This is a genomic window from Paenibacillus sp. Marseille-Q4541, assembly GCF_018310695.1.
GTDB lineage: Bacteria > Bacillota > Bacilli > Paenibacillales > Paenibacillaceae > Paenibacillus.
The window spans coordinates 87,533-202,875 of the sequence record NZ_JAGXCY010000006.1; the positions used below are offsets into that span (position 1 = coordinate 87,533).

Annotated in this window: 107 protein-coding genes, 1 pseudogene and 1 riboswitch (2 of these 109 running past the window's edge); of the genes and pseudogenes, 55 read left to right on the forward strand and 53 right to left on the reverse strand. The window is 43.1% G+C overall.

Annotated elements, in window-relative coordinates; translation table 11 throughout:
• From KFT32_RS09485 to KFT32_RS09560, 16 genes are all read left to right on the forward strand, one after another.
• Positions 1-628: the 3' portion of a GntR family transcriptional regulator gene (locus KFT32_RS09485; RefSeq protein ID WP_211746946.1), read on the forward strand. The gene continues 47 nt to the left of window position 1, outside the view; the window shows 628 of its 675 coding nt (coding positions 48-675); the start codon falls outside the window, past its left edge; it ends in the stop codon at positions 626-628.
• 43 nt (positions 629-671) lie between these two features.
• Entirely contained in the window at positions 672-2,765 is a 2,094-nt protein-coding gene (locus KFT32_RS09490) for an alpha-glucuronidase family glycosyl hydrolase (RefSeq protein ID WP_211746947.1), read from the forward strand.
• A gap of 191 nt (positions 2,766-2,956) precedes the next feature.
• Entirely contained in the window at positions 2,957-3,586 is a 630-nt protein-coding gene (locus KFT32_RS09495) for a copper amine oxidase N-terminal domain-containing protein (protein ID WP_211746948.1), read from the forward strand.
• A 191-nt stretch (positions 3,587-3,777) separates the two neighbouring features.
• Complete coding sequence (locus tag KFT32_RS09500; RefSeq protein ID WP_211746949.1) at positions 3,778-4,293, forward strand: sigma-70 family RNA polymerase sigma factor; 516 nt, start codon at positions 3,778-3,780, stop codon at positions 4,291-4,293.
• A gap of 47 nt (positions 4,294-4,340) precedes the next feature.
• A complete protein-coding gene (locus KFT32_RS09505) occupies positions 4,341-5,516 on the forward strand; it encodes a hypothetical protein (RefSeq protein ID WP_211746950.1) in 1,176 nt (391 codons plus the stop codon).
• Positions 5,513-6,511 carry an ABC transporter ATP-binding protein gene (locus KFT32_RS09510; RefSeq protein ID WP_211746951.1) on the forward strand — a complete coding sequence of 333 codons (999 nt, stop codon included), beginning with the start codon at positions 5,513-5,515 and terminating at the stop codon, positions 6,509-6,511. The genes KFT32_RS09505 and KFT32_RS09510 overlap by 4 nt, the downstream gene beginning before the upstream one ends.
• A complete protein-coding gene (locus tag KFT32_RS09515; RefSeq protein ID WP_211746952.1) occupies positions 6,508-7,395 on the forward strand; it encodes an ABC transporter permease in 888 nt (295 codons plus the stop codon). The genes KFT32_RS09510 and KFT32_RS09515 overlap by 4 nt, the downstream gene beginning before the upstream one ends.
• A gap of 319 nt (positions 7,396-7,714) precedes the next feature.
• Entirely contained in the window at positions 7,715-8,491 is a 777-nt protein-coding gene (locus tag KFT32_RS09520; RefSeq protein WP_211746953.1) for an ABC transporter permease, read from the forward strand.
• A 23-nt stretch (positions 8,492-8,514) separates the two neighbouring features.
• Positions 8,515-9,336, forward strand: a complete 822-nt coding sequence (locus KFT32_RS09525) for an ABC transporter permease (RefSeq protein ID WP_211747072.1) — start codon at positions 8,515-8,517, stop codon at positions 9,334-9,336.
• A 12-nt stretch (positions 9,337-9,348) separates the two neighbouring features.
• Positions 9,349-10,326, forward strand: coding sequence for an ABC transporter ATP-binding protein (locus tag KFT32_RS09530; RefSeq protein ID WP_211746954.1), 978 nt, complete (start codon positions 9,349-9,351; stop codon positions 10,324-10,326).
• A gap of 271 nt (positions 10,327-10,597) precedes the next feature.
• Positions 10,598-12,991 (forward strand): glycoside hydrolase family 95 protein, encoded by a 2,394-nt coding sequence (locus tag KFT32_RS09535; protein WP_211746955.1) that lies wholly within the window; start codon positions 10,598-10,600, stop codon positions 12,989-12,991.
• A 165-nt stretch (positions 12,992-13,156) separates the two neighbouring features.
• Entirely contained in the window at positions 13,157-13,675 is a 519-nt protein-coding gene (locus KFT32_RS09540; RefSeq protein WP_211746956.1) for an RNA polymerase sigma factor, read from the forward strand.
• The gene (locus KFT32_RS09545) at positions 13,659-15,281 is read left to right on the forward strand and encodes a DUF4179 domain-containing protein (RefSeq protein ID WP_211746957.1); all 1,623 of its coding nucleotides are present in this window, start codon (positions 13,659-13,661) and stop codon (positions 15,279-15,281) included. The genes KFT32_RS09540 and KFT32_RS09545 overlap by 17 nt, the downstream gene beginning before the upstream one ends.
• A gap of 379 nt (positions 15,282-15,660) precedes the next feature.
• The gene (locus KFT32_RS09550; protein WP_211746958.1) at positions 15,661-16,437 is read left to right on the forward strand and encodes an amino acid ABC transporter substrate-binding protein; all 777 of its coding nucleotides are present in this window, start codon (positions 15,661-15,663) and stop codon (positions 16,435-16,437) included.
• A 125-nt stretch (positions 16,438-16,562) separates the two neighbouring features.
• Entirely contained in the window at positions 16,563-17,222 is a 660-nt protein-coding gene (locus tag KFT32_RS09555) for an amino acid ABC transporter permease (RefSeq protein WP_211746959.1), read from the forward strand.
• A gap of 21 nt (positions 17,223-17,243) precedes the next feature.
• Entirely contained in the window at positions 17,244-17,990 is a 747-nt protein-coding gene (locus KFT32_RS09560; protein WP_283246424.1) for an amino acid ABC transporter ATP-binding protein, read from the forward strand.
• A gap of 198 nt (positions 17,991-18,188) precedes the next feature.
• Here the strand turns inward: KFT32_RS09560 and KFT32_RS09565 are convergent, their stop codons facing one another.
• The 3 genes from KFT32_RS09565 to KFT32_RS09575 are packed head-to-tail and all read right to left on the reverse strand — an operon-like array spanning position 18,189 to position 20,641.
• A complete protein-coding gene (locus KFT32_RS09565; RefSeq protein WP_211746960.1) occupies positions 18,189-18,377 on the reverse strand; it encodes a twin-arginine translocase TatA/TatE family subunit in 189 nt (62 codons plus the stop codon).
• Between the two features lie 27 nt (positions 18,378-18,404).
• A complete protein-coding gene (locus tag KFT32_RS09570; protein WP_211746961.1) occupies positions 18,405-18,995 on the reverse strand; it encodes a RidA family protein in 591 nt (196 codons plus the stop codon).
• A 47-nt stretch (positions 18,996-19,042) separates the two neighbouring features.
• The gene (locus KFT32_RS09575; RefSeq protein ID WP_211746962.1) at positions 19,043-20,641 is read right to left on the reverse strand and encodes a flavin monoamine oxidase family protein; all 1,599 of its coding nucleotides are present in this window, start codon (positions 20,639-20,641) and stop codon (positions 19,043-19,045) included.
• A 273-nt stretch (positions 20,642-20,914) separates the two neighbouring features.
• Here KFT32_RS09575 and KFT32_RS27435 point away from each other — a divergent pair, with 273 nt between their 5' ends.
• Both KFT32_RS27435 and KFT32_RS09585 read left to right on the forward strand, forming a co-directional pair.
• Positions 20,915-21,148, forward strand: coding sequence for a MerR family transcriptional regulator (locus tag KFT32_RS27435; RefSeq protein WP_283246425.1), 234 nt, complete (start codon positions 20,915-20,917; stop codon positions 21,146-21,148).
• A gap of 187 nt (positions 21,149-21,335) precedes the next feature.
• Complete coding sequence (locus KFT32_RS09585; RefSeq protein WP_349304887.1) at positions 21,336-22,931, forward strand: ATP-binding protein; 1,596 nt, start codon at positions 21,336-21,338, stop codon at positions 22,929-22,931.
• Positions 22,932-23,011: 80 nt separating this feature from the next.
• Here KFT32_RS09585 and KFT32_RS09590 read toward each other — a convergent pair whose 3' ends face one another.
• Both KFT32_RS09590 and KFT32_RS09595 read right to left on the reverse strand, forming a co-directional pair.
• Complete coding sequence (locus tag KFT32_RS09590; protein ID WP_211746963.1) at positions 23,012-23,845, reverse strand: 1,4-dihydroxy-6-naphtoate synthase; 834 nt, start codon at positions 23,843-23,845, stop codon at positions 23,012-23,014.
• Positions 23,846-24,496: a futalosine hydrolase gene (locus KFT32_RS09595; protein ID WP_211746964.1), complete on the reverse strand. Its 651-nt coding sequence runs from the start codon at positions 24,494-24,496 to the stop codon at positions 23,846-23,848.
• 218 nt (positions 24,497-24,714) lie between these two features.
• Between KFT32_RS09595 and KFT32_RS09600 the strand changes: the two genes are divergently transcribed.
• The 4 genes from KFT32_RS09600 (at position 24,715) to KFT32_RS09615 (ending at position 29,181) form a co-directional block, all read left to right on the forward strand.
• Complete coding sequence (locus tag KFT32_RS09600; protein ID WP_211746965.1) at positions 24,715-25,101, forward strand: GntR family transcriptional regulator; 387 nt, start codon at positions 24,715-24,717, stop codon at positions 25,099-25,101.
• A gap of 4 nt (positions 25,102-25,105) precedes the next feature.
• Positions 25,106-26,008: an ABC transporter ATP-binding protein gene (locus KFT32_RS09605; protein ID WP_211746966.1), complete on the forward strand. Its 903-nt coding sequence runs from the start codon at positions 25,106-25,108 to the stop codon at positions 26,006-26,008.
• Positions 25,983-28,034 (forward strand): ABC-2 transporter permease, encoded by a 2,052-nt coding sequence (locus tag KFT32_RS09610; protein ID WP_211746967.1) that lies wholly within the window; start codon positions 25,983-25,985, stop codon positions 28,032-28,034. The genes KFT32_RS09605 and KFT32_RS09610 overlap by 26 nt, the downstream gene beginning before the upstream one ends.
• Before the next feature lie 235 nt (positions 28,035-28,269).
• Positions 28,270-29,181, forward strand: coding sequence for a hypothetical protein (locus KFT32_RS09615; protein ID WP_211746968.1), 912 nt, complete (start codon positions 28,270-28,272; stop codon positions 29,179-29,181).
• Between the two features lie 120 nt (positions 29,182-29,301).
• Here KFT32_RS09615 and KFT32_RS09620 read toward each other — a convergent pair whose 3' ends face one another.
• Positions 29,302-31,341, reverse strand: a complete 2,040-nt coding sequence (locus tag KFT32_RS09620) for a S9 family peptidase (RefSeq protein WP_211746969.1) — start codon at positions 31,339-31,341, stop codon at positions 29,302-29,304.
• Positions 31,342-31,711: 370 nt separating this feature from the next.
• On the opposite strand from KFT32_RS09620, the gene KFT32_RS09625 reads away from it, so the two are divergent.
• The 3 genes from KFT32_RS09625 to KFT32_RS09635 all read left to right on the forward strand — a co-directional run bounded on the left by KFT32_RS09625 (position 31,712) and on the right by KFT32_RS09635 (position 34,903).
• The gene (locus tag KFT32_RS09625; protein ID WP_211746970.1) at positions 31,712-33,025 is read left to right on the forward strand and encodes a serine hydrolase domain-containing protein; all 1,314 of its coding nucleotides are present in this window, start codon (positions 31,712-31,714) and stop codon (positions 33,023-33,025) included.
• A 540-nt stretch (positions 33,026-33,565) separates the two neighbouring features.
• Entirely contained in the window at positions 33,566-33,934 is a 369-nt protein-coding gene (locus KFT32_RS09630; RefSeq protein WP_211746971.1) for a GntR family transcriptional regulator, read from the forward strand.
• A gap of 183 nt (positions 33,935-34,117) precedes the next feature.
• Positions 34,118-34,903: a hypothetical protein gene (locus KFT32_RS09635; protein ID WP_211746972.1), complete on the forward strand. Its 786-nt coding sequence runs from the start codon at positions 34,118-34,120 to the stop codon at positions 34,901-34,903.
• 95 nt (positions 34,904-34,998) lie between these two features.
• On the opposite strand, the gene KFT32_RS09640 is transcribed toward KFT32_RS09635, so the two are convergent.
• Positions 34,999-36,135 (reverse strand): LLM class flavin-dependent oxidoreductase, encoded by a 1,137-nt coding sequence (locus KFT32_RS09640; protein ID WP_211747076.1) that lies wholly within the window; start codon positions 36,133-36,135, stop codon positions 34,999-35,001.
• A gap of 185 nt (positions 36,136-36,320) precedes the next feature.
• On the opposite strand from KFT32_RS09640, the gene KFT32_RS09645 reads away from it, so the two are divergent.
• A complete protein-coding gene (locus KFT32_RS09645) occupies positions 36,321-37,205 on the forward strand; it encodes an AraC family transcriptional regulator (protein ID WP_211746973.1) in 885 nt (294 codons plus the stop codon).
• A 103-nt stretch (positions 37,206-37,308) separates the two neighbouring features.
• On the opposite strand, the gene KFT32_RS09650 is transcribed toward KFT32_RS09645, so the two are convergent.
• From KFT32_RS09650 to KFT32_RS09660, 3 genes are read right to left on the reverse strand one after another with little or no spacing between them, the layout of a single operon-like run.
• Complete coding sequence (locus tag KFT32_RS09650; protein ID WP_211746974.1) at positions 37,309-38,124, reverse strand: carbohydrate ABC transporter permease; 816 nt, start codon at positions 38,122-38,124, stop codon at positions 37,309-37,311.
• A 17-nt stretch (positions 38,125-38,141) separates the two neighbouring features.
• The gene (locus KFT32_RS09655) at positions 38,142-39,014 is read right to left on the reverse strand and encodes a carbohydrate ABC transporter permease (protein WP_211746975.1); all 873 of its coding nucleotides are present in this window, start codon (positions 39,012-39,014) and stop codon (positions 38,142-38,144) included.
• 2 nt (positions 39,015-39,016) lie between these two features.
• Positions 39,017-40,267: an ABC transporter substrate-binding protein gene (locus tag KFT32_RS09660; protein ID WP_211746976.1), complete on the reverse strand. Its 1,251-nt coding sequence runs from the start codon at positions 40,265-40,267 to the stop codon at positions 39,017-39,019.
• A gap of 406 nt (positions 40,268-40,673) precedes the next feature.
• On the opposite strand from KFT32_RS09660, the gene KFT32_RS09665 reads away from it, so the two are divergent.
• Together KFT32_RS09665 and KFT32_RS09670 are read left to right on the forward strand one after the other, a co-directional pair.
• Positions 40,674-42,104 carry a substrate-binding domain-containing protein gene (locus KFT32_RS09665; RefSeq protein WP_211746977.1) on the forward strand — a complete coding sequence of 477 codons (1,431 nt, stop codon included), beginning with the start codon at positions 40,674-40,676 and terminating at the stop codon, positions 42,102-42,104.
• 124 nt (positions 42,105-42,228) lie between these two features.
• The gene (locus KFT32_RS09670) at positions 42,229-42,555 is read left to right on the forward strand and encodes an antibiotic biosynthesis monooxygenase family protein (protein ID WP_211746978.1); all 327 of its coding nucleotides are present in this window, start codon (positions 42,229-42,231) and stop codon (positions 42,553-42,555) included.
• A 93-nt stretch (positions 42,556-42,648) separates the two neighbouring features.
• Here KFT32_RS09670 and KFT32_RS09675 read toward each other — a convergent pair whose 3' ends face one another.
• The gene (locus KFT32_RS09675; RefSeq protein ID WP_211746979.1) at positions 42,649-43,569 is read right to left on the reverse strand and encodes an AEC family transporter; all 921 of its coding nucleotides are present in this window, start codon (positions 43,567-43,569) and stop codon (positions 42,649-42,651) included.
• Positions 43,570-43,821: 252 nt separating this feature from the next.
• Here KFT32_RS09675 and KFT32_RS09680 point away from each other — a divergent pair, with 252 nt between their 5' ends.
• On the forward strand, positions 43,822-44,331 hold the full coding sequence (locus KFT32_RS09680; RefSeq protein ID WP_211746980.1) for a mismatch-specific DNA-glycosylase: 510 nt from the start codon (positions 43,822-43,824) through the stop codon (positions 44,329-44,331).
• Between the two features lie 171 nt (positions 44,332-44,502).
• On the opposite strand, the gene KFT32_RS09685 is transcribed toward KFT32_RS09680, so the two are convergent.
• From KFT32_RS09685 to KFT32_RS09735, 11 genes are all read right to left on the reverse strand, one after another.
• The gene (locus KFT32_RS09685) at positions 44,503-45,426 is read right to left on the reverse strand and encodes an EAL domain-containing protein (RefSeq protein ID WP_249435779.1); all 924 of its coding nucleotides are present in this window, start codon (positions 45,424-45,426) and stop codon (positions 44,503-44,505) included.
• Positions 45,427-45,690: 264 nt separating this feature from the next.
• Positions 45,691-46,362: an ABC transporter ATP-binding protein gene (locus KFT32_RS09690; protein ID WP_211746982.1), complete on the reverse strand. Its 672-nt coding sequence runs from the start codon at positions 46,360-46,362 to the stop codon at positions 45,691-45,693.
• A 48-nt stretch (positions 46,363-46,410) separates the two neighbouring features.
• Positions 46,411-47,973, reverse strand: a complete 1,563-nt coding sequence (locus KFT32_RS09695) for a hypothetical protein (RefSeq protein WP_211746983.1) — start codon at positions 47,971-47,973, stop codon at positions 46,411-46,413.
• A 12-nt stretch (positions 47,974-47,985) separates the two neighbouring features.
• Positions 47,986-48,783, reverse strand: coding sequence for an ABC transporter permease (locus KFT32_RS09700; protein WP_211746984.1), 798 nt, complete (start codon positions 48,781-48,783; stop codon positions 47,986-47,988).
• A gap of 130 nt (positions 48,784-48,913) precedes the next feature.
• Entirely contained in the window at positions 48,914-50,239 is a 1,326-nt protein-coding gene (locus KFT32_RS09705; RefSeq protein ID WP_211746985.1) for a sensor histidine kinase, read from the reverse strand.
• Positions 50,236-50,973: a LytR/AlgR family response regulator transcription factor gene (locus KFT32_RS09710; protein ID WP_211746986.1), complete on the reverse strand. Its 738-nt coding sequence runs from the start codon at positions 50,971-50,973 to the stop codon at positions 50,236-50,238. Before KFT32_RS09710 ends, KFT32_RS09705 begins: the two co-directional genes overlap by 4 nt.
• Positions 50,974-51,095: 122 nt before the next feature.
• Positions 51,096-51,581, reverse strand: coding sequence for a hypothetical protein (locus KFT32_RS09715; protein ID WP_211746987.1), 486 nt, complete (start codon positions 51,579-51,581; stop codon positions 51,096-51,098).
• Between the two features lie 17 nt (positions 51,582-51,598).
• Positions 51,599-52,051 (reverse strand): hypothetical protein, encoded by a 453-nt coding sequence (locus tag KFT32_RS09720; RefSeq protein ID WP_211746988.1) that lies wholly within the window; start codon positions 52,049-52,051, stop codon positions 51,599-51,601.
• Between the two features lie 501 nt (positions 52,052-52,552).
• A complete protein-coding gene (locus tag KFT32_RS09725; protein WP_211746989.1) occupies positions 52,553-53,434 on the reverse strand; it encodes a sugar phosphate isomerase/epimerase family protein in 882 nt (293 codons plus the stop codon).
• A 38-nt stretch (positions 53,435-53,472) separates the two neighbouring features.
• Positions 53,473-54,330 carry a sugar phosphate isomerase/epimerase family protein gene (locus KFT32_RS09730; protein ID WP_211746990.1) on the reverse strand — a complete coding sequence of 286 codons (858 nt, stop codon included), beginning with the start codon at positions 54,328-54,330 and terminating at the stop codon, positions 53,473-53,475.
• Positions 54,327-55,391: a Gfo/Idh/MocA family protein gene (locus KFT32_RS09735; RefSeq protein ID WP_211747077.1), complete on the reverse strand. Its 1,065-nt coding sequence runs from the start codon at positions 55,389-55,391 to the stop codon at positions 54,327-54,329. Before KFT32_RS09735 ends, KFT32_RS09730 begins: the two co-directional genes overlap by 4 nt.
• 181 nt (positions 55,392-55,572) lie before the next feature.
• Between KFT32_RS09735 and KFT32_RS09740 the strand changes: the two genes are divergently transcribed.
• The 3 genes from KFT32_RS09740 to KFT32_RS09750 all read left to right on the forward strand — a co-directional run bounded on the left by KFT32_RS09740 (position 55,573) and on the right by KFT32_RS09750 (position 59,954).
• Positions 55,573-56,451: a helix-turn-helix domain-containing protein gene (locus KFT32_RS09740; protein ID WP_349304888.1), complete on the forward strand. Its 879-nt coding sequence runs from the start codon at positions 55,573-55,575 to the stop codon at positions 56,449-56,451.
• A gap of 270 nt (positions 56,452-56,721) precedes the next feature.
• Positions 56,722-58,020 (forward strand): NCS2 family permease, encoded by a 1,299-nt coding sequence (locus tag KFT32_RS09745; protein ID WP_211746991.1) that lies wholly within the window; start codon positions 56,722-56,724, stop codon positions 58,018-58,020.
• A gap of 251 nt (positions 58,021-58,271) precedes the next feature.
• Entirely contained in the window at positions 58,272-59,954 is a 1,683-nt protein-coding gene (locus KFT32_RS09750) for a cellulase family glycosylhydrolase (RefSeq protein ID WP_211747079.1), read from the forward strand.
• A 31-nt stretch (positions 59,955-59,985) separates the two neighbouring features.
• On the opposite strand, the gene KFT32_RS09755 is transcribed toward KFT32_RS09750, so the two are convergent.
• Complete coding sequence (locus KFT32_RS09755; RefSeq protein ID WP_211746992.1) at positions 59,986-60,810, reverse strand: helix-turn-helix domain-containing protein; 825 nt, start codon at positions 60,808-60,810, stop codon at positions 59,986-59,988.
• Positions 60,811-60,954: 144 nt separating this feature from the next.
• Here KFT32_RS09755 and KFT32_RS09760 point away from each other — a divergent pair, with 144 nt between their 5' ends.
• The gene (locus tag KFT32_RS09760) at positions 60,955-61,407 is read left to right on the forward strand and encodes an SRPBCC family protein (RefSeq protein WP_211746993.1); all 453 of its coding nucleotides are present in this window, start codon (positions 60,955-60,957) and stop codon (positions 61,405-61,407) included.
• 93 nt (positions 61,408-61,500) lie between these two features.
• Here the strand turns inward: KFT32_RS09760 and KFT32_RS09765 are convergent, their stop codons facing one another.
• Positions 61,501-62,217 (reverse strand): serine/threonine protein kinase, encoded by a 717-nt coding sequence (locus tag KFT32_RS09765; protein ID WP_249435780.1) that lies wholly within the window; start codon positions 62,215-62,217, stop codon positions 61,501-61,503.
• 147 nt (positions 62,218-62,364) lie between these two features.
• Here KFT32_RS09765 and KFT32_RS09770 point away from each other — a divergent pair, with 147 nt between their 5' ends.
• The gene (locus KFT32_RS09770) at positions 62,365-63,288 is read left to right on the forward strand and encodes a PD-(D/E)XK nuclease family protein (protein ID WP_249435781.1); all 924 of its coding nucleotides are present in this window, start codon (positions 62,365-62,367) and stop codon (positions 63,286-63,288) included.
• 39 nt (positions 63,289-63,327) lie between these two features.
• On the opposite strand, the gene KFT32_RS09775 is transcribed toward KFT32_RS09770, so the two are convergent.
• Positions 63,328-64,194, reverse strand: a complete 867-nt coding sequence (locus KFT32_RS09775) for a helix-turn-helix domain-containing protein (RefSeq protein ID WP_211746994.1) — start codon at positions 64,192-64,194, stop codon at positions 63,328-63,330.
• Positions 64,195-64,421: 227 nt separating this feature from the next.
• On the opposite strand from KFT32_RS09775, the gene KFT32_RS09780 reads away from it, so the two are divergent.
• Entirely contained in the window at positions 64,422-65,651 is a 1,230-nt protein-coding gene (locus KFT32_RS09780) for an MFS transporter (protein ID WP_211746995.1), read from the forward strand.
• A 96-nt stretch (positions 65,652-65,747) separates the two neighbouring features.
• Here KFT32_RS09780 and ald read toward each other — a convergent pair whose 3' ends face one another.
• Positions 65,748-66,878: an alanine dehydrogenase gene (gene ald, locus KFT32_RS09785; RefSeq protein ID WP_211746996.1), complete on the reverse strand. Its 1,131-nt coding sequence runs from the start codon at positions 66,876-66,878 to the stop codon at positions 65,748-65,750.
• A gap of 247 nt (positions 66,879-67,125) precedes the next feature.
• On the opposite strand from ald, the gene KFT32_RS09790 reads away from it, so the two are divergent.
• Positions 67,126-68,784 carry a PucR family transcriptional regulator gene (locus tag KFT32_RS09790; protein WP_249435782.1) on the forward strand — a complete coding sequence of 553 codons (1,659 nt, stop codon included), beginning with the start codon at positions 67,126-67,128 and terminating at the stop codon, positions 68,782-68,784.
• A gap of 102 nt (positions 68,785-68,886) precedes the next feature.
• Complete coding sequence (locus tag KFT32_RS09795) at positions 68,887-70,317, forward strand: sigma-70 family RNA polymerase sigma factor (RefSeq protein ID WP_211746997.1); 1,431 nt, start codon at positions 68,887-68,889, stop codon at positions 70,315-70,317.
• A gap of 110 nt (positions 70,318-70,427) precedes the next feature.
• On the opposite strand, the gene KFT32_RS09800 is transcribed toward KFT32_RS09795, so the two are convergent.
• A complete protein-coding gene (locus KFT32_RS09800) occupies positions 70,428-71,657 on the reverse strand; it encodes an aminopeptidase (RefSeq protein ID WP_211746998.1) in 1,230 nt (409 codons plus the stop codon).
• A 250-nt stretch (positions 71,658-71,907) separates the two neighbouring features.
• Between KFT32_RS09800 and KFT32_RS09805 the strand changes: the two genes are divergently transcribed.
• The 4 genes from KFT32_RS09805 (at position 71,908) to KFT32_RS09820 (ending at position 75,311) form a co-directional block, all read left to right on the forward strand.
• Positions 71,908-72,696 (forward strand): LamB/YcsF family protein, encoded by a 789-nt coding sequence (locus KFT32_RS09805; protein WP_211746999.1) that lies wholly within the window; start codon positions 71,908-71,910, stop codon positions 72,694-72,696.
• Positions 72,693-73,391, forward strand: a complete 699-nt coding sequence (pxpB, locus tag KFT32_RS09810) for a 5-oxoprolinase subunit PxpB (protein ID WP_349304889.1) — start codon at positions 72,693-72,695, stop codon at positions 73,389-73,391. Before KFT32_RS09805 ends, pxpB begins: the two co-directional genes overlap by 4 nt.
• A 109-nt stretch (positions 73,392-73,500) precedes the next feature.
• Positions 73,501-74,190: a hypothetical protein gene (locus tag KFT32_RS09815; protein WP_211747000.1), complete on the forward strand. Its 690-nt coding sequence runs from the start codon at positions 73,501-73,503 to the stop codon at positions 74,188-74,190.
• Between the two features lie 77 nt (positions 74,191-74,267).
• Positions 74,268-75,311: a 5-oxoprolinase subunit C family protein gene (locus tag KFT32_RS09820; RefSeq protein ID WP_249435783.1), complete on the forward strand. Its 1,044-nt coding sequence runs from the start codon at positions 74,268-74,270 to the stop codon at positions 75,309-75,311.
• 87 nt (positions 75,312-75,398) lie between these two features.
• Here the strand turns inward: KFT32_RS09820 and KFT32_RS09825 are convergent, their stop codons facing one another.
• From KFT32_RS09825 to KFT32_RS09835, 3 genes are all read right to left on the reverse strand, one after another.
• Positions 75,399-75,842: a NucA/NucB deoxyribonuclease domain-containing protein gene (locus KFT32_RS09825; RefSeq protein WP_211747001.1), complete on the reverse strand. Its 444-nt coding sequence runs from the start codon at positions 75,840-75,842 to the stop codon at positions 75,399-75,401.
• A 98-nt stretch (positions 75,843-75,940) separates the two neighbouring features.
• Positions 75,941-77,065 carry an AbrB family transcriptional regulator gene (locus KFT32_RS09830; protein ID WP_249435784.1) on the reverse strand — a complete coding sequence of 375 codons (1,125 nt, stop codon included), beginning with the start codon at positions 77,063-77,065 and terminating at the stop codon, positions 75,941-75,943.
• A 120-nt stretch (positions 77,066-77,185) separates the two neighbouring features.
• A complete protein-coding gene (locus KFT32_RS09835) occupies positions 77,186-78,109 on the reverse strand; it encodes a proline dehydrogenase family protein (RefSeq protein ID WP_211747002.1) in 924 nt (307 codons plus the stop codon).
• A gap of 159 nt (positions 78,110-78,268) precedes the next feature.
• Between KFT32_RS09835 and pruA the strand changes: the two genes are divergently transcribed.
• Entirely contained in the window at positions 78,269-79,816 is a 1,548-nt protein-coding gene (gene pruA / locus KFT32_RS09840) for an L-glutamate gamma-semialdehyde dehydrogenase (protein WP_211747003.1), read from the forward strand.
• A gap of 94 nt (positions 79,817-79,910) precedes the next feature.
• On the opposite strand, the gene KFT32_RS09845 is transcribed toward pruA, so the two are convergent.
• On the reverse strand, positions 79,911-81,332 hold the full coding sequence (locus KFT32_RS09845; RefSeq protein ID WP_211747004.1) for an aspartate ammonia-lyase: 1,422 nt from the start codon (positions 81,330-81,332) through the stop codon (positions 79,911-79,913).
• Between the two features lie 275 nt (positions 81,333-81,607).
• On the opposite strand from KFT32_RS09845, the gene KFT32_RS09850 reads away from it, so the two are divergent.
• Both KFT32_RS09850 and KFT32_RS09855 read left to right on the forward strand, forming a co-directional pair.
• The gene (locus tag KFT32_RS09850; protein ID WP_249435785.1) at positions 81,608-82,378 is read left to right on the forward strand and encodes a YwaF family protein; all 771 of its coding nucleotides are present in this window, start codon (positions 81,608-81,610) and stop codon (positions 82,376-82,378) included.
• A gap of 80 nt (positions 82,379-82,458) precedes the next feature.
• On the forward strand, positions 82,459-83,118 hold the full coding sequence (locus tag KFT32_RS09855) for a hypothetical protein (protein WP_349304890.1): 660 nt from the start codon (positions 82,459-82,461) through the stop codon (positions 83,116-83,118).
• Positions 83,119-83,185: 67 nt separating this feature from the next.
• On the opposite strand, the gene KFT32_RS09860 is transcribed toward KFT32_RS09855, so the two are convergent.
• The 5 genes from KFT32_RS09860 to KFT32_RS09880 form a co-directional block, all read right to left on the reverse strand.
• Positions 83,186-83,974: an SDR family oxidoreductase gene (locus tag KFT32_RS09860; RefSeq protein WP_211747005.1), complete on the reverse strand. Its 789-nt coding sequence runs from the start codon at positions 83,972-83,974 to the stop codon at positions 83,186-83,188.
• 233 nt (positions 83,975-84,207) lie between these two features.
• Positions 84,208-84,483: a YqkE family protein gene (locus KFT32_RS09865; protein WP_211747006.1), complete on the reverse strand. Its 276-nt coding sequence runs from the start codon at positions 84,481-84,483 to the stop codon at positions 84,208-84,210.
• A gap of 449 nt (positions 84,484-84,932) precedes the next feature.
• The gene (locus tag KFT32_RS09870) at positions 84,933-85,592 is read right to left on the reverse strand and encodes a peptidylprolyl isomerase (RefSeq protein WP_211747007.1); all 660 of its coding nucleotides are present in this window, start codon (positions 85,590-85,592) and stop codon (positions 84,933-84,935) included.
• A 210-nt stretch (positions 85,593-85,802) separates the two neighbouring features.
• Positions 85,803-86,216 carry a hypothetical protein gene (locus KFT32_RS09875; RefSeq protein ID WP_211747008.1) on the reverse strand — a complete coding sequence of 138 codons (414 nt, stop codon included), beginning with the start codon at positions 86,214-86,216 and terminating at the stop codon, positions 85,803-85,805.
• A gap of 41 nt (positions 86,217-86,257) precedes the next feature.
• Positions 86,258-86,419 carry a hypothetical protein gene (locus tag KFT32_RS09880; protein ID WP_211747009.1) on the reverse strand — a complete coding sequence of 54 codons (162 nt, stop codon included), beginning with the start codon at positions 86,417-86,419 and terminating at the stop codon, positions 86,258-86,260.
• 147 nt (positions 86,420-86,566) lie between these two features.
• Here KFT32_RS09880 and KFT32_RS09885 point away from each other — a divergent pair, with 147 nt between their 5' ends.
• The 4 genes from KFT32_RS09885 (at position 86,567) to KFT32_RS09900 (ending at position 90,761) form a co-directional block, all read left to right on the forward strand.
• Positions 86,567-86,902: a hypothetical protein gene (locus KFT32_RS09885; RefSeq protein ID WP_211747010.1), complete on the forward strand. Its 336-nt coding sequence runs from the start codon at positions 86,567-86,569 to the stop codon at positions 86,900-86,902.
• A gap of 54 nt (positions 86,903-86,956) precedes the next feature.
• Entirely contained in the window at positions 86,957-88,852 is a 1,896-nt protein-coding gene (locus KFT32_RS09890) for a sensor histidine kinase (protein ID WP_211747011.1), read from the forward strand.
• 107 nt (positions 88,853-88,959) lie between these two features.
• Positions 88,960-89,649, forward strand: coding sequence for a hypothetical protein (locus KFT32_RS09895; protein ID WP_211747012.1), 690 nt, complete (start codon positions 88,960-88,962; stop codon positions 89,647-89,649).
• 170 nt (positions 89,650-89,819) lie between these two features.
• The gene (locus KFT32_RS09900; RefSeq protein WP_211747013.1) at positions 89,820-90,761 is read left to right on the forward strand and encodes an aldo/keto reductase family protein; all 942 of its coding nucleotides are present in this window, start codon (positions 89,820-89,822) and stop codon (positions 90,759-90,761) included.
• A gap of 86 nt (positions 90,762-90,847) precedes the next feature.
• On the opposite strand, the gene KFT32_RS09905 is transcribed toward KFT32_RS09900, so the two are convergent.
• Entirely contained in the window at positions 90,848-92,122 is a 1,275-nt protein-coding gene (locus KFT32_RS09905; protein WP_211747014.1) for an acyltransferase, read from the reverse strand.
• A gap of 541 nt (positions 92,123-92,663) precedes the next feature.
• Here KFT32_RS09905 and KFT32_RS09910 point away from each other — a divergent pair.
• Positions 92,664-93,440: an SH3 domain-containing C40 family peptidase gene (locus KFT32_RS09910; protein ID WP_211747015.1), complete on the forward strand. Its 777-nt coding sequence runs from the start codon at positions 92,664-92,666 to the stop codon at positions 93,438-93,440.
• Between the two features lie 63 nt (positions 93,441-93,503).
• Here KFT32_RS09910 and KFT32_RS09915 read toward each other — a convergent pair whose 3' ends face one another.
• Positions 93,504-94,409, reverse strand: a complete 906-nt coding sequence (locus tag KFT32_RS09915) for an ArsR/SmtB family transcription factor (RefSeq protein WP_211747016.1) — start codon at positions 94,407-94,409, stop codon at positions 93,504-93,506.
• Positions 94,410-94,603: 194 nt separating this feature from the next.
• Between KFT32_RS09915 and arfA the strand changes: the two genes are divergently transcribed.
• Positions 94,604-96,115, forward strand: a complete 1,512-nt coding sequence (arfA, locus tag KFT32_RS09920) for an arabinosylfuranosidase ArfA (protein WP_211747017.1) — start codon at positions 94,604-94,606, stop codon at positions 96,113-96,115.
• Positions 96,116-96,226: 111 nt separating this feature from the next.
• Here the strand turns inward: arfA and KFT32_RS09925 are convergent, their stop codons facing one another.
• The 7 genes from KFT32_RS09925 to KFT32_RS09955 all read right to left on the reverse strand — a co-directional run bounded on the left by KFT32_RS09925 (position 96,227) and on the right by KFT32_RS09955 (position 103,793).
• Positions 96,227-96,988, reverse strand: a complete 762-nt coding sequence (locus tag KFT32_RS09925; RefSeq protein WP_211747018.1) for a MerR family transcriptional regulator — start codon at positions 96,986-96,988, stop codon at positions 96,227-96,229.
• Between the two features lie 175 nt (positions 96,989-97,163).
• On the reverse strand, positions 97,164-97,328 hold the full coding sequence (locus KFT32_RS09930; protein WP_211747019.1) for a hypothetical protein: 165 nt from the start codon (positions 97,326-97,328) through the stop codon (positions 97,164-97,166).
• Between the two features lie 102 nt (positions 97,329-97,430).
• Entirely contained in the window at positions 97,431-98,270 is an 840-nt protein-coding gene (locus KFT32_RS09935; RefSeq protein ID WP_211747020.1) for a hypothetical protein, read from the reverse strand.
• A gap of 66 nt (positions 98,271-98,336) precedes the next feature.
• On the reverse strand, positions 98,337-98,804 hold the full coding sequence (locus tag KFT32_RS09940; protein ID WP_211747021.1) for a DUF5381 family protein: 468 nt from the start codon (positions 98,802-98,804) through the stop codon (positions 98,337-98,339).
• Between the two features lie 40 nt (positions 98,805-98,844).
• Entirely contained in the window at positions 98,845-99,918 is a 1,074-nt protein-coding gene (locus KFT32_RS09945; RefSeq protein WP_211747022.1) for a WXG100 family type VII secretion target, read from the reverse strand.
• 289 nt (positions 99,919-100,207) lie between these two features.
• A complete protein-coding gene (locus KFT32_RS09950) occupies positions 100,208-102,058 on the reverse strand; it encodes an ABC transporter ATP-binding protein (protein ID WP_211747023.1) in 1,851 nt (616 codons plus the stop codon).
• Positions 102,051-103,793 carry an ABC transporter ATP-binding protein gene (locus KFT32_RS09955; protein ID WP_211747024.1) on the reverse strand — a complete coding sequence of 581 codons (1,743 nt, stop codon included), beginning with the start codon at positions 103,791-103,793 and terminating at the stop codon, positions 102,051-102,053. Before KFT32_RS09955 ends, KFT32_RS09950 begins: the two co-directional genes overlap by 8 nt.
• Before the next feature lie 359 nt (positions 103,794-104,152).
• Here KFT32_RS09955 and KFT32_RS09960 point away from each other — a divergent pair, with 359 nt between their 5' ends.
• Both KFT32_RS09960 and KFT32_RS09965 read left to right on the forward strand, forming a co-directional pair.
• Complete coding sequence (locus tag KFT32_RS09960; protein WP_211747025.1) at positions 104,153-105,067, forward strand: S-layer homology domain-containing protein; 915 nt, start codon at positions 104,153-104,155, stop codon at positions 105,065-105,067.
• A 211-nt stretch (positions 105,068-105,278) separates the two neighbouring features.
• Positions 105,279-105,782, forward strand: a complete 504-nt coding sequence (locus KFT32_RS09965) for a Crp/Fnr family transcriptional regulator (protein ID WP_211747026.1) — start codon at positions 105,279-105,281, stop codon at positions 105,780-105,782.
• Between the two features lie 12 nt (positions 105,783-105,794).
• Here the strand turns inward: KFT32_RS09965 and hmpA are convergent.
• Positions 105,795-107,003 (reverse strand): annotated as a pseudogene (hmpA, locus tag KFT32_RS09970) (NO-inducible flavohemoprotein); the annotation flags it as partial.
• A gap of 168 nt (positions 107,004-107,171) precedes the next feature.
• Between hmpA and KFT32_RS09975 the strand changes: the two are divergent.
• Positions 107,172-108,158: an EcsC family protein gene (locus tag KFT32_RS09975; protein ID WP_211747028.1), complete on the forward strand. Its 987-nt coding sequence runs from the start codon at positions 107,172-107,174 to the stop codon at positions 108,156-108,158.
• Positions 108,159-108,194: 36 nt separating this feature from the next.
• On the opposite strand, the gene KFT32_RS09980 is transcribed toward KFT32_RS09975, so the two are convergent.
• The gene (locus KFT32_RS09980; RefSeq protein WP_249435786.1) at positions 108,195-108,785 is read right to left on the reverse strand and encodes an NAD(P)H-dependent oxidoreductase; all 591 of its coding nucleotides are present in this window, start codon (positions 108,783-108,785) and stop codon (positions 108,195-108,197) included.
• 153 nt (positions 108,786-108,938) lie between these two features.
• On the opposite strand from KFT32_RS09980, the gene KFT32_RS09985 reads away from it, so the two are divergent.
• Complete coding sequence (locus tag KFT32_RS09985; protein WP_211747029.1) at positions 108,939-109,946, forward strand: AraC family transcriptional regulator; 1,008 nt, start codon at positions 108,939-108,941, stop codon at positions 109,944-109,946.
• 118 nt (positions 109,947-110,064) lie between these two features.
• Positions 110,065-110,274 carry a hypothetical protein gene (locus tag KFT32_RS09990; protein WP_211747030.1) on the forward strand — a complete coding sequence of 70 codons (210 nt, stop codon included), beginning with the start codon at positions 110,065-110,067 and terminating at the stop codon, positions 110,272-110,274.
• A 44-nt stretch (positions 110,275-110,318) separates the two neighbouring features.
• Here the strand turns inward: KFT32_RS09990 and KFT32_RS09995 are convergent, their stop codons facing one another.
• The 6 genes from KFT32_RS09995 to KFT32_RS10020 form a co-directional block, all read right to left on the reverse strand.
• Positions 110,319-111,584, reverse strand: a complete 1,266-nt coding sequence (locus tag KFT32_RS09995) for an MFS transporter (protein ID WP_211747031.1) — start codon at positions 111,582-111,584, stop codon at positions 110,319-110,321.
• Positions 111,585-111,775: 191 nt separating this feature from the next.
• On the reverse strand, positions 111,776-112,273 hold the full coding sequence (queF, locus tag KFT32_RS10000; protein WP_211747032.1) for a preQ(1) synthase: 498 nt from the start codon (positions 112,271-112,273) through the stop codon (positions 111,776-111,778).
• 36 nt (positions 112,274-112,309) lie between these two features.
• Positions 112,310-113,047: a 7-carboxy-7-deazaguanine synthase QueE gene (gene queE, locus KFT32_RS10005; RefSeq protein ID WP_211747033.1), complete on the reverse strand. Its 738-nt coding sequence runs from the start codon at positions 113,045-113,047 to the stop codon at positions 112,310-112,312.
• Positions 113,040-113,534 carry a 6-carboxytetrahydropterin synthase QueD gene (gene queD / locus KFT32_RS10010; RefSeq protein ID WP_211747034.1) on the reverse strand — a complete coding sequence of 165 codons (495 nt, stop codon included), beginning with the start codon at positions 113,532-113,534 and terminating at the stop codon, positions 113,040-113,042. Before queD ends, queE begins: the two co-directional genes overlap by 8 nt.
• A complete protein-coding gene (gene queC / locus KFT32_RS10015; protein ID WP_211747035.1) occupies positions 113,531-114,223 on the reverse strand; it encodes a 7-cyano-7-deazaguanine synthase QueC in 693 nt (230 codons plus the stop codon). The genes queD and queC overlap by 4 nt, the downstream gene beginning before the upstream one ends.
• 239 nt (positions 114,224-114,462) lie before the next feature.
• Positions 114,463-114,506, reverse strand: a riboswitch (PreQ1 riboswitch).
• Positions 114,507-114,667: 161 nt separating this feature from the next.
• Positions 114,668-115,343, reverse strand: partial view of an AIM24 family protein gene (locus KFT32_RS10020; protein ID WP_211747036.1) — the 3' portion only. 29 nt of this gene lie beyond the right edge of the window; 676 of the gene's 705 nt are visible here — the last part of the coding sequence; its start codon lies beyond the right edge, outside the window; the stop codon is at positions 114,668-114,670.

The following is a 115,343-nucleotide window of genomic DNA, read 5'->3' on the forward strand; positions in this document are numbered from 1 at the left end:
TCATTTTTTGAAAGATAAAATTATGCATCTCGAATTAGAGCCAGGGACGAAAATTTCTGAGAAAGAGATTGCAGATGAATTGAATGTAAGTAGAACTCCTGTACGTGAGGCATTCATGAAACTAGCGGAAGAAGAGCTCCTTGATATTGTTCCACAAAGTGGAAGTGCGGTATCTCTTATTAACCTTGCGCATGTAGAAGAAGGTAGATTTATAAGGGAGAAAATAGAAAAAGAAATTGTAGCTTTGGCATGTGAATCTTTTGGAGAAGAATTTCGGTTTCGAATGGAAACGAATATTGCTTTGCAGGACGTCTGTGCAGGCAAAAATAATTTTCACAAATTGTTTGAACTGGATGAAGAGTTTCATCAGATTTTGTTCGACGGCACGGGCAAAGCTCGCACCTGGAAGATGTTGCAGCAGCTTAATATTCATTTTAATCGGCTTCGCTTACTTCGTTTGTCCAAGGATTCGAACTGGGAGAACATTATTTCTCAGCATAAGGAGATTTATAGACTTATAGTGAACCAAGAAACAACGCAGGCCACACAAATGATGGAGAATCACTTACGTCTAGTTGTGGTGGAGCAAGACATTTTATTTGAGAAATATCCGCATTATTTTGTGTAAGAGGAAAGCAACATTCGGAATATAGAAGGGATTGAGGTACATCATGACTGAGATTGGACAGCTTCCTTATTCTTCAGCCGACCGAGGTTGGTTACGATATGAGAAAAAATGTAGTGCTCCCTATTTGTCAGGCATTGTATATCATGATTCCAATTTAGGAGAAGTAACGCAAGCCGCGATCCGTGAGCTGAGGTATGCGATCTCCCAGATGACCGGAACCGAACCTACACTAACAACAACTTCAGTAAACTCATCTGAAAAAAGTAGTCTCCATAATCCTCATATTCGTCTTGCTCTGATCGATGAAGAGGGCTTGCCGGAAGTGCTGCAGACAAAATTACTGGCAGAACAGCTAGAGGAGGAAGGGTTTGCCCTGAAGTCATTCCCTCAAGGGGAAGGTGAAACGGTATATATTTTAGGGAAAACAGAGAAAGGTTTACTCTATGGAACGTTCCATCTGCTGCGAATCTTGCAGACAGAGGAAGATGCATTAACGGAGCTTGATGTATTTGAGAATCCTAAAAACAGGCTTCGGATGATGAATCATTGGGATAACATGGATGGATCGATTGAAAGAGGATATGCAGGACAATCAATTTTTTTCAAAGATAACCGATTTGTGGAGAATGACGAACGGATTCGGGATTATGCAAGAATGATGGCTTCCCTTGGGATCAACGGAATATCCATAAATAATGTAAATGTTCATGAAGTGGAGACACGGCTCATTACATCTGAGTTTTTGCCGGATGTAGAGAAAGTAGCGGCTATCTTCAGATCGTATGGGATTACGATGTACCTAAGCGTCAATTATGCAAGTCCGATACAACTTGGGGGACTGGAGACAGCTGATCCTCTGGATACGAGAGTGGGTGCCTGGTGGAAAGCGAAAGCCGAAGAAGTTTATAGCGTTATACCGGACTTTGGTGGATTTGTGGTCAAAGCAGACTCCGAACATAGACCGGGGCCGTTTACCTACGGACGTACACATGCAGAGGGTTCAAATATGCTGGCGGAGGCGCTAGAACCTTATGGCGGGATCGTGATCTGGCGTTGTTTTGTATATAATTGTTTGCAGGACTGGCGAGATCGCACAACGGACCGAGCACGAGCAGCATATGATCATTTCAAACCGCTGGATGGACAATTCAAAGAAAATGTAATTCTGCAGATCAAAAATGGACCGATGGACTTTCAGGTGCGTGAAGGCGTATCTCCACTAATTGGGGCTATGCCGCATACCAATCAGATGTTGGAATTTCAGATTACACAAGAATATACTGGACAGCAGAAACATCTGTGCTATCTGATTCCGCAGTGGAAGGAAATTCTTGATTTTGATACGTATGCACATGGAACACACTCTGAGATTAAGAGAGTTGTATCTGGTGAACTTTTCCCTTATGCCTATAGTGGAATCACTGCGGTTATTAATGTGGGAGACGATGAAAACTGGACGGGTCATACTCTCGCACAGGCTAACTTATACGGGTATGGCCGACTTACTTGGAATCCGGACTTGTCTGAAGAACAAATCACAGCAGAGTGGATTCACCAGACCTTTGGGACGGAACCGGATGTCGTGGATCATATTAGTTCCATGCTTGCTGATTCATGGGAGATATATGAAAATTATACCTCTCCGCTTGGGGTAGGCTGGATGGTCAATCCTGGGCATCACTATGGACCAAACGTGGATGGATATGAATATTCCGTATGGGGAACGTATCATTTTGCTGATTGCGAAGGGATTGGTGTAAACCGTACGGTAAAAGACGGGACAGGATATGTAGGTCAATATTTCCCGGAAAATGCCGAACGGTACGAGTCACTTGTCACCTGCCCGGATAAGCTGCTACTCTTCTTTCACCACGTGCCATATACGCACAAACTGCATTCTGGCAGTACGGTGATTCAGCACATTTATGATACTCATTTTGCAGGAGTAGAAGGCGTAAACTCCCTAATTCAGAATTGGAGCAGTCTGGAAGGCAAGATAGATGATAAGCGGTATTCTGGTGTAATGGCAAGACTTAAACACCAGTATGAGCATGCCAAGGAATGGCGAGATATTATTAATACGTACTTTTACCGAAAATCAGGTATTGCAGATGAGCTGAGTCGCACAATTTATTAGAATAAAGAAGTTACTTCACGGAAGTGGAGTAACTATAGTTAAAGAAGCTGTTCAGGTGAATTCCTGGGCAGCTTTTTTGTAGTGAGAAGTCCATAATTGCTATCACTTTCTTTTTTATTATAAAAGCTACCAATAAATGCATAATTATGTTAGTGTGAGTAGGTATATTATACTAAGGGGATGTATTTTACATGAAAAAGAGATTGATTTATGGTTCTTTAGCATTATCTTTAATTTTAGGTAGTACAACGGTTTCTGCACATCCGGGCAGAACAGATTCAAATGGAGGTCATACTTGCAGAACAAACTGTTCCAAGTGGGGGCTAAGTAACGGAGAATATCATTATCATAATGGTGGGGGCTCATCAAGTAGTGGATCTTCAAGTAGCAGTTCTAGCAGCCAATCTTCTAGCAATAAGAATGAAAGTAAACCAAAGCCAAAACCAAAACCTGCTGCGCCTACTTATAAAGAGTCAGGTCTTAAGGTATACATAAACGGAAAACAACTTTCATTTGGTAGTGAACCTTTAATTTATCAGAATACGAACCTGATTCCTTTACGTGAAATTGCTGAAGGAATGGGTGCTACGGTAACATGGAATAAAAGCAGCGGCTCCATTGGCATTAAAAAAGGGAATAGAAAGATGACATTAACGATTGGAAGCAAAACTGTATTCTACAATGGAACTTCAGAAACGGCCAGTGCTGCACCTAAAGTAATAAAGGGAGTAACTTATGTTCCTGCACAAGTTTTTGCTAGAGGATTAGGAGCATCTATCAAATACAGTGAAAGCAACAACACACTGAAAATTACATTCTAAATTTTATTCTGGGGACCTTTAGGGGTCCTCTTTTTTATTCAGACTGGAGTGAACAACGATTATCCGCTAATCTTTAGGTTGAAGTTCTCCGAATGATGAAAAAATAGAAAAACCATTTTTTACAATGTGCTACAAAATGAAAACTAGGTCCGTCTTATAGATAGCTGCAGCTGAAAGGAGACGAATAACACATGGAAGGACCGGAAATGGATGCATTCCGCACCGTGTTCGAGGAGCATTATCCGAGCGTCAGACGCAAACTCGTTGCGCTGATTCAGGATGAAGCCGCGGCGGAAGATCTTGCGCAAGAAGTATTTATAAGATTATACCGGAATCCACCCGATGATCCGGCTGCCATCGGCGCATGGTTACATCGTGTGCTGACTCGCATCGGATATGACTATATAAGCAAACAAATTAGAGAACGCAAACTCAAAGATAAACAGGAACAATTTTATGATAGCGGTCAGCAGCAGCTGGCCTCCGGAGAAGAAGTGGTGCTGAGACGCATGGATCAGGAAGAGGTTCGGGAATGGATGGAAGAGTTGCCAGAACGAGATCGTAAGGTCCTCATGCTGAAATACTCGGGTTACAGTTACGCGGAAATTGCCGAGGAACTGAATGTTAGACCTCCTTTAGTTGGCTCCATGCTGAGCCGGGCAACCAGTAAACTGAAACGAAAAGTAATACGGAAATCGGTGACTTAGGATACACGCCCACGTGAATATGGAATGAAAAGGAGTTGAATGGATCCATGACATCTATAGATGATAAAAACGAAAAAGACCGGATAGATGAAGCCTGGCAGAAGCTCACATCCAAGCTGGGGCAGGAAGAAATGAGTCCCAAATGGGCCGCTTGGGCGCCTGGTCATACGGATATGAAGACATCACAGGAGTTAGAGACAGAACAAATACAAAACAATCGAGTAGCAACGAACAATGCCGGAGGAGAGATGAGCGTAATGCAGATGAATGAGGAAAAGCAGGTTCAAACGAATCTGAAACATACGGCAGGTGCGAAGAAAAAACGTTCTAAGAAACAACCCGCTAAAAAGTGGATTAGCATTGCAGCTGCCGCAGCGATTGCTGGCGTGATGGTAGCTACACCTCTGGGAGATAAGGCACTTGCTGCGATTCTGAATCAATTCCGTATGGATGAAGTTACAGCAGTAGATGAAAGGGACTTGATGGAATTTATTAGCACGATCTCAGGTGGGGACGGGGTACACGAATTTATTAGTAAGTACGGTACCTTTACCAATGAATCAGGAGATAACATGCAGCTAAAAAACAAGACAGCAAAGCAGATTGGTGAACAAATTGGTCTAAAAGCCATAACAGGTGAGTTGATCGATACAAAAGACTTTGGAGTAGGTTATTCACAGAAAATTACGATGAAACTAGATATTTCTAAAGTGAATGCAACGATGAAACGGCTTGGTGCAGATGATCTTATGCCAGAATCACTGAATGGTCAGGTCATTACCCTTCAAATTCCTGAGACTTTGTCTCAAGGCTACAGCAATGATAGCCAGAATAAACATGCATATATTTCTCAGCAAAAAATCCCGACAGTTCACGTAGACTCTTCTGTGGCCATTGAAGATGCAGTGAAAGCAGTCCTGAATTTTCCGCTCATGTCAGACCATTTAAAGACGGCAATTCAAACGGATCAGATACTAGAAGGTAAACTCCCAATGCCTGTATTCACAGACGGTTCGGCTGAAAAAATAAGTGTGGATGGTATCCCTGTTATTCTAGAACAGGATAGTTACAACTATTACGGACCCTCAGGTAGCCTAGAGCAAATTACAAAATACGTGGCTACTTGGACTAAAAATGATGTGCTCTATCGCTTAGACGGGGATACATTGTTCGATACGAAAGAGAAAATGGAAGAACAAATCAAGGAGCTGATGAGCCGGTGACAGCTGCTATTCACACCGAAGGATTAACGAAAGAATTTGATAATGGTCGCGGCTGTCGCGATGTATCCATCACTGTTCAGGAAGGGGAAGCCTTTGGCTTCCTCGGCCCGAATGGAGCAGGAAAAAGCACTTTTGTAAAAATGCTGGTCGGTCTGATTTATCCTACAGAGGGTTCAGCTACAATCTTCGGTCATCCCATACATAGTCTGGAAGCCAAAAAACGAATTGGGTATTTGCCTGAATTGTTCAGATATCAAGAATGGCTGACCGGCGAAGAAGTGATGAGACTCCATGCGAAGATATGCGGTGTGGATGCTAAGACGTCCAAAGAGCGAATTCCACAGTTACTCGATGAGGTTGGACTTGGAAGCCGAGGAAGAGGGAAAATCAAAAACTATTCCAAAGGGATGCAGCAGCGTCTCGGACTTGCGGCAGCGCTTGTTGGCGATCCGAAAATTATTTTTCTAGACGAACCTTCCTCGGCCCTAGATCCTGTTGGGCGCAAGGAGGTTCGCTCTATTTTGATGAAGTTAAAGGCAGAGGGAAAAACGATCTTCTTGAACTCTCACATGCTGGAGGATGTGGAAGCGGTATGTGATCAGATTGCCCTTCTTAATAATGGGGAGATTTTACGTGCGGGTGAAGTAGGCGACGTCCTTCAGCAAAAAGTGACCTATCGTTTTAAAGTGAGCGGGTATACGCCCGTTGTGAGAAATTGGCTTCAGGAAGAGACCGGTTTTGAAATTCAGGTGGAGCCAGTGAGTAAACTTAGCGCTTCTAGTGAACTCGCACAAGCGGATCTTTTTGCTTCGGGTCATGATACGGTCTGGCTCAAAGCCGAATTGCAGAATGAAGAACAGGCAGGCTGGATCAATTCATTACTTATTGAGCAAGGACTGACCCTTTATGAGGTTGGTAAAGTAAGCGGCAATTTAGAAGACTGGTTCCTGACCGCGGTGAAGGGACTCAGCCATCGGGGGGAACAAGACAAATGATACTCATTATGAATATGACCTGGAAAGAGATGATTCGTAAGCGAGTGATGATTCTCGCCATGATATTAACAGTCTTGTTTCTTACCGCGTATTGGTTTATTGCCGATGCCATAGCAGGAAGTGAACGGTATGGCGGATTTTCGGGTGGAAGTTCTCTCGTTGCAAACTATACTACGGGTGTCCTAATGATGATGATCGGTTTCTTTTTTGCGGGATTTGTCATTGCGTTACTGTCCATCTTTAGCGCGTTCTCTTCCATTGCAGGGGAAGCGGAACAGGGAGTCATGCAGGCACTCATTACACGTCCGATATCAAGGTCGCAATTTTACATTGGTCGCTGGCTTGGATTTGTTACGTTGCTCTGCTGTTATACGTTGTTCTTATATACCGCTATTATGATCATTACGGACATTCATGCAGCTATACCTAAAGAACCTATGGTACATGTCAGAGCTCTACTGTTGCTTGCGCTTATTATTGTGTTGTTAGTATCTCTTACCATGCTGGGCTCTACCAAATTCTCTTCGCTCGGTAACGGTGTATTTATGACAATGTTATTTGGTGCGGGATGGCTTGGCGGGATGCTGGAGAAGGTACGTGAGATCGGTATTCTTGATGTACTGGATGCAGAAGACATCGGTAATACGCTGTCTAATATTTCTGGGCTTATGTCCATTATTATGCCGGTAGATGCGTTGCAACGAAAAATGATGCATGAACTCATCGGACTGGATGAACTCGGCGGTGTAATTGATGTTAGCAGTATGATTTCCGGATTTTTCATCGGAGAAGTTCCATCCGCTACCTTCGTCGTTTATGCCTTTTTGTATGCTGTGATTGCTTTTGTATGGGGAGTCTTGCGATTCCGCAAAAAAGATTTGTAATTTTGAATTGAACAATCGAAAATGATACATTTCAAAGCCATCTGGACAATGAAGAAAGCTGCTGCTTTAAACCTCTTCTGAGGAGATGACAGAGGATCATCTTATGTAATCAGAAGATGTTAATCTTAAGCATAAGCAGCAGTTCTCTTGGACGATGGTTTTTTGTGTTCTTATGAAACATGGATCATTTACCGCAATATGTAAAAATTGATTGTATTTAATTCCATGATTTGGTATGATAGTGCCCTTCTCGCATTTCACCTTGTCTGAAGTAGACGCACGGCTGGCGTCTCAACCAAGCTTATCGGAGGTGTATTCATTGCTCTATTTCACCCTGGCCCGTAAGGCCTATGCAAGAAATTTGCAGTACCGCGGTGCACATATGGTGCACAATGTCGCAAGCGCTTTATTCGGTTATCTGTATGCCTGTATTTGGATTGGAATTGGGGAAGGTCGCTCGCTCGGAGAGTACGGAACACAGGGCATGGTCAGTTACATTGCATTTACGCAAGCATCCTTGTGGGTAACGTCTTTCCTCACAAATGGTCTTGGGATCCCGGAAACCGTAAGAACCGGGCATATTTCCATGGATCTGATGAGACCCGTCCATCTATTTACGCATCTCATGTCTAGAGAGTGGGGGCAGGTCTTCTATCAATTTCTGTACAAATCGATTCCCATCTATCTCGTCTATCTCATTGCTTTCAAGCTTCAATTGCCACAGAACGGGATGACTTATGTCTTAACGGGAGCAAGTTTACTCGGAGCGGCTTACATGGGAATATGTATCAATTATCTCATTGGGGTCACCGCGATGTGGACCACCGAATCAAGCTGGCTTCAATGGGCAAATCACGCCCTCATTAATTTACTTGCCGGATTCTTTATTCCTATTGAATGGCTGCCTGGAGTTCTTCAAACCATTGCCTGGTGGTCGCCATATCCGTATCTTCTGTATGTACCCACACGTATTTACCTCGGTTATGAGGACGGTTCTCTACTAACAGGAACAGTGATGTGGATGCTGTTACTTACTTTGTTTTGCTTTCTTGCTACCTACTATCTTAGGCGAAAAGTGGAGGTGCAAGGAGGATGAATGTGAAGTACAAAACGCATCAAATGAGGAATCATTCCACTATATATAATCTTCGAACCTATTTTGAACTCTACTTATTATTAATCCGTACCAGTATCAAAAGCTCTATGCAATACAAGCTCAACTTTTTCTTGGGCTCTTTTCTAGCTGCCTTCATACAAATTGCAGAATTTCTGATGATTGCGATCGTGCTTCATCGTTTTGGAGCGATTCAAGGCTGGGACATTTATGAAGTCGGCTATTTATTTGCCATGATGACATTATCGAAAACGGTGTACCGCTCCATTGCCAATGAAGTGCACCATCTTGAAAAATATCTCGTAAGCGGGGATATGGATCAGTTGCTCACAAGACCGCTGCCTGTTCTTTTTACACTGCTTCCTCAGCGTTTTCGTATCATGCTGGGTGAATGGTTACAAGGAGGATTTGTTTTTGGATGGTCCATTCACGGAATGATGAGTAACGGCCAGATTGGGTGGATAGCCATACCGCAATCACTTTTCGTGATATTAACAGGAGCTGTTCTTCTATTCTCCATCGGGCTTGCAACGGCAACGATTGGCTTTTGGACAACGAGAATCAGTGAGCTTCAGACGTTTACCGAAGATGCAGCAGGTACGGCAGCAAGGTATCCACTTTCTCTCTATCCAAATTGGCTTGCAGGATTGCTTCTGGTTGTCCTTCCAGTAGGTCTTGTCAATTATGTCCCCGCTCTTTATATCGTCAAAGGGGAATGGGGTCCATGGATTTTCTTCGTCATTCTTGGCGCAGCGATCGTTTTTCTGGCAATCAGTCTTCGTTTCTGGAAATTTGGCATGACAAAATATCAGAGCACAGGTAGCTAAGGGGGAGCCTATATGATTGAGGTACAAGGGTTACATAAAGAGTTCAAAACACCCGTTGTTAAAGAGGGGAAGTTTGCTGGACTCCGCGCATTATTTTCTAGAGACTACACGGTAAAACAAGCCGTACAAAATATAAACTTCAAGATTGAACCCGGGGAGTTTGTTGGTTATATCGGTCCGAATGGGGCTGGCAAGTCAACCACTATTAAAATGCTAACCGGTATCCTCCATCCTAGTTCGGGTATGGTGAGGGTAAACGGCATGAATCCCCATGAACAGCGCAGGCAGGTCGTAAGGCGGCTCGGGGTTGTTTTTGGTCAGCGAAGTCAGCTATGGTGGGATCTTCCGGTGAAAGACAGCTACGATATTCTTGCTAAAATGTACAGAGTGGACGATAAGGATAAGCATGTGAGAATAGAGGAGTTTGCCGAACTTCTGGATTTGAAAGAATTCTGGGAAACTCCTGTACGTAAACTTTCTCTTGGCCAGCGGATGCGTGCGGATCTAGGTGCAGCGATGCTTCATAATCCGGATATTCTATTCCTCGATGAACCTACCATCGGTCTTGATGTGAATGCGAAGCGGAATATACGCTCTTTCCTGAAGCTGCTGAACCGTGATTTCGGCAAAACTATTCTGCTGACGACGCATGACATGGATGATATCGAACAATTGTGCACCCGGGTGATGGTTATTAACCACGGTCAACTTACCTACGACGGAACCGTGCAATCTCTGCGTGAAAATATTGGTCTTCCTACGATCATTAAAGTATCTTACCTTGAGGCGATAGAGCGTACTCGTCTGGAGCAGTTTCAACATGAGGCGGTGAAGATTATAGATCACACAGAGCGAACCATCACCGTTGAAGCGAACCGAAACCGAATTGGTACCATGCAAATCCTGGCGCAGCTGGGGGAATGGGGTGAACTTGCGGACGTAGAGATGCAGGAACCTGATTTTGAGGATGTCATTCACAAAGTGTACTAAGTGAAAAGATAAGGCCATTCCCAGATTTATTCATGGGGATGGCTTTTTATTGTGATGTATAGGTATGGATTAAGAATACTTTTTAAAAATTATTTATGGGAAAGACTTGATTTTTCGGGGGATTTTTAGGACGATACTGGTAAGAGTAGAATCCGCTTACATTAGAGAACAGACACTCAGTAGTAAGGATAGACAATGCTAAATGGAAGATATATAAAACGTTTTAGTTGTTTTAGTGAAAACAAACTATTATCGCATTGGAGGAGACAAAATGTTCTTAACGTATAACCGCCCAGCTAGCGAATGGACAGAAGCACTGCCCATTGGAAATGGCAGATTGGGTGCCATGGTGTTTGGGCGTGTGGAGCAGGAACGTTTGCAACTGAATGAAGATACATTGTGGTCTGGACCACCGACCGATTGGAACAACCCTTGTGCAAAAGAAGTGCTTCCCAAGGTAAGACAGCTTATACAGGAAGAGAAATATACCGAAGCAGACCAGTTAACGAAGGAAATGCTCGGTTCTTATACGCAGTCCTATCTGCCATTTGGGGATTTACAGATTACGTTTGATCATGGAGATATCACATCTGAATACAACCGGAGATTGGATCTTACGGAAGGTATAACGAAAACGACATACCGTATCGGAGATACAACGTACACACGGGAAATATTTGTGTCTCACCCTGATCAGGCCATTGTCATCCATCTGGAAGCAAGCGTACCGGGAAGATTGTCCTTTCATGCGAGTCTTAGCAGTCTTCTTCGTCATGAAACAAGGTCTGAAGAGAACCAAGCGATTATTAAGGGATACGCGCCAGAGGTTGTGAATCCAAGTTATTATCCTACGGATGATCCAATTCGTTATGGTAAACCGGGTGAAACGGATGCGATGCGTTTTGAAGGAAGATTAGCAATTCGGTATAAAGGAGGAAACGCAAGATCAAGCGCCACCGGTATCCGGATGGAAGGTGCAGATCAGGCGACTCTCTATTTTAGCGCAGCGACAAGCTTTAACGGATATGACCGCTCTCCGGGAAAGGAGGGTAAAGATGAGTCCGCTCATGCACGGAATGATCTGGAGAAAGCACTCCAGTATGATTATGAAGTTTTGCGGCAACGGCATGTAGAAGATTATCAAGAGTTATATGATCGAGTCGCACTTAATCTCGGTCCAGCTCTGGAGTCAGTAGATCTGCCTACCGATGAGCGTATCGTAAAATATGGCGGGCATGACCCGTATCTAGTTCAGCTCTTATTTCAATATGGGCGTTATTTGCTAATTTCAAGCTCCCGTCCGGGAACGCAACCTGCGAATCTGCAAGGGATCTGGAATCATGAGACAAGGGCTCCTTGGAGCAGCAATTACACGCTGAATATCAACGCAGAGATGAATTACTGGCCGGCTGAGACGGCCAATTTGTCCGAATGCCATGAGCCTTTGATAGATCTGATTACTAGACTGTCGATTAACGGGAAAAAGACGGCTGAAGTCAACTACGGTGCACGCGGATGGACAGCCCACCATAATTCCGATCTTTGGGGACAGACAGCACCGGTTGGTGCTTTTGGACATGGAGATCCGATATGGGCCTTATGGCAGATGGGCGGAGTATGGCTGTGCCAGCACTTATATGAGCATTATGTATTTACTCAGGATATGGATTTTCTGAAAAACAAAGCGTATCCGATCATGAAGGAAGCAGCTTTGTTCTGTCTGGATTGGCTGATTCAAGGTGAAGATGGTTCTTGGTATACTTCGCCTTCCACCTCACCGGAGCATCGCTTCCGCGTAAATGGGGAACTTCATCAGGTGACTACGACGGCAACAATGGATCTGGCTTTAATCCATGATCTGTTTACAAATCTGATTGAAGTGACATCTATTCTCGGTGAAGATGAGGATTTTGCAAAAGAACTTCAGCAGCGTAGAGATGCGCTCCCTCCGCTTCAAATCGGTAAATATGGGCAGCTGCAGGAATGGCTCTACGATTATGAAGACGAGGATGTTCACCATAGACATGTCTCTCATTTATTCGGTGTGTACCCAGGTCGCCAGTTGACGGTGAAAGATACGCCGGAGCTGATGGATGCAGCAAGAGTATCGTTAGAACGGCGTGGAGACGGCGGGACCGGCTGGAGTCTTGGCTGGAAAGTCGGACTGTGGGCGCGTTTCAAGGACGGAAACCGGGCACATCGCCTGATTTCCAATCTGCTGCAACTCGTTCGAGATGGTTCAGAACGATATGAAAGTGGCGGTGTGTACCCGAACCTGTTCGATGCGCATCCTCCATTTCAAATCGATGGCAATTTTGCTGCGACGTCAGGAATTATTGAGCTATTACTCCAATCTCATCAAGGGTATATCGAGTTGCTTCCGGCTCTGCCAGATGCTTGGCCGACTGGAAGTGTTCGAGGGCTGCGTGCTCGCGGAGGATATGAAGTCTCCATTTCGTGGTCAAATGGTCAGTTGAAAGAGGCTGAAATACAGCCGGATTATTCCGGAACTTGCACCCTTTCTGCCGAAGGAATGGAAGCAGAAGCACTCGTCGTTAGAACGGATAATGGGGATGAGGTTACTACAGAAGAGCTTGGCAATGGACTTGTTTCCTTCCTTGTTGAGGCCAAACAAAGCTATTTTGTGACTGTGAGAAACGCTTAGTAGCAACGGACAAATAATAAAAAATGGATAGAGAGTTCAGAGTGATTCTGAATCTCTATCCATTTTTTATTCCTTCGCTTTTTTAGAAATAGTAAAGGAAGTGAACGATTATATGCCATTATAAGTCTTATAGAATGAGAGCAGAACAAGGAGGGGTACTCACCATTGACTGATCGTGAGCTTTTCGAACGATATCATGAGCACGTATATCGTTTTTGTTATTATTTGATGCAAAATCAAGCGGATGCAGAGGATATTTGCCAAGAAGTATTTGTCAAAGCGATTTTGGCTGACAGATCCATTGTACGTGATCTTAAATCTTGGATTCTCCGAATTGCGTCAAACGAGTGTAATAGCCTGCTTAGAAGACGGAAGAATGGACTAATGAAAGAAATAACCGATTTTTTATTGTCACGGCCGCACGTAGGTAACCCAGTGGAAGAGAGCTTTGACCATCGTGAAGCCAGAACAGAGCTGAATAGGCTATACAGCAAGCTTCCGGACAAAATCCGAATGGTCGTTGTGCTTCGTTATATTAATGAATTGACGGTTCCAGAGATCTCTAGCGTAATTAATATTCCGGAAGGTACAGTAAAATCCAGATTAAATCGAGGGCTCAAGCTACTGAAAAACATGGTGGTATCCCAAGTTAAGGAGATGAGCAGCAATGAGTCAGTATTTTGAAAAAGAAGAGCACATTCCTCAGCCGGAATATGAAAAAATGTGGACAGCTATAGAACAGGAAGTATTCAAGCGTAAAGCAATTATAGGGCATGCAAAAGCAAAAGCTGGTTTCCGTCGTAGGATGAAGATGGTTCCTGTGAGTATCGTATTTTCATGTTTTCTACTTGTTGCAATTCCTGCTTTTGCTAGTGTGGCTCTCAATTGGGATATGGTAGGAGGACGAAGCATAACCAATGCATTAAACAACGGTATTGGTCAGCGGTATGATCTAAAAACAACCAATGCAGGCATTACGGTGAATTTGAACGGAGTTGTGACCGATGGAGAACATATGAAAATGCTGATTTCGTTAGACTCCGTGATAGACCCTGAACGTTACAATGATGTGGATTTTGAGCAAGTGGTCATGACTAATAAATCTGGTATGAAGGAAGAAGCAAATGGGACTTTAAACTACGACCCAATAAGCGACCAACTACTAGGTGTCTTTCAAACTGATGATACATTAAAGGATCGAAAGAAAGCATACTCACTAGAGATACAAAATCTCGTTTTTTATCGTAACAAGGATATTCCTTTGAAGTCCGATCTTTTAGCAGGGAGTTCTATCGATACTGAAATTAATCAGTATCCCAGTATCCATATTGAATCTGTAAGGCAAGATAATAACCAAACGGTTGTCCGTTATAAGGTTGCTGCATCTCCATCGAATTCGGGAGACGGAAATCCGCATTTAGTGATGAAGACTGGCAACAACGAATTTGAGGCGGTCCCGACAATTTTACCTAGCGACAGCTCCGAACTGCTTATTGAACAAGTCTTCAACATGACGGAACAGGATTGGAAAGCGGCTGATCCTCATTTCAGTTACATGGAGGAAGCAGAACGAATTAACGGTGCATGGAAGTTCGATTTTAGAGCGGACGGAAAAAAGGCAAGCGAAGCAATCTATTCCAAAGAACTGCAACTTGGCCCTGAAATTCAAAATACAACCGGTATTACTTTGGATAAGCTTATTGTTACTCCCTTGAATATTGAAATTCTAATAACAGATAAGGGTTCGCTTACATCAGGAGATGTCCATTATAAATCAGCTGAGCTCGTTATAGGTAATCATACAGTTAGTGGTGTCCAGACGATTAAAGGAAACGACCCGGAAAATTATCAACATTTGTATCAGTTCGAATCACCGGAATGGTACAACAACTGGTCTGATGTTTCAATGAAACTAATCTTAAAAGATGCTGTTATTGAGAAGCGTGATACGTCCAAAAATTGGATTACTCTTCATAGGCCTAGCGAGGAAAAGCAGTTCACCGAGCTTAATGTAGACGGCTACCCAATTCAGTTTACTTACTATACAGATGGAAATGAGCTTATTGTCGAATCAAAGTCTGATTCCCCAGGGTTTAAAGGGATCAGTCAAACGACGATGCGTGTTAACGGTACAGAAGTGGTACCAGAAGTCATGCCTAAAGGAATGGTATCCACAGGAGTTAATATAGATCATTACAAAAATATCGATTTGGATGGAGAACTCCAACTAAATCCGGGTATTTATAAATACAGCGATCCGAGCCGAGATATAGAAATTAATTTAAAATAATGTTGTTTCACCGGCCCTCTTATAATAAGAGGGTTTTTTGTCTTAAAGCGAAGCATAGATATACAATGCCTCATCTCCTGCTCTATAAAAATAAGAGAAGAGGCCGATAGCGGAGGAGGCAAAATGGGGGTGAAGAAGCGAAGCGTTCGTATTTGGAGCTGTATGTTTACATCTATGAGAGCCCGCTGTGTGAATCCAGATTCAAGGACGATCGGAACCCTCATCTGCCGCAGTAGCGAAACAGTAGCCAATTTTTGCTGTTACTACCCTACGATAAGCGGTGGCATATTCAATTATTTTGTGATATGATAGTTTTACTTTGTTAACTTGGTAGCGAACTAAAGCGTTTTGAGATATAGATACAATGGAGGGTAACAACATGAAAAAGTCAGTATGGATAACGTTAAGCTTGAGTTTGATGGTTATTATTCTTGCCGCTTGCGGAAGTGATGCTAGTGGAAGTAAGGGTGACAAGCTCGTCATCGGGATCGATGACAAATTTGCACCGATGGGTTTCCGGGATGAGAAGAACGAGATTGTCGGATTTGATATTGATTATGCGAGAGCAACAGCTGAAAAAATGGGTAAAGAAGTAGAGTTTCAGCCGATTGACTGGTCTTCCAAAGAATCAGAGCTGAACAGCGGCCGTATTGATCTCATTTGGAATGGCTACACCATTACAGATGATCGTAAAGAGAAAGTGTTGTTTTCCAAGCCTTATCTTGTTAATAGTCAGGTTGCTGTGGTACTTGCCGACTCTGAACTCACTTCTCTTGAGAATCTTGCAGGTAAAGAAATTGGACTACAGAAACTTTCTTCTGCTTCCGATGCACTGAATGCTCATCCCATTAAAGATCAGGTAGCAAGCATATCCGAATTTCCAGATAATGTCCTTGCACTTAGCGATCTGAAGAGTGGACGTTTGGACGCAGTCGTCATTGATGAAGTGGTAGCAAGATATTATATGTCCCTTGAAGAAGGTACGTACAAAATTTTGGATGAATCGCTATCACCTGAGGAATATGGCGTTGGCGTGAAGAAAGGGAATGAAGAGTTGTTAACCAACCTTCAAACTGCCCTAGACCAATTGAATGAAGATGGAACAGCTGCGAAAATTTCAGAAAAATGGTTCGGTGAAGATAAGGTCCTTAAATAGACTGAACTGAACTAATACGTAAATTATAGATGACACACTTGTACCTGATTTATAAAATTCATTAATAGGATTGAAAACCGGGTGGTATATAATCCGGTTTTCTTTTTACTTAGGAGCCTGAGAACATGACTTTAGATTATCTTTGGAGTATAACACTCCCCATGCTGGAAGGTGCACGGACAACCCTTCTTTTATTTTTTACAGCAATTATATTGTCTATCCCAATCGGATTTTTATTTACGCTAATGGCGAACAGTAAGTTCAAGCCGCTGTCAGCCTTTGCACATACGTACATTTATGTAATGCGAGGAACGCCGCTTCTGCTACAACTATTGTTCTTCTGTTACGGTTTGCCTATGCTGCCTGTTGTAGGAGAGCACCTTGTAATGGATCGTGCTGTAGCTGCGGGTCTTGCATTCGTTCTAAATTATGCAGCTTACTTTGCAGAGATATTCAGAGGCGGCCTGCTGTCGATCGACAAAGGGCAGTATGAAGCTTCGCAGGTACTAGGTCTGAATAAATTTCAGACGATGACAAGAGTGATTTTACCGCAAATGATTCGGGTGGTTCTTCCTTCTACAGCGAATGAATCGATTACTCTCGTCAAAGATACGGCGCTTCTATATGCAGTGGCTGTGCCGGAAGTGCTGCATTTTGCGCAAACTGCGGTGAACCGCGATGCGACGATTATGCCTTTTGCAATTGCTGCCATTATATATCTATTAATGACCCTAGTACTGACCTTGATCTTCAAGGCGCTGGAGAGAAAGTTCAGATTTGAATAAACAACAAAGGAATGTCGTGTAATGACAAATATGATTGAAGTGACGAATCTACAGAAGTCGTTCGGTGATTTGCAAGTCTTGAAGAAGATTGATTTTAGTGTAAAGCCAGGAGAAGTGGTCGCTGTTATAGGTCCTTCTGGATCAGGCAAAAGTACAATGCTTCGCAGTTTGGTGAATCTCGAACAAGTAAATGGAGGGACTATTCGCATCGGTGGTGATCCGATTGTAGCGGACGGAAAGTATGTGAGTGCAGCAGAGATGAAACGAATTACGTCTCGCATGGGCATGGTATTTCAACACTTCAATCTGTTTCCGCATCTGACCGTGAAAGGAAATTTGGAGCTAGCCCCGAAAATGGTGAAAAAAGAAAGTAAAACAGCCGTGAAACCACGGATGGCTGACTTGCTAGCCAAGGTGGGTCTGTCTGACAAAGGAGATGCGTATCCTGCGAACCTGTCGGGTGGACAAAAACAACGCGTAGCCATTGCAAGGGCGCTCATGATGAACCCGGAAATTTTGCTTTTTGATGAACCTACTTCGGCTCTCGATCCTGAACTGACAGGAGAAGTGCTTCGCGTCATCCGTAAGCTTGCGGATGAGAACATGACGATGGTTATCGTAACGCATGAAATGAATTTTGCTCGTGATGTAGCGGACCGCGTTATTTTTATGGATCAAGGTGAAATCGCCGAAGCAGGAACTCCTGAACAAATCTTTGGAAACCCGCAGCTGGAGCGGACAAAGGCGTTCCTTACGAGAAGCGAGTAAAGCAAAATGAATGAGATAACATAGGGAATCCCCGCTACAGAAACAGTGTCACTCACTGATTTCTGTAGCGGGGATTTTTTTGTATCGTGTTCAGGTTTTGTATGGCACAAGTATATCAGATGAAGGAAAATCCCCCCTAGCGTGAAATCGCTAGAGGGGATTTATGTGAAGGGGAATTATTTAAAAAAACCAGGAGGATTAATCTCTTTTCTTCGCGGAATCTTCTTCGTCTTTGCTTTCTCCTACGAGTTCACGAGCCGAGGATTTGAATTCGAATAATGTCCGTCCTACTGCACGTCCAAGTTCGGGAAGGCGGGAAGGACCGAATAAAATCAGAACAAGGACAAGAATCATGATAATACCGGTAACTCCTATGTTTTGAAGCATCTTTCATCTCTCCTTCGAAATTCGATTTTATTTCTTCGGATACACGGCTACAGCCTCTACTTCAATCAACCAGTCGGAGCTTACAAGTCCAGCAACACCAACCGTGGAGCGGGCAGGCTTCACAGCGTTTTTCTCATTATTGAAAAATTCACCATAGGCTTCGTTCCAACCAGCAAAATCGAATTTGTTCTCCTTCGCAGCGTCCGCCACCAGATAAGCGCGAAGGTATACGACGTCCTTCATTGTAAGTCCTTGATCGGCCAGTTGTTTTTCAATGGATTTCAATACGCCGACAGCCTGTGTTTTGGTATCTCCATATCGTTCATAGAGGGTGCTTCCATCTTTATTTAGCACGGGAGGAACGGTACCGCTCGTATACAGGTATGATGCTCCTGAAGGAACAATGGTTCCACTGGAAATGGTGGACGTAGGGTTTCCATAAAATGTAGTGCCGGAAGTGGTAGTTACTACTGGGGCTGGTGTACTTGGAGCAGGAGTAGTAGACACGCTATTCACGGTACCTTTGATCTCAATTGGCGCATTTTCTGCATAAGCTGTCATACCGAAACTTCCCATAAGTACACTCGCTAACAAAATACTTCGGATCGTCTTCTTCATCTTTCATTTCCTCCTTATATTTGAAAAATAGGTCGTATTCGTTTCTGCTAAGCTTTCATTACACGTTGATGGATATGATTCACAACGGAACGGGCAGAATCGATAGCACCTGCTTGCCACGCTACGATATGACTAATGTGATCTCCTGCAAGATAGATTCGGTTATCGGGTTCACAGAGCGTTTTATACATTCCTGCACGTTCTTCAGCGGTATAAGTGGCCCAGGCTCCTTCTTGGTACGGAATTCGTTTCCAGTCAATGGAATAGGAAGATTCGAATTCTTTCATGTACTGCGGATGAATTTTGGCACCTTGAGTCAGGGCGTGTTTCTCACGTTCAAGATAGCTCATGCTACCCAGTTTGTCCGCATTGCTTCCGGTCACGTAGTAACCAAGAAGGACCCCCTTTTTTCTCATATAGCCTGTGGGAGGATAGTAGATTTGGGTAATGTCCATATTGGTCAAGCTGCTACCACCGTAGAGATGTTCGTCTTCTTCCCAGAATCTTCGTTTGAATTGCAATCCAATTTTGCCGGCAGAGGCATATTTGGTTGTCGCAATGGCATTTGCCATCCCTGGGGAAAAGTCCGCTGGGATTTTACGTAGGACGGAGAGAGGGATGGTGCAAATACAATAGTCGCCGGTAAGTTCTTGCTCTTTACTTTTTTGTTTATAGCGTATGCGAACTCCATCACCGGACTGACGAATTTCTGTTACCTCTGCCCCTAGCTTAATGCGATTCCCGAGTCGCTTCTCAAAACCTTGTACAATCATGTCCATGCCCCCAATCGGATGGAACATCATCATTTGTTGATCATAACCGTATTCATTACTAAAATAGTTACCGAAACCGGAGTTAATAATTGCCTTCAGATCAAAAGGATCACGAACAACGCCTGCATCTAAATGGCCACCTGGTTCTTCCTTATAACCCCCGCGAGATGAACCACGGTAGAAGAGATCTGCATTCAGATCACCTTCTCGTTTCAGATAATCTACGAGTTTCTGCTTTTCTTCAGAAGTTAAAGGTAAATCCAGTGCAGATTGGTTAACGGCTTTTGCCAACATCTCCGAAACATATCCTCGTACATCAGCTTTCGCTGCCCGTTTTGAAATCTTTTGTCCGGACAAGCTACCTACATTTTCGTTATAGTAATAACCACTTTCATTGACGTTATTGAAAGGTTCAATCGGGATGTTAAATTCCCGGCAATATTCAAGCGTGGAGTGAAACTGAGGGATACGCATCGGTCCTGCATTCAGATAAGAATCTGGATCGAACTGGGCGAATTGAGTTTTTGAGCCGATTTCGGCTAAGGAGGTACCACGGCGAACAGTAAAATTTCTTCCACCTGAAAAAGGCTTTGCTTCTAGGATCGTGCAGTCATATCCTGCCTTTTCAAGTTCATAAGCCGCCGTGAGTCCCGATATTCCGGCTCCAAGAATAATGATTTTTTTCCCTTTTCGGCCTGTCAACGAAAGATCATTTGTACCTGGTGGCGTATAGCTTTGTGCTTTCATTGTTTCGGGGGAAAGTAAGCCCATTGTGCCCATCAGGCTGAATACAGCAAGAGATCCACCAACCTTACCGACCGTCGTCAAAAATTGTCTTCTTGACATGTCCTGCGGGCGTTCTGAATGACTCATTATGGCTCAGCTCCTTTTGCGTCTTCGTGATATAGGTGATCTTAGCAAAGGTTTGAGCGTTTGTGATATTTTTTGGGAGGAAATCTAACATACTTTTTTATCTTAAATAAAAAATATTGAATTTTGCCTTGAAATTACATACAATTATTGCCATAAACGAATTTAGTTCGTCGAAATACCGAATGATTCTTATCGTTATTCCTATCCATGTTCACCTTTTTTTAGGATGCTTACCACTTAATGATATAAAATATGACACGAGGAGTGGTTCTATTGAATAATCAAATCATGAGCATTGGTATGGTGAAAGAGTTAACAGGATTATCGGAGAGGCAGATCAGGTATTACGAAGAAAGGCAGCTCGTATTCCCAGCTCGGACGAAAGGAGGAAGTCGAAGATATTCTTTTGAAGACGTTCGTAAAATTAAGGAAATACATCAGAAATTAAAGGAGGGATTTAATACTTTTGAACTTAAAGAGAAAAGAGGACAAAGGAATGTAATGTAGTTTGACATTTTATTTAAAGCCGCACTCCATTATGTACAAAAGGATATAAAAAACTAGGAGTTTTTACGTTTATTTGTCAGTATTCTGCAGTAATATCTAGCAGATTAGTATATAATACATACATTATGATTGACCAATAAATGGAAAGATGAAATTCCAAAGTACATGCATGAGGGAGTGCGGCTGCTTGTTAATACATAAAATCAAGTTTACTTTTTACCCTTTGGGCTGTTTCTTTATTATCGTCTCTTCCTATATGCTGGATGTGTCTCGAAACGTACCGCTTATGCTTATGCTTGCGACCATTTTTTTGTGTAGTGTTTTACTTGATTCCAAGTTTCCAATACTCACGAATTTTCAATGGCTTACGCTAGGGGCATTTCATTATTTTACTCAGTTGAATTGGTGCATTATTTTGTACTATATTTTGATTTTGAGCGTTTTTCAGGAGAAGAAGAGTTATAGGAAAACATTACCCATCTCCATTTTGATTATAGTGGAATATACTATTATTCGTTTGACCTATGTAAGTATCGAGCCCTACACCCTTTTTGTTACTTTGTTTGATCTAATGACTGGTTTTGTTGTTGTCTTTTTGTTGCATCATATTTTACGCGGGGAAGCAGAGAAACAAATGCTTCTTGAGAAAAACAACTACCTTGCCACCCACGACCCATTAACAGGCCTGCTTAATTATTTTGGTTATATGAATGAGATTCAAGAACTTATTAAAGATAAAAGTTCCTTTTATCTGACGTTACTTGATCTTCAGAACTTCAAATCTTTTAATCATGATGGACTCGAAAGTGGAAATGAAGCCTTATCTACCGTTGGACAAGCGCTTACCTATATGTTCCCTAACGCATTCGGAATTTCGAGATATGCTGGAGATCGTTATGCTATTCTCGTTCCCTCTGAATGTTATACACCTTCGCATATCGGCCAACTATTGGAATCGGATACACTCGGTTATCAGGTATCCTTTAGTATTACGCATTATCCGGAAGAAACGGATGATTTTAATCAGCTGATTCAAAGGGCAGAGGACAAACTTTTTCGCATTCGCAGAGAACAATGGCTGCAGCGTGAAGAGGATTTGTTTCGTTCAGAAAAGATGAAAGTAGTGGGTGAGCTTGCTGCTGGTATGGCTCATGAAGTGCGTAATCCCTTAACAGCAATTAGGGGTTTTGTACAGCTTTCCAAAGTGCAGTCTTATAACATTCAGCCCTGGTATGATGTCATCATGAGTGAGATTACGAGGGTAACTGAACTGACTGCGGAATTTCTACAATTTTCAAAACCACATGCAAGCAATATGCGGGCGGAATCGCTCAAAGTATGTGTGGAGCGTGTCATTTCCTTATCAGAATCAGATGCTACTTCACGCGGACATGAACTGATACTGGATATAAAGGATGATTCAATATACATATACATGGACAGGGACAAAATTGTGCAAGTGCTGCTGAATCTCGTACGGAATGCACTGGAGGCGATGGATAACCCTGGACATGTAATCGTTGAAGTTAGTAGACTCGAACTTAACGCTGTTATTCGGATCAAAGATACGGGAGGCGGTATTTCACCAGATCAACTCCAGCATATTTTCAATCCCTTCTATACGACAAAAGATGAGGGTACGGGACTTGGACTTTCTCTATGTCAAAAAATTGCACAAGATCACGAGGGGTCCATTACGGTATATAGTGTGCTCGGTGTAGGTTCGACCTTCACATTAATGCTGCCTGTATTTGAGCCTGCCGATGTGACCTTTTCCATCTAACATGGATTTATGATGGTAATACTCTTGCGAAAAGAAAAAAAAGCTCCGCCTTAGGCGGAGCTTTTTTCTTTTTTATTCGATTAACTACGTAAGGCAGAAAAATCAATTTCGGGAACAAGTCCTTCTTTGGCAGCACGTCCAAGCAGTGCCTCGATCGCATGAAATCCTTCTTCACCAAGTTCTCTAGTAAAGTCGTTTACATACAAGTTAATATGCTGCTGAGCGACGTGCTCGTCCATTTCTTGAGCATGTTCTAGAATGTAGCTCCGAGAGGCTTCGGGATGATTCCATCCGTAGTCAATAGAGCTTTGAATCCAGGATTTAATGATGGCTGGGTCCAGTGAACGACGGGCGACGATTGCCCCAAGCGGAATAGGAAGTCCAGTATCTGCTTCCCACCAAGATCCCATGTCAGCCATGAGATGAAGATTATATGCCGGATAAGTAAAACGGGCTTCATGGATCACGAGACCGGCATCAATTTGTCCGTCACGAACGGCGGGCATGATCTGATCAAATGGCATGACAACAATTTCACCGATGCCGCCGGGGACATTCTGAGTAGCCCATAACCGAAATAGCAAGTAGGCGGTGGACCGCTCGCTGGGAACGGCTACTCTTTTCCCTTGTAGAGAACTTGGATGGGTATCGGAATTCGCTGTGAGTACAAGGGGGCCGTTTCCTCTGCCGAGTGCTCCTCCGCATGAGATCAATCTATATTCATCTGATAGCCAAGGAAGGGCAGCGTATGAGATTTTTAGGATGTCGTACTCATTTGGCTCCGTTACTAGACCATTCGTAATATCGATATCCGCGTACGTAACTTCAAAATCCGGTGTACCAGGAACTAGTCCATGCACAAGTGCATGAAATACAAAGGTGTCATTTGGACAAGGGGAATATACGATTTTCATTTATAAAACCTCCGATAGCTTTGAACTAGCAAGTGTAAGTGCTTTGAGTGCATCGGGAATTCGCCATGCATCACGATCACGTGGTCCCACTACATTCGAAATAGCTCTGATCTCAACAACAGGGACTCCGAAATGTGCTGCAGCAGTACCTACGCCAAAACCTTCCATCGATTCTGCGGTGGCCCCAGGCACTCTTTTTTGCAGTTCATCTGCCATCGATTTCGAACCTGTTGTTGTAGATACGGTAAGGATGGGACCTGTATGAACTTTGGTTTCCTGTCCTTGAAGTACATGAGCCCATCTTTCGACAAGGCCATGGTCTACAGAAACTCTAGATTTGCCAAATCCAAGTTCATCTACACTGCGAAACCCTTCCGCTGTTTCTGAACCAAGATCAGCGGCAATAATCTCGGTCGCCAGAACAAGCGATCCAACCTCGGCTTGGTCTGGAAAACCACCGCCGATGCCTGCATTAATGACAAGTCTGTAGGACTGTTTAGCAAGTGTGGCTGCTGTAACAGCTGCTGCACTTGCCGGTCCGGCTCCTGCTGCAATCACATGCACATCGCTTGTAATGCTCGTAGATAAACCTTCTTCCATTGCTTTCCGTTCGGCTTCAACTGCCGTCACAATAAGAATAGGTGAAGTCATAGGTACAACTCAACTCCTTGATTTAGGTGGTGTGCCTTGTAAAGGCGAATTCAAAACAGGGGTAAAACCTTATCTGTTTATTATAACACTTTCTGTTAATAGCGTTAGAAGTGGTTGACAAGGAAGTGGATTACTGTATTATGAGTAGTAGTACAGTTAATTCAGTTGGACGTCAGATAAAAGGGTGAAGAACAACCTGTTAAGAAAGGGGGCATCTCATGTTTGAGTTAGACGTGCGCAGCCGTAAACCGATATATGAGCAGCTAATAGAAAGAATGAAGGAGATGATCATGATGGGTGTATTACAACCAGATGAACAGTTACCTTCCGTAAGGCACTTATCTGGGCAACTTACCGTAAACCCCAACACGATCCAGAAAGCCTATCGGGAGCTGGAAAGAGAAGGATACATATATTCCTTACAAGGGAAGGGCAGTTTCGTCGCTAAATCCGAGCATAGACCCGATGATAAGCGCAGAGAGGAACTGAAAACAGAGCTGCGTAAGCTTTTTGCTGAAGCGGTGTACCTGGGTTTCAAGGATTCAGATATTGCAGTTCTTTACACGAGTGTAAAGAATGAGATCCATATAGAGGGACAGGAGTGAAACCATGATTGAGGTATCTGGGGTTACCAAACTGTTTGAAGCCGAAGCAGCGGTAAATCAAGTATCGCTGACGATTCGAAAAGGAAGTATCTTTGGAATGTTAGGCTCCAATGGTGCAGGTAAAACGACATTGTTGAAAACGATGGCTGGCATTTATAAGGCGGATCAAGGGATCGTCAAGGTAGAAGGAGCACCCGTTTATGAAAATAATGCGCTTAAACAGCGAATCATTTTCATGTCAGATATTCCTTATTTTTTCCCACAAACTTCTTTGCAACAGATGGCTGCTTTTTATAAGCGGATCTATCCAAGCTGGAGCGATGATCGATACGAGCAGCTGGAGTCCGTGTTCAAATTGGATATGAAACGTAAGCTGCACAGAATGTCTAAAGGGATGCAGCGGCAAGCGGCTTTTTGGCTCGCACTCAGTTGTATGCCGGATATTCTACTATTAGATGAACCGATTGATGGACTTGATCCGGTAATGCGTAGACAGGTTAAGAATTTGCTGTTTCAGGAATCCGCCGAACGTGAGCTTACGGTCGTCATTTCTTCTCACAACCTGCGAGAAATTGAAGATTTATGTGACCATGTCGGCATTATGCATCACGGCCAGCTGATCGTTGAGAAAGACCTGGATGATTTGAAGGCAGATACGCACAAAATTCAGGTTGCTTTCCGTGACAACTCACATGAAGAAACACTCGCTAATCAGGTGCGTATTCTCCATGGGGAGAAGCGAGGCAGTGTGGAAACCTTCATTGTAAAAGGGAACGATAAGGAAGTAAGAAATATTTTTGGTGCATACAATCCATATTTGTTGGATGTACTGCCGTTAACACTGGAAGAAATATTTATTTATGAAATGGAGGACGTGGGCTATGACATCCATAAGGTCGTACTTTAACCGAGCCATTATTCGTCAGGACCTTAAACAGTATGGATGGATCGGAATTTTATATCTGCTTGCTCTTATACTTTTCATCCCATTTATTATGCTGTTTGATGGACGTCAAGGTGTGCCAATCGTGAAACTGAGCTCATTATATCAAGTAGCAGGGGGGGCTTCTCTTCCGCTGCTGATCATTTTCCCAGTACTCGCAGGAACGTTTATATTTCGTTATCTCCATGCGAAGGCACCGTCGGATCTCTTTCATGGATTACCCATTACTAGAAGCCAACTGTTAACGTCGCATTTGTTTAGTGCACTTGTGCTTGTTACGGTTCCGGTATGGATTACGGCAGTTATCACAGCGCTGATCCGGCCGTACACGGATTATTACTACGTGTATGACCTTTCTGCAGTTTGGGAATTTGGTGTAATATTTACCGTTCTTGGTATGTTTGTGTGTGCTTTTACGATCCTCATGGCAATCTGTTTTGGGCAAACGCTTGTACAGTTGGTCGTTACTTACGGATTACTTATTACTCCTACATGGCTAATCCTGCTAGGTATTGCACATATCAAACATTTTTTGTTCGGTTTTCATAATTATTATTTTGAAAATGGGTACAGCACCATTATTTCAATTGAGAAATTGACTCCGCTACTAAGAATTTCCGGGGCATCCACTGAACCTTTTGGATGGTTTGAGCTTACTCTGTACTTTGGGCTTGCTGTGATCTTTTTGATCCTTGGATACCTTCTCTATCGTAAAAGAGACGGAGCAGCGGCAAGTCATACGGTTGTCTATCGTTTTCTCACACCTATATTCATGATTCTCGTCATGTTGTTCTGTTCCCTGGTTGCCGGCTTGTACATGTCTTCCATGAAAGAGAATGGTAGTGGGATGCTGATCACAGGTTATATATTGGGAGGAATATTCGGATTTCTTCTTGTACAGATGGTCCTCCATCGCACCTGGTTAGTGTTTCATCGGAAGACACTCGTGCACGGCATTTTATATGGGATGCTGCTTGCTGTTATTATGTATATTCCTGTATCTAATGTAGGTGGATATGAATCGCGTGTTCCTGAACCCGCGGATGTAAAAGGAGTTCTTCTAGGTGATGTTAGTCTAAGCTTTGTATACGAATATGACAGATTTAATTCACAAACACAGCAGAGAAGAACAAATTTGAATCCATATTTCACAGACGATCAAGAGTATGCAGCCGCAATAATGAACTTGCATAAAGCCCTTGTCGATAATCAGAAGGATGGAGAGGTTTCTATTGCGGATTACACCAATGATACGCAAGCCATTACCATTGGATATGAACTGAAGAATGGGCACAGAATGATGCGTAAGTATGTGTTTGATGGTTCGAAGTTTGAAGCTTATCTCAAACCTATAATGGAGAATGATTACTATAAAAAACAGCAGTATACAACCAAAGAACTGAATGAAGAAAACACTTCCCGCATTGTACTGACAAGTTCTTATTCGGATAAAAATACGCAAATTATCGATCCGAAGGATATTAAACAATTTAAAGAGCTGCTTCTTCAGGAAGTGATGAATATGAGCTACGAGGATCAGATCAATGCGAGAGAGCAAAACGCTTGGGCATATGTTGAGTTGCAGAATTTCTCCAACAAATATGGTAATTATCGTAACCTAAGCTGGAACAAATCGTTTAAGAAACTTACGGCATGGATGGAACAAAAAGGGTATGCAGATAAAGTTCGCTTGGTTCCTTCTGACATTAGCGCGATGACCATTACTCGAAATATTAATAATACCGGTTTTACCATAGATCCTAATGTAGAAGATGCTAACCTTGAATATTACTCACATATGGCTAAACTTGCAGGTGAGACACGGGTTACGAAGGATGACGATAAAGCGAAAGTTCTTCAGAGTCAGAAAGATTTTAGTGTCTATGCAGACTACAGTGAGGACGAAGCACCGTATCTTGTCTTGGTCAAGTTTAATAATGGACAGAATGTAATTTGGACATTAAAAAATTTTCCGGATGAATTGAAGTAAGGAATGAAGGTAGGAATGAAGTGAAGGTAGATCTTCGCTCCGTAGAGATATATGAAAAAGGGTTAGAAAGAGCCAAATGGCTTGACGGTTAGAGAGAGAATAAAGTATATATAAAAAGACAGGAATTTAATAGGAACGGCATATATGGGAAGAACCCGTAAGAGTAGGCGAATCAGCCTCATCTTACGGGTTTTTTTGCGTTGATGTTGGTCCAGAAGAGAGGGGAAGAGAAGGTATGATGAAGAAGAAACTTAGAACGAAGAATGAGCTAGTAGGCAGTGCGATCGAGAGGATGAGAGGTAAAGCGAGCAACAAAAGAAGTGTCTTGTTATCGATGTGTGGAAAAGGGATGTTCACTTTGCTTGTTGTAAGCTTACTCATGACGATGACGGCTTCGCCAGTTGCAGAAGCAGCAGGATTTGAATTGTCCATTACTGGCAAAAAGATGCTGGAGCAGACGAAAAATTCTTCTACGGCTTCGATAACAGAAGCGTTACGTAAACAGGAAGCGAGTCTCATTAGCCTGCAGCAGAAAGATGGGGCGATTACACAGCAAACCTCTACCCTATATTATGAGAACAAAGAAGCGGAGGCTAGGCTAAAGATCCGTCTTAAACAGCATGATGCAGACCATATCGCTACGCTCAATCAGGATGTCATCAATACCAAGAAACGTTATGAACCGCTGTTCACTCTATATTCTTCTCTGAATAAAGAGCTAGCACTAGCCAGAAAAATAAAAAACAAGGAACTCACGGCTACGGTAAAAGCGCAAGTGGATACGACCAAAGTAGCTGTTACTCTGGCAAAAGAAGATCTTCGAAGAAAGCAGGATAAGCTTACCGCAGCCAAGAAAACCCGAGATGAAGCGGTCAAAAAGGTGAAGACATCCTTGTCCCAAAAGGATCCGTTCCTAGTGCAGATTAAATCAGCCAAAAGCAACATCAGTGCAGCGAAAAAGCGTTTTTCTGAAGAGATGAAGCGATTTAATCTCATTGTGAAGAAAAAAGAAGGAGCTGAAGTTCTGGCCTCACTAACGAAACTTGCAACCATTGCTGGGGAGATTGTTGCCCAAAGAGAGAGTATCGTAGCTCTTGAAACAAAGGTGAACCAAATCATTGCTGGGGCGGACAAGCTGCTAAAGTAATGATCTCAATGAAAAAAAGCAGTCGGGACGTGATCTGTGATCTGTCCTGGCTGCTTTTACAATATTATGATTTAGAAGTAAGGGATCATTTCATGTGTTTCTGATTGTGAATAGACTTCTTTATAGATCCTTATGTTCATCGAACCAACGTACAATATGATTCAGACGTTTTACTCGAAGCCCCGGATGTCCGCCACGCGACAATTCGTGGCTTGCTTTTGGAAAACGAATAAACTGTGTTTTTTTGCCTAAACGTTTCAGTGCGATAAACAGCTGCTCTGCTTGTTCGATTGGACAACGAAGATCTTCTTCCCCGTGCAAAATAAGTAAAGGTGTTTCTACTTGGTGGACATAGGCCAGTGGGGAGTGTTTCCAAAGTAGTTCTGTATGCTCCCACACATTCCCGCCAATCTGGTCTTCTGTGAAGAAGAAGCCGATATCACTTACCCCATAGAAAGAAATCCAATTGGAAATAGAGCGCTGTGTGACTGCTGCCTTAAAGCGGTTGGTATGGCCCACGATCCAGTTTGTCATAAACCCGCCGTAACTTCCTCCAGTAACAAGCAGTCTTGCTTCATCTACAAAATCAAAATGGGCAACTGCATAATCAGTTAATTCCATTAGATCTTGATAGTCTCTGCCCCCGTAATCCCCACGCACCGTATTCACGAATTGCTGGCTGTATCCATGTCCCCCGCGAGGGTTGGTGAATATAACGGCATATCCTCTTGCCACGAGCAGCTGAAATTCATGCATAAAGGTAAAACCGTACATCGCATGCGGTCCGCCATGAATTTCAAGTACGGTCGGAATTTTGTCGCCCTTTTTCGTATGGCTTGGCTTCATCATCCATCCCTGAAGGGTTGCCCCATCTGAAGCTTCAAAGTTGAACTCTTCTGGTGTGACGATGATAAGTTCATTTAACAGTTCTTCATTGTGATAGGTAAGTCGATTCTCTAGACCTGTATCGGGATCGAGTTCATATAAATTACCCGGATGAGAGGGGTCTGCAGCAGCGAGAATAAAACGTCCGTCTTTTCTCATTTCGAATTGATAGATATCCCGCTTGCCGTGGGAAACCCATTCATAATTTTCACCGTCCACCGCAATCTTCGCGAGATGAACGCCGCCTTCACGAGTGACAAGAGAGTAAATAAAAGCACCGTCTTCACTAAAGACAGGACCATTTGATCGAACCCCGGAACGCATGTCCGACACCATGGAGTTTGATAATTGAATATCAAATTTTTTGGTTATATGCTTCCACTCAGCCCCGTCATCAATGGATCTGGTGAACAGTCCGACTTGGGTTGCATTGTGGTGGGAGTGATCACTTCCAAAGACCGCTAAACTGCGTCCATCAGGTGAGTAGCTCACGGAATAGATGGACCAATCAGATGAAGTATATTTGCGGCGATTTTCCCCAGTGGCTGACATGACAAAGACGTCATTCATTAGGCTTAGATCGAGATCATCCGATTTTTGTTCATCTGCTATTTTTGAAGTGAATGCAATTTGACTGCCATCTGGTGACCAGCAAAAATCACCAATGTCGTAGTCACCTGTAGTTAGTTGAGTTGCCTCTGTATGACCAAGTGTTTGTGCAAACAAGTGAGACCTATGGCCATTCCACCGGCCGCTTCCGTCGGCTTTATATCGTAAGCGATCGATAATTTCTTCCTCCAGCGGTTTAGAAGGAGGAGTCTTTGGAGTCTTTGTTTTGTCACCAGCGCCCGAATCAGCAGGTACAGGGGACTCATCAAGTGCAGAACTAACCTGGCTGCGGTATAACAGTTGTGAACTGTCCGGTGACCATAAAAAACTGCTGACCCCATGCTCTGCAGAGGTAACCACCTGAGCTTCCCCTCCGCTTACTGCAATCGTCCAAATTTGGCGTTGCCCCTCTTTATTACGTAAAAAGGCAAGACTGTTGCCATCGGGAGACCAAAGCGGATAACTGTCCTGTTCACCGCTAGTAAATGAGGTATCTTCATGACTGCTCAGTTCAAGCATACGAATATGAGAGTGATAACCATCATGATCCGGGTTTACCTTTTTGGATACATAGGCAACACGATCATGGCTTGGGGATACTGAGGGGTCACTTGTCCAGACGATTTGGTACAAATCTTCGGCCGTAATAACACGTTTTTCAATCATGTAATAAACCTCCATTTACTTGAATAAGTTCAGACTTACTGCAAGTTAGCCAGTATAAATCTGTCATTTGTTTAAACTTTCCATTATCTTATCTTACAACGAGAGGTGATCACAACCTTACATATAATGGAATGGATAGATAGGTAAGGGTCAGCGTGTAAAGATTGGTTATATCTATTTATTCTAGTGCCATAAACTGTAAACTGCCATATAGTTAATTAAAGATAAGAAACTAAATTAACGAAACGGGGTGTGCCCAATGATCCATCAAAACCAAATTGCAAGAAGTAAAGAGTCTGTTCACAAAGCACAGAAAAACGGAAAAAATTCAGATACATTGCCATAGGTATGGCCAGAAATCGGAGGAAGTATGAACGCAGAAATAATGATGACTAAGAAACAAAGAGTAGATCACATGATCCAGCAATTTATACAAAATACAGGAGTGCCTGGGCTTTCCATTGGCATTGTCCATGAACATGAAATTATCGTAGCAGAAGGCTATGGTGTGAAGAATATAGAAACAAAAGAACCCGTACACGGAAATACTCTTTTTCATATGGCTTCTGTCTCCAAAACCTTTGTGGCAAGCGCAGTCATGCAGCTTGTAGAGAAGGGCGCGATCTCCTTAGATAGTAAAATCGCGGATCTCATCCCTTATTTTCGTATGGATGACGAAAGGGCCTGTGAGATTACGGTTTTCCAATTATTGAATCACACTTCAGGCATGCCAGATGAAGAGGATTACGAATGGCATTCCCCTGTATATGAAGAATATGCGCTCGAACATTATGTACGTGGTATTAGCGATAAGAAACTAGATGCGGCTCCTGGCGAACAGTTCAGTTATAGTAATATCGGATATGAAATATTGGGGCATCTCGTCAGCAGAATTTCGGGGCTTCCTTTTGAAACTTATATGAAAGAACACCTCTTGAATCCGATGGGGATGGTGAACAGCGATTTTTATAAGCCGAATGTGAAAGCGGAACTCATTGCAAGTCCTCATGTCTTTGATGCTCAGGATAGCTACGGAACATGCGTGAGTAAGATCTTTCCTTATCATCGTGCCCATGGCCCAAGTTCGACTCTTTTGTCCAGTGCGAAGGAAATGTGCGAGGCGGCACTTCATCATTTGGCTACATCTACAACGGGTAGAGGCTTTCCATTCACAAAGTCCGCATCAATTTTAGACTCCAAAAGTTATAAGGAGATGTGGAGTCCGCAAGCTAAAACAAGCTGGGGCGGACATATGAGTGATGTGGGGTGCTCTTGGTTTATAGGCGACTATAAAGGAGCACGAGTGCTCTCTCATAGCGGAATGGATACCGGCTTCCGTTCGAATTTCCTTTTGCTTCCGGATACGGGCTCTGCGGTTATCATTATGTGTAATGCAGACCATGTAGGGATACAGGTGTTAAGCAGGACTTTGATGGATATTGTGCTTGGGGAAGAACCGGAGTATATCCCTTATGCGGTTGCAAGGCCGCTTGCAGAGATCATGGTTCATCAAGGGATGGACCAGGCAGTGGCTACGTATGAACAGATGATATCTACCCTCAAGGCTGAATCTCTCCTTATAATAGAAGGTGAATTTGAAGCCATTGCAGAGGAATTTGTAGAGGTGCATAGGGAGAAGGAAGCGTTGAATTGGAAAATGATATGTAGGAAGGTTCTGTCGTAGATTCGTTGAGAATGTAATCGAAAGATAAAAGTAGGCGTCTCCCAGATCCACTGGGAGACGTTTTTTAGTGAAATTCAACTTTTTTTGGCCTTCATAATTAAGAAGACGATTGAAACCAAGCCGAGCAGGATCGCTGCAAAGATACTATATAAGAGTTCTTGCTTGTGGAATCGATAGTACAGAAATCCATTGGCGATTAGAGTAGCAACACATAAAATACAGATTCATTTAGCTAATTGATACATAGTAAGCATCTTCATCATCTTAACTCCCTTAGATAAAATGTGAGACTAGCAGATCAATTCATTAATGTTCATGGCCTAACTCATTCTTTAATAAATGTAAAACTTATCCATAAATTGTATTACTGACATAGTACACTATATGACCGTGATTGATCAAGGATTAAAATCCAAATGTTTAATTAAAAGGAATCAAAATGAAAATGATTTATGTGTAGGATAGCTTTTATCAGCATTGCCTCCTATGAAAATATAGAATAATATAGGAGAAAGTGGAGATTAGAAGCGAGGAATACGAATGAAATTCTCCAATGAACATCCAATATACTTGCAAATCAAAAACGATGTTTACTATAGAATATGCAAAGGAAAGCTCCGTCCTGGTGATAGGCTGTCTTCTGTGAGGGATTATGCAATTGAAGTGGGTGTGAATCCGAATACCGTCCAGAGAACCTATAGTGATATGGAACGAGAGGGCATCGTTGAAAAAAGAAGAGGACAAGGGTCCTATGTAACAGAGGACTCAGGGGCAATTCAGAGGCTCAGAACGCAAATGGCCGTTGAACAAGTTCAACTTTTCTACAGCTCAATGACACAGATGGGATTTACCGACGAGGAAATCGTAGACCAAGTGCAGTGTGTAATGAAGGAAGGGGGAACCTCTTAAGTGGCTCCGAGGGGAAAAACAGCAAACGATTGTGATCTCTTCTCATGAAGTATCTGAAATTGAACCTTATTTAGACTATGCTATTTTTCTAAAAGAAGGGAAATTGATGTTGTTTGCCTCTGTGGAGGAGATTAGAGAAGAGAGAGAGCAGAGTATGCTGAGTGTGATGAGGGAGTACTGTTTATGACATCATGGAAAGCGTTGTTTTTCAAAGAATTCAAAGCATCTAAGATGTGGAGCTTTTTAAATGCAACTCTGATTTTACTAGGAGGAGTATGTTTTAACCTCTTCGATAATGCTTCCGTGGTGCTTCATAGTCTTATGTTCATCATTGTATTTCATGTCGTATACTTGCCTATATGGGTTGTGTACTCGTTATTCGTTGAATGGAAGGAGCGGGCTATTACTCATTGGTATAGTCTTCCACATCAAGGGATCATTCTGCTCACTTCTAAATTTGCTGCAGGGGTAGCTATGATGTTATTGTCATTGCTTACACCGAGCATAGTACTTACCTTATTATATACATTTTTCCTCGGTGATACTGATCCGATGATCGAACGAGGTAGCTTATGGTTTATACATAATTTTTGGGGAGTACTTCTAGGCATCGGCGTCATGGCGATCTATGCCGGTTCTCAAGTTCTTTGTGCTATCTTTATTGGAGCCAGCGCAACCAGATGTAAGCCGTTATGGATCATTGGTTTTTTACTGCTTCCGGGATTGGTACAAATGTGGCTTCGAGACAGTGCACTATATGAGGCTGTTACACGTTGGGGAATGTTTACTTCTCCATCTCAGAATTGGCTTGATCCCTTATTTCCATATGAGAATGAAGTATTCAAATCTGCTACTATTCTATCAGAGGTCACAACTTTCTCAATAGGTATAGTCGGCCCACAGCTCGTAATTTCCTTATTTCTTATTTGGATCAGTAGCAAACTACTTGATCGGTACGTTCAAATCTAAAAAGATAAGCCCCAATATCCTCAGTGGATATTGGGGCTTACTATTTTCCACCAAGCTCAAAGTTAGAAAGATAACGTTGAAATACTAAAGGAAGTTTAAACCGTTATGCTAATAGAACGCTCTGCTAGCTTTCTTTTCACCACAGGCATCAGCAATTCTCCTGTAATCTCTGCCTCCTCCAGATGTGGATATCCTGACAGAATAAAGGAACTCACACCTGCATCGACAAACTCGATCAGACGGTCAGAGACTTGATCTGGTGTGCCAACGAAGGCAACAGCTCCACCGCCCCGTACCGCGGACAAACCTGACCATAGGTTAGGACCAATAATATAATCTTGATCCTTCGATTGTTCATATAGATCCATTTGGCGCTTTTGGTTCGTAGCGTCTGTTTTGGCATGCAGTTTTTCTTGGCTTTTCAGCTGATCCGGTTCTACTTTACTTAGAATATTCCATGCGGCTTTCCATGCCTCTTCTTCTGTTTCACGGACAACGACTTGGGCTCGAATTCCATAACGAAGGGTACGGGAAATGCCTTTGGTTTCTTTTAGATCCTTGAGATGCTGTTCCATCTCAGCGATTTGCTCCTTAATCCATTCTAATGGTTCTCCCCACATCAGGTACACATCTGCACTTTCGGCGGCCACCTTTTTGCCGGCAACCGAACTTCCGCCAAAGTAGAGCGGAGGGTGCGGATCTTGGACAGGAGCTGGCTTGCTTACGCCCCCTTCGACTTGATAATGTTTACCTTCATAATCAAATCCCTTACCTGATCCGTCTTCACCCCATACCCCTTTGACTACATCTAAAAATTCTTTCGTGCGCTCATATCGTTCATCATGGCTTCCGTGTAATGGATCTCCCGTAGCCTTAAGGTCAGCTGGATAATGCCCAGTGACCACATTAATGAGTGCTCTGCCCCCAGACATCTGATCTAGCGTAGATGCCATACGAGCTGCAAGTACTGGAGAGATAAGCCCAGGTCTCATTGCAATCAGCGGCTTCAGTCTTGTTGTATGAGCGGCTACCCAGGAACCTACAATCCATCCATCCCAGCAATCGCCACCAGCCGGAATAAGGGTGAATTCATAACCTGCTTTCTCTGCTGCTTGGGCAACTTGTACAAAATATTCCTGAGATGGCTCTCTTTCAAGGGCTGTTCCAATATATCTGCCATCTCCATTTGTAGGAATAAACCAGCCAAACTCTACGGATTGTGTTTCACTCATCATTAAAAACTCCTCTACTTGGAACTACTTTTGTTTTAGGATTCGATACGGTATCATGAAATAAAATAATTACAACTAAGTAGGTAGGAATAGTATAATAACAATAATAGCAATCATTTACAGTAGGAGCCATAGCAATTGAGGGGATGAATATTTATCATTTTGTGGGTTTTGGGAGGGGTATAATGTTTCAAAACATGAAAGAGGATTATCATGAATTTTTGGAAATACATTTCTTCAATCCCTCGGCTTATGAGAAGGCAAGTGCAGCATGGCCCATTCGTCTAGGAGCCAATCAGGCAAAGCCGATATATCATATTGGTCCGCGCGTCACGCCTTATTATTATTTGATTATGGTACTGGACGGAGAAGGCACATTTATTCAGAATGGAAAAACGTATTCACTTCATCCCGGAGATCTTTTTTGCCTATTTCCACAAGTAACGCATGAATATTTCACATCCGAGGCAAATAAACTGCGTAAAATCTTTTTTGCTTTTGACGGCAAGCAGGCCCTATCACTTCTGGAGAGAGCAGGGTTGAGTCCGGCAAGACCTCATCGAAGCGAAAGTGTGGGGGAGGCAGCGATACATGTGATGGAGGAATGGTTCCAGTCCTGTTATAACGAACAGCAGGATCACTCGGATATTGAAAGGCTGACGTTCTTACTGCGCATTTTTGCTACGCTCTCGGTGCCCAAATCAGTAGCGAAAGATATTCTTCAAGAACCCTCTTGGGTACAAAAAGGCAAAGAGTATCTAGAAATTCACTACGCTGGAGGGATTACCATCAAAAGTGTAGCTGATTATGTCGGTGTTGAACGCACTCATTTTACGAAAACATTTCACCGAACCTATGGCATTTCGCCAATGAAATATATGCAACAGCTGCGGATGAATGAAGCTGAATCGCTGCTAACCCAAACCTCCTATAAGCTGGGCGAGATTGCTCAGTCAGTGGGTTATCCTGATCTGTTTTCCTTCTCCAAAGCGTTCAAGAACTATGCTGGCATTTCACCCGCACGGTACCGTCAACAATCGGAGCAGGGCGGTAACGACGAGCAGGAGTAGCACTGATGAATTGACAAAGTGTTATATGGAGAATAGACACACAAAAGGACAAGAAGAGATTTTACTCGGCTTGTCCTTTTGTGTGTTTGTACTTTGAATGATCTTATCCTTTTAATGAGCCTGCGGTTACCCCGGAAATGAAGAAACGTTGCAGGAACAAGAACATAACTAGCATAGGAAGTGAAATGATAACTACGCCTGTAAGTAGTCCTGGATAATTAGTTGAATACTCTCCTTGGAACTGGAGCAGTGCAAGCGGGAGCGTCATTTTTGATTTGTCAGTAATGAGAAGTAGCGGGAATAGAAGATCATTCCATACGGATACGAATAAGAACGTAGCCGTTGCCGCGAGGTACGGGACAGACAGGGGAATGGCAATTTGTAAATACATTCTGCCTTCGCCCGCCCCATCGATACTCGCTGATTCAAATACTTCTCTAGGCAGAGACTTCATAAACCCACTGATCATAAACACGGAGAGTGGCATAAGCAGCGAAATGGTCACAAGAATGAGCCCTGTTCTACTATTCGTAAGCCCCAAATCCCTTAGAAAAGAGTAAATCGGAATCATGTTCACTTGGGAAGGAACCATAAGGCCCACAACAAACAGAATGAGAATCATTTTTGCCCATTTGTTTGACAGACGATACAGTCCAAAGGCAATCATACTCGCCACGATGAGCAGTACCAATACGGTTGTAAACGAAACGAGGATACTGTTGCTAAAATACATGATCATCGGCTGATCAACAAATAAATTACGGTAGTTATCCAGCGAGAAGGAGGACGGTAGGCCAAGCGGATTCATATAGAACTGCTGCTGGTTTTTCATCGTTGCCGTTACGACCATAAGCAGCGGGAGCAAAATAATGATCGCATACAAGAGAAGAAGCAGCTTTCCAAGTAAGCGTGAAACCATAAAGGCTCCTCCTTTCGTCAGTTTGTCAGTTTGTCAGACCTGAGTGCCTTGAATTGCAAGAAAGTGACTAGCGCAATAATAGCCAAGAAATAAATGGAAGCTGCCGAAGCATGGCCGAAATTGTAGTTCTGAAATGCTGCTGAATAGATATAAGTTGATAAAATTTCAGTTGAATACACGGGGCCACCGCGAGTCATAACATAGATCAGATCAAAGGCTTTAAATGATTGAACCGTCGTATAAGCGATAACAAGCGTAGCAGCAGGTGCCAACAATGGCCAGGTAACAAATCTAAAGATTTGCCAGCGGTTACCACCATCAAGCCTTGCAGCTTCATTAATTTCTTCCGGTATCGCATGCAGTCCGGCAACAAACAGAATAATCATCTGTCCGATATGTGCCCAAGCCTGAATTCCTGCGACCGAATAAATTGCAATGGCTGGATCTCCCAGCCAGTTGTTAGATAGTGATGATAAACCAATCAGATTAAGTACAGCATTCATCAGTCCTGAATTGGGATCGTATAGATAAGTTCCAATAAAACCGACGGCAGCCGAAGATAGAATGGTCGGGAAAAAATAGAGAGCCCGCAGTCCAACATTCACCTTCGTATTACGTACAAGCAGTAGAGCCAGCACAAGGGATACCAAGGTTTGAACAATAACGACACTTAACATGAATTTCAGATTGTTTCCAAGCGCTTTATGAAAAATCGTATTCTCTGCCACATTTACATAGTTATGAAGACCGACAAAGTTCAATGTTTCGGACATGCCATCCCAATCGGTGAAGGAATAATAAAGACCCTGCAGTGTTGGATAGATGAAAAAGACGAGATACAGTAGCAGTCCAGGAACGAAAAACCAGTAGATGGATTTACGTACACCCATAATTATCGTTTTAGCTGCTGGTCTATGATCACTTGTGCATTTTCAGCAGCTTTCTCCGGAGACGTACCTGCAATCACTTCCTGAATAGAGCTAGTTACGGCTTTTTGAATCTCGATGTTCTTAATAAGATAACGCGGCTGGAAGCGGGTATTCTTGGTGCTCCAGTCACTAATTGCTTGCAGAGCAGGTGCAGTATAATCAATATCTTTGACAGGAACATCTTGCTCTGTTTCATTTGCTACCTTGCTGGCAACTTCTGTGCTGCTAAGGTATGCTAGGAACTTCTTGGCTTCTTCTGGGTGTTTTGACTTGCTGTTGACCCCAAGCATAAAGGTGGTTGTGTGAATGCCTTCATATTTGGCTTCGTTCGCAGGTACGGTGATTGGAGCAAGCAGGTTTAGACTCAGGTTTGGATTTCCTGCAAGAACGGCTGACATGGAGTAGGAACCTGTAGCAAGCATAGCTGCTTTTTCCTGAGCAAAGAGTGCAATGGCCCCATCGGTGTTCGTACCAAGCGCCCCGTCCTGGAAGTAGCCTTTGTCATTCAGTTCTTTGAACTGAGATAGCGTCTTCACCCACCATTCATCCGTGAGTTTCGTTTCTCCAGCTTCTAGCTTAGCGAAAATTTCTTCGTCTGGCGCATTGTTCATCATCATTGGATTCATGAACTGTCCTGGCCCAATATCAGCACCTGGGAAAGCAAGGGGGATAATCCCTTCACTTTTCAGTTTTTCACATAGAGCAAGGAAACCTTCCCAGTCGTTAGGAGGTGTAAGTCCGTATTTCTCAAACAAACCTACGTTATATACCGGAATGTTATATATGAGATTGTAGGGTAAGGCATATTGCTTACCGTCTTTGGCACCTGATTCGATGAGATCCGGTTTATAGTTATCTACAAAAGATTCACCTGTCAGATCCGTATAAATTCCGGCTTTCGCCAAGGATTCGAACTGAGCACCAGGGAAAGAAGCAAATACATCACCAACTGATCCATCCATTAGTTTCGCTTGAGCGGTGGTCTGGTATTGTTCAGAAGGAAAAGTCTGCATAGATACTTTGATTCCCGGATTATCTGTTTCAAAATGACTAATAATTTCATTCCATACCTTCGCGTCACTGTTCCAGTGAATGAAGCTGATGTTCACCTGATCTCCTGAGGAAGAATTACTGTTTCCGCCTCCGCATGCACTGAGGGTTAGGGAGAAGGCTAGTGTGAGTAATGCCAGGGCAGGACGTTTTTTTCTTTTCATATTTATAAAACCCTCCTTATAATGTAGAGCTTCTATTTCTAATCATTGAAAAGTACAGCAGGCATTTCCGTAGGTTCGATCTGAAGTGCCTTATGATAAACAAAAAACGACAGCAGGATTATAAAGGGATCCATCGTCGTAATAAGTGTTCATCTTGACAGGGAAAGAATTAATAAACCAACTAATAAAGTTGGAATAGTGTGCATTTGCATCATACCACCCCATTTAAGGATCATCAATGTAAATTCGTGTTGTTTACGATATGTCATTTTGTGGTTTACAAGGATTTTTATCACATCATTAGGGAGGGATGCGCGCTTTTTAAGCACTCAGATACAAAATATAACTTTCGGAAGAGGTAAACGTTATGTTAATTAAGAAGCTGAATGGGAGGTGGGGGATAGGGTTGAATAGAGAAGAGAATGAAAGTAAAAGAAGCGGCAGCAAGAAAAGATTATTGTTATTCTGGTTTGGCCGCAGCCTTTCGCTACTTTTGGTTTATGTAGTTATATCTTTTGCTTCGGGTTTATTTGCGGAGTTCCTCTTATTTACGCTGTTTGAACAAGTGAATATTTCAAATATAGCGGTCTGTCTTGTACTCGTTATTTATCTATTTCTTATGCTGAGTTTATTTATCAGTTTTGGTTCTTTTGTAGCGAGAGATTCGGGGTGGCCTGCTGCAAGGCTTACTCTTGCCGTCATTCCACTGGTGATTATTTCTCTATACCTATGGGGGCTCGGGATGTATTGGTATGAAGGAGATGCGATAGAGCCATTAGGGAATTCCTGGTTTTTATATACCGTGTTCCATTTTTGGTCCTATCCTTTACTGAAGGCATTATCCATATATGAGATTCTTAGCGAAGTTGTGATGCTGTTGATTGCTGTGTTGCCGAGTACTGCCATTGCAATAGGGATTGTAATGCAGGGGCGAGGGAAGAAACAGTATACGAAAGCACAATTATGGAGAAGGTGGGGAGCTATCCCAGTAGTAATGATACTCGGTATCTTACTTACGGTTGTCATTCCGGATAGAGCACTCTATTCTTCTTCTGATTATCCGAGAGTGGATGGTGCGACAGCTGCAATCCCTTTTGCCAAGAAGCTCAATAGCGAGATGACCGGAGCGAATCGGATCAAAGTGACGAAAGATACTCGGTTTAGCACGACGCATTATGCCTATAAAGGTTTAATTGAAGGAAAAACAGATCTTATTTTTGTAGCGGGACCGTCAGATGAAGAACTGACTTTATCTAAAAAGCGAGGGGTGGAACTTGAGTTTTACCCGATCGGCAGGGACGGCTTTGTTTTTCTCGTGAATGAGAAGAATCCGATAAATGAGCTGACAACAGAGCAAATTCAGGATATCTATGGCGGCTTCGCAACGAATTGGGCTGAAGTTGGCGGAGATGACCAGCCTATTGTTGCGCTGCAGCGCGAGATGAATTCCGGCAGTCAGACTTATATGGAAAAAGGCGTGATGGTAGATGCAGTACTTACTGTTCCATCAAAGGATCATAAGATCGGTGTTATGGGGGGACTAATCGATCGAATCAATGATTATCGTAACGAAGAATCTTCCATAGGGTACTCTTTCTATTATTATGCGTCAGAGATGCACAAGCGGGAGAATATTAAATTTCTTATGATTGATGGAATTACTCCAAGTAAAGATACCATTCGTTCTGGGCTATATCCCTACACTACAGATCTTTATGCCGTTATTCGTTCGGATTTATCTGAGGATCATTCTGCTCGGGAAATCATCGATTGGCTTGATACTGAGCCTGGGAAACGGCTTGTTGAGGAAAGTGGATTTATTGCGGTAGAGGAATGAAAGCACCAGAGGAATGGTTAGTGTCCCTTAAGACGGAAGGTAGACTCTCTTATTTTTTTATTATCCATAATGAGAAAATTTCAGTTAAAATGAACTCTTACATAAGGAATAAGGGGGATTAAAAATGAGTGGGATCGCAAAAACGCCGGAACCTCCATACTATGCAGTGATTTTTGCTTCACAGCGAACAGAGGGCGACAAAGGTTATGGAAGAATGTCAGACAAAATGGTGGAATTAGCTTCTCAGCAAAAGGGGTTCTTGGGTCTGGAGAGTGCAAAGGATGAGGAACTTGGTATTACGGTTTCCTACTGGGAATCATTAGAGTCGATCAAAGAATGGAAAGAACATTCCGCCCATCAAGTCGCGCAGGATAAAGGGAAGTCAGAGTGGTATCAGAACTTTGCACTACGGATATGCAAGGTGGAAAGAGATCGTTTTTTTGAGATGTAAATCGAACAAAAAAGTCCAACACCCCTGGGTCGGTGCTGGACTATCTTTGTTATTCATTCACTTCATTTCGGGAGCGGCATAACCGCGATGCAATTAATATGCGCGAGCAATCGCAATCAAACCAATTAGCGTTACTACATTAAACAGCGTCGAAATGAGCACCGTTTGGGCAGCAAAATCGGGTTCATTCCGATATTCCTCCGCAAGAATAGAAGCATTAACACCTGTTGGCATACCGGAAGCAATGATAAGTGCCTGTGCAGTAATCCCTTCCAGTCCGAGAACGTACACAAGTGTTATCCCAATGGCAGGTCCGATGAGCAGACGGATCATCATACTTAGATATACGGTCATTCTTCCGAGTCTCAGCGGGTATTTCATAATCTGAGCGCCCAGTGTTAGCAGGGCGATAGCAACCATGGACTGCTGTGCATAGGTTAGCGGCATAGATAGAAAAGTTGGCAGCGGTGCATCAAGCGCATTCCAGAGAATACCGAGCACTAGTGCATAAGGGACAGGCATTTTCAGAAAGCCGATGATCAAACTGCGGTAGTTTCCTTTCAGTTGTGCCCCCTGAATAGATAGCACTCCGTATGTAAAGGTCAGCAAGCTTTGCATGGACATAATAAAAGCCTGTATCGATGCGGCAAGAGGATCGCCTTTGAACACAAGCGCACTAATCGGCATTCCGTAGTTGCCCGCATTATCCAGCATAATACTGTTATTAAAGGCGGCTTTCATCCCTTTGCTAAACTTGAATGATTTTGCAACAATGCAGCCAATTAGATATAGGATAAGTGCGTACAGTGCATAAAACAGGGCTATCGTTCCGAGAAGTTCACCAGACATTTCTGATAAATACATACTCATAAAAACGGCAGCAGGGGTAATAAAGTAAAAGTTGATTTTGGAAAGTGTATACAGATCGAGTTGGAACACACGTTGCATTAGGGAGCCCACACCGATCAGCACAAATACCGGAAGGACAACTTCAAGCAAGATGTCTAATATCATGGAGTATTCAGCTTCTTTCTATGAATAGGGTCACTTTTTTCTGAATGTTTTCAAACGCTTGTTACATTATAGCATCTTGGAGAGACACTGGAGTGAGAAATTGAATTTTCTTGAGGTGTTATTCTATGCAGCCATGATAAGAAGGGAAACCATATTTTTGGATTTTGAACGATGGATAGTATAGTCACAGTTATCACCGTGCTATCTTGGGTAATCTACTTACAAAGAAGAGTTAAAGGAGCCTGATATCAGATGGAACCCATTTCCGATCATCTGGAGCATGGGCTTCAGATAATATTTATCGGATTTAATCCGAGCATTAAGTCTGGTGAGACCGGTCACCATTATGCTAATCCAAGAAATAATTTTTACCGGATTTTATACCAGTCTGGTCTTACACCTCGTCTTTATGAGGCGAGTGAGGATGGGGATTTGCTTAAGCTGGGATATGGCTTTACTAACATTGTGGCAAGACCTACTGTTGGCATTGATGATATTAAGAAGGAAGAGTATGCAGAAGGTAGAGAAATTTTGAAGCAGAAGCTTGAAAAGTATCGTCCGGAAGTTGCTTGTTTTGTAGGAAAAGGAGTATACGCAAAGTATGCAAAAAGAACAAAAGCGGATTGGGGATTTCAACCGGAACCGTTTTTGCCTGAGATGCATGAGTTCGTCGCCCCTTCTTCGAGCGGACTTGTGCGAATGCCCATGAATGAAATCATTGGTATCTACAGTCAGTTAAGTGCTTATGTACATGGAAACTAAAATAATGCGATTGGACATGAACGGAAACAAGTATCTTACCTTCGTACGTGAACCCGCAAGAATGGTCTGTCAGGATGTAGACAGCAGCCTTGTTGCGGGTCTTTCCTATGTTTTTCATTATGTTTATGTATCACCATTATGTATACTCTAAAATCTATAATAGGTACGGAGTTAGGACGCAAAGGAATGGACAGGAGCGGGACGCCCGAATAAGTAACCCTGGAACATTCGAAAGCCACAGTCACGCAGCCACACAAAATCTTCGATTTCTTCAACGCCTTCCGCTAGTGGGATAGAGCCACTTTGTAGAGCTGCCTCAAGCATGGTCTGCGCTACCTTTTGTTTTTCTTCGCTTTTTGCAACACTTTGCACATATTTTTTATCCAGTTTCATATAATGGGGCCTAATTTCTCTTAGAAGCTCGATGGTACTGTACCCCTCTCCCACATCATCCAGAGCATATTGAAATCCGCGTTCTTTATAATAGCCTAGGATGTTTTTCAGGTGTTCCAGATCATCAACTTTCTCCGTTTCCACCACTTCAAAAACAAATTTGGAGGGAGAAGCGCCAATTTCCTCCGCAAGCTTGATGGTCGAGCTTAAACAATGCTGAGGGGAATAGATAGACGTCGGTATAAAATTGATAAATACGAGTCCAGACAACCCAGCTGATGCTCGTACAGCCTCCATACGACAGAGGCGGTCAAGGGCATAAAGCCTGCCTCGAAGCTTCGCTGCTTCAAACACCTCAAATGGAGACAAAAGACTTCCGTCATTTTGAACAAAACGTGCGAGCATTTCGTGAGCAATAACGGAACCATGTTTTTCAACAATAGGCTGGGCGTAGCAGACGATTTTCTTTTGCAAGATAATATCATCCACCCATTGCAGAGCATGTGGTATATGCCAATCACGAAATGGTCGCCAAGGCTCTTTAAAAATTCGAAATTGCATTTGATCCATATCCATATGATCCTGACAAAAATCATTTAGGCTGGTTACTGCCGATTCGTAGATAAATAGAGTGTCTGAAGTGTGATGCACGATAGAGGAGTCGGCTAGCAAGTAAGGAATGATATCAGGAATAACGGTCAAATTGTGTTCCCCGGTTATTTTGATTTCGTAGATTAATTTAGTGGGGGAACAATGTGAGCATGAAGTCATGGGAGTATAGTCACATCCTCTTCAAGTATTGTATTAAAAAATAAACGTTTTATCTTATTGTATCTTTCTTCTGTTCGACATAATGTGATTTTATTCCTGTTCACTTCAATTAACAGTGCCAAAAAGCCCAACATCAATGGAAAGTGAAGTGGGCTTTTAGTCATTTTATTTAGAAAGTATATTATGCAGTCAACATTATCTTCTTCTAAAATAGGTTTCTTTTCGTTCTTCCGTCAGCAGTTCCATATGTCCACCCTGAATAATATAGAGGGTATCGCATAGGGATTCCAAATCCTCATAGTTGTGACTCGTTAACAGCATCGTTTTATTCTCTTCTTTTAATTGGATGATAATTTTTTTCATATCGTTATAAGTCTGGTAATCCAGTGCATTAAAAGGTTCATCTAGTACAAGAATATCTTGTCCTTCCATGATGGCTTGTGCAATGCCAAGTTTTTGCTTCATCCCGAGGGAGTAGTTAGCTACTTTTGTTTTAAGTTCCGGGTTCAGTCCTACGAGTTTCATTGCTGCTTTGATCTCTGCATTGCCAATTTTGCGATTGATATCAGCAAGAAACTTTAGATTCTTAAACCCGCTGTAAAGCCCAATATAGCCGGGGGAGTTAATAAATACACCTACGTTCTCGGGAAAATCAATGTCTTTCCCCAGTTGTTTGTTTCTTACAAACACGCTGCCCTCGTCAGGTGTGGTGAAGCCGCAGATGATCTTGAATAGAACGGATTTTCCACTACCGTTGGCACCAACAATACCTATGGTCGAACCTTTTTTAATCTCCAGATGAATATTAGATAGTACATTTATATCGTGAAAAGCTTTGGATACGCCTTCTACGCGAATCTCTGCCACTTTACATCACCTCTATGTTGTTATTTTATATTCGTTGAATCGGTTAACTTACTGGAATCGTTTCTTGTAGCCGGATAAGAGTACATATAGACTCGAAATGATAATGAGCGATCCAAGCAGGATCATGATCATTCCACCCGTAATCCCAGGAGCGGATGAATCTGTAAATACGGTAAAACTCCTATTTTGTGCAAGGCTTGATAAGCCTACAGGGATGTAGGTTGTCCACGAAAAAGGAAACAAATATAACCCATACATCACCAAAATTCCGATGAAGCCAGCGGTTACTTGCCGGGTCCATAGAAAGAGAATGAAAATAAACAGGAATTGAAATAACAGATCAAGGAATTTTACTCCGGTCAGGTACAATAAAAGTTCCGTGAGGCTCATAGATAGATCAGGAATAAGCGTTATTTCACCCGGAGGTAATCCGCTCGCAATTGCCAACAGCAAAAGCCCGCCAATGAGTAACAGTGTATATACGAACAAGAAGAGAGAGCTGACACCGAATAGGGCAGCACCCCAATGTCGCTTAGAATGCAGGCGTATAGTCAACAGAAGACGGTGATCTTTTTTCTCCTTCTCTAGAAAAAGGGCAAGTAGATAGATCGGAAGCCCGTTCATCAGTATCATAGTAATCCAATCGAGTGGTTGCATATATCCATGTCCATGCCCCCAAAAGCTATAAAGTAGGAAATCAGCCAGCGTGCTTTCTGGCATAGACCTTACTTGTAGCAGCTTCCAAAGTCCAAATCCTATGATGAAGACGAGAAGTATCATGCTGTTTTTAGCGGAAAAGAGTTGAGCTCCATAGTAGGAGGTGATGCCACGCGGCATTCGTAGTCTTGCGTTCCACTCTAGATGTGTATTCCAGTGTTTATGAATGAAGAAGATCACTCCACCCGCGATCATCGCGAGTGAAATCAAGCTTACCGATAGGGCATATGGATAGGTTAAGTTATACATATAAATAATATAGTTATTGATAAAGACGAATGGGATTCGGGTAAGCCCAGGAATCTTGGATTTCATGGCAAATACCATCAGAAAAAATTGAGCAATCGTGATAAACGCAACCATTCGTTTCTCCAAAAAATGATCGAGTGTCATGAATAGAATACTAAGTACACTTAGTCCCATCACCATGTAGAGTGCGGATACGATAACTGCTTGCCATGGATAATGAAAATATTGACTAAACAGAGTTAGTACTTCAAGAGAAAGGTTCTGCGGATCAGGCAAAGGAAAAGCAGACTTTGGCTCAAGCCCGATGCCAACAACCAGAAACACGGCAAGCTGAAGCAGGACGAAGATGGACATGTTCACGGTCATCGCGGCTGCTCTCGCCCTAAAATAATGCGGGTACTTCTTGGCACGGATTAGAATATATTCCATATCATTTTCCAGATGGGTATACAGGATATAAAGAAACACAGGGACCATAAAAAATGTAATATAGTAATGTTCAGACAGCATGGATAGCACAAAGCTATCGTAAGAGTGCGAGAAACCCCGGCGCTCAGCCAAGCTGAATAGCGTACATCCGAGCAGTAGAAACAAAAGTCTTACAGATAGAAAACGACGAATATCTCTCAGAAAAATAGCTTTCATACGGAATCCCTCCTATGACGGGTAGACCGTAATTTTTTTAATTTTTCCACAATAAAACGCGATGAATGCAGTAAAGAGCAGGGCAAGAAGTGGACCCATCAGGAGTGGCCAATAACCGTGTTTGTCTGCGTCATAAAATTCAGGATTAAAGCTGACATAAATGCGATATACCTCAAGGTGTAATAAAGAAAGAGCGAAATTTTCCATCGTTACATAGAGGAAGGGCCCTGTTAGGATGATAAATATATTACTAATAAAAAGAGATAGAATAAAACCAAGCGTCGCAATAATCGCTGATAAGAAGCCTTGCCATAAGCTTAACAATACCCCGTAGGTTAAGGGTTGATGAACGAACATGGAGCCTAGAAAATGCTCACTTTCCAGTCTGGGTATGACCTCACCTGTATCTGGATTTACTAGTGAATATACGGGCACGATATCCGGTTTAATATAGAGAGCCGTAATGACACCGATGAGCATGGCAACGAACATAATTAGAAAAGAACTACCCGCAACGACGATCCATTTGGATAATAGGTAGCGGCTTTTCTTCACTCGGGGCAGAGTGTACATTAAAAACTGGTCTTTTCTTTCAAAATACATCAGCCAGCCAACGGGGAGAACGGAGATCAAAGGGAATAGAAATACGATGAAGGAAATACCTACTTCCCATGCTTCCAAATCATGTTCGAGCGCGTAGCTTTTATATAATGTTCCTGTCAGAACGGAAACGGTTAAGCTTAACCCTATCAATGTAATGAGGACAGGCAACTTTAGCTTTCGCCATTCCAAAAGTAATAAATTTCTCATACGCTTACCTCCTTATGTGTCTACAATATAGCCTGCCCACACATGAGGTTCAATAGATTCGGAACAAACAAGGGTTTTACGGGAATGAACGTTTTTTCGTTCCCGTAAAACCCTTGTTTATGCTTTGATATTATGGAAGTTGAACACCGATGGAGAGATAAGGAACACCCTCTATTTCCGTATTCCGTGTAATGATTTTCCCTTTTTGCTGTAATACAATTTGCTTCACATTATATAAACCGTAACCGCGAGCACCGTGTGCCTGACTTTTGGTAGTGAATCCTTTCGTGAACATTTGCATGAGTTCTAGGCTGGATTTAGGAGGATGAGGGTTCATTACTATGATCTCCGTAAATGGTTGCTTCTGATCCTGTGTAACCGAAATCATGATCTCATCTCCAGGATAGGAAGCTTCGAGTGCATTATCGATTAAGACACCCAAGACTTCAACCAGCTGGTGTTCCTCCGTCTTCATGGGCCCGAAGAGTGCATGAATGTGAGGAGTAATCGTTATTTTTTTAAGCTCCGCTATTTTCATTTTTGTATATAGAAACCCGCCAATGACTTTGCTGTCGAGCTGCAAGATTTCACGGACCTCGGTTTGCATCATGACATCTTTCGTATAGGTCGCGATTTGAGAGCGTGCCTCTGGAAGAGTGGGAGCCGTCTCCACTATGCTGTGAATGGCTAGCAGCTTATTATGAAATTCATGTTGTCTTGCTCTTACCTCAGATACTAGTTCATCGATGACGGGAAGGTATTGTTCAATGGCGGAGACTCTTTTTTCCTGCCGGGATCGTTTGTTCTGTTCGTATATAATCCAGAGATTCATGCTGATGACGAGAGAGAAGACGATCAGAATGAACAGCAAATTTTGGGTCACGAATGCAGTTTCGAAATTGGCATATATGACAATGGCAAGCACGACCAGAGTGGACTGAACCAACATAATCTTGGTGAATACACCGCTGTAATTTCCGAGAAAAGAGTTCCCTCGTTTCATGATAAGTACATAATAGAGCGCGAGTGCTAAGCACAGTGTGACAACCCGGTGCGCATAAGGGAATAATGCTGCTCCTTGATCCAATACGAGCCCTGTGGCGGCGATACTAAACGTACGAAACAGAATCCAGATGAGGAAGCTGAGGAACGTCACCACTACTGCTTTCATTTCGGATATAGGCCGAATCAGTGAGCTGTTGAGAATTAAGACACCTAGGAATAGCATAAACAGCAGGATTGGATTGTTCACAGGTAACAAATCATAGTTGTTGATCTCAAATCCTGGAATCAGAGAATGAGTGGTTGAGTTCTGATATCGAAATAACAGGCACAGTCCATGAAAGCAGAGGAACCAGATCAGGACTTTTTTACTTGGGTGAAGCGGCTGTCCGGCTAGTGCATAACAGAGAACAACCATAATCATCGTGTCGAGCAGAATTTGAAAATAAATCATACGCTGCCTCTGCTTATCAGCGCGTCCCTAAATTTATTGCCAATGGGAATCGCTTCCCTTACACCAGTCAATTCCACCAATCCTTCGGATTTATCAATCTTTGAAATATAAGAAGAGTTGATAATATAACTCTTATGACATTGAACGAAAGTATCATCACTGAGCATCTCGGTCATTTTTTTGAGGGATAATCCAGAGATCCGGTCAGACCTGATGTCGCCTTCTTTTGCCGACTTCACATGTAGCTCCAGATGTTTACCGAATGATTCAATATATACGATATGATCCTGTTCGTACTCGAAGATATAACTCTTCTGCTCGATGCGGAGCATCTTCGGTGTTTGCCGCTCCTCAAGGGCAAGGTGCTGACTGTACCGGACAGTATCACGCATTACGTTAATCACTTCTTCCTTCGTGAAAGGTTTGATGAGGAAGCTGTAACACTTGATTTGCCGATAAGCAGTCAGTTCTTCATTGGCAAGAGCAGTTGCAAACACGATAGGAGTATAGGAATAACGTTCCATAGAACGAAGTTCATGAGCGAGCTGAGTGCCTTTGTAATCTTCCAGCTGAATATCTAGAATAAATAGATCAATAGCTTGGTTGTGAGCGATGTTGAGCGCCTCACTCGACCTTCCTGTTGTATAGACAGCAGCGGCAGGAGCGACTTCCTGAACACAGGAGACAAGCAGTTTTTCAATATGGGGTTCATCTTCGGCAATGAGGATGTTCAAGAGAGTTCCTCCTTTACTTACATACATGATACTAACGTATCCATTGTAAACAAGAGAGGCGCAGAAGCAAAGAGATACACCTAATCGGGATGTAAATGGAAACAGGTTTCGACCGTTTGAACTCACGAAAGAGGTATGAGGTTTAGCGTAATAAACGCGATGATTAACACTACAGATAAAGCATGGAATGGGACTTTGCTCTGCTTTTTATGCTCTACCCATACGCCATAGGAGCAGACGATTCCGATGCTCGAAAAGAACAATAGGAACAAGAGGCCCTCTGGAGAAATAAGAGAAGAAATGCGAGAGTTCAGCATCGCTGCACTTATTGTAAAAATAGCCGCTGGCAGTACACCGACTAGCACAAACAGGAATGTTTGCGTAAAGAGATTGTAGATACGCAAGGAACGAAGAAGGATGATGGAAAGAAGATACAACAAGATACCCACTGTGAAAAAGGTAGGGATGGACCAGGTAAGAAGGGTAGACAAGCCTTGTGGATGCAGTGGTTCCTTATATATAAATCGTAGCATCGAAGTGTAAACAATAGGCCCGGCGAGGTATCCGATCACGGCAACCCAGAGATAGAAATATAGCGAACGTGTCATACAACCCATCCTTTCCATTACTTTGATATCATTTCATCAAGTATTTTGATGAGCGCTTCCATGTTATAAACATCGTTATTTACTTTCCAAGCGTCGTTTTCTTTTAATAGCGTGATGATTCCGTCTAAGGCAATTTGCTCTTTTGCAAAAGACATCGTTCCTTTATAGCTGAGTTCAATCTCATCGTCAGATTGATTCTTCTTTGTAAATTCCAAATCACTGACTACAATTTCGCTTTGTTTGTATTGTGAGATGGCGAAAGCACGCTGGTACGTTCGGCTTGCCGCATTTTGCTCAAAGAAGACGCTAGTCATTAGCGGTTTAACCGATTCTTCTTTATTTCTAATTTGCTCCATCGACACTTCTGTATTTTGTGCTGGTTTACTCGCTTCAAGTTCAAGGGTCTTGTATTCTTTGGCAACTTGGATGGCTTTATTGATATCAGATTCCTTCGTAGAGCACCCGGACATAACGAAGGTGGTGAACAATACGATAAGGATAACGAAAAGTTTGCGCAGAGTTGATTCCTCCTCTAATAACTAATTATGGATATTTTACCATATTAGTTGTTTGAAAGGGATATAAGTTAATTAATATTAACTTACACATGTCAATCTTATATATATTGAGTTCGTTCTTTTTATTTGAGCTAATGCATTTTTTCGTATTTACCATATATATTCTTCTGTCCATCTCTAAAAGTAAAAAGGTCCGAAACCCACAATAGCGGTCTCGGACCTTCCATACGTCCCCCAATTTCAGTTTACTGAAGAGGGGAGCGGGATGGTGCATACATAAAGCTGGCTACAGCGCGAATGGTGCGTAAGGGGCTAGGGAGAAGCGGAGCGTTCGTATTTGTCTCTCTGAAAAGAACTGAAGGTTTCTTTTCAGAAGGCAACGACGATCGACCAGACCTCTTCGCCCACGTAGCGCCCAAAAGCCAGCCCTCAATACCCTGTCACCCACGCATCCTAGTACCCGCGATACTTTTTAATAAACTGAACGGCCTTCCGGATATCATCTTCCGGTGTAGCACCAACTTCACGTTCAATCGTCAGGTAGCCTTTGTAGCCAATCTCTTGCAGCGCAGCAAAGTACGCATCAAAATCAACTTGGCCTTCGCCCAGTGGAACTTCCAAGAATGCAGCACCGGAAGAAGCCATTTCGGCTATTTTTTCATGTGTCATACCTTCATAACCAAGGTATCCATATACTTCTTTCGGATCAATCGGTCTTGTTTGTCTACCGTCTTTCACATGTGTGTGAACGATATAATCTTTCAGAAGTTTTACACCTTCAACTGGGTCGTCACCTGTTACCATGACCATGTTTGCCGGGTCAAAGTTAACGGATACCCCGTTTGTGCTGAGCGTATCGAGGAAGCTTTTGAGATGAGCAGAGCGCTCAGGTCCGGTCTCAATCGCGAAGTAGGCATTCATGCTCTTAGCATATACACCAAGTTCCTCACATGCGGATTGCATAGCGGCATAGATGGGACTGTTCACATCATCTGGAACAATACCGATATGCGTTGTCACTACATCTGTTCCTAGTTCTACAGCTAGATCGAGAATTCGTTTGGACTGCTCAACTTTCTGAGCGTTCGCTGCTGCATCCTGGAATCCATGACCGCCAAGATCACCACAAAGGGCAGAAATTTCAAGACCTAGATCTGCAATATAACTTTTCAGCTCTTTACGAGCAGCGGAAGAGAGGTTCTCAGGCGCCATTTCGCCTGAAACTGCATAGATTTGTACACCTTCTGCTCCGACTTCTTTGGACTTTTTGAGACCTTCTCTTAGGCCAACTTGAAAACTGTCGGAAATGACTCCGATTTTATTAGTAAAAGACATGGTAATGCCTCCTTATTCATTGTGCTTACTATTTAATCTTAAGCTTCGTCCCAGAATCTCTTCACGTTAGCAAGACCAACACGAGCCCCAAACTCACAGTCCTCGACACCTTCAAACTCAAGGCTCAGGTACCCGTCATAACCCGAAGATTTAATTAATTTGATCACATCGCGCATAGGGATGTCACCTTGACCGGCTACGGCACCGCGCAGATAGTTACCCGCAGTCGTTCCGAAAAACCCATCACCTGGATGTTGTCCGGCAGGACGAACATAGAAGTCTTTAATATGCACAATGGATGCATAAGGAAGGTTGTTCTTCACAGCAGCGAGCGGTTGCTCATCTGCACATAGGAAGTTACCTACATCCAGTGTTGTTTTGAAATTCGGCATGTTTACCGCGTGAACTAAGGCTTGCACCCGGTCACTTTGTTGAATGAAATATCCATGATTCTCTACGCTCGTTGTAATCCCGTACTGGGCAGCATACTCAGCAATTTCGCGGCAAGCGGCTGCAAGACGTTCCAGATTGGCATTGAAATTAGCAATAGATACATCAGGAGTAGAAGCTACATCATGACGCATTAGCTTAACGCCGAGCTTGTTTGCGATATCCACTTCTTTTTTCACACGTGCAATTTCCTGCTCGTACAACTCGTCGCTGTCTACAAGGAAGTTGGCCCCGATCGCGTAGTTAGAAATTTCAAGTCCGCGCTCCGCTGCTTTGGATACGATGAGATCAATTAGTTCCGGTTGTTCTGTCAAGTTAAAACCAAGCGGAACAATCTCTACATGCTCACCGCCATGATCGGCTGTAAAATCGATGACATCGGCAACGGTCATTTTTCCTTTGCTAAGCGCTTGATACAAGCTGTAGGTGCTAAGTCCAAGTTTCATAGGTATACTTCCTTTCCAGTGCTAGCAGATTCATAGATACCACGAAGGATTTTCATTACTTCTACGCCGTCTTCAACCGGGCTGATCGGTTGTTTACCTGTCTGAATACATTCCACAAAATGATCGATTTCCGCTTGGAATGCTTTTTCAAATTGGAATCCTTTGCTGTCCGTTTGTGGGCTGATGTTGATGATCGTGTCATTTTTCTCGGTAACGATGACAACTTCCGGATCAATTTCGAATCCGCCTTTTTCTCCGTACAGTTTAACGGTTCCTTCGTTTTCTTTAGCGTGAAGGGTGAAGCTGACGTCAACCATCATTGTAGCGCCGTTCTCAAAACGAATGAGGGCATTCGCCAAATCTTCTACATCATTATCTTGTGTTTCCGGATTGTAATCCGCTGCTTTATAGGAAGAAAGATTTTTGATGTTGGAACGATCTCCGAGTTTGCGGTACGTGTTACCCGTAACGGATTTTACTTTTGGTCTACCCATCATGTACCAGCAAAGGTCGATAACGTGAACGCCAATATCGATCAGCGGGCCGCCGCCGGAACGTCTGGAATCAGAGAACCAGCCACCTGGGTTACCGAGTCTGCGAATGTAGGAAGCTTTGGCATAGTAGAGTTCACCAAATTCACCATCGTCAATAAAGGAACGAAGCATTTGTGCATTCGGATCATAGCGGCGAACAAAACCGACTTGCAAAATCTTGCCGGATTCTTCTACAGCTTTTTGGATTTTGTAAGCTTCTTCTACTGTACGGCAAAGGGGTTTCTCAACGAGAACATGTTTGCCAGCTTTCAGGGCTGCAATGGCGATCTCAGCATGCGTATCATTCCAAGTACAGATACTGACAGCATCGATTTCTTCATTCGCAAGTAGTTCATTGTAATCGCTGTATGCATGTGGTGCTTCATATTTTTCAGCCGTTTGCTGTGCGCGTTCGAGATTCATGTCGCATACGGCATGAAGCGTAGCATTCGGGTTATTTTTGTAAGGAGTTAAATGATATTGTGAAATACTTCCGGCGCCAATCACACCAATTTTAAGCGTTGTCATATGTAAATTCGTGCTCCCTTCATTTCCTGGAATAGGATATACTAGATGAGAAGAACGAGAAAAATAACCTTTCGTTTCTTTCAATCTAGAACTACCTTTATTGTAGTTAGACCTTTCGGGGAAAGCCATGTAGAGCGATGCTGATTATTTGAACAAATGTGCGGTAAATGGAGGGATGGTTGTGCTTAGAAACGCCGCTTTGCGGGAACCGATGGATATGCCTGATCCTCAATTTCCTCTGAAGCTTCATTATTGTGAGTCGACCGAAAAGGGACAGATTTTATTTCATCCACATTTTCATGAACATATGGAAATTTTATATTTTGTACAGGGAGAAGCGATCATTGATTGCAATTCCGAGAAAACGCTTGTCAAAGAAGGGGACCTCGTCGTCCTGAACAGTAACGATCTGCACCACGGAATTAATGTATCAGGACATGTACTATATAATGCGCTGATTACAGACCTGTCGTTATTGCAAAGTCCATCCCCTGATGCAGTGGAGACCAAATTTATAACACCGATGACCCAGAATAATGTCATGTTCAAAAATCATATCCCTGATGACAGTGAACTCCGGATCGCATTTGAACTCATTCGCCAAGAGTTTCGTAATAAAGAACTTGGTTATGAGCTTGCCATTAAATCAAGTATGTACCGGATGCTAACTTTGCTGTTCCGCAGACATATTGCTGAGTATATGCCGAGCTCGGTATACAACAGCCGCACCAAAAATTTGACGCGTTTTGCGCCGATTTTTAAATATATTGAGGAACATTATCTGGAAGAATTATCGGTGGAGCAGCTGGCCCAGATGGCCGGATTATCGCGTTTTCATTTTAGCCGTTTATTCAGTGAACTTACGAACAAGACGGTGACCGAATATATCAATCAATTTCGAATTAACAAGTCCGAGTATTTGCTCCGCAATACGGAAATGACCATATCTGAAGTAGCTCTTGCCTCTGGCTATAATGATATTTCGTATTTTAGCCGGACGTTTAAAAAGTACAAACAAGTACCGCCTTCTGTTATCCGAGGAACCATCAAAAGCGAATAATGGAAGCGATGTTCTTGTTAAAGTTCGGAAATCACCGTGAATTTTTTGAGAAATGGTTGACATCCTTTGTTATATTTAATATCCTTGGTACTGTCCTTCCTACAAGAACTGTTATTTGGACAGGATTGATTTACTGCTTTACACTTCAGTCATTCGTATTCCATCCTACTTACGAATATAGGAGCGTATATTTTCCCATCCTATATAAGATGTAGGATTTTTTTTGGTTTGACGCGAAGACTAATACAATTCATGGAGGCATAGCTTCAGATGGAAAACTGGTTCAAATTAAAAGAGCGAGGCACGACCGTTTCGACGGAGATTATAGCAGGTCTCACTACTTTCTTTACGATGGTTTACATCGTAATCGTAAATCCCGGAATGCTCAGCAGTACGGGAATGGATTTTAACGGCGTATTCATTGCGACGGTGCTCGCAAGTATTATTGGTACACTTATTATGGGACTTGGCGCCAATTATCCGATTGTCATTGCACCGGGTATGGGGCTTAATGCTTTCTTCGCATATAGTGTTGTTGCAGGTTACGGGGTATCTTGGCAAGTTGCACTCGGTGCCGTATTTATTGCCGGTATCTTGTTCGTAATTCTGTCGCTTACTTCGTTCAGGTACATGCTGCTTGATGCGATCCCATCCAGCTTGAAACACGCTATTACGGCAGGGATCGGGCTGTTCATTACTACGGTTGGACTTCAAAATGCAGGAATTATCGTTGCATCCGAATCCAATCTTATCACCATTGGTGATTTGGCAGAGCCGATGACACTGCTTACGATCATTGGACTGCTCATCACGGTCGTTCTAATGTCTTACAACGTAAGAGGGTACTTGTTTATTGGGATGGTCGTTACCGCCATCATTGCGTGGTTTATGGGTCTGCTTCACATGCCAGAATCCATTATTTCCATGCCGCAAGGGATGGCAACTACGGCATTTCAGTTAGACATCGCAGGTGTTTTCTCAAGCGGGCTCTACACCGTTATTTTTACGTTCCTGCTCATTACCTTGTTTGATACAACAGGCACCATGCTTGGCGTTGCAGAAAAGGCAGGTCTGATTAAAGACGGCAAGTTCCCTCGTTCGAGAGGTGCACTTCTTGCAGATGCAGTAGGTACCACTTCAGGAGCTCTGCTCGGTACAAGCCCAACTTCAGCTTATATTGAATCAAGTACAGGGGTAGCAGCTGGAGGACGAACAGGTCTTACAGCCGTTGTCGTAAGTGTACTGCTTGCACTGACCTTGTTCTTCTCACCGATTATTGGAGTGTTATCCGGCATACCGGCGATTACAGCCCCAGCATTGATCATTGTTGGATACTTCATGATTAATGTGATTAGCAAAATCAACTGGACGGATATGGAGGAGGCTTTCCCTGCGTTCCTCATCATTATCCTTACACCGCTGTCCCACAGCATCGCTACCGGGATTGGCGTAGGATTTATTTTCTATCCTTTACTTAAGCTGTTCCGTGGTAAAGGGAAAGACGTGCATCCGATTTTCTATATCTTTGCTGTATTGTTCTTTATCCAGCTGGTGTTCCTCGATCACTAGATCATCGTTTTTGTTTCATAAAAATGTTCAAGCCCTCATACTACAGCTAGTACTTTGCTGTGGTATGAGGCTTTTTTGTATTGAATTATAGCGATTCCAATATGTATCACTAATTTACATATGAATTTACCATAAATTAGCATGGTAGTAGATAAATCATGATTATGATATCTTCTTTAGGAAGCGCTTCCAAAATTTGTTTTATATAAAGGAGATGTATAAGGTTGAATCGAAAATGGAAATCTACGCTCATGTTTTCTCTCGTTTTTGCACTCGTTTTGTCCCTGTTTTCATCTGCCTTCAAAGCTACCCCGGCTGAAGCAGCAGCGGCTACGGCAACGAATATTCAGTCCTATGTAAGTGATATGCAGCCAGGATGGAATCTAGGGAATTCTCTTGATGCAGTAGGTGCGGACGAGACCGCTTGGGGCAATCCGCGTATTACAAAAGAACTCATTCAGAAAATTGCAGCACAAGGATATAAAAGTATTCGAATTCCGGTTACCTGGGATGCTCATATCGGGCCAGCGCCAACCTATACGATTGAGGCAGCTTACTTGAACCGTGTTCAGGAAGTGACGCAGTGGGCTCTTGATGCAGGACTGTACGTGATGATTAATATACACCATGATTCCTGGGTCTGGATCAGTCAAATGGAGAAAAATCATGATCAGGTACTGGTCAAATACAACGCGGTATGGAAGCAAGTGGCAGACCGTTTCAAAAATCATTCGAACAAATTGATGTTTGAAAGTGTGAACGAGCCTCGCTTTACCGACGGAGGAACAACGGATGAAGAGAAGCAGTTACAGATGCTCGAAGAATTAAATCTTTCTTTCCATAAGATTATTCGCGAATCTGGAGGGGGAAATGAGGCGCGTCCGCTCGTACTGTCTACACTGGAAGCATCTCCATCTCAAGATCGTATGGATGCACTTTATAGCACCATTACGAAACTCGACGACAAGAACATCATCGCAACGGTTCATTACTATGGTTTTTGGCCGTTTAGTGTAAACATAGCTGGATACACACAATTTGAGAACGATACTAAGAACGATATCGACCAAACTTTTAATAACGTATACAATACATTCATTGCCAAAGGCATACCAGTTATTTTAGGTGAATATGGGTTGCTTGGTTTTGACCAAAGTACAAACGTAATCGAACAAGGTGAAAAATTAAAGTTTTTTGAATATCTTATGAATGTGTTGAAACAAAAAAACATCACACATATGCTGTGGGATAACGGGCAGCATTTCAGCAGAACGGAGTACAAATGGTCTGATCAGGATCTTTTTAACACAATAAAAGCAGGTTGGAAAACACGTTCTGCCACAGCTGCTTCAGATCTGATTTTCGTGGAAAAGGGTGCTGCTGAAAAGGACAGACATATCCAGCTGAACTTAAACGGTAACCGGTTAACAAAACTGAGTGTTAATGGGAAGAAACTGGTGAAAGGAAAAGATTATACACTTGCTGGTGAGCGTCTTACTATTAAAGCTGGCCGTTTGACGGAGCTGACTTCTTCAGGGGAGTATGGAGTTAATGCGATAATTACAGCGGAGTTCAACAAGGGAGCAGACTGGAAATTCCGTGTGATCTCGAATAGTAAACCTCAGCTACAAGATGCAGTAGGAACTACGAGCGATTTCGCTATTCCTACTACCTTCAACGGAGATCTACTTGCTACCATGGAAGCTGTTTATGTGAATGGTGGAAACGCAGGTCCGCAGAACTGGACTTCCTTTAAAGAATTCGAATACACATTTAGTCCTTCTTATGACAATGGGAAAATTACGCTCAAACCTAATTTCTTTAATGAAGTGAGCGATGGCGAAGTGATTCTTACATTCCATTTCTGGAGCGGAGAAGTTTTGTCTTACAAAATCCAAAAAAGAGGAACAAGTATTACGGGTACTGTAATGTAAGTTTTCGATAGACAAAGAGGGTCACACCGGATTAAGACGGGGTGGTCCTCTTTTGTTCACTGCGTGCATATGCTTCCGGCGTCGTACCGATGACGGATTTAAAGTCTTTAATAAAATGGGACTGGTCGTGATATCCAAGATCCATACTTAACTGTAGCAAATGAATGGAGTTTCCTTGATCCAGTAATTCAGCTGCATTTTGAAGTCGGTAGAGCCGAATGACGGTCTTGGGACTGAGACCCACATATTGCTGGAACAGGCGCTGGAGTTTTCGTTTGTTTATTTGAAAATAGGCACAGACTTCATCCACTTTGGTAATTTCATGATGAACCTGTATATAGGTAGTGATCCGCTCCACTTCAAGTGCGCTCTCATCGACTCGTGGCAGTAAGGGGAGTAGAATGCGATCCATTCGCTGCACCAGTTCATTATGAGAAACCTGTCTGTCTAGAAAAAGTATCTCAAGTTCCTCATTCGTCTGCGGCAGAAGAGACTCAGCTCGGAGAGGGGTGTCTGCTAATTCGCTAATGGGCTTGTTATACCAGGAATAAAAGCCAGCAGGCTTGAATTTGATCCCGAATACGCATCCTTGCTCCGTTAGCTGATGACTATATTTTCTCGCGGAAGGACCGAAAAAGAACGTACGTCCCTGATCGATGATCAGATTCACACATGGATTAGGAATGACGTTCTGGGAGAACGTCTCTCCAGAAGGCAAATTCCATTCCACAATCCAATAATGTTTGACGAACGGACGTAATTCCTCACAGGGCTGATAACGTTCCAATGTGAAAAATTGTTCACCTTGCTCACGATGAAGCAAGCCGAGACTTGGTTTATTTATTGATTGTGACATGAGGTCGCCTCCAGCGGACGTCGCGTTTTTACGATACTTTTTACAGACCGAGAGCCTATGATGGAATTACAACTTCAAGAAGTTGAGTAGAGAACATCGGATGCTGTTCTCCACTACAAATCATAAATAAGGGAGCGATATATAGTGGAAGCATTACAATACGAATTTTATATCGGAGCAAGTCCGGAACAAGTATGGGATACGCTATTTAAACCTGAGAATACACAAAAGATATTCTATGGCTGTACGCTCGAATCCTCTTTCACTGTCGGAGAACCGTTTGAGTATGTAGGACCGGGAGAAGCAGGGGAGAACACTGTTCATGTATACGGAGAAGTACTGTCGTATGAACCCGGCGTGAGGTTCAGCTGCATTGAGCATCCAGGCCCTTCATATAAAGAGAATCATACCGAGTTAACTTCACGGATGACGTATCTTTTTGAACCGGTGGGGGAATGTACGAAATTAACGCTAATTAATGATCAGTGGGCGGACAATCATCCATCTTACGAGAGTACAAAAACACACTGGTGGATGATACTAAGTAATATCAAAACACTTGCTGAGACAGGCAAAACGTTAAACTTTGGTTTCTAAAATAGGACGTGCTCTATTTAGAGCTTAGGCTAAACGAATAAGTAGGAATGTAAAAAACTCCCTCGCTGTCAGCAAGGGAGTTTTGAACATAGATTACTTTTTGTTACGAGATAGCTTATCGTATAAACGAATCACGCGAGATGAGAAATCTTCAAGATTCATAGAAGCTTTATTACGGCGCTGATACCACTTTTTAACGGTCTCAATGACCCACTGTGGTACCTTAACATCACGGAAGCGAGGGTACACGTGGTAGTAAGCCCAGACGAGATGATCCCACCGCTGATCATCGCCTTCCTTAACATACTCTGACACATCGAGGACCTTGCCTCGTCCATTCTGGTTCAGTACATTTTTAAGGTGAATGTCACGCGGATTAAGGCCAACACTTTCTGCATAATCGCGCGCTTCCTTCACATCAAGGATGACCTGCTCAGGAACGGGGATTCCCTCCATAAGACAATCTTCGAGCGTAGGTCCTTTCTCCATACTGAGCACGATGTAGCGATTTCCTTCTCCATAACAGGTTGCAAAAAAAGGAGAACCTGCGAGCCGATCATAGACTGCTTTTTCTGTTTTTTTCTTATCCACTGCTTCGGGAGAATATATTTTAAATGCAAATTCAGGCAATTGATCTATCGTAAATACAGCAGCATCCGTTCCCATGCCGATACAGTTGACGCCCGGAACCTCTCCTGTGATTTTGACCAGTTCGTTATCGCTGCTGCCATGGATTTCGATCTGATCCAAGAGAGTATCAATTTGCTGTAAATCGGGTAATTCCATCCTGTGATTATTATAAATATTCATGTGTGACAACCCCTTTATTTTTAGAGCCCTGTCTTGTCTGGTACATATAAACAGGAATAGGCCGCCAATAGAGTTATATTCGTAATCTATGATAGAATACAATACAACAAAGCGATGACTGATTGCAAAGAAAGGCAGCAGATACATATGATGACAACGTACCCTCCATGGTCATACTCAGGTTCCAGAGCAGGCATATTTGATGAATGTCTTCGTAAATATTATTACCATTACTATGGCTCTCATAACGGTTGGAAGCTGGAAACAGCAGATCCGGATCAAGTGCAAACCTATCGTTTGAAGCAACTTAGCAATCTCTATCTCGTATTTGGTAACCTAGCACACCAAATGTGTGAGTCGGTGATTCGCAGCTGGGAAAGAGATCGAAAAGCACCGGATTCTACTTTTTTGCACCAGAAGATGAGAGAACTGCTGAATCAGGCGTATAGGGAGTCGCAGGATGTGAAAGGCTGGCACCTCAGTCCTAAATATCAAACGATGTTATCTGAGATCTATTATGAGGAAGATGACAAGCTCTCAGAACGGATCTCCTCCATTAAATCCCGTATGGAAACGGTGGTCGACAAGCTCTACCAAACGAGAACGTGGAAGGAAGTAGAGAGTGGCGCCGCCCATATTATGGAGATCGAGAAGTGGGATCATATGATCTTGCACGATACAAGAGTTTACGTGAAAATGGACGTGCTATATCGGAATGAAAAAGGACATATTGTCATTGTGGACTGGAAGACGGGCAAGGAAAATGATTTTACAGACCAGCTTTATCTCTATGCGCTCTATGTACACGAGCATTACAATGTTCCTTATGAACACATCGAGATGAGAGTCGAATATTTGCTCACCGGGAATAGCGAAACCTATCAGGCCACGCAGCAAGAAATTGACGAGGTGTCTGCATCCACTTTGAGATATATCGAAGAGATGAAGACTTGTCTCGCAGATGATTATTATAACCGTCCGAAAGACATCTCCTTTTTTACACCTATGCCGTCACGAAGAGTGTGTGGTGAGTGTAATTTTCGTGAGATTTGCAGCTCCCGGGCGGTCTAATGATGGACACTGGATGACTCCGGTGTCTTTTTTTCGTATCTATGGACTCCGCAGAAATTCGCTTCCCTCGGGGTAGGACAGATTTTTTTTGTGATTTTCCCGATACTGTCTGGGAGACATGCCTACCATTTTGGTGAACAAAATCGAAAAGTAATTCGGATTTTCATATCCGGTTAACTTTGCAATTTCCCACACTTTCATCTCCGTTTGTACGAGGAGCCGGGTTGCCTCACCCATTCGCCGCTGAATCATGTAATGGATTGGGGAGGTCGAGTAACTATTTTTGAATATATGAGCTAAATAATATGGACTGATATTAAAATGTTCTGCCATTTTTTTGAGATTCAGCGACTGAGTATAATTCATATCAATAAATTCCTTAATGTGGATTGCGATCTGATGCCTACTAATATCGGAAGCAAGACTCTGCTTGCCGAGCATACGTGAGACGAGTAGAAGTATGGACTGAAGCAGGTGTCCGCAAATTTGCTCATGTCCTTCGTCCTGGATGGAAGACTCCTCAAATAAGAGCTCCATAAGCGTAATTAATTCAGTAGAGTATGTATTGGCACGAATGACGGGTTCTCTGCCTGCTGGAATAATGGATTCTCTGGTGGAGGAGAAGCCGCAATAACATATATATATTGGTTTGTCTTTGGAAGATTTTTCGGCATGAAGTACTCCCTTATTATAAATAAGAACATCCCCCTGGGCTGCAAAATATGCCGTATCGCCAATCATAAACTGGCCTTCCCCTTCTTTAATAACCAAAATTTCATATAAATCATCATGTTTATGGCTAGGAAACTGCCAGTCTGGGTTGTTGTTTACATGTCCTGTGTAGAGCAGTTGATCGACTAATTTGACTGAAGCAGAATCAGCTACCCAGGCATTGATTTCAGGCATATCATTCCTTCCTTCCGTACATAAATCCTTTACGTCTAGTTAAAAGTTCACCATGGAGATGAACAACTGTCAAGTGTTCCATTTTCTACATAGGGTGATGATCCTCAGGAAAGAAATAGCAAGATATATAACAACGTCACAAAAGCCAGCAACATGTTTGATTGTATAACCCGAGTCACAGCCGTAAGCTGTATAAATAACAGATTAGATAAATAAAGGAGAACATCATGCCGTATCCAAAGGAAAAAGGATTAATCTTTTCGTTTACATTTATGGCGTTTATTCTGGGGACGACGGAATATGTCATCGTGGGTCTTTTAAGTGAAATTGCAGGAGATTTTGGAGTAACTCTTGCGGCAGCCGGAATTTTGATCTCCGGTTTTGCACTGGCTTATGCCATCGGAACTCCACTGGTGCTGAGTGTTTTGGGTCATTTGCCAAAACGGTTTCTCATATTAATGGGAATTACGCTAATCATCCTGTTAAATATGTTAAGTGCGCTCTCTACGTCTTTTGCGTTCCTTATGGGAACAAGGGTAGTTACTGCCATATTGTGCGGACTTTCTTTATCGCTGGCTATATCCGTGGCAAGTGATTATGTGGAAAAAGCGAGACGTGGACGCGCCATCTCCTATATTCTCGGCGGGTTTACGATTGCCAATGTGTTTGGAGTTCCTATCGGTACCTTTGTAGGCCAACATTTTGACTGGCCAGCCACGTTTATTCTTGTTTCTATTCTAGGAGCGGGAGCACTAATCATGAACTGGATCTATATTCCTAGAGGAATACCTGTGGTGAATGTATCGGCGAAAGAACAATTTATTCTGCTTGCGAACTACCGCATTTTACTTGCCTTTTTTATTCCTGCGATGGGAACTGCAGCAGTCTTTACGGTATTTACCTACATTACGCCCATCATGGGAAAGGTCATGCAGCTGCCGAGTAGCTTGTTCAGTACGGTCTTGTTTGCATACGGCCTTGTGACTATTGTAAGTAATTTGATAGGGGGCAGAATTGCTTCCGGTGACTACGTCGGCAAACTTAGAATTGTTTTTATCCTTCAAGCGGTAATCATGGTCTTGTTTGGGATAACGGCCACCGTGCCGGTAATCGGCTTAATTAGTCTTATCTTGATTGCTTTAATGTCCTATATACTAAATGCTTCAACTCAGCTGTATTTGATTGATCTTGCTTTTAGATACGTTCCAAGGGCCAAGGATTTTGCTACTTCATTGATGCCTGTTGCGAATAATCTAGGAATTGCGATCGGATCTTTTGTAGGGGGGGCGATGATCGATATTGGGGGGCTAACAACGTTACCATGGGTTGCTGTGGGATTCACAGTGATCGCCCTTGTGATCACGGCAGTATCACATCGTTTGGATCGCAAACAAAATAGAATGAATTCCGGTACGATTAAGGATGGAGATTTCACCTCTGCTGAAGCACATATGTAATTTGAAATTGTGTACTGAATTGGATGCAAGAAACTAAAAAAGAGATTGCTATCGTAGATTTCTACGTTAGTAATCTCTTTTTAATACAACTCGAGGTTATTGAACTTGGGAAGCTTCAGCTATAGCTCGCTCAGCAGGGATATAACTATAACCTAGATCTCTTGCAACCGCCTCGTAAGTGACTTGCCCTTGGAATACATTCAGGCCTGCACGTACGGCGGGATCAAGCTTCAAAATTTCCAGCGCTCCGCGGTCAGCAAGCTTCAGGGCATACGGTAAAGTGGCATTCGTAAGACCCAGTGTAGAGGTACGTGGTACCGCACCTGGCATATTCGCTACTGCATAATGGACTACGCCGTGTTTTACATAAGTCGGGTTATCATGTGTCGTGATATGATCAATCGTCTCCACAATACCACCCTGATCTATAGCGACATCCACAATAACGGAACCGGGACTCATTCGTTTGACCATGTCTTCCGTAACGAGACGAGGAGCTTTGGCACCTGGAATCAGCACTGCACAGATCAGAAGATCAGAAGAAGCGACGGCTTCGGCAATGTTTGCTGGTGTAGATACAAGGGTGTGAATACTGTTACCAAACAGATCGTCTAGCTCGCGTAACCGATTTACACTCAAATCAATGATTGTAACGTCTGCTCCAAGTCCAATCGCGATCTTGGCTGCATTCGTTCCAACAATTCCTCCGCCAATAATCGTTACTTTGCCCCGGCTTACTCCAGGAATGCCCGAGAGGAGAATACCTTTTCCACCCTTATTTTTCTCCAGCAGCTGTGCACCAATCTGTGCAGACATTCGGCCTGCAACTTCACTCATTGGTGTGAGTAGTGGAAGAGTTCCACCTGTGGTTATCGTTTCATAGGCAATCGCAATAACGCCACTGTCTACCAGTGCTTTGGTCAAAGAAGGCTCGGCCGCAAGATGAAGATAGGTAAACAGAACAAGGCCAGGTCTGAAATAACCATATTCACTAGATAAAGGTTCTTTTACTTTCATAATCATGTCCGCTTTATTCCATACAGAGGTTACATCCGCCAGCTCGGCTCCTGCAGCTGCATATTCAGCATCGGTAAAACCGCTGCCTATACCTGCACCAGATTCCACGTAAACCTGATGTCCTTTGCGAACGAATTCAGCTGCTCCTTGCGGCGTAAGAGCCACTCGGTTTTCATTATTTTTAATTTCTTTCGGTACACCAACGATCATGCGAATCACCTCGTGATTTAGAGTGGGAGTTTACTAAAGTTTTATTATTTTGAAGTGGAAGGTAAATCATGTTATTGCTTTTTTTATAATGCGTGTTAGCTATACTACAATTTTATGTGGGAGGGTGTGAAAATGCATCTTACTTAATGTCTATTATTTGCGAAAATAGCAGGACTTTATGTCATAATGGTTGAATATCATGTATGGTATTTTGATGAGTATGTAAATAAATTTGACATGGTGGTGTATGTTTCTGAAAAAAACACAATCTCTTACAATTAAAGATGTGATGAGCAGACCCATTTTTAAAAGAGCTCATATTGCAGCTGGTTTACAAGGTGGGCATCGACAGGTCAGATGGGTACATGTCCTTGAAATTACGAATATAACTCCCTATTTGAGTCGTGGGGATTTAATCTTGTCAACGGGTCTCTGGCTCAAAATCGAGCAGGAGCGTAAACAGTATTTGATGCAGCTTATTCAGAGTGAAGCCGCCGGACTCTGTGTAGAGTTCGGGACAAGTATAGAGAGTATCCCTCAAGATGTACTTGAGCTTGCAGATGAACATCAATTTCCCATCATTGTGTTTGACCGTCCTGTAAGGTTTGTGGAGATTACCCAGGACATTCATTCGTACATTATTAATCGCCAGCATCAGTTATTGAAGGATCTAGAAACGTACTCACGTAAAGTTCAGCAATTGACCCTCCAAAGCACGGATATATCCAGTATTTTGCGGCTGCTAAGTGAATATGCGTCTCAGCCTGTCGTATATGTATCTTCTCTTGAACACAATCGGTTTTATCCAAGTGTATCCCCGGAAAGGGCTGCTGCCATTGCCGATGTTTACGCTCGCGAGGTAGAGCACAGACCGCTCGGAGGTCAGGAGTCTAACATTCTAGCAGAACTTTCAGAGGATCATTATGTACTGTTTCAGCCGGTCGTTATTTTCGGTCAGGTGTTCTCAGCGGTTGGAATTGTTACCTCGGAGCAGCCGGCAGAGGCTTTATCTCTGCTGCTCGATTACACCGCCAAAGCAGTAGCCACGTTATTACTTCGCACCGAATTTCTTGAGGAAAAAATGCTTCGGAATCAAAATAGTATTTTGCAGGATCTATTGAATAATCGTATTCATAGTGAAGAACAGGCACAAACCAGTATGGGCCTTCGCTTGCTAGTGAAGGGGCAATATTTGTTTCTCGGTGGGGTCCTTGAAATCGAACACCGGGCAAAAAATATTGAGCAAGAGCGGAAGGAAGCGAACCATCAAGACATGATGGTGCTGCTCCGTTCTTTACTGAAAAAGAATAATGTTCCTCATCTTGTCATGATGAAAATGAACCAAATTCACGTGCTGTGTGCGAAGGAATCGCTGACCAAGGATACTGCGGTGAATTTGATGATGACGCTGCGGTCTATCACAGAGGATATATCGGAATTTGCCGTGCAGCTAGAGGGGGTTATCATTCATGCAGGTTTTGGAAAAGTGAGGCAGAAGATGACGGAGTCCCAGGTAAGCTTTGCAGAGGCGTACCAGGTCATTGAAGTGAGCCGGAGTGTAGACTCGATGAAGGATGTTTTATTTTATGACAAGCTGGGGGTCTATCAATTGCTAAAGGCAACACCGTATACTTTTCTACAGTCTTTTGTAGATGACCATCTAGGTGTGTTAGTTCGTTACGATGAGAAGCATGACCTTCATCTGCTGGATACACTAAAGGCGTATATGGACTATTTTGGTTCTAAACTCGAGACAGCTAAAGCACTCTATATTCACCGCCAGACGCTTTATAATCGGCTAGATAAACTGGAGGAACTATTAGGGGAAGACTGGCTTGCCCCGCACCGTCGAACCTCTATCGAAATGGCTTTACTTGCCCATGATATGCTGCAGCATAGTCAGTAGATCTGGAACGAATAGATCTATGAAAAATAAATAATTTTAAAAAGTAACCAAATGCGTTAGTAGAGACACTTATATATAGAAAATCAGGAGAGGAGATTGATCTTGCGAGCATGGATAATTAAAGCGCAAGAGGGTGATCCGGAAGCATTTCAGGAGCTTGTACGGCATTTTAGCGGAATGGCCCATGCGGTGAGTTATCAAAAGCTTGGAGATTTCTATTTGGCACAAGATGCGGTGCAAGAGGCATTTACGGAAGCTTTTCTTAAGCTAAACACTTTAGAGCATGTAGAAGCATTTCCGGGATGGTTTCGCGTAATCGTCGAACGTAAAAGCTACCGGATTTGGCAACAGCACAACAAAGTTCAGGAAATGGGTCTGGAAGGAATACAGGAACAACAAATATTGCAGCAGGAGACGGTAGAAGATCAGGTCAGCAGAATTCAACTGAATCAAATGATTCATGAAGCGGTTTCGGCCCTGCCGACACGGAGTAGGGTGCCCGTGCAACTCTATTATTTTTATGGTTATTCCATCCGTGAAATTAGTGAATATCTGGAGACATCCATCGCTGTACTAAAGAAGAGGTTATTCGATGCACGTAAGAAGCTGAAAGATAAGCTGCCTGTGGCAGACTTCATTGCTGTATTTCATGATTTGTATGAGGGAGGAAGTAAAATGTTACATATTGTGAATGGAGATTCGGTTGCTGAGAAGTTGAAGCAGGGTGTGGTACAAGGGGATATTCTGGTGTGGAGAGAGATTTATACGGTAGGTCCTTTGTTCGAAGATATGAGCACGGAAGCTCACAAGACGAGTCGTGCGAAATATCTTGAGCAGAACTTAGGGATTCCCGCTAGCGAATATGTAAATGACTGTAAGCAGCAGGAAGAGCAGCTTGCTGCGTTTCGGAAATACGATGAGGTGGTACTCTGGTTTGAACATGACTTATTCGACCAGACCATGCTTTGTTATCTTTTGTCTTTTTTTGCTCATCAGGATTTGGGTAACACGAGACTGAATCTGCTTACGATTGGGGAGTTTCCAGGGATTGAGCTGTTTCGTGGATTAGGACAGTTAACAGCAGAACAGCTTAAGACCTTATCCGGAACGTGGCAAATTGTGAGTAACAAAGAGCTTCTACTAGGGGATGCGCTGTGGAAAGCCTATTCTGCAAGTGACACATTACAGTTAAAGCGTTTACTTGATAGCGATACATCTGCCTTACCATTTGCTAAAGAAGCGTACCTTGCGTATCTATCCCGTCTACCCTCTGAACAGGATGGAATCGGAAGTGTGGAGCGAGAAGTGATGAAAGAGATCGCTGCTGGAGAGCATTCCCCTTATGGATTGTTTAGAAAAGTAGGAGATACACTTCATCATCTGGGCATGGGGGATTTAGAATTCTGGTATGTGCTTCGGAAAATGGCAGAAGGGCCGCGCCCACTCATTGAGCTTGAAGGAGCAGAGGACTTTCCAAACTACTCCGCGCCAGGAGGAGATAACTTCAAAAGTGCTTCGATTTATCTCAGCTGAGCCCCTTTTGATTCACGGATTCTAGGATGCAATTCTACAAATGGAAAAGAGGTTGTCCGAAGTCACCTTACGGTGAATAGGGACAACCTCTTTTTTGTCTTCAGCGCAAATTAAAACGCCCAGTTTCCTTGTTTAAATACAGGCTCTTCTGTACCGTCAGCCGTAATACCATAGATATCAAGTTCAGCGGAACCGATCATGAAATCCGTGTGCACTGTGCTGGTGTTCAGACCATGCTCGTTTAACTGTTCAGGGGACATTTCTGTTCCTCCCTCGATACAAGCAGAATAAGCACTGCCGATAGCAAGGTGACAGCTCGCGTTTTCATCGAAGAGTGTTTTGTAGAATAGAACACCGCTATCGGAGATAGGAGAATGGTGAGGTACAAGGGCAACTTCGCCCAGGTAATGAGCGCCTTCATCCATGTTAACGAGACCCTTCAGCGTCTCTTCGCCTTTCTCCGCAGTGACATCTACTACGCGTCCGTTCTCAAATGTAAATGTAAAGTTGTCGATAATATTGCCGCTATAGCTGAGTGGTTTCGTGCTGGATACTTTACCATTCACACCTGTACGTAATGGAGCAGAATAGACTTCTTCTGTAGGAAGGTTTGGTACGAACCATACGCCTTTTTCATTTTCCTTGTTACCGCCAAGCCAAATATGGTTCTCTGGGAGTTCCATCGTAAGGTCTGTACCTGGTGCAACATAGTGAAGTTTTTTATACTGTTTTTCGTTTAAGTAATTGCTTTTTTCTTTGAGCGTTGCGATATGTTTCTCCCAAGCGCCAACCGGATCAGGCTGATCGGCACGCACCATTTGGAAAATAACGTCCCACAGCTTTTCTATCTGCTCATCTGCTGGCAAGTCAGGGAATACTTTGGCAGCCCATCCTTTGGAAGGAGCGGCACCGAGCGACCAGCTTACTTTAAATGATTGTGTCAGTTGACGGAAACGAGTAAGTGCAGTGCTGAGTGTTTTGTTAGCATTGATAATTTTTTGGGAAGGTACACCTGCTAATAGGTCTGGATCATCGGACTTAATAGTAATGAAAGCTGCGCCATTCTCCGCTTGTTCTACGCGTTCTGCCGCTGTATGTTTTGGTACATCAAGGAAAGATTCTTCGGAAGCCATATCGTACTGGATGCGTGATACCGCATCGTCCGACCAGTTTACTTTGACTTGGTAAGCACCTGCTTCGTATGCTTTCTTGACGATGGCACGAGCCAGTTCAGGTACTTCAATCGATATGTTCAGGACGACGGTTTGTCCCTTCTGTACATTTACCCCGACTTTCACGAGTAGTTCTGCATAATTGTCCAGCTTGGTTTGAAAATCCATATCGGGTCATCTCCTTTTTTGTGATCCGTTAAAATAAACATCGCTTCTAGTGTACCGCTATTTTCCAAGGAATCAAAGTGTATGTAATACTTGTGTTATATATTCTGTGTTTACCTTTTTAGAATGTCCTATTCCTAAGATGAAAAATGGATGGGAGGGGCGTTCATCTTTTGATATGATAATGAAAAAAACGACGAACATCCGTAATTGCTAATCACGGTTCATCGGTTCATTTAACAGGAGGAAAATCATGAGCGCATCACACAAAGTATCATATACGATTGATCTTAATTGCGATCTTGGAGAAGGTTTTGGAGCGTACCCTTCTGCTTCGGATGCGCAAATGATGAAATATATTACATCTGCTAACATTGCCTGCGGTTTTCATGCCGGTGATCCCAGTAAAATGAGAGAAGCCGTTCAGCTTGCTCTTGCTCATGGCGTATCGATCGGAGCGCATCCAGGCCTGCCGGATCTCATCGGATTTGGACGCAGGGAACTCGCAGTGACAGCGCAGGAAGTATACGATATGGTGGTTTATCAGATCGGAGCTCTGTCCGCTATTGTAAAGGCAGAAGGCGGGAAGCTAAGCCATGTGAAACCGCATGGTGCGCTTTATAATATGGCAGCCGAACGAGAACCACTGGCGAAAGCAGTAGCGGAAGCAATCTACCGGGTAGATCCAGAACTTATTTTATACGGACTTGCGAGCAGTCATCTTACCCTTGCTGGAGAATTGACGGGTCTTAGGTGCGCCCATGAGGTATTCGCTGATCGTACCTATGAGGGAGGCGGGACACTTACGCCTAGACATCTACCGGGGGCAGTCATTCGGGATTCAGCAGCATGTGCGAGACAAGCCCTCCGCATGATTCAGTATGGGGAAGCAACCTCACGTGAGGGTACACCGATTAAGCTCAAAGCTGATACGCTGTGTATCCATGGAGATACACCGGAAGCACTTGAGCATGCGTTATTTTTAAGAGAAAGTTTCAAAAAGCATGGAATAAAGGTGCAAAGTGTAGGTGAGACAAAGTGAAGTTGTCTTTCCAACTGACTCCGTTTGGAGATTCGGCCGTGCTTCTTCATTTTGGAGATATCATCGATGAGCGCATTCATGAGCAGGTCCGGCTCTGTACGGACATTCTGGGTCAGAAGCCTTTTCCTGGTATGATCGAATGTGTCCCTGCTTACGCCAGTGTTACCGTTCATTATGAACTACTGGAGGTAAAGAAGTTCTGTGGCGGTCAGCCTGCTTATCTATACATAGAGGCGTATCTCAGGGGACTATTTACACAGCTAACAGACATGTCTTCCGCAAAGCCTCGGACGATCATTCTTCCTGTATGTTACGGAGGAGAGTACGGCCCCGATTTATCTGAGGTTGCGCGATACACGAACATGACAGAACAAGAAGTCATCTCGCTGCACAGCGGGGGGACGTATAAAGTATATATGATTGGATTTGCTCCCGGGTTTCCGTATCTTGGAGGAATGCCAGGCGCTCTTTTTACGCCGAGAAAGCAGGTGCCGCGTGTCCTTATTCCTGCAGGGAGTGTAGGTATTGCAGGGGAACAGACAGGAGTATATTCCCTTCCCACCCCGGGAGGTTGGCAGATCATCGGGAGGACTCCTAGGCGCTTGTTTGAACCGGATGCGAAGGAGCCCGTACTTTTGCGTGCAGGAGATATCGTGCGCTTTCAGCCGATCAGTCTTGAAGAGTTCCAATCCTGATTAACAGGATTCTTGCATATATGGAAGTGGTTCTCTTTTCTTTTCTCTATCGATCGCTTAGTCTAAAGTTTTTACAAGATAGACTTATCGCAGAGAGGGAAATCATACGATGTCAAAGGTTTCGAAATTCACTATGATCGGATTCATTATACTTTTGGGCGTGAGTGCAGTAATTTTCATGACGTTATATAAAGACTCCCAAGAAAAGTACAATGATCTGAAGTCGCGGTATCAAATGAAAAACGACTCCGGCTTCATATACATACTGAAGAATACAGTATCTCTGATTCCACTTGCAGAAACATTAGAAGCCATTAGCAACACAGAAAAAGATGAAAGCCCTGCTAAAGTTCAACAGCTCATTGAAGCCGCTAAAATAGAGGCGGATCAGATCGATGAGCAGATGTGGACACTTATTGAATTTAGCGACGATTATTCGGAGAATAGAGATCCAGAGATTGTAGTTAATAGTGCTGTGATGACTTCAGATGAGCAATATGACATGTATACAGCTTTTAGCGGAACATGGGGCTCAGTACGAACGATAAGCTATCGTTATTGGAAATCCAGTCCCAAATTAATAGATGAAGGTACACGTGAATATTTACGGTCGCTGGCCGGTGAGCTGCGTTCTATGGACGAAATACTTTCTATAATAAAGGAAGAATATACGACTTCAATAAACTCTTTATATGATGCGAAAATTGCCAAAGCGAATCTATTAGGATTAATAAAACCTCATCTTATAAAGATAGATAAATTGCAGGAAGTGTTCTATTCCAATTCCGAGAACTTCTGATATAGAACAAAGGCAGCCAGACCACTGATGGTCTTTGTTCTTTTATTTTAGTAATTCCTATCGAAGGAGCTGTATACATGAGTCAGAACATGGGCCTGTACATATTGAAACCCGGTGTATTTGCTACCGTTCAAGATCTCGGAAGATATGGTTACCAAAGTTACGGTGTTCCTGTCTCAGGTGCGATGGATCTTCCTGCGGCAAGAATAGCCAATCTTCTCGTGGGGAATGCAGAGGATAAGGCCGTTCTTGAGATTACGATGACAGGAACGGAGTTTATCGCCCTAACACCACTTCTTCTCGCCATTTGCGGCGGATCTCTTCAGGCATGGATGGATGGACAAACGTTGCCTCAATGGAGACCTGTAGTAATCCCAGAAGGAAGTACAGTCCGGTTTAAGGCTCCTCTGCCGTCACCGCTCAGCGGATGCAGAGCTTATGTTGCTTTTGGCGGGGGACTGGATGTTCTTTCTGTCATGGGAAGTCGCAGCACTTATACGAGAGCAGAGCTGGGAGGCATTCACGGACGATCACTTCGAGCAGGAGATGAGCTTTTAACAGAGGTGATGGAGGACAATTCATTGCTGTCCGCGATGCTAGAAGAGTCACAGCATTCTTTGGTTACCGTACCTTGGTCTGTGAATGCGGATTTCTTGTATCCGTTCAGAAGGACGGAGGGAAGCGAAAAGGCTGCCTTCATACGTGTGATGAAGGGCACTCATTATGATCTTATGGATGAGGATAGTAAGAAGCTCTTTACAGAGCAAAGATATCAAGTGGATACGACATCCGACCGGATGGGATATCGTCTAAAAGGGCTTCATAGGCGGCTTATTTTCGGGGACTCAAAAGAACTCCTTTCGGAAGGGGTTGTACATGGGACGATACAGCTTCCGCCTAGTGGTGAACCCGTCCTGCTGTTATCGGACAGACAGACAACAGGAGGGTATCCGAGAATTGCTCAGGTGGCGAGCGCAGATCTTCCGCAGGTTGCACAGCTGAAACCAGGGGAGTATATAAACTTTCAATATATATCGGTGGAAGAAGCAGAAGATTTGCTGCTGCAGCAGGAGAAGCAGATGCGACAGATCCGATCTGCCCTCAGGTTGAAATGGAAATGATCGCATGTCTGCATAGATTGCCATATTAAAATAGTAAATACGAAGAAGACCCTGGATCATGTAAGATCAGGGTCTTTGTTTTATGTTTTATCTAAATATGAATTCTACTTTTGTCCCGTCCCTGAATCCTTCTAGCTGGTTTCCTACCCAACTACCCGCACCCCGATTATCTGATGGATCTATGTATTCAATATTTGCTCCCGTTCCTCCTTCTGCACACATGGCCATCGGCCACTCATCCCGATCATAACCTTTTTTTGTCGGGATTCCTTTTAATGATTCGTCCCTGTTTTCCTCTGCTCCACTCCGGTCTATGGTACATATGTCAGGCTTTCCTTGCTTAATGGCGTTCTGAATATGTTCTGCAGTTTCAGGATAACGATCTGCGGGAAATTCCAACTGTACGATATCTTGAGGCGTGTCTTCTGGTGTGTTTTCTTGTGGTGGAGATAAATCAATAAGATCGAAATACCCTGCAATTAAAATCAAAGCTATGATGACTGATGCTGCTGATGAGATAAACTTCTTCAAAATCTGTTCCCCCTGTGGATGCTTTAATTCTAACGGTCCTTATATAATACGTGTGAAAATGTAGGTGATTGCGACCAGATAAAAAGTACTTTTGAATATTAATCACCGACTCTTTTATCGGCTATTTTCCTTTTTTGAATGAATTGTATGATCAATCGAAGTAGCGGCGGTACAGCAAAGTAAATAAACAGCAGCCGAAACAACTGATAAACAGCGACAACGGACAGATCGGCATGAATCTCATGTGCCATAATACTCATTTGATCCATTCCGCCGGGAGCTAGACTAAGAAGCGCGGTTGGGAGAGACACATTTCCATAGCGGGACAATAGAAAGCTGAGCCCAAATGAACCTGCTACCAGCATGACACTGCCAAATAGGGATAAGGATAGTACACGGAATCGCTGTGTGAATTGCCCCGGTTTAAGCAGCAAGCCAAGGTAAGCACCGATGAGGAGCTGAGCTCCATTCATCACAATGGCTGGCAGATCAGGCCCCGGAAGACTTGTCATCTGTAGCAAAGCAGCTCCTATAATAGGACCAAGCAAATAAGCAGTCGGGAAGCGAAGCTTATTTGCCACAAGAGCACTAAGGGTACAGACGAATGCATAAGCCAAAAAGACGAGGAGATTTGCTCGCCCTCCTTGCGTAACACTTTCCAGCAACTGGCCTACGGGAGAAGCAGCAGAGTGAACTTGTCCCACAATAGGGCTGAACAGAAGGGTAGGTACAGAAATAATGATCGTCATCAGACGGATCACCTGCATGACCGTTACGACGGTTACGTTTACCCCTTTTGTTTCTTCTGCTAGGGCAACGACTTGGCTTAGGCCTCCAGGAATACTGCCCATCAGCATGGTGAGATAATCGTTCTCTGTTAGTCTAGACAGCACGAAAGCCATCGCTCCGCATAAAAGCAGCAAAAGAACGGTCATAAGCAGCATCGTAGGGAACTGACGTGTAATTTCATGTAAAGCAGATAGGGTCAAAGATAACCCCAGGGTGTATCCTACAATAATCATCCCTGTATTACGAAACGCAGGTGGCCAAAAAAATAGTTGCCCCCATTTAGAAGAGAACATGAGCACGAAAACCATAGCTCCAAGGAGCCATGGGATCGGGATGTGCAGATAATGGAATAGTGTTCCTCCGGCGAGTGCGGTTAGGAAGGTGATGATGACGCGTACCCATTTTCTGTACATAGGTGGTGAAGTTAAATTCATGACTAACGCTTCCTGTTCTAATGAATTTATGAAGTGGATTGCTAGGTAACGGATCTACAAAAGTCCATAATACAAGCATACTCCCATAGATCCGTAAGTGGAATAGTTGCATACGAAAATTCATCTTCCCATGTTCTTCAGTACCATCATCAAGTTTGCAGGCTTTTCTGCGAGTCTCCTCGTATAATACGGATACCACATCGTTCCATACGGAACATAACAACGTACCCGGTATCCTTCCTCAGCTAGCTTTGCTTGCTCCTGCATTCGAAGTCCATACAGCATTTGAAATTCAAAACGGTCCTTAGGAACCTCATGCTCCAGAGCATATTGTTTCGTCCATTTGATGATCTTGTCATCATGGGAAGCAATCGCAGTGTACACATTGTGATCTAGATGCATTTGGATGATACGTTTGTATTGCCATAGTACATCCTTGGCATTCTGGTAGGCGATGGATGCTGGCTCTTTGTAAGCCCCTTTGACAAGTCGGAGTGAAATCCCTTGCTGGATACAATCTTGAACATCTTGCTCTGTACGGAAGAGATAGGACTGGATGACCGTACCTACATTGGTCAGTTGCTCTTTATGAAGTTTTTTAACGATCTCCAGAGTAGCATCCGTATAGGGTGAATCTTCCATGTCAATGCGTACAAAATTCCGGTGATATTTAGCTTCACGCACGACCGCACGAATATGCTCATAACATACTTCCTTGTTTAGGGAAAGACCCATCTGTGTTGGTTTTAGAGATACATTGGAGTTTACACCGGATTTAGATATGCCTTCGATGAGCCGGATATATTCGTTACGATAGGAGGCTGCCTGTTCGAGTCCTGTAATCCCTTCTCCTAAATGATCAAGAGTCGCCATTATTCCTTTGGCATTAAGTTGCTTCACCTCCTGAAGCGCTCCCTCAAGATCACTGCTGGCAATGAATTTTCTTGCCAGGGACTTTCCGTATCGTAAGGTCAACTTCTCCACCAGCGGATTGCCGGAGACGGTGAGTAGTGTTTTTCGGTATAGTTCGTTTCCAATTTTCATGGGCATGATCTCCCTTCTACGTTTCATATGTATGGGGGAAAGTCTCGTTGAATACATATGAAATACAGAACTCTTCTCACCCTATTACAGCAAAGATCGGGTAAACCTGCTGTAATAGGGTGAGAACAAGCCTGAGAGTAATTAGAAGGAGGCACGAATATGCCCGTCCCATTCAAGAATGAACCCTTTACGCCTTTCGGAACAGAAGCGAACCAGACATTATTTAAGGAAGCTCTGAAACTCGTTGAATCCGAGCTGGGCAAGCATTATCCACTGATTATCGGCGGCAAGGAAATTGAAACCAAAACTAAGGCCACCTCCATAAATCCATCGCTTAAAGATCAGATTGTCGGGACATTATCTCAGGCAAATCAGGAGTTGGCGGAGCAGGCGATTGTAACGGCTCAAGCTGTATTCGAACATTGGCGTTACACGACTTTTCCAGAGAGGGCAAGATATTTGTTCAAAGCAGCAACTTTGCTCCGCCAGCGCAAACACGAGTTTTCGGCTTGGATGGTGTATGAAGCTGGCAAAACTTGGGGAGAAGCCGATGCCGATACAGCGGAAGCTATTGATTTTATGGAATTCTACGCCCGGGAAGCTCAGCGCCTCGCTGAGCCGCAGCCACTAACTCACATCGACGGAGAAGACAATGAACTATACTATGTCCCCCTTGGTGTAGGCGTCGTCATTCCGCCCTGGAATTTTCCTCTCGCCATTATGGCAGGGATGACGACGGCGGCTCTCGTATCGGGTAATACGGTTGTGCTTAAACCGGCCAGTACCACTTCAGTTATCGCTGCAAAATTCGTGCAGTTGCTTATCGAAGCAGGGGTACCAAGCGGTGTTGTTAACTTTATTCCGGGAGCAGGCAGTGAAATAGGAGATTATCTTGTAGATCATCCGCTGACCAGATTCATTAGTTTTACGGGATCAAGGGAGGTCGGACTGCGGATTAACGAACGGGCAGCCAAAACAGCTCCAGGTCAGAAGTGGATTAAAAGAGTAATTGCCGAAATGGGTGGAAAGGATGCCATTATCGTTGATGAAGGCAGTGATCTTGATGCAGCGGCAGAAGCGATTACCGCGTCGGCTTTTGGGTTTGCTGGTCAGAAGTGTTCTGCTTGTTCACGTGCCATCATTCATGAGAAGGTATATGACGAAGTACTTAAAAAAGTCGTAGTCCTCACTCAAAAACTGAAAGTAGGAAGTCCGTTACTATCTGAGACGAACGTCGGTCCAGTGATAGACCCGAATGCTTTTCGCAAAATCCAAGATTACATCAAGATAGGAAGACTAGAAGGTGAAATTGTGCTAGGAGGGAAAACAGGGATTAACGATGGCTATTTTATTGAGCCGACGATTATCGCCGGTGTCAGTGCCACCTCGCGCGTATCACAAGAGGAAATTTTTGGACCTGTTGTTGCTTTTACCAAAGCAGCTTCTTTTCAAGAAGCATTGCAGTTTGCCAATAATACGGAATTCGGGCTGACTGGAGCTGTATTTTCTAGGAACCGGACTCACCTAGAGCAGGCAAGGGCTGTCTTTTTTGCAGGTAACTTGTACTTTAACCGAAAGTGTACAGGGGCCTTGGTTGGGGTTCATCCGTTTGGCGGATTTAACATGTCAGGAACCGATTCCAAAGCAGGCGGGCGAGATTATCTCCTCTTATTCACGCAAGCAAAATTAGTCTCAGAGAAATATTAATTAAATATTGATCTCTAACGTTTATCCTCGTACCAAAAGAAGCCGTGCCCTCTTAAAAAGAGGAGCACGGCTTCTTGCTATAAAGTCTAGTAGGTTAGTCCATATGAAGGAAACGTTCTCCGGCAATCCCCGGGGTCGTCATTTGCTCCGGATGCAGAATTTCTTCGAGTTCTTCAATTGTAAGAAGTCCTCGTTCTAGAATAATGCCTGTAATCGACATTTTCGTACGTAGTGCTTCCTTCACAATTCCTGCTGCCACATCATAACCAAGATGCGGGTTCAGTGCGGTAATCATGCTGAAGCTTTGATCCAGCACTTTTTTGATATGGTCACGATTCGCATCCAGCTCTTTAATAGCAAATCGATGGAACACATCCATGCCGTTATTCATAATTTTGAGTGACTGCAACAGATTGAATGCAATAACCGGACCCATTACGTTCAGCTCGAATTGACCAGCACCGCAAGCGAGAGCGATGGTATGGTCGTTGCCGATTACTTGGAATGAAATCTGGTTCATCACTTCAACCATTACAGGGTTTACTTTACCTGGCATGATGGAGGAGCCTGGTTGTCTAGCCGGAAGCAGCAGTTCAGAGAATCCTGCTCTTGGACCGGATGCCATAAGACGAATGTCGTTGCAGATCTTGGACATATTGACGGCACATACTTTCAGTGCGGCAGACATCTCTAGATACGCATCGGTATTCTGAGTTGCATCAACCAGATCTTCCGCTGTATATAAAGGTAATCCCGTAATCTCAGCGAGATGTTCGGTTACTTTTTCGATATATTCTATTTTGGCATTCAGTCCTGTACCAACGGCAGTTGCTCCCATATTAATGGATAGGAGACGTTTTGAGGCTTCCTGCAATCGTTCCATATCTCTTGATAGTACTCTGGCGTAGGCACCGAATTCTTGTCCAAGCTTAATCGGAACAGCATCCTGCAGATGCGTTCTTCCTACTTTGACCACATTGTCGAATTCTTTTTCCTTCTGTTCGAATCCGCCGCGAAGCTGCTCCATAGATTGCAACAATGTCATTGCATGACGATAGGCTGCGATACGTAGAGCAGTAGGAATTGCATCATTGGTTGATTGGGACATGTTCACATGGTTGTTAGGGTTGCAGTGAAAATAGTCGCCTTTCACTTTGGAAAGCAATTCAAGTCCCCGATTGGCGAGTACTTCATTCATATTCATATTAATGGAGGTACCGGCACCACCCTGAATGGAGTCAACGATAAAATGATCAAGATAATGACCGTTCATGACTTCTTCTGCTGCTGTGACGATGACGTTCCCGATTGTTGGCGGCAGCATTTTCATATCCATGTTTGCAATCGCTGCGGCCTTTTTCACGGCGGCGAGTGCAAAGATGAGCTCTCTTTCGATAGGAACCCCCGTAATAGGAAAGTTCTCAACCGCTCGCATCGTTTGAATACCATAGTAAGCTGTTGCAGGAATACTTTTTTCACCAATAAAATCTTTTTCAATTCTTGTTGTTTCAGACACGTCGTTCCCTCCAGTAGGAAGCTGTTATGATGTAGAATATAGCTTGCAGATACGTTTTTCGCAAAATATCATTTTTCCACCAAGCAATAATAGTATACATCAACCTGAGTAAAAAGTTGGAAAGAAAAATAAAGCGCTGTCTTCTTTTATATTATATGCTCGTATTAGCTAAAGTTACGAGAACCGAACGCCCTATTAATAGATTGGATTTTGCTGAGAATTTATGTAATCTTGGCTCAAGTCTTTATCCACTTTGCAAAAGTAGGAGGAGTAGGATGTACTCAATTTTAAGTTATTCTTCCATTTTCAATCCATTTCATGCTCCGCCATTCGAATTTATGTCTACATTCCATATCGCGGCACTCCTGATTATTGTTGTTGTTATCCTAGCCTTGTTCTTATATAGGACTCAGCTACGTTACTCAAGTGTGTGGAAACAGGCATTGCGGTGGGGGCTTATTATCATTTTATTTTTATCGCAAGTAACGCTGGAGATATGGTACCGAGCTTACGCTATATGGGATATGAAGTACACACTGCCACTAGAACTATGCAGTATCACGCTTATTTTATCTATTGTGATGCTGATCACGAGGAACCGGATCTTATATATTCTTGTCTTTTATGCTGGGATTTGCGGGGCATTGGCGGCATTAGTAACACCCAATCTAGCTTATACTTTTCCTCATTTTCGCTTTATTCAATTTTTCATCGCACATGGAGCAATCATTTTGTCCGCTTTGTATATGACGTGGATCGAGAATTACAGATTGACCTTTCGCTCTGTTCCTATAGCGTTTATTTTGCTAAATATTGTAGCAGGCGTCGTTTGGATCATAAATCAGATGACAGGAGCAAATTACATGTTCCTCTCCCGCAAACCAGACACTCCTTCCGTTCTTGATGTACTTGGTCCGTATCCGCGCTATATCCTAATGGAAGAAATGTTGGCGCTTACGCTCTTCCTAATGCTATATGTTCTTTTCTTCTATCTTCCTTCTAGGCGTGTGGAACAGGTAGGAGATTGTAGGGAGAGGAATATGTAACGGTTATCCATAGAAGCAGCTGATTAATAATGGAATGAGACAATAGAGCGGAGTCACAACATGAAGGAGGACGAATCACTGTGAAGGAAGTCGTTTGTGAAGAAACAAATGATAACCAAAAGGTATTTCAGGGCTATCTCTCCATGTATCCAGTGAGCGGGATCAGGATGAATGCCGGAATTTTGGTACTGTTTTTCCTTAATCTATTTTTGATTATCCCTGTACTAAGTGTGCCGTATCAACGGATATATGCTTATATTTTATTACCGCCGCTTGCTGTCATGAATATATGGGCTATGGCTTTAATTCTGGCTCCTCGAAAACTTCAGCTGAATTACGTCTTGTTTAGAGGTGTGTTTGGTATCGTTTGTTCACTCGGTTTCATGATCGTAACACAGAAATTTGCATACATAGGGCTGGGCTTAGAGACTCCATGGTACACTGCTTTTTCATTTGCCGCTTATGGGTTTGCCCTGTATCAATATATCTGTTCGCATATACGGAAGCTTGATTCGCCTCGTCAAAAGAGGGAGGAGGATTCTGGTCTATCCAAGGTATCAATAACTCTATTTACCGGACTTGGTTATTTGCTCGCCAATCTTTCCTTATTATATGTCAGCGAAGACAGGGTAGCCATTGTACTCCTGTGCGTTTACTCCATGCTGTCTTTTGTCATGTTTCATTTTATTCTGGAGCTGCATCGGTATTATTGGCTTGTAAGGACAGGTGTCCGTAAATAGAAACCCCCGAACTCTGCAGATGTGCAAGAGCCGGGGGCCTCAGTATGAAAATCATATGATCTGAAAATTAGCCTCTAAGCAGGGACTCTGCTCCATCGACATATACTTCAGTACCTGATACATGTGAAGCTTCTTCAGAAGCAAGGAACAATACAAGATTGGCTACTTGCTCTGGCTTACCTGCTTCTCCAGCGAGTGGATGCCCACCTTCCGGATAATCGACCTGAATTTGTACTTCTTCCAAGTCTTCAGAGCGGTCTGTTTTGGCATCAATTTCGGTTGTAATTGCACCTGGGTGAATCGAGTTTACGCGGATTTTATAACGTGCAAGCTCGAGAGCTGCCATTTTCATAAAAGCAGCTTGCCCAGCCTTCGTAGAAGCGTAAGCTGAGAACCCTATATTGGAGAAGACACGGTTCCCGTTAATGGAACTGTTAATGATGATGCTGCCTCCATTATCTTTCATATAAGGGATGGCATATTTTACGGTTGTGAATGTTCCCCTCATATTAATACTCATCGTTTGATCCCAATCTTCAAGTTCCATCGTTTCGATCGGGGATAGCTTTCCGTTTACCCCAGCGTTTGCAAAAATAATATCGATGCGGCCTGCACGTTCAGCTACCGTTTTCATTGCAGATTCCACCATCGCTGGCTCGGAGATATCACACTCCACTACTTCCGCACGGCCACCATTTTTTTCAATGGTTTGTTTTGTTTTCTCCGCCTTTTCTACAGTGCGGTCCAGCATAAACACATGGGCGCCTTCTTTAGCAAATCGAATGGCAGATGCCTGACCTATACCGGAACCCCCGCCAGTTACAATAGCAATCTTATTCTCTAAACGTAGTGTCATTTTTAATTCCTCCCTAATCCTCAATTATATGTTTTCATTCATCTAGTTCGTTTTCTTATGTACGGTAAATACCCTTGAGAGCGGTAATTTGAATCATCGGAGAATGGGAAGGGGATACAAAAAATTAATTGAAATGCAAAATCCCTGCATCTCTTCTTGTGAAGAGAGTACAGGGATTTTATTTGAATGCTCCATCTCGATAACATCGTACATCATTTATACAAATACTTTTTTTATTTAAATTTCTGCCAATCCATCTTGCTATTTTCTAGTAGATGTTCAAAATCGTTATCAAGCCGTTTTTGTTCTGCTTTTTTCTTTTCTTCGGCGATTCGATTGGCTTCTTCCTGACGAGCAACTTCGGCAGCTTTCATCTCAGTTGCTTGTGCTTTCAGCTTGCCGAGCACTTCTTCACTCAGTAAATCTTTTAGTGTTGCTGCACTACCTTCATGAGCAGAAGACCGCTGTGCAGACTGTGAAGGCCTTGTTCCATTCTTTTTCTTCACCATGACGATCCCTCCATTTCTTCGTGTAAAAAGTATAACAGGAAATGCAAAGGGTTGAAACTGATTATTAGCTCAGAAGATCACCTTTTTCTCGATAAGTGAGTAGTCTAAATGGGAGGGTAAAAGAATAATAATAGAAAACATGATAGCGCTTTCTTAAAAATGGTGTAATATAGAAACAAGAAATAAAGGCAGAGTATACAGCCTATTCCGAATACCGATACTACGACTAATTAAACAGTGAAGGGGTCGTTGATATTGGAATTAAACAACACACAGTTGCTGAAAGGTTTAATGTGGGGAATCATTCTCAGTATACCGCTCTGGATTTCAATTATGGGTTGGGTTCGTATTTTGCTTGCGTAATCTTTTGTTGTTAAAACACATACATGGCACTCCATGCAAAAAAAAAGACCGAACGGCACGGTACTGTGCTTTTCGGTCTTTGTTGTTTATTGGATTTTTTCCGGTTCCGGGTAATCTACACCCAGTGTATCAACCGTTACTTTAGTCATTACAGGTGGATTCTCAGGTCTATCTTTAGCATCCCTTGGCAAATTCGCAATTTCATCAACTACATCTAGTCCTTCGGTTACTTTTCCGAAAGCGGCATAAATATTGTCCAAATGTTCTGAATCAGCTTGTACAATAAAGAACTGGGATCCAGCCGAATCGAGATCATTGGAACGTGCCATGGAGATAACCCCTTTTGTATGCAACAGATGGTTTTTCACACCGTTACTCGTGAATTCCCCTTTAATACTGTAACCAGGTCCGCCTGTTCCGGTTCCGTCAGGATCCCCGCCTTGAATCATAAAATTCGGAATGACGCGGTGAAAGATCGTACCGTCATAAAATCCGCTGTTAGCCAGAGAAATAAAATTATTCACCGTATTTGGTGCGACTTCCGGATACAACTCTAGTACGATTTTTTTACCGTTGTCGAGTTCAATGGTGGCAACAGGATGAGATGCATCTTCGTTCGGAATACCAACTCCTCCGAATTCGAGTTCATCGTTTTGCGGTGCTTCATCTTTTCCGCAGCCGGCAAGGACAAGCAGAAGTGCAGAGACAATAAACAGAAGTTTGAAACCTTTGGATCTAACGAACATGAAAAGGTCCTCCTTGATAGTGGTCGAATAATGTTATCATACCCCAAAACAGGATACGCAGAAAAGAACCCAATCAAATAGAAAGGGTCCTTTTCTCTATATTTCCTATTTTATGAACAAAAGGGTAACGCAAAATGTGGATATTAGATTATACTAAATGAAATATATTACAAATAAAATTTCGCGAACGAATATAATATACTTTATGATCTACTTGGGTGCTCCGCCAGCACCATTAATTAGATCGGTGCCATGCATTGCATCTGGATCAGGCGATACTGGATCAACCGGACTATTTTTCTCCACTTCATCCGCATCCGGTACAGCTGCAAGATCAGGTTCCGAAGAACGAACGAGCTCTTCATCCGTAGAATTGATAAAGTCTTCTTCGGAAGCATACTCGGTGGTAGAAGTCGGGCGCAGATCCTGCATGGGCTCCTCCTGCACAGTCTCTGCTTCAATAGGATTTGTATCTTCATCAAGACTTACTGTCTGTTCAGTATACGTATTCACATAATCAAGATCATCTGCCGGGATCGTCTCGGTACTGTCTGTTTCCTGATTTAACGTTTTGTATCGATCATAAGCAAAGTCCGCTTCGGTGGTTCGTGGTCTGTTATCCATAAGGAAACTCTCCTTTTCAGTTGATAGTATATGATGTCCTTCTAGAACATAGGGAATACAAATTTTACGAGGAAATACAATAATCCAAAGAAAATAATGATATAAGCCGCATATTTAATAAATGTAGATGCAACCAAACTGGAATCTGATTTTTTCTGAACGTCTCTACGTTCAATTTCCACATTTCTATGTGAATCATTCATTTTCGTATCCTCCTTATGTTCTCTTATTTGATTTTTTTTACAGTTCTTTCTTGCCCATTCTTAAACATCTTATAGGATGATTGAATCATCTGAAGAAGATGGGTAACAAATAGAGAGACCTATTATGATAAAAGGGAGAAAGCGAATATGCAGTGGTTTACGTTTGGTAACATGGTAGAAAGGATTCGCATTGGACAAAAAGCATCTACACCTGGATTTTTACGAACGGTCATTCGAACTCCAGAAGGTTTATTCTGGAACGGTGGGACATGGAATGGCAAAATCGTGGAGATTCGGGATTATTTATTTTCAGATATATGGACGATTTATGAAGACGAAGAAAGTCTCATGTGGGAAAAGGGCAGAGAACCTTTGGAACATCGGATTGTAGAAATGATTACAAACCAGTTTGAGGAAGAACGGGTACGCAGACATGAAGAGAGAACAGAGCAGAGGGTTCAGAAGAACAAAGATGTATTCTAATGACCTTGTAGAGATGTGGAAGCATCATATTAATGAATTATTGAGGTGCGAATAATGAAGATTGTTCCCAGAGTATCTGCTGTGTTCATCTTGAGTTTACTAGGGATACTCTTGTTTGGGCCTTCCCCTGTTAGCCATGCAGCAGAGGAAGACCATTTACGTAAATTGACGTCATGGGACATGATTTGGCTCACAGATACTACAGAAATCTCAATCGATAAGCTGATTTGGGGAAAGTACAAATGGAAAACCATACATTCAGATGCTCCTCTTGTTCAACAACTGCGTGCCGCGGCAAACACAGCCTGGATCAGGGTAACCCTGCCAGAGGAGCTAGATGGCAGCACGGGAATATTTTTTGAGCATATATACGGTCAGCAGATTAAAGTTTATAAAGAAGGTCAAATTTTATTCGAACAGGATCTGGATGATCAATTTGATAAAAATCCCGTATTATTGCCCATAAGTGTAGAGGATGCGGGGACAAATATTTATATATGGACCCATAGTGAGAAAGAAAAAGTGGGGATGGACCAATCCATCTGGATTGGTCCTATTGCCAATTTGAATAAAAAGTTTGTGGTAGATGGATTGGCTGATCTTATGATCGGCGGTTTACTTCTCTTATCGTCTTTTGTGATCGCCACTTACTCGTTGTTTATGTTCAGATTGAGGTATAAATTATGGGTTGGAATATCAGCCCTTGTTGGATGTTTAGGAATTACGATTTCGATGTATTCCAGCACGATCTATACCTTTTATCCTGATTTGAGTCAGGTTTGTTATTATTTGTTTCTAATCAGTTTTGCTGTGGAGTTGCCTCTCATCGCCTACTGTTTCGAGCAAATATTCACTTCCGATTCTAACCGGATCATTCGTAAAATGAGAAATTTTCTTATTGTGTATGTCGTCATCTGTATACTGTGCAAGGCAGTAAGTCTGCTGTATCCGGATGAGGTCTACTCCTTTTCTCAATTTGTAACGGGTCCCGTATTCGGTGTGATCTTTATCGTAGAACTCTTGATTTTATTATATGTTACGGTGCGTGAAGCAATAAAAGGTGAGCGGGGCGCTGCGCTCCTATCCATCGGATTTGGTCTGTTTGTACTGACAGCATCTACCGAATGGATATTATATTATATCGTACCTTGGTATAACTTCACGATGACGAAATGGGCTGTTCTTGTCTTTGTAGGTGCGATCATTACGGTAAAAGGCCACAGATTGCTTGGAAAGCATGAGCAAGTCGTGCTTTATACGAAAGAACTTGAAGTATTCAGTAACGAACTGCAACGATCTGAAAAAATTAAAATTATTAGTGAACTCGCCGCTTCCGTAGCCCATGAAGTGCGAAACCCTCTTCAGGTGACACGAGGATTTTTACAGTTGATGAGCAAGCAAGAAGATGTCAAAAACAGAAAATACGTAGGTATTGCACTCGAAGAGCTCGACAGAGCATCGGATATTATTAATGATTTTCTAACGTTTGCTAAGCCGGAATTTGATCATATTACGCTCGTTAATCTAGCAGAAGAATTTAATCATATTGAAGGTGTGCTCATTCCGATGGCAAATCTGGAGGGTGGTGTGATTTCCATCGATGTTCCGAGTAATTTGTGGATTCGTGGAAACTCGTCCAAGTTCAAGCAAGCATTTATCAATATTATGAAAAATAGCATTGAAGCACTTCAGGGTAACGGGGAAGTCAAAGTTAAGGCCTACACGAGAGGGACAGAAATTGTAATTCACGTTCAGGATAACGGAATTGGCATGAGCGGGGAGGAGCTTGCCAGACTGGGAGAACCCTATTTTTCTAATAAGACAAAGGGGACGGGTCTTGGTATGATGGTGACGTTCCGCATTATTGAAGCTATGGAAGGCAGTATCGAGTACAGTAGTGAAAAAGGAGCGGGAACGGAAGCGGTTATTCGTTTTCCTTCAGGTACCTAAGTAACATAATCCGTCTTATTTTTCTTCGTATGGATAAAAAAGGGGTAAGTTCGTCCACAATAAAAGGTGTAGGTCATTATGAACACAAGAAAAGGTGGATAAGACAGATGAACAAATACCTCGTTAGAATCGCATCCGCAGCATTGCTGGGTTCCTTGATGATGGGTCAGGCTAGTTATGTTATGGCACAACCTGCGGCTGTTATTACAGAAGCAGAGACGGAAGAAGCGGGCTGTGGGCATACAGGTCACTACTTGTATTTTATGGAAGAGACCGCACAAATTCTGAAGATAGATACCAAAACGCTAGCTGGAGAGATGGAACAAGGTAAAACGATTGCTGACATTGCGAAGACAAAAGGAATGACAAGCAAGCAGCTTGAAGAAAAGTTAAAGCCTGCGGTGGAACAACGTGTCGACGAAGCGGTGAAAGCGGGCTGCTTAACAAAAGAGCAGGCGGCTTCCATGAAGACTTCAATTGGGGAAAGACTAGATAAAGTTATTAATACACCGATGAGTGAGCTTAGACAGAAACATTCGCATCATGGTAAAGGGCAAAGCAAACTCAATCGGGAATCCATAGCCAAATTTTTGGGGATAACAACGAATCAACTTAATCAGGAGTTACAACAAGGGAAGTCGCTCGCTGAAATTGCGAAAGCCAAAGGAATCAGTGAGAAGCAGTTGATTGATCACCTTAAAGAACAGCTGACACCGGATCTCAACAAATTCATTCATCGCAAAATAAGAATGAACCAAGGTCCAGGTAAGGAAGCTTTGAAAAACGAAATAAACTAAAACAAACATCTTTAACAGTGGTAATGATGCTGGCTAGAACGGCCTGCTCTGTATTTCCCTATGCGGGAAGCAGAACAGGTCGTTTCTTTTTTTGGAGAAAACATCCAAAAGACAAGACTTTTCATAAGTGGACGTTCTACACTAAAATGAGAAGAAGGAGGTGATGCTGCATGTTTTACCGCAGAGTGGGAAGCAGTGGACTGAAGGTCAGTGAAATCAGTCTCGGAAGCTGGCTTACATATGGAGGATACGTGGAACGGGAAAATGCAATCCTCGCCATTGAGCAAGCATATGATTTGGGAGTCAATTTTTTTGATACGGCCAATGTCTATGAACAAGGCGCGGCTGAGGAATTGGTAGGACAGACTCTTGCTCCTTATCCAAGACATTCGTATGTTCTTGCCACGAAGATGTATTTTCCAATGGGAGAAGGCCCGAATGATCAGGGTTTGTCCCGCAAACATATTATGGATCAGGCACATGCCAGCATGAAACGTCTCGGTCTGGACTACATAGATATTCTTTATTGTCATCGCTATGACGAGGACACTCCTTTGGAGGAGACGCTGCGCGCGCTGGATGATCTGGTTACGCAAGGAAAAGTGCTGTACATCGGTGTTAGTGAATGGACGGCTGCTCAAATGGCGGAATCACATGAGATCGCAAGCAGATACCTATTGGATCGGATTGTTGTCAATCAGCCGATGTATAACATGTTTGAGCGCTCCATTGAAAAAGAAATCATTCCTTTTGGAGAACAAAAAGGAATTGGACAAGTTGTGTTCTCTCCACTTGCGCAAGGATTGCTTACCGGGAAGTACAATTCAGCTTCTAATCTGCCTGAGAACAGCCGAGCGGCGAAACTAGATTTTGTTCGTGATGGCATTACAGATGACAAAATTGCTAAGGTGAAGCAGCTCGGCAAACTTGCTGAACAGTTGGAATTGTCCATGTCACAGCTAGCCATAGCTTGGATTCTGAGACAAAAGAATGTGGCAAGTGCGCTCGTTGGAGCGAGTCGTCCGGAACAAGTAGTGGAGAACGTAAGAGCTTCAGGCATTCAGTTGTCAGCAGATGTTCTGGAACAGATAGAACGTATCCTGGATAACTAGATGATCGGTATACTAAAATGGCCCCTCTAAAGTTATGAGCATGTTCATAACTTTAGAGGGGCTTTTCTTTGACTCAGCTGTTCAGCTTATTCTGTTAAAGATTTAGAATTAGCGGGAATGTTGTTTCGTTGTTTTACCCTGTCAGCATGGCTACTGTCTGCTCGTTTCCTTGCAAGTCCCACCGTATATCGAGAGCCTGGCAAACGAGAGAGTCCAAAGCTAACGAGAAGGGAAAGCACAGCAGTGAGTACAAATGTTAGCAGAGTGAATCCAAGATGATAGCCTGAAAGTTGAAGTGGTCTTGTAAAAAAAGCAATCCCATAGATGATAAGTGCATGTACCAAATACCCGCCAAAGGAGTAGCGACCAATCCAAGTAAATAGTTGGTGGAATTTGCTTTTCACTGAAATCATCCGGAAAACACCGTAAAGTAGAAACATTTGCGACAAGATAAGCAGAAAGGTAGTTGGTTTTAAATAAGTCGAGATATTTAAATTCATAGTCTCTCCTGATCCCCGCAATACATCATAAGCAAGATAGATAAAAAGTAAGACTGATAATATGGCATTCCAAGGTAAAAATTTCACCATCACCATACGGAAGCGATCAAGCATAAACGCACAGACGGCTCCCAAAATGAAATAGAAGATGTACATAACGAAAGAATACGATCTGTATCCAAGGATTGTCTGCCATACAGCATTTTCAGCTCCCCATTGTCCCATACGATAATAGGAGAGATATAGAAGATAGGTATAGGCAGCTCCACTGACTAGTAGAATGGTCAAAATCACAGCATTCTGACGTTTATGTTCCATCCCCTGAAGTCGGCTTTTTATCTTGAGTACGAGGGTTCGGAATAAGGGAAACAGCAGATAGAACTGAAATACCATAATGACAAACCACAAATGATACCCAGCCTGTGGTGTGAACCACTCTCGTGCAAGACCTTTCCACGTTTCTATATCCATCCAGTTCGTAACCATCGTCAAACGAATAGACAACCAGTACACAATAGTCCACAGCAAGAATGGAACATAAATATCGCCAAATCGTTTACGGATAAAAGAAGGATAATGTAGTTTTTGCTCGTTATTATAAAACAGGAGCACTGCCGATAGAAAAACGAAGGTCGGTGTTCCGAATCTTGTTAAATGATAAATAAACATAAGCATGATGGAATCCGCAGGGACAATATCGGCTCGGTAAATATATTCTGCAAGACTGTGCTGCATCACGATTGCTAGAAAAGCAAGACCTCTAAACGGTGTCAGTTCCTCAATTCTTGGTTTCTTCAGGATATAACTCCTCCCATCTGGGCAATACGAGCGGCCCATTTCTTTATTGTAACGAAGTAACATTAAATTAAAATGAACGAAAACTGGTAAAAAAGGGCGATTCTCAAACCATCTGTAAACAAAAGAAGGATGAGGAAGTGGGAAGAGGGCTAGTGGGGTATTAAAGGAAGCGGAGAGATTTTATATTGAAATAAAACAATTAAAAGTAATTAATAGTTACAAAAAGGTTAAAATCAACAATAATTTTATCGAAAATCATGAAAATCGTGCTCTAAAGGACCTAGTAATTATTTCCTATCAAAAGTGGACCAGGAAGTATAGTAGGTATAAATACCTACTATTAAAACAAGATTAAATTACTTGGAAGTCTTTGATACACATAGATTTAAGGTCTGTTTCCTAAAATTTAGAATAGTAAAAAACTAGATGATTTATATATTTTGATACATACAAATTGTAGGTATATAGAACTATATATACGAAAGTTGAAATGATACTAAAGTCCGATGATCATGAGGTGTTCCTCACCTAAAATGGGACGAGTTGATGGTCACTGAAGCCATTAAAAATAACAAAAACATATGACTTCTAGGAGGATTACGACATGAAGGTTACAAAAAAGATACTTACTGCATCGATTACGGCAACGTTGTTACTTGGAGCAGTTAATATGCCGGTTTTTGTAAATCAGGCTTATGCAGCAACAACAACGACAGCAGAGGTTATTTACGGTGTTAACTTGAGAAAGGGACCGAGTACGTCTTATTCCGTAATTCGGATGCTTCAAAAGGGAGAAACCGTCACAGTTCTGAGCAAATATGGCACCTCTCATTTGAAAGTAAAAGACTCCAAAGGGAACACGGGTTATATTTCTTCATCATCTAAATATACAAAAACGAGTAGCGGATCAACGGGAAGTGGAAGCAGCAACTCTTCCAGCAGTGCAACTGTTGAGAAGGTCATTTCTGCTGGATCAAAATACATGGGTACTCCATACAAATTTGGTGCGGATCGCAGCAGTACCAAATATTTTGACTGCTCCTCTTTTGTAAGACGTGCTTTTATTGATGGTGCTAACGTGACACTGCCAGCGGATTCACGTCAACAAGCTACTTATGTAAAAAATAAAGGCAACGCAAAAAGCAGCATCTCCAGCCTGAAACGTGGAGACCTGATGTTCTTTATGTCCTATAAAGGGTCCAGTGCGTCTTCTTACTCAGGTGTGAATAAAAGTACAGCTACCGTTACCCATGTAGGTATTTATCTAGGAAACAACAAAATACTGCATACGTACTCCACTGACTCCGGCGGTGTCCGCACAGACACCATTACCGGGAAGCACTGGGAATATCGTTTCCTCTTTGGCGGAAGCGCACTATAAAAATATATACACCAAAAGGCAGTTCTTCAAACAAGAAGAACTGCCTTTTTTATGTCCGTTTTATTATTCATGATAAAGACGTAAAATGATGTTTTGATTGTAGTTACCGAAACCTTCCCCATATAAAGTAAGCCCTCCAATATGTGAAGCATCTTCAGAGGTAGCGAGCCGGAAGGTCCACTGATTACGATCCACAGGAATATCCCGAGTAGTTACATCCGACATTCGCTGTCCATCAATGAATGTTCCTTCGGAAGTCACCCGTATTACTTTTAACAGACCATACTGATTTACTTCATCCAGCCACCATTCCGGTGTGAATACACCTCGTCCGTGTCCAGAGTCACCGGGACTTGTCCACATTCCGAGTTTCACTCCGTTGAGAGTAAAACTGATATCTGAGGGCCAATTTGGATTCACGCCGGGAGCTTCTGATCCAATTTCGAACGAAAGTTCAATTTCTGTAAGGGAATGACCTTGTAAAACATAATTCGGAATTTTGTATTCCACATATCCTTTACCAAACCAGAGAATATGGGCGTTTACTCGTTCTGGGTCAAGAAAGTAACGGGGATCGTCGTATTGACCAATAACTTTCTCTGTAGTAGATAATCCACAAGTAGGGTGAACTTCAAATTCTGTGTAATGTCCAATCGGTATGGATACTTCTTGATACTTGCGAGGAAGTTGTGTTTTTTGCGGCATGACAATCTCGATCCAGTCTACAGAAAGAGAATTGATTTTGTGGGTACCGCCATTTTTACGAATCATTTTGGATTCGGTAATACCTACTTCCTCAAGTTTACGTACATGCATCGTTACAATGGCGCTGCTTAGCTCAAGACTTGCTGCAAGTTCCTTAATATTCATCGGTTGTTCAGCAAGCAGTTTAATAATCGATAGACGTACATTACTAGCAAGTGCTTCATAGAGGGGGAGCCACTTTTCGTCTGTATTTGCTCGTATCATTGTTGTTCTCTCCTGAACGTTCATAGTTAATTTCTCATCTATTATAGAATTAACTAAAATATAAATCCAATGTTTTTTGAGGAATACGGAAAATGAAGGTTGATTTTATACTTTGTTTGGATTTTAATATAAAGTGAACGATGACATTTCATAATAGAATTAATTTATTTATTAATCTAAAGAGGTGGAAGATCATGGCGAACAAGGCAAAGATGGTTGTGGATAAAGATTTTACCATTGGGGAAGTTGATAAACGGATTTATGGTTCTTTTATTGAACATTTGGGCCGTGCTGTGTATGGAGGAATATATGAGCCAGGTCATGAAAATGCGGATGAATCCGGTTTTCGTCAGGATGTACTCGGATTAATTCAGGATTTACAAGTACCAATCGTACGTTATCCTGGAGGTAATTTTGTATCCGGTTACAATTGGGAAGATAGTGTAGGACCTAAAGAGGAACGGAAACAAAGACTTGAACTGGCTTGGAGAACGGTAGAGACTAATAGGTTTGGATTTAACGAGTTTGTCGATTGGGCGAAAAAAGCAAATACCGAAGTCATGATGGCTGTGAACCTCGGGACACGTGGGATTGATGCTGCTCGTAACATTGTAGAATACAGCAACCATAAATCCGGTTCCTATTACAGCGACTTGCGTATTCAACATGGATACAAAGAGCCGCACAACGTGAAAACATGGTGCCTTGGTAACGAGATGGACGGTCCTTGGCAAATTGGTCACAAGACAGCTCATGAATACGGAAGAATCGCTCTGGAAGCTGCAAAAGTAATGAAATGGGTGGATCCAACAATCGAGCTCGTAGCTTGCGGAAGTTCCAGCATCCACATGCCGACTTTCCCTGAATGGGAAGCGACGGTTCTTGACCACACTTATGATCATGTTGAATACCTCTCTTTGCATCAATATTACGGTAATCGTGAACAAGATTCGGCACAGTTTCTAGCACGTTCGCTTGAAATGGATCAGTTTATTGATACGGTAACGGCAACCTGTGATTACATCAAAGCCAAAAAACGCAGCAAGAAAAAGATGTTCCTTTCTTTTGATGAATGGAATGTGTGGTTTCACTCCAATGAGAGTGACAGTAAAATAGATCCTTGGCAAGTGGCACCGCCGCAATTGGAAGATGTGTACAATCATGAAGATGCATTGCTCGTAGGTTGTATGCTGATCAGCTTACTAAAGCATGCAGACCGTGTGAAAATGGCTTGTCTAGCGCAGCTCGTCAATGTGATTGCTCCGATCATGACAGAGAATGGGGGAGCGGCTTGGAAACAGACAATCTATTACCCATATCTCCACACTTCTGTTTATGGCCGTGGTCAAGCACTTGTTCCACTCATTCAATCCCCTAAATATGATACGAAAGAGATCACGGATGTTCCCTATTTAGAGGCCATCGCGATACATAACGAAGAAGCGGGAGAAGTAACGATCTTCGCTGTGAATCGTCATCTAGATGAGTCTCTTCCGGTAGAAGTGGATTTGCGCAGTTTTGGAGATTGCCGACTGATTGAGCACACGGTACTTGAGTCCGATGATCTGAAAGCCGTAAATACGGCTGCAGAACCAAATCGAGTGGCGCCTCACACAGGTGGAAATGCAGTGGTAGACGGCACAACTGTTACTTCACAGCTTGCTAAAGCGAGCTGGAATGTGATCAGACTAAAAGTGAGTGTATAAGTGCTGAAACAGCTAATCTCTATCGTGGAATAAAAAAACTGCTCCGGGCATGCACCGGGGCAGTTTTTTTGTAAGAATAGGGGTGCGGGGAGTCGAACTGCACGTGAAATATTATTTGTTTGTATGATGAAGTATGGCATCTCTCAAGAACTTCGTCGCTCCTGAGCCTGTATGATCATCATAATAAGAAGTGAATCGTTCATCCGCCACATACATTTCGGCAAGGTTCTGATAAGCTTCTTTGGAGAAGGTCTTCCAGGAATACATTAACCACTCTTTGTGCTTCGCAACCAATTGCTCAGCCTGATCAGAAGCGGGATCGTTTGTTGTATAGGCTTCATGAAGCAAGGTAATGATCTCTACTTCGAGGTCTTTCATCTTGTTAAAATCGGTTTCACTCATGCCTCTTAATTTGGCATTACTTTCATCGATTTCAGCATCGCCGTATTTTTCCCGAATTTCATCTCCGTACTTCGTTTCATTCTCACGAATCCGTTGTTCTTTCAATCCTTTGAATTTTTCTTTATCTTGCATCGTAGTTCCTCCTTCTTTACTTGCAATGGTTTGTTTGACCGTATGGAGCAGTTGTTCCAAGTGGTCTCGTTTCTGAGTTAACATTGCATAATGTTCCTTCAAAGCAGTTATCGGATCGAAATCTGGGTGTTCCAAAATTTTATGAATCTCTTCGAGACTCACTTCAAGTTCACGATAAAATAAAATTTGCTGGAGACGGTCAACTTCTTTATCTCCATAAATCCGATAGCCGGATGAATTGATTCTTGCTGGTGTTAAAAGTCCAATCTGATCGTAGTACCTGAGCGTTCGGCCGCTGACGCCAGATATTTCAGCCAGTTTATGAACGGTGTATTCCATGTTCTTTCCCCCTCACAAGTTACATCCTAAACTTATACGTAACGTACAGGTCAATAGTAAAATAAAAAGAAATGAAGAGTATTTCTAGCTATGTAAAATAAGCTTCGCAGCACTCGCTTCCCGTGGGAAGAAGCTGCGAAGCTTATCTATACTACTTATTTCTCATGTATACAAATTAATTCTGTTTGGCATTCTTTTCGGCAGCCGGTTGTTTTTCAAAGACCTCAGCGGCTTCTTCAGCAGAAAACTCTACATCAAAAGCACCTGGCTCAGGAAGCTTATTCAGCTTTGTCGTGCTTACCTCTGCTTTTGTTGGTTCATTACTTGATGATTTACTCATGTGAACACCTCCTTTACACGAACATCAACAGTATTTTCCCAAAGATGGCTATTTTCTATACCACTTGTAACTGTGATGTAAGGAAAGGAGGAGAAGATGAACTTAACGCTGTAAGGAAGGAGCGGCAAAACTGCCGATCATATCCCTCAGCTGCTTACGAAGGGTATGTTCCGTGGAGCACTCTATTTCAATGACAGGCTCTGCCTTTTGATCAGGCTGAACATTATGGATGCTCCAGAAACAATGCTCTGTATTCAAAAGCAGCAGCATTTGTTCTGATGTTGGCATTTCCTCATCACCGTAGTTCAGAATACTAAGATTATCCAAGCTTTTTCCTGCATCCAGAAATGCAGCGCTCCAATTGGATATTTGCTGTTGCTCCTGCTCCGTAATCGTCCATTCTTCTAAGAGGCGACGAACTGCGGATTCTGACGGATTTTCGGTAAGTGCATTCCATCTCGCCTCAGATAAACGGAACTTTGCTGATACGGTAGGAAGAGAACGATCCTGACGGATATAGAAACGATAGAGCTCTTCTTCCCATTCCGAAGGTTCGGTCCAAGTGAACAGGTGGATTCGTTGATCTACTGCGAGATGGTAAAGATAGTGACCCGCTTGTTCATCTTCACCTGCGTGAATGGTAAGGACTTTTTCTTGCCCTCCCATGTGAGAATACCCCCGAAGCATGCTGCGGCTTCTCGCAAAATGAATGAGCATATCAAGTAGGTCGGGTACGAATTCAATTTCGTTCTCTTCCAGACTGACAATAAGTCCTTTGGATAGAAGACTATGAGATGCAGCCTGTAAAATAAGCTCCCATTCTCTTTCGGATAGTTCCCCGTACATCGGTTTCAGTAACCCAGCGGCTACGTCTTCTGCTCCCATAGAAGCGAGTGCAAAACCGAACTCTTCTATTGATAACGTAATCAGTGGTTTGTCCATAAGTTCTCCTTTATTCTTGGTATGATAAGGCTTGGTGAGATTTGTTGATATGTAAGTAACCTGTATTTATTTTACACCTGCACCATTATGCACACGGCGAAGCGTTTTAAGTGTCTTATTCAATTCTTCTGAGCTGAGTACATGGTAGGTATTGATATCCACATGTGAATTATTTTTTAGCTCCAGCCGAAAGAAAGGAGGGACCGATTGCAGCCATTTATTCATGGAAGATTCGTGTAGTTCAATCTTATTAACGGATGACCAAGGAATGAGCGTTCCATTCCGCAGTACTATATTTTTATTATCGTATTGAAATAACGTTGTATTAGAGAAAATAAGACCTGTTAGTATGATGAAATACGGTCCGAAAAACCAGAAACCAATCACCATGGCACTAATATAATATAAGGTTTCCGCAGGACCTAGATTATCTCCTGTAAGAGCATAGACCAGCAAAAAACAGCCAGCAATCAAGAGAAAAGTAGCGGCCGCTTTGATGAAAGCCAGTTTTCGCCGATAAGAAATGGATTGCATGGGTCAACCTCCGGTCTTCTTATAAACTTCGTATTCACGACTATTTAAATAAGCCGCTTGCCCAGCGAATTGCTCCTTCTGCCGCGCCTGCAATGTGTTTACCTGCAAACGTTCCTGCGGCACCTCCAACATAGGCACCTACAGCTGCTCCGACAGGACCAAGTGCACTTCCGAGTGTACCTCCAATCACGGCCCCTGCCCCCGCAGCCGCTGATTTAATGATGACATTGGAAGCAGATACTGCGACGTCAGTTCCGGTGAGTGTTTTACTTTTTAATTTAGCTGCCGTTTTTACACCTTCATCAAAAACATTAAGACCTACGTTAATAGGGAATAGTTTTTTGCCGATCATCTTAGGGATGGCAGAAATTTTCATTCCATATTGTCCTTTTTGTACCCCAGCGACTACATTCCGTGTCCACTGCGGGAAACTGTTCGCTTTACTAAATCCAAGTCCGAGCTTACCCATCTTGAGCTTGCTAGCAACCGTATCGAAACCTTTTAGCCCCTTCATGACAATCCCAGGTTTGTGGAACTGTTTGTCTATCCTTCGAGCCATATTTCTTAGAAAAGTATCGGGACCTTTGCCACTAACCCACCTTGCATTATGAACAACTGCACGGCTCGGATTTTTAGGACTCCTTTTGAACTCAACCGTCTTGGTCAATACGAGTGTGCTCGCGAGTCCAGTGTATAAAGCAGTCCCGGCCATAGCGAGATTCCCCCGTATACCATTCGCAGAAGTCCAGAGGTTAGAACTTTGATCAAACGCTCCAGAAAGTGTTTCTTTCGTTTTTTCTTGCCACTCGTCATTGCCCTTCGCATTAGCATCGATTCCTTTATCCTGAGCGCTGTCTGCTTCTGCGAATTTGACAGAGATAGAATGAAGTTCGGTTCCGATCGAAGATACTCTTGAGGAGAACGTATCCATTTGTGTGCGAGCAACTTGAAAATTTTGATAAAACCGTTCCTGGGTAATCCCTGACCACTGACTTTGCATGGAGAGGATATTTCCGTTCAGACTTGCAATCATGGCCTTGCTTATTTCGGATGCTTGCGCAAACTGTTTGGAGATCTCGAGAATACGTTCCGGGGGGACTACAATTCTTGTCACTGAATTCACCTCATCAAGGATATTGAATATGAGAAGGGCATCACTTATTAAAAATGAATACCAAAAATAAACAATACACGGTGCTTTTACCCAATAATTCTAATGTTAGAAACATCCAATTGGCAACCGAAAACAGCTGAATCGGTAGAAAACAGGACTTTGGAAAGGGATAGATATGAGACCAAGGTTCTGTTTAATTACAGATGGAAGACGAAATAGCCCCAGAAGAACAAAGTCTCCTGAGGCAATTATGTTATATTTGCATATTCATGTACGAAAGTGTACAGGGTTATCCAGCATCATTCCGAGATCTTTCTTCATAAACGGCTTCGCGTCCCGCTTCCAAAGCGTGTTGATACAGATCTTCATAGTATCCTCTCAGCTCCATCAGCTCTTGATGTGTCCCTGATTCTACGATCCTGCCATCTTTCATTACAAGAATACGATCAGAGTGCATAATGGTGGATAGACGGTGAGCAATAACGATGGTCGTACGCCCAGCAGATACAGTAGAGAGGGCATCTTGTACAAGCTGTTCGGTATGGGAATCCAAATTCGCAGTCGCTTCGTCTAAGATCAAAATTCGGGGCTGGAACACGACAATTCGAGCAAAAGAAATCAGCTGCCGCTCACCTGCAGATAGCCCGCTTCCCCGTTCAGATAGATGAGTATCATAGCCGTCAGACAAACGGCGAATCATGGAATCAGCTCCCACAAATTTGCAGGCCTCGATTACTTGTTCTCTTGTTACTTCTTCTCGGAACAACCGGACGTTATCAATAATGGAGCCGGAGAAGAGAAAAGGATCCTGCTGAATGAGCCCTACGATGCGGTGTAAGGTCTCTTGTGGTAGTTTGCGGATATCGGTGCCATCAATCTCAATACTGCCCTCATTTACATCATAGAATCGGTTCAGCAGACTGATAACCGTACTTTTACCTGCACCTGTTGTTCCTACGATCCCAATCATTTCTCCAGGCTGAACGGTAAGGTTTAGCTTATTAATAATGGACTGGTTCTCAAGATATCCAAAAGATACATTTTTGAAATCAAGCCGCCCGTTTACGTCGTCAGATGTTATGGAGACTGCATCTTTGGCAGAAGGTTCCTTTATGCCTGGATCGGTACTGAGAATGGCCCAGATGCGTTCCATGGAAACGGTAGTGGACTGAAATGTATTCCATTGCATCGTAATTTGGTTAATCGGTTGGAAAAATTGGCGAATGTAACTGATGAATGCATATAAGACACCGACTTCAAGGGTAGAACCAAGGACTGCTTTCCCTCCAAGCCACACCATCAGAACAAGCGCGATGTTGCCGAGAATGTCAAACGTTCGGTTGAAAATGACATTGGACCGAATCTGCCGAACATTGGCCGAAAAGTAATGACCATTCTGCTCGTTAAACTGCTTCATCTGCTCTTTTTCCTGATGAAAAGCTTGAATGAGAAACATTCCAGACAAATTTTCAGCAATAAAGGCAACAAGCCGAGACAAACGAGTTCTCGCTTGTTGGTACGTTTCTCGCAAATATTTACGGAACAACACCGCAACAAGGGCGATAAACGGTAGTACAGCTACTGAATATAGAGCGAGCGTCACATCCAGCTGGAACATAAAAATAATAATCATCACAAGCATCATGCCGTCCCGAATGAGACTTAGCAGTACTTGGGTAAAGAAAGAACTGATCGTTTCAGTATCACTTGATACATTGGTTACGAGACTACCACTGTGTCTGCGATCAAAAAAGGACATCGACATTTTTGAAATATGTGTAAACAAATCTTTACGAAGGTCAGCAACGATGTTTTGTCCTGCATATTGCAATAGATTGTTCTGAATATAAGTGAACACGAAGCTGATGACGGATAAGACCAGATATACAAGAGCTATTTGTATTAGAAAGGTGAGACCGGTTCGACCTAGTGCAAGATGATCGTCTATGGCAATTTTAATAAGATAGGGCTGCGACAGCTCAGCAGCAATGCCAAGTAGAGAGCAGAAAAAGATGAGGACAAAAGTCAAACGATGAGGTTTTCCGTACCGTAAGATGGCTCTGAATGCGCTCGTCTTTTGATTCGTATCCTTTACCTGGTTCGTGCCAGTTTGCTTCTCTGTAACTACGGTTTCAGACATGATGCAATCCCTCCTCCTGTATGCGGGCAAGTGAAGCATATCGGCCCTGAGCAGACATGAGTTCTTGATGCGTACCCCGTTCCGCTATTTGTCCTTCTTCGAGGACAACAATAACATCTGCGTGTTTTACCGCACTAATTCGATGAGAAATAATGAGTGTCGTTTTGTTTTTACGATCTTTTTTCAGGCTGTTTAGAATGCCCGTTTCAGTCACTGCATCCACTGCACTCATGCTGTCATCCAAAATAAGCAGTGGGGCATTCTTCATCAGTCCTCTGGCGAGACTCGTACGCTGCCTTTGTCCACCGGATAAGGTAACTCCTCTTTCCCCAAGCGGGGTCTCAAACGACTTAGGGAACTGAACGATATTATCGAAAATCATTGCCTGTTTCGCCGGTTCTTCGACCTGACTGAGTGATGCTGTACGATTGCTAAATGCAATATTGTCACGGATCGTTGTACTGAATAAGAATCCGTCTTGTGGTACGTAAGATAATTTGGAACGTAAACTTTCGAGTGTCAGATTCCGTACGTCGGTTCCACTGACTTTGATGGATCCTTCCGGCGGCTCGTAGATTCGCAGAAGCAATTTCACAAGTGTACTTTTGCCGCTGCCTGTTCGGCCAACGATCCCAACCGTTTTACCCGCAGGAATGAGAAGGTTCACGTCTTGAAGGGCGTACTCCTTGCTCCCCGGATATCTGAAGGAGAGATGCTGGATTTGAATATCTTCTACCTTTTTCAGGGGCCTTGCATCCGCAGTCTCTTGTACATCAGGAATTTCAGACAGCAAACTGTTGACACGTTCGAGCGAAGCGCCGGAACGTTGCATCATGTTAATGACATTTCCGATTTGCTGAAGGGGTCCCATAATCATACGGAGATAGAGGGTTAGTGCTACAAAGCTACCAAGACTGATCGTATTCTGAATGGTCATGTATCCACCTACAACGATAGAGACAACAAGGGAGAATGCACCTAGGAGCGGAAGCAGTGCCTGAAAGAGAGAAGAGAGACGAACCAGTTTCAGCTGTCTATCCCGGATCGCATCTACCGTAGATCCAAACCGTGAACGAGCGATCTCTTCCGTTGCGAAAGTTTTCGTGACGCGAATTCCGCCGAGTTGTTCTTCAGCTGATTCTGTCATGGAGGCGAGTGCTTCCTGCACGGCTTTCGATCTTCCTCGAATACGAGGTCCAAAGTACACAACGAGGAAGGGAATGGCGAGTAGAGGACCGACGCTAATTGCAATCAGTGTAAAAGGAATTCCACTTAGCATCATCATAACAACACAAGATAGCAGTAAAAACACAGCATTTGTTGTCTGATTAATCCCGTTAGATATGGCTTCTCGTACGGAAGTGACATCATTCATCACATAACTAAGAAGCTTCCCTGTACCTTGTTTAGCAAAGTATTTTTCGCTAAGCTCAGAAAATTTGCCGAATAGTTTTTGCCGAGTAATGAACTCGAATCTTCTTCCAAGTCGCATAATTATAAACTGACCAAGTCCAAATAACGCATTATAAGAGATTGCAATCACAAGTAACTGAAGACTGTATCGAACGATTTTATCCATGGTGAGGGTCTGTCTCTGCAGTTCGTCAGTAAATTGACCAACAACACGAGGGAGGAGGGCTTGATCAATATTGGAAATAATGATCAGCAGGATGGCAGCAAGGTAGGCGGGCAGATGGGACTGTACATAGTCACGAAGTAAACTTCGATCATTCACGGATCAACTCATCTCCTTGAATTATTAAAATGGATGATGCGGGCAACAAAAGGGCAGGACGCTGTTTTATTACAAAAGCGTCATGCCCTTTCTAATGTATGTATTCCGGTGAACATTCTAATCCTATTTTTAAGTAAAATAGCTTTATTGTCAAACTATTTAGTGAGTAAAAAACAGGTTTTATTGAGGCGCTACCTAAAGAAAAAAAGATTGTAATGAGATATCCATAGTTTGGGGAATATAAGAGTAGATAACAGAATTGGACTGAAAAGTGTAACATTTTAAAGACAGGTCTCGTTTAGAGAGTAGAACATATAGAGGGAAACGATGGTTTGATCATATGATGGAGGTGCAATTCAATGAAACGAAAAATACGAAAAACATCGATTGCTGCGCTGAGTTTGACTTTTGCTTTTGGAGGAATGTCAGCCTATGCTTTCGAAGATGTTAAAGCGGATACACAGGTTCAAATGCTCCAGGTGCTGCGTGATCAAGGGATTGTGAGCGGAGTCACTTCGAATAAGTTTTATCCGGCCAGCCTATTAACTGAAGCTCAAGGGATACAGATGATTGTAAAAGCGTTCGACTTAAAAGTAGAAAGCGATACAGGTGCCGAAACAGGAAACACCAAGTGGTACGATGCAGCTTATGCTGCAGCAAAAGAACAGGGCTTGTCCTTACCGGAAAAAGCAGACGCGAATCTTGATATGACAAGAGAAGTATTTGCGCAGCTTTTGTTAGAAGGTCTGAATACAACAGGAGAATATCCCGTTATTTTGCTCTATAACGATATCAAAGATGAAAAAGAAATTAACCCTGAATATATATCTTCCATTCAAAACTTGCTGAATATGAAGGTGATTAGCTTGGATGATAAGGGAGAATTCAGACCAAACGATACCCTCACTCGAATGGAGGCGGCAGAAATGGTCTTTCAAGCAATGGAAATCGTAGATCGCCATGGGAACGGCGGTGGATCAGAGGAGACACCGGGGACGGTTCCAGGCAGCGGTCAGCAGGCCTTTGTACCTGAGGTGACCTCCCAAACTGTGGATGAGAAAACGGTAAAAGTAAAACTTAGCCTTGAGCTGCCGAATCCAGGTTATGGTCTGGAGATTAAAGATGTGGAACTTGGCAAAAACGGCAAAGCGATCATCAAATATCAGATCATTCAACCTGACCCAGATAAAATGTATCCACAGGTAATTACGGAACGGACTGCGGAAACAAACATTCCTTCAGGATATACGCCGGAAGTCAAGCCGTTTTCATAACGCTCCGGCAATGCGTCTGACTGTTTCGTTGTTTTGCTTCGCAAAGCCAAAGGCACTGTCAGATGCATTACCTTCGCTTGGGGTTTAAATGCAAAGAAGCATCGATTGGAATTCGGTGCTTCTTTTTTGTTACCATGGAATGTGAAGAGTTATTATTTAGTAATATACTTACCCTGAGCCAGTACAAACTTAATTAAAGGTGAGACACAATATGATACTACATAAAGGTGAAATTCTTTTTCGGCAGGGAGATACGGGTCCCCTTTACCACCTTAAATCAGGCATGCTCAAAATTATGCGAATTCAGGAAGACGGCGGAGCCTTTCTTGTGAACATTATCGTTCCTGGTGAGATGATTCCTCATCATAGTCTAATCAGTCCGGGTCCTTGTTTTGGTACAGCGATTGCGCTATCCACCTGTGATATTGAAGTGATTCCAGCTGCAGATTGGTATTATTCCTTGTCTGTTGAGCCAGAAAGATACAAGGATGTAGCGCTGAAGCTCCAGGATAAGCTGCGCATGATGCAACAACGAATGGATCAGGTGACGGAGACAGAACCAGCAGAGCGTCTACGTAAACTCCAGTCATGGATGGAAGCTTATATCTCTCCAGAAAAAATGACCGATCTACTAACCCAAGCAGAGATTGGGCAGTTAATCGGTCTTCGCAGAGAGACGGTGAACCGTCTGCTTCGTTCAATTGAAATTAGGTAATAAAAACCTCAGTTATAGCACTTCTTTAGGTCCGAAAAATTCGTAATGCAGATCTTCTTCCCGTACGCCACAAGAGGTAAGAAGATCGCGGATGCTCTTCATAAAGGAGAGGGGACCGCAGAAATAAAAATGCGCATCTGTTGTAGGAATTATCTCTTGTAGCCAAGATTGGTCAATTCGTCCAGTCTTACTGTACCCGTTATCTTCAGGAAGCGGATTGCTATAACAGAAATGTGCGCTAAGTTTGTCGTTTGAGTCTTCCAGTTTCCTTACTTCGGAGCCCATGGCGTGGACTTTCCCGTTGTGTGCTGCATGAATAAAGGTAACACGACGATTTGGCTGTTGCTGTACTGTCGCATTCACCATACTCATGAGCGGGGTAACTCCAATACCGCCACCTATAAATACGACAGGGCGATCATCGGAATAACTCATCTGGAATTCGCCCGCAGGTGCAGATAACGATAACTTGTCGCCTTCTTTGACTTCATTATGCAAATACGTAGATACCTTACCCGCAGGAACGTCCGGGGATTCATCTTCCCTTTTCACGCTAATCCGATAATAGGATTCATGAGGTCCAGCGGACAAGCTGTACTGACGAATTTGAGTGTATGGTTCGCCTGGAATAGCTACTTTCACACTTACATACTGGCCGGGAGTAAAAGAAGCCAGTGCTCCCCCATCTGACGGAATGAGATAGAAAGAACGTATCAGCTCATTTTCATCTACAATTTTATCCACGGTAAAGAAGCGGAATCCACTCCAGCCTCCTTGTTGCCCTTCTGCTTCAGCATACATTTCTTGTTCGATATCGATAAACACGCTGGCTATGATTCCATATGCGTTATTCCATGCTTGAATGATTTCATCCGTGGCAGCATCCCCAAGAACTTCTTTGATCGCAAGCAGCAGGTATTTCCCTACAATAGGATAATGCTCTGGCAGTACGCCTAGACTGCGGTGCTTGTGAGCGACTTCTTTTACAGCGGGAAGAACAGCTTCCAGCTGATCAATATGCTGCGCGGCAGCGTAAACCATGTTAGCGAGTGCAGCTTGCTGCTTTCCTTTTTTCTGATTCGCGTGGTTAAAAATGTTGAGTAGTTCAGGATGATGCTCAAACAGCATCTGATAAAAGCGTGTCGTGATGTCTCTTCCGTGTACTTCCAGAACGGGTACGGTAGATTTAATGATGGATATGTCATGTTGGCTTAGCATAGTATCCCTCTTTTCATACTTTGTGGTTGAATAATATTAGTATAAAAGAGGGAAAAAGCTTGAATAGTGATTCAAATCACTCATCTTATGAACAGATTGCATCCTTTTTGCGTGTGGTTGCGTATACAGGTAAATACAAAGTGCATTATGTTGAGAGGAGTAAGGACAACAATGAATACGGATTCCAAGGAGCTGCTTCAAGCAGAACTCGTTCTTATAGAGAAGTGGGAGAAGGAACAAAAGGATATTTTTTTCTGGGAAAAGCTCGGCCGTCTGCCTTTCGTTATGCTGGATAAGCTGACCCCGAAGATCGTTAGAGACAAACTCGGATTACTGCTGGATGAACTGGGTGCGTTTCTACAGAATGGCGGCCGATTCCTTGTGAACAAGAAGGCTGTGCTAAAGCACATTCACAAGTTTCTCAGCCAAGAAGAACCCTCAGAACAAACAGGACTCATGAAAAAAGGACTGCAAGTGAAAAAGTTATTCACGCAAGTATCATCAGCTGCCCTCGCAGCAACGGGGAAATCTCGAAAAGAGGAAACAGAAGATACAGATTCTTCTGAGAAGACTTCGGTCCTTGCTCTCGCAGATATTGAGAAACTGCCGATTACAGTAATGGATCAGGCGGCGGATGATATTATTCAAGGCAGGATCAAGTTTGCGGCTGCGAGCGGGGCGGCAACTGGAGTAGGCGGCATTGTAACAATGGCGGCTGATCTCCCGCTCGTGTTAGGGACATCCCTAAAAACGTTGCAGGAGATTGCCATCTGTTATGGGTATGACCCGGAAGAGACTATGGAACGCGTATTTATTGTAAAATGTCTTCAATTCTCTTCAGCGGATATTGTAGGCAAAAAAGCAATCATTGAAGAACTGGGTAATTTTGAAGGTGAACATACGAATAAAGAAGTGATTTCCCAGTTGCAAGGCTGGCGGGAAGTCGTAACCGCTTATCGTGAAAACTATGGATGGAAGCAGTTGTTTCAGATGATTCCGATCGCCGGTATTATTTTTGGGTCGATTAGCAACAAAGGTGCACTTACCGACGTTTCAGAAGCAGGAAAGATGCTGTACAAAAAACGCCGGATCATGAAAAAGTTAGCTGAATCACAGAATGAATGTATAGAATCCAGCTCATCCACTGATAGGGTATAAAGCATTATTTGTTCATCGGTGAGAGGAAAGGTGGTCTTACGCCAATTGGGCTCCGAGTTTTTTTATTTTCTGAAGCCACTCTTGCCTTTGACGGTCTGTTGACGTTTTAATCGGACTGATTTCTGTTACTTTTACAGTTTTGATCCCGCAGTAGCCGAGAACTCCCTGCTTCATTACCCTATGGCCTGAGCTGCCGTAGAAGAAGCGATAGTACCAGGGCGGCGTATCCATCGTAACGATGAGATGGGCTGTTTTTCCTTTTAATCGTTTATCCCACATCACACTTCCAGGTTTAGGATCATAAGCGAAGCCTGGAAGCAGGATGCGGTCAAAGAATCCTTTGAGTATCGCTGGTACGGATCCCCACCAGATCGGGTATACGAACACGAGATGATCAGCGTCTTTAATCATTTGTTGTGCTCGAAGCAGATCCGGTTCTAGGTCCGTTCGCTTACGATAGCCGTGCTGTAGATTGGGATTGAACTGAAGCTGGCTCAGATCAATGAGGTTGATTTTCACATCCTGCCTTGATGCTCCATCTAAGTAGGAGTCGGCGATTCCTCTGCAAAAGCTTTCTTCATCAGGGTGTCCCATAATTAGGGTTATTGATTTCATCTTATTATTCATGATTTTCCTCCAAGGATCATATCGTATTTCGTTTTAACCATGTTTCTGTTCCAATCATATAGGGCAGAGCAGAAGTTACCTATGATGAAAGGTGCAGAATTACTGATTGCACCCGCATAAAATGAGCAAGGCGTAATCGGGAGGAGGAGAGATATGAAACAATATGGAACTTCCATTACAATGCTGTATACACTCGTCAAGACGTTATCGTATAAAGGACATGATGTCGAAGCATTTTTGAAGGAGCATGGATTGCATTCATCCCTATTAAAGCAGCCGGAAGCTCGGATTACGGCCAAACAGCATATGGAGCTGATGAGTGCAGCTGCACTTCTTCTGAAGGATGAGTTTTTTGGATTGCAGCAAGGCAATCGAATGGAAATGGCAGACCTGGGGGCTGTTGGTTATGTAATGATGCATTCTGGTACCTTAGGCGATGCACTTGCCTCTTATCAGAGATATCATATCGTCGCTTGCAGCGGCTACGAAATTGTACTGGAGGAGTCAGGGGAAGATGTCACTCTTCGCTTGTCTTTAGACGGGCTTCATGGACTCGTATCCCGTCATTGCACCGAAGATATGATCAGTTCACTTGTACATATGATGTACCGGCTTTGCGGTGTCCCGATACTTCTGCAGAAAGTGTCTTTTACACATAGCCGGCCTGAATCAGGTGAACTTACACCCTATAAAGAGGTATTGGGAGTCGTTCCCGAGTTTGGTGCTCCTGTAAATGCAATTCGCTTTTCTCGTTCCACGCTGGCTTGTCCGGTAATGTATGCAAATGTTCAGCTTGCATCCTGGTTTGAGCGTCAGGCGGAAGATGTGATCAGAGGACTTACCGAAGGAGAACGGTTCACTGGTGAGGTCATGCGCTGGTTGATTGATCAGATGCGTTTCAGGTTACCGAATTTAAAGTTGGCAGCGGCTGCTTTTCATATGGGAGTACGAACATTTCAAGGCAAATTACAGCTAGAGAATACGACCTTTACGCAGGTACTTGCTTCTGTACGTAAGGAGCTTGCTCTCCGGTATTTAGGGAAAGAGGGATACTCCATCACGGATATTGCATACTTACTTCATTTTTCAGAAGAGAGTGCTTTCCATCATGCGTTTAAACATTGGACAGGGAAGACACCGGGACAGTATAGAGCTTCATAGGGAGACTGTGGCGAGATCGAATGATAGTAAAAGAGAACTTACTAACGGAAGCGTTAACTTTTTCATTCGTTATACGTCTATAATTATGAGATGTCTCACCGAAGGAGGATGTTAAGGTATGGAATCAAATGGAGGCAAAGATTTTTTGTATTTTCTTATTTTCGTAGTTATTAGCTTTTTTGCTACAATCGCATTTTTTCCTTTTGGACTTTTGATGCTGATCCCAGTGGTTCTCTTTTTCTTATATAAAATCGTGTCCATTTTGAGAGAGATTAGTAATAAACTACATTCAAAAGGAGTACGTGCTGAGGATAAACTGGAGGAGTAGGAAACAAAAAACGCCGGGAAGGTCAATCCTTCGCGGCGTTTTTTTTATGAAGCTGGACGATCTGTCCATGTGGCTAGTTTCTTGTCTGATGGAAGAAGGAAAGTCAGGAATCCAAGTAGCGGCATAAAGCTGCACACCTGCATCACAGGGCTAATCCCCGCAGCATCGATCCAGTTCCCAAGAACAAGGGCACCGAGGCCGCCAAGACCAAAGGCAAGACCTGTAATCATACCTGAGACGGTTCCGATTTTACCTGGCACCAGCATTTGAGCATAAACAACCGTGATGGAAAAGCTGGATAACATAATGAAACCGATAATTGTTAGAAGTACACCTGTCCAGAACAGATTGGCATACGGAAGTAGTAGAGACAGCGGTGCAGCAAAAGCCATGGAAGCAAAAATCATATTCCGTTTACCAAAGCGGTCTGCGAGCGGTCCTCCAAAAAATGTCCCGAGCGCCCCAGCACCAAGAAACAGGAAGATGTAGATTTGTGCGTCTTGTGTAGATAAAGCAAAGGTATCTTTCAGGAAAAATGCATAATAACTGCCGATGGAAGATACATACCAGGAACGTACAAATACAAGAACAATTAGAATAAAAAAAGCATACATAATATTTTTCTTCACTGCTGGATTCATAACTCCATCAGCTGCTTTTTTCTTGGCGTATCCTCCGTTTTGCAGCGTCCGTCCGTACCATCTGGCAATGAAAATCTGCACTGCAATACCAATAGCGGCAAGCGCTGCAAACCCAAGGGAACCCATCAGTCCAAACGGAATAAATACCCATCTTGTGAGGAGCGGGGCGAGAGATTGACCTGCGTTACCGCCGACTTGAAAGATCGACTGTGCTAAACCACGGCGATTTCCTGCGGCCATGTGTGAAACCTTGGAACCTTCCGGGTGAAAAGCCGCCGATCCAAGTCCAACCAGAATAACCGATACCATAATGGCGATGTAGCTGTCCGCAAAGGCAAGAAAAATCATTCCTGCACAGGTGAAGCCCATTCCGATAGGCAGGAGGGCAGGTGTAGGTCTTTTATCTGAAAAATAACCCACCACCGGCTGCATAATGGATGCCGTAATATTTAGTGCAAAAGCAATCCAGCCCATCTGACTGTAGCTAATCCCCATTGAGTCTTGCAGTACAGGGAAGATGGCGGGGATGACCGATTGTACCGAATCATTAAGTAGATGAACCAGGCCAATCGCAATGAGAATCCGATAAATCGTAGCTTGCGAGTTAGCATCAGGACGAGGTAACGACCTAGAAGTTGAACCGTTCTTCGTCAGTGAATTGAGTGACATGTAGGGTCTCCTTTTCCTATGTAATTCAGTAAACAACTTATCATTAATATACCGAAATAGGTAGATCTTCACATCATATGACATCATTTACTTATCGAGCAATGCCCAAATTACAGGAAAAAAGCAAAAAGAGGTGCCTCACCTCGTAGTGAAACGACCTCTTACACCTATTTGCTTGAAATCTCTGTTTGTTAGCGGTTATCGATTTTTTCTGGGTACATGTCATGTTGGAACAGACGCTGTGTAGCGAGCTCCTCATATTTGGTACCAGGACGACCATAGTTACAGTAAGGATCGATGGAAATTCCACCTCTTGGAGTAAACTTACCCCATACTTCAATGTAACGCGGGTCCATCAGTTTGATCAGGTCATTCATGATGATGTTGACTACATCTTCATGGAAATCTCCATGGTTACGGAAACTGAACAAATAGAGTTTGAGTGATTTGCTTTCTACCATTTTAATGTCGGGAATGTAGCTGATGTAGATCGTTGCAAAATCGGGCTGGCCTGTGATCGGGCACAGACTTGTAAATTCTGGGCTATTGAATTTAACAAAATAATCCCGGTAAGGGTGTTTGTTATCAAAGCTTTCAAGAATACTTGGATCATATTCAAAGTTATATTTGGTACCTTGGTTTCCCAGTAGAGTAATATCTTGTAGTTCATCGGATTGACGTCCAGCCATGTTCATAATCTCCTTGTTTTATCTTAGTTTTTTGGTTTATACGCCTCGTTTATTTCCCCACACAAGTGTATGGAGCTGCGGCAAGACACGTACATCATTCATATCGGAGAGCTCCATTGTGTGATCAATGAGCCACTCATAACGGTGAAGGAGGGAGGAGGCGAGGTTATCGGTATCTCCTGTTCCTACATCCGGGTTCCCTGTCTGCAAATACATAGCAACCTCTGGGTAACGACGGTGAACTTCTCTGGCATACGCCAAATCTTGTTCATCGAAGATGACCACTTTTAGGCTGTATGCTTTATCTCCGGTTCGGTCCGCCAGTCGGCTAACAATATCATCTAGTGTATCCCAGTTTGTACTCATGCCAGAACTAGGAGGTTTTGGTGATAGGGTTACCTCATTGATATCCATGAGCCAATCTTGCCAGCGAGAACCTTGTGTTTCTACTGCAGTGCGGATCCCATTCTCTTGAAGTAGTTCCACAAGTGCTCCGATCTGGGGTAATATCGCTGGGTTACCGCCAGAAATCGTTACGTGTGAGAAACGGTCGCCACCGGTGGAGGTGAGCTCTTGCCATATCTCTTCCTTACTCAGTTGACGAATCTGATCTTTGGCACTGCCATCCCAAGTAAAAGCGGAATCACACCAGGAGCAACGATAGTCGCATCCTGCGGTGCGTACGAACATCGTTTTCTGGCCAATGACCATGCCCTCACCTTGTACAGTAGGTCCAAAGATTTCAAGGACAGGGATGGGACGGGAATTACTCATCGATCATCCACTCCCGTCTCACTTCTGCGTAGCTGGTTGGAGTCTCATAAAGCCTTACAAACTCTGTCCGTCCGCCCGTAATTTGTGACTGGTAAGGTTCACTTTGCAGGGCAGATTCCATCTGTTCGAAGATCCACACGACCATATTTTCAGCGGTAGTATTCATCGGTGGCAATGTTTCGTTCAAATATTGATGATCCAGATAACCTTCAATTTGATTCTTCCAAATTTCTTTTACATCGCCAAAATCAACTGTAAGTCCCGTATCGCCGGGAATTCCACTAATGCCAAACACGACCTTGTAGGTATGACCGTGCAAGTTTTTGCATTTGCCTTCATAGCAGTGCAGATGATGCGCAGCATCAAAAGTAAATTCCTTGCTGACAAGGACCCGTTTGCGGTGGTAGCGAAGCTGCTCTGGTTGAATGTCTTCTCCGATTCGCTGCAGCCGTTCTACGATCCGAAAAGTGCCGGGTTCAGGTCTCATTTCTGTTCACCGCCTGTCACTGCAGAAGTAACATTCAGATTTCGTTCTGCGGTATATTCATCAAGGCCCGCTTTCCGCAGTTTACATGCCGGGCATTCGCCGCAGCCATCGCCCATGACACCGTTATAGCAAGTAAGCGTACGCTCACGTACAAATTCAAAAGCGCCAAGCTCATCAGCCATCGCCCAAGTTTCTGCTTTATTCAACCACATCAGTGGCGTGTGAATTACGAATTGGTAGTCCATCGCCAGGTTTAATGTGACATTCAGCGACTTCACGAATACATCACGGCAGTCCGGGTACCCGCTAAAATCAGTTTCACATACACCTGTAATAATGTGACGTGCTCCTTTTTGTTTGGCAAGTACAGCGGCAAAGCTCAGGAACAGATGATTTCTGCCATCTACAAACGTGCTAGGAAGCTCGCCTTCTTCTTGAGAAATATCAATATCACTGCGAGTCAGCGCATTGGGTGCCAGTTGATTCAGAAGACTCATATCGAGTACTGTTTGGTGCACATTCAGTTCACGTGCGATATCAGCAGCGACTTCAATCTCTTGCTTGTGACGTTGTCCATAATCAAAAGTGACAACTTCCACTTCAGCAAAGTGTTTTTTGGCCCAGAACAGGCAGGTAGTACTATCTTGTCCGCCGCTAAATACGACGATTGCTTTTTCATTTGTAAACATAAAAAAACCTCTCTATCTTCTAGGATTAGTAAACACGGGCCATACCTCGTGTTCCATCAGCGGAAGAAAAGAGAAGTTCACTACTCGATCAACAAAAAACAGGCCTCTGCCATGAGAGCAGGGCACTTATATAGATTGACAAAGGCATTATTTACAGCACGAAAAAATGAGCAATCTGCCTCTTTATGAAAATAAAGCTGCTGACTGCACAGGGGATGTAAATAGCCCACAATTAGACAATCTGTATAGTTTTTTATAGAGGGAGTTCGCGAACCTCTCCCATGGAAACGGAATGTTCCGCATGATGATCCATGGATTTATATTTGTAGTTGTGGGAATCAATTTCATTACAATTGATTAAGGGTAACAATTATATTTCAATAAAGACGCCTGTTTAGCGTTCTCGTAGTATTATAGCAGAAAATAAGCACAATAGAAGTCCTTTTAGTTAATCAGCACATTTCCAAAAGGTAGCACTTCACGCAAGATCCGCTTAAATAGCCCCTCGTCATTGATGTCATTCTCGAGTCTCCGGTTTTCTCGGCCCGCTTGAAATAGAACTTTGCCATGCCCTGTCATCTTCCAATGATAGTTCATATGCTGACTCGCTAAATGGTTCCCGTATACGGTAAGTTCTAGGTTTGCATTTTCAGGATACGCGATGACACTGCCTGCATCTACATAGAGTGGAGCTGTGGGATGAAGTTCCTGTTCGCAGACCTGGCCTTGGGTGAGAATGCCGATAATTCCTGTGCCCGAAAATTTCATTTTGATGGCATCTCTTGTGATCAGCATGTTTTTGATCTTTAAAATTCGGGTCTGCATTTGAATTCCTTCACTGTAGAAAAACAAATGACGGAAATCGTAAAGTAAATCACTTTGCTCATCCAATTCGATTGCTTTCATGCTAAAACCGGGGGGGAGGGCAGCGACAAACTGGCAAGGACCACTAATTTCGGATTGAATCAATTTATGCTTGCGATACATCCCCCTAATATTCATAAAACGATCGTTTCTGCCTGTGCCTGCCCCTCGGTAAGCAACAATCTGCTGCGGATGAAGAACATGGATCTTGTCACCGTCTGTTAAAGAGAAGGTAACAGCTTGTCCTGTGGCAATG

Excerpts from the sequence above, each read along its gene's own strand:
- KFT32_RS09490 (WP_211746947.1), top strand. The coding sequence starts at position 672 with ATGACTGAGATTGGACAGCTTCCTTATTCTTCAGCCGACCGAGGTTGG.
- KFT32_RS09495 (WP_211746948.1), top strand. The coding sequence starts at position 2,957 with ATGAAAAAGAGATTGATTTATGGTTCTTTAGCATTATCTTTAATTTTA.
- KFT32_RS09500 (WP_211746949.1), top strand. The coding sequence starts at position 3,778 with ATGGAAGGACCGGAAATGGATGCATTCCGCACCGTGTTCGAGGAGCAT.
- KFT32_RS09505 (WP_211746950.1), top strand. The coding sequence starts at position 4,341 with ATGACATCTATAGATGATAAAAACGAAAAAGACCGGATAGATGAAGCC.
- KFT32_RS09515 (WP_211746952.1), top strand. The coding sequence starts at position 6,508 with ATGATACTCATTATGAATATGACCTGGAAAGAGATGATTCGTAAGCGA.
- KFT32_RS09525 (WP_211747072.1), top strand. The coding sequence starts at position 8,515 with ATGAGGAATCATTCCACTATATATAATCTTCGAACCTATTTTGAACTC.
- KFT32_RS09530 (WP_211746954.1), top strand. The coding sequence starts at position 9,349 with ATGATTGAGGTACAAGGGTTACATAAAGAGTTCAAAACACCCGTTGTT.
- KFT32_RS09535 (WP_211746955.1), top strand. The coding sequence starts at position 10,598 with ATGTTCTTAACGTATAACCGCCCAGCTAGCGAATGGACAGAAGCACTG.
- KFT32_RS09545 (WP_211746957.1), top strand. The coding sequence starts at position 13,659 with ATGAGTCAGTATTTTGAAAAAGAAGAGCACATTCCTCAGCCGGAATAT.
- KFT32_RS09550 (WP_211746958.1), top strand. The coding sequence starts at position 15,661 with ATGAAAAAGTCAGTATGGATAACGTTAAGCTTGAGTTTGATGGTTATT.
- KFT32_RS09555 (WP_211746959.1), top strand. The coding sequence starts at position 16,563 with ATGACTTTAGATTATCTTTGGAGTATAACACTCCCCATGCTGGAAGGT.
- KFT32_RS09560 (WP_283246424.1), top strand. The coding sequence starts at position 17,244 with ATGACAAATATGATTGAAGTGACGAATCTACAGAAGTCGTTCGGTGAT.
- KFT32_RS09565 (WP_211746960.1), bottom strand. The coding sequence starts at position 18,377 with ATGCTTCAAAACATAGGAGTTACCGGTATTATCATGATTCTTGTCCTT.
- KFT32_RS09570 (WP_211746961.1), bottom strand. The coding sequence starts at position 18,995 with ATGAAGAAGACGATCCGAAGTATTTTGTTAGCGAGTGTACTTATGGGA.
- KFT32_RS09575 (WP_211746962.1), bottom strand. The coding sequence starts at position 20,641 with ATGAGTCATTCAGAACGCCCGCAGGACATGTCAAGAAGACAATTTTTG.
- KFT32_RS09590 (WP_211746963.1), bottom strand. The coding sequence starts at position 23,845 with ATGAAAATCGTATATTCCCCTTGTCCAAATGACACCTTTGTATTTCAT.
- KFT32_RS09595 (WP_211746964.1), bottom strand. The coding sequence starts at position 24,496 with ATGACTTCACCTATTCTTATTGTGACGGCAGTTGAAGCCGAACGGAAA.
- KFT32_RS09600 (WP_211746965.1), top strand. The coding sequence starts at position 24,715 with ATGTTTGAGTTAGACGTGCGCAGCCGTAAACCGATATATGAGCAGCTA.
- KFT32_RS09605 (WP_211746966.1), top strand. The coding sequence starts at position 25,106 with ATGATTGAGGTATCTGGGGTTACCAAACTGTTTGAAGCCGAAGCAGCG.
- KFT32_RS09610 (WP_211746967.1), top strand. The coding sequence starts at position 25,983 with ATGACATCCATAAGGTCGTACTTTAACCGAGCCATTATTCGTCAGGAC.
- KFT32_RS09615 (WP_211746968.1), top strand. The coding sequence starts at position 28,270 with ATGATGAAGAAGAAACTTAGAACGAAGAATGAGCTAGTAGGCAGTGCG.
- KFT32_RS09620 (WP_211746969.1), bottom strand. The coding sequence starts at position 31,341 with ATGATTGAAAAACGTGTTATTACGGCCGAAGATTTGTACCAAATCGTC.
- KFT32_RS09625 (WP_211746970.1), top strand. The coding sequence starts at position 31,712 with ATGAACGCAGAAATAATGATGACTAAGAAACAAAGAGTAGATCACATG.
- KFT32_RS09630 (WP_211746971.1), top strand. The coding sequence starts at position 33,566 with ATGAAATTCTCCAATGAACATCCAATATACTTGCAAATCAAAAACGAT.
- KFT32_RS09635 (WP_211746972.1), top strand. The coding sequence starts at position 34,118 with ATGACATCATGGAAAGCGTTGTTTTTCAAAGAATTCAAAGCATCTAAG.
- KFT32_RS09640 (WP_211747076.1), bottom strand. The coding sequence starts at position 36,135 with ATGAGTGAAACACAATCCGTAGAGTTTGGCTGGTTTATTCCTACAAAT.
- KFT32_RS09645 (WP_211746973.1), top strand. The coding sequence starts at position 36,321 with ATGTTTCAAAACATGAAAGAGGATTATCATGAATTTTTGGAAATACAT.
- KFT32_RS09650 (WP_211746974.1), bottom strand. The coding sequence starts at position 38,124 with ATGGTTTCACGCTTACTTGGAAAGCTGCTTCTTCTCTTGTATGCGATC.
- KFT32_RS09655 (WP_211746975.1), bottom strand. The coding sequence starts at position 39,014 with ATGGGTGTACGTAAATCCATCTACTGGTTTTTCGTTCCTGGACTGCTA.
- KFT32_RS09660 (WP_211746976.1), bottom strand. The coding sequence starts at position 40,267 with ATGAAAAGAAAAAAACGTCCTGCCCTGGCATTACTCACACTAGCCTTC.
- KFT32_RS09670 (WP_211746978.1), top strand. The coding sequence starts at position 42,229 with ATGAGTGGGATCGCAAAAACGCCGGAACCTCCATACTATGCAGTGATT.
- KFT32_RS09675 (WP_211746979.1), bottom strand. The coding sequence starts at position 43,569 with ATGATATTAGACATCTTGCTTGAAGTTGTCCTTCCGGTATTTGTGCTG.
- KFT32_RS09680 (WP_211746980.1), top strand. The coding sequence starts at position 43,822 with ATGGAACCCATTTCCGATCATCTGGAGCATGGGCTTCAGATAATATTT.
- KFT32_RS09695 (WP_211746983.1), bottom strand. The coding sequence starts at position 47,973 with ATGAAAGCTATTTTTCTGAGAGATATTCGTCGTTTTCTATCTGTAAGA.
- KFT32_RS09700 (WP_211746984.1), bottom strand. The coding sequence starts at position 48,783 with ATGAGAAATTTATTACTTTTGGAATGGCGAAAGCTAAAGTTGCCTGTC.
- KFT32_RS09705 (WP_211746985.1), bottom strand. The coding sequence starts at position 50,239 with ATGATTTATTTTCAAATTCTGCTCGACACGATGATTATGGTTGTTCTC.
- KFT32_RS09715 (WP_211746987.1), bottom strand. The coding sequence starts at position 51,581 with ATGACACGTTCGCTATATTTCTATCTCTGGGTTGCCGTGATCGGATAC.
- KFT32_RS09720 (WP_211746988.1), bottom strand. The coding sequence starts at position 52,051 with ATGTCCGGGTGCTCTACGAAGGAATCTGATATCAATAAAGCCATCCAA.
- KFT32_RS09725 (WP_211746989.1), bottom strand. The coding sequence starts at position 53,434 with ATGTCTTTTACTAATAAAATCGGAGTCATTTCCGACAGTTTTCAAGTT.
- KFT32_RS09730 (WP_211746990.1), bottom strand. The coding sequence starts at position 54,330 with ATGAAACTTGGACTTAGCACCTACAGCTTGTATCAAGCGCTTAGCAAA.
- KFT32_RS09735 (WP_211747077.1), bottom strand. The coding sequence starts at position 55,391 with ATGACAACGCTTAAAATTGGTGTGATTGGCGCCGGAAGTATTTCACAA.
- KFT32_RS09745 (WP_211746991.1), top strand. The coding sequence starts at position 56,722 with ATGGAAAACTGGTTCAAATTAAAAGAGCGAGGCACGACCGTTTCGACG.
- KFT32_RS09750 (WP_211747079.1), top strand. The coding sequence starts at position 58,272 with ATGTTTTCTCTCGTTTTTGCACTCGTTTTGTCCCTGTTTTCATCTGCC.
- KFT32_RS09755 (WP_211746992.1), bottom strand. The coding sequence starts at position 60,810 with ATGTCACAATCAATAAATAAACCAAGTCTCGGCTTGCTTCATCGTGAG.
- KFT32_RS09765 (WP_249435780.1), bottom strand. The coding sequence starts at position 62,217 with ATGAATATTTATAATAATCACAGGATGGAATTACCCGATTTACAGCAA.
- KFT32_RS09770 (WP_249435781.1), top strand. The coding sequence starts at position 62,365 with ATGATGACAACGTACCCTCCATGGTCATACTCAGGTTCCAGAGCAGGC.
- KFT32_RS09775 (WP_211746994.1), bottom strand. The coding sequence starts at position 64,194 with ATGCCTGAAATCAATGCCTGGGTAGCTGATTCTGCTTCAGTCAAATTA.
- KFT32_RS09780 (WP_211746995.1), top strand. The coding sequence starts at position 64,422 with ATGCCGTATCCAAAGGAAAAAGGATTAATCTTTTCGTTTACATTTATG.
- ald (WP_211746996.1), bottom strand. The coding sequence starts at position 66,878 with ATGATCGTTGGTGTACCGAAAGAAATTAAAAATAATGAAAACCGAGTG.
- KFT32_RS09790 (WP_249435782.1), top strand. The coding sequence starts at position 67,126 with ATGTTTCTGAAAAAAACACAATCTCTTACAATTAAAGATGTGATGAGC.
- KFT32_RS09800 (WP_211746998.1), bottom strand. The coding sequence starts at position 71,657 with ATGGATTTTCAAACCAAGCTGGACAATTATGCAGAACTACTCGTGAAA.
- KFT32_RS09805 (WP_211746999.1), top strand. The coding sequence starts at position 71,908 with ATGAGCGCATCACACAAAGTATCATATACGATTGATCTTAATTGCGAT.
- KFT32_RS09815 (WP_211747000.1), top strand. The coding sequence starts at position 73,501 with ATGTCAAAGGTTTCGAAATTCACTATGATCGGATTCATTATACTTTTG.
- KFT32_RS09820 (WP_249435783.1), top strand. The coding sequence starts at position 74,268 with ATGAGTCAGAACATGGGCCTGTACATATTGAAACCCGGTGTATTTGCT.
- KFT32_RS09830 (WP_249435784.1), bottom strand. The coding sequence starts at position 77,065 with ATGAATTTAACTTCACCACCTATGTACAGAAAATGGGTACGCGTCATC.
- KFT32_RS09835 (WP_211747002.1), bottom strand. The coding sequence starts at position 78,109 with ATGAAAATTGGAAACGAACTATACCGAAAAACACTACTCACCGTCTCC.
- pruA (WP_211747003.1), top strand. The coding sequence starts at position 78,269 with ATGCCCGTCCCATTCAAGAATGAACCCTTTACGCCTTTCGGAACAGAA.
- KFT32_RS09850 (WP_249435785.1), top strand. The coding sequence starts at position 81,608 with ATGTACTCAATTTTAAGTTATTCTTCCATTTTCAATCCATTTCATGCT.
- KFT32_RS09860 (WP_211747005.1), bottom strand. The coding sequence starts at position 83,974 with ATGACACTACGTTTAGAGAATAAGATTGCTATTGTAACTGGCGGGGGT.
- KFT32_RS09865 (WP_211747006.1), bottom strand. The coding sequence starts at position 84,483 with ATGGTGAAGAAAAAGAATGGAACAAGGCCTTCACAGTCTGCACAGCGG.
- KFT32_RS09870 (WP_211747007.1), bottom strand. The coding sequence starts at position 85,592 with ATGTTCGTTAGATCCAAAGGTTTCAAACTTCTGTTTATTGTCTCTGCA.
- KFT32_RS09875 (WP_211747008.1), bottom strand. The coding sequence starts at position 86,216 with ATGGATAACAGACCACGAACCACCGAAGCGGACTTTGCTTATGATCGA.
- KFT32_RS09880 (WP_211747009.1), bottom strand. The coding sequence starts at position 86,419 with ATGAATGATTCACATAGAAATGTGGAAATTGAACGTAGAGACGTTCAG.
- KFT32_RS09885 (WP_211747010.1), top strand. The coding sequence starts at position 86,567 with ATGCAGTGGTTTACGTTTGGTAACATGGTAGAAAGGATTCGCATTGGA.
- KFT32_RS09890 (WP_211747011.1), top strand. The coding sequence starts at position 86,957 with ATGAAGATTGTTCCCAGAGTATCTGCTGTGTTCATCTTGAGTTTACTA.
- KFT32_RS09895 (WP_211747012.1), top strand. The coding sequence starts at position 88,960 with ATGAACAAATACCTCGTTAGAATCGCATCCGCAGCATTGCTGGGTTCC.
- KFT32_RS09900 (WP_211747013.1), top strand. The coding sequence starts at position 89,820 with ATGTTTTACCGCAGAGTGGGAAGCAGTGGACTGAAGGTCAGTGAAATC.
- KFT32_RS09905 (WP_211747014.1), bottom strand. The coding sequence starts at position 92,122 with ATGTTACTTCGTTACAATAAAGAAATGGGCCGCTCGTATTGCCCAGAT.
- KFT32_RS09910 (WP_211747015.1), top strand. The coding sequence starts at position 92,664 with ATGAAGGTTACAAAAAAGATACTTACTGCATCGATTACGGCAACGTTG.
- KFT32_RS09915 (WP_211747016.1), bottom strand. The coding sequence starts at position 94,409 with ATGATACGAGCAAATACAGACGAAAAGTGGCTCCCCCTCTATGAAGCA.
- arfA (WP_211747017.1), top strand. The coding sequence starts at position 94,604 with ATGGCGAACAAGGCAAAGATGGTTGTGGATAAAGATTTTACCATTGGG.
- KFT32_RS09925 (WP_211747018.1), bottom strand. The coding sequence starts at position 96,988 with ATGGAATACACCGTTCATAAACTGGCTGAAATATCTGGCGTCAGCGGC.
- KFT32_RS09930 (WP_211747019.1), bottom strand. The coding sequence starts at position 97,328 with ATGAGTAAATCATCAAGTAATGAACCAACAAAAGCAGAGGTAAGCACG.
- KFT32_RS09935 (WP_211747020.1), bottom strand. The coding sequence starts at position 98,270 with ATGGACAAACCACTGATTACGTTATCAATAGAAGAGTTCGGTTTTGCA.
- KFT32_RS09940 (WP_211747021.1), bottom strand. The coding sequence starts at position 98,804 with ATGCAATCCATTTCTTATCGGCGAAAACTGGCTTTCATCAAAGCGGCC.
- KFT32_RS09950 (WP_211747023.1), bottom strand. The coding sequence starts at position 102,058 with ATGTCTGAAACCGTAGTTACAGAGAAGCAAACTGGCACGAACCAGGTA.
- KFT32_RS09960 (WP_211747025.1), top strand. The coding sequence starts at position 104,153 with ATGAAACGAAAAATACGAAAAACATCGATTGCTGCGCTGAGTTTGACT.
- KFT32_RS09965 (WP_211747026.1), top strand. The coding sequence starts at position 105,279 with ATGATACTACATAAAGGTGAAATTCTTTTTCGGCAGGGAGATACGGGT.
- KFT32_RS09975 (WP_211747028.1), top strand. The coding sequence starts at position 107,172 with ATGAATACGGATTCCAAGGAGCTGCTTCAAGCAGAACTCGTTCTTATA.
- KFT32_RS09980 (WP_249435786.1), bottom strand. The coding sequence starts at position 108,785 with ATGAATAATAAGATGAAATCAATAACCCTAATTATGGGACACCCTGAT.
- KFT32_RS09985 (WP_211747029.1), top strand. The coding sequence starts at position 108,939 with ATGAAACAATATGGAACTTCCATTACAATGCTGTATACACTCGTCAAG.
- KFT32_RS09990 (WP_211747030.1), top strand. The coding sequence starts at position 110,065 with ATGGAATCAAATGGAGGCAAAGATTTTTTGTATTTTCTTATTTTCGTA.
- KFT32_RS09995 (WP_211747031.1), bottom strand. The coding sequence starts at position 111,584 with ATGTCACTCAATTCACTGACGAAGAACGGTTCAACTTCTAGGTCGTTA.
- queF (WP_211747032.1), bottom strand. The coding sequence starts at position 112,273 with ATGGCTGGACGTCAATCCGATGAACTACAAGATATTACTCTACTGGGA.
- queE (WP_211747033.1), bottom strand. The coding sequence starts at position 113,047 with ATGAGTAATTCCCGTCCCATCCCTGTCCTTGAAATCTTTGGACCTACT.
- queD (WP_211747034.1), bottom strand. The coding sequence starts at position 113,534 with ATGAGACCTGAACCCGGCACTTTTCGGATCGTAGAACGGCTGCAGCGA.
- queC (WP_211747035.1), bottom strand. The coding sequence starts at position 114,223 with ATGTTTACAAATGAAAAAGCAATCGTCGTATTTAGCGGCGGACAAGAT.